The sequence below is a fragment of the Rhodoblastus acidophilus genome (genome assembly GCF_025961575.1).
Lineage (GTDB): Bacteria > Pseudomonadota > Alphaproteobacteria > Rhizobiales > Beijerinckiaceae > Rhodoblastus > Rhodoblastus acidophilus_C.
This window is the reverse complement of the sequence record NZ_JAOQNX010000011.1, coordinates 56,806-143,349: the sequence shown is the minus strand read 5'-3', so window position 1 is coordinate 143,349 and position 86,544 is coordinate 56,806. Positions and strand designations below refer to the sequence as shown.

The 86,544-nt window shown below is 60.5% G+C and carries 86 protein-coding genes, 1 tRNA gene and 7 pseudogenes (1 of these 94 only partly in view); 50 read left to right on the top strand and 44 right to left on the bottom strand.

Features of this window, described 5'->3' with window-relative positions; translation table 11 throughout:
- Positions 1 to 600: 600 nt before the first annotated feature.
- On the top strand, positions 601 to 2,589 hold the full coding sequence (locus tag M2320_RS10205; RefSeq protein WP_264597174.1) for a M23 family metallopeptidase: 1,989 nt from the start codon (positions 601 to 603) through the stop codon (positions 2,587 to 2,589).
- Between the two features lies 1 nt (position 2,590).
- Here the strand turns inward: M2320_RS10205 and M2320_RS10200 are convergent, their stop codons facing one another.
- Entirely contained in the window at positions 2,591 to 3,349 is a 759-nt protein-coding gene (locus M2320_RS10200) for a class I SAM-dependent methyltransferase (RefSeq protein WP_184429797.1), read from the bottom strand.
- 122 nt (positions 3,350 to 3,471) lie between these two features.
- On the opposite strand from M2320_RS10200, the gene gloB reads away from it, so the two are divergent.
- Positions 3,472 to 4,242: a hydroxyacylglutathione hydrolase gene (gloB, locus tag M2320_RS10195; protein WP_264597173.1), complete on the top strand. Its 771-nt coding sequence runs from the start codon at positions 3,472 to 3,474 to the stop codon at positions 4,240 to 4,242.
- A gap of 290 nt (positions 4,243 to 4,532) precedes the next feature.
- Complete coding sequence (locus M2320_RS10190; protein WP_264597172.1) at positions 4,533 to 6,308, top strand: putative bifunctional diguanylate cyclase/phosphodiesterase; 1,776 nt, start codon at positions 4,533 to 4,535, stop codon at positions 6,306 to 6,308.
- 7 nt (positions 6,309 to 6,315) lie between these two features.
- Here M2320_RS10190 and phaR read toward each other — a convergent pair whose 3' ends face one another.
- Positions 6,316 to 6,933 carry a polyhydroxyalkanoate synthesis repressor PhaR gene (gene phaR, locus M2320_RS10185; RefSeq protein ID WP_264597171.1) on the bottom strand — a complete coding sequence of 206 codons (618 nt, stop codon included), beginning with the start codon at positions 6,931 to 6,933 and terminating at the stop codon, positions 6,316 to 6,318.
- A 307-nt stretch (positions 6,934 to 7,240) separates the two neighbouring features.
- On the opposite strand from phaR, the gene M2320_RS10180 reads away from it, so the two are divergent.
- The 3 genes from M2320_RS10180 (at position 7,241) to M2320_RS10170 (ending at position 10,385) form a co-directional block, all read left to right on the top strand.
- Positions 7,241 to 8,416, top strand: a complete 1,176-nt coding sequence (locus tag M2320_RS10180) for an acetyl-CoA C-acetyltransferase (RefSeq protein ID WP_184429740.1) — start codon at positions 7,241 to 7,243, stop codon at positions 8,414 to 8,416.
- Positions 8,417 to 8,489: 73 nt separating this feature from the next.
- Positions 8,490 to 9,215: an acetoacetyl-CoA reductase gene (phbB, locus tag M2320_RS10175; RefSeq protein WP_184429741.1), complete on the top strand. Its 726-nt coding sequence runs from the start codon at positions 8,490 to 8,492 to the stop codon at positions 9,213 to 9,215.
- A 156-nt stretch (positions 9,216 to 9,371) separates the two neighbouring features.
- Positions 9,372 to 10,385: a restriction endonuclease gene (locus M2320_RS10170; protein ID WP_264597170.1), complete on the top strand. Its 1,014-nt coding sequence runs from the start codon at positions 9,372 to 9,374 to the stop codon at positions 10,383 to 10,385.
- A gap of 56 nt (positions 10,386 to 10,441) precedes the next feature.
- Here the strand turns inward: M2320_RS10170 and rpmF are convergent, their stop codons facing one another.
- The 3 genes from rpmF to rsmI form a co-directional block, all read right to left on the bottom strand.
- Positions 10,442 to 10,630, bottom strand: coding sequence for a 50S ribosomal protein L32 (gene rpmF, locus M2320_RS10165; protein ID WP_184429743.1), 189 nt, complete (start codon positions 10,628 to 10,630; stop codon positions 10,442 to 10,444).
- Between the two features lie 149 nt (positions 10,631 to 10,779).
- Positions 10,780 to 11,151 (bottom strand): YraN family protein, encoded by a 372-nt coding sequence (locus M2320_RS10160; RefSeq protein ID WP_264597169.1) that lies wholly within the window; start codon positions 11,149 to 11,151, stop codon positions 10,780 to 10,782.
- Entirely contained in the window at positions 11,148 to 12,068 is a 921-nt protein-coding gene (rsmI, locus tag M2320_RS10155) for a 16S rRNA (cytidine(1402)-2'-O)-methyltransferase (RefSeq protein WP_184429745.1), read from the bottom strand. Before rsmI ends, M2320_RS10160 begins: the two co-directional genes overlap by 4 nt.
- A gap of 279 nt (positions 12,069 to 12,347) precedes the next feature.
- Between rsmI and M2320_RS10150 the strand changes: the two genes are divergently transcribed.
- Together M2320_RS10150 and gyrB are read left to right on the top strand one after the other, a co-directional pair.
- Positions 12,348 to 13,427, top strand: coding sequence for a penicillin-binding protein activator (locus tag M2320_RS10150; RefSeq protein WP_264597168.1), 1,080 nt, complete (start codon positions 12,348 to 12,350; stop codon positions 13,425 to 13,427).
- Positions 13,428 to 13,540: 113 nt separating this feature from the next.
- Positions 13,541 to 15,982, top strand: a complete 2,442-nt coding sequence (gene gyrB / locus M2320_RS10145; protein WP_264597167.1) for a DNA topoisomerase (ATP-hydrolyzing) subunit B — start codon at positions 13,541 to 13,543, stop codon at positions 15,980 to 15,982.
- A gap of 211 nt (positions 15,983 to 16,193) precedes the next feature.
- On the opposite strand, the gene rpsT is transcribed toward gyrB, so the two are convergent.
- From rpsT to ubiE, 7 genes are all read right to left on the bottom strand, one after another.
- Entirely contained in the window at positions 16,194 to 16,463 is a 270-nt protein-coding gene (rpsT, locus tag M2320_RS10140; RefSeq protein WP_184429747.1) for a 30S ribosomal protein S20, read from the bottom strand.
- 125 nt (positions 16,464 to 16,588) lie between these two features.
- On the bottom strand, positions 16,589 to 17,362 hold the full coding sequence (locus M2320_RS10135) for an enoyl-CoA hydratase (RefSeq protein ID WP_184429748.1): 774 nt from the start codon (positions 17,360 to 17,362) through the stop codon (positions 16,589 to 16,591).
- A 78-nt stretch (positions 17,363 to 17,440) separates the two neighbouring features.
- Complete coding sequence (gene cysK, locus M2320_RS10130; protein WP_264597166.1) at positions 17,441 to 18,400, bottom strand: cysteine synthase A; 960 nt, start codon at positions 18,398 to 18,400, stop codon at positions 17,441 to 17,443.
- A gap of 54 nt (positions 18,401 to 18,454) precedes the next feature.
- Positions 18,455 to 18,913 (bottom strand): dUTP diphosphatase, encoded by a 459-nt coding sequence (gene dut / locus M2320_RS10125; protein WP_264597165.1) that lies wholly within the window; start codon positions 18,911 to 18,913, stop codon positions 18,455 to 18,457.
- Positions 18,903 to 20,129 (bottom strand): bifunctional phosphopantothenoylcysteine decarboxylase/phosphopantothenate--cysteine ligase CoaBC, encoded by a 1,227-nt coding sequence (gene coaBC / locus M2320_RS10120; protein WP_264597164.1) that lies wholly within the window; start codon positions 20,127 to 20,129, stop codon positions 18,903 to 18,905. The genes dut and coaBC overlap by 11 nt, the downstream gene beginning before the upstream one ends.
- A gap of 10 nt (positions 20,130 to 20,139) precedes the next feature.
- Positions 20,140 to 21,699: a 2-polyprenylphenol 6-hydroxylase gene (gene ubiB, locus M2320_RS10115; RefSeq protein ID WP_264597163.1), complete on the bottom strand. Its 1,560-nt coding sequence runs from the start codon at positions 21,697 to 21,699 to the stop codon at positions 20,140 to 20,142.
- A 13-nt stretch (positions 21,700 to 21,712) separates the two neighbouring features.
- Positions 21,713 to 22,492: a bifunctional demethylmenaquinone methyltransferase/2-methoxy-6-polyprenyl-1,4-benzoquinol methylase UbiE gene (ubiE, locus tag M2320_RS10110; protein WP_264597162.1), complete on the bottom strand. Its 780-nt coding sequence runs from the start codon at positions 22,490 to 22,492 to the stop codon at positions 21,713 to 21,715.
- An 87-nt stretch (positions 22,493 to 22,579) separates the two neighbouring features.
- Here ubiE and mutM point away from each other — a divergent pair, with 87 nt between their 5' ends.
- Both mutM and M2320_RS10100 read left to right on the top strand, forming a co-directional pair.
- A complete protein-coding gene (mutM, locus tag M2320_RS10105) occupies positions 22,580 to 23,428 on the top strand; it encodes a bifunctional DNA-formamidopyrimidine glycosylase/DNA-(apurinic or apyrimidinic site) lyase (protein ID WP_264597161.1) in 849 nt (282 codons plus the stop codon).
- Between the two features lie 28 nt (positions 23,429 to 23,456).
- Positions 23,457 to 24,242, top strand: a complete 786-nt coding sequence (locus M2320_RS10100) for a M48 family metallopeptidase (RefSeq protein ID WP_264597160.1) — start codon at positions 23,457 to 23,459, stop codon at positions 24,240 to 24,242.
- On the opposite strand, the gene trmB is transcribed toward M2320_RS10100, so the two are convergent.
- From trmB to hslV, 14 genes are all read right to left on the bottom strand, one after another.
- Positions 24,229 to 24,921, bottom strand: coding sequence for a tRNA (guanine(46)-N(7))-methyltransferase TrmB (trmB, locus tag M2320_RS10095; protein ID WP_264597159.1), 693 nt, complete (start codon positions 24,919 to 24,921; stop codon positions 24,229 to 24,231). The two genes, M2320_RS10100 and trmB, sit on opposite strands and share 14 nt — an antisense overlap.
- A 14-nt stretch (positions 24,922 to 24,935) precedes the next feature.
- A complete protein-coding gene (gene metK / locus M2320_RS10090; protein ID WP_264597158.1) occupies positions 24,936 to 26,132 on the bottom strand; it encodes a methionine adenosyltransferase in 1,197 nt (398 codons plus the stop codon).
- A gap of 183 nt (positions 26,133 to 26,315) precedes the next feature.
- The gene (locus M2320_RS10085; protein WP_264597157.1) at positions 26,316 to 26,729 is read right to left on the bottom strand and encodes a helix-turn-helix domain-containing protein; all 414 of its coding nucleotides are present in this window, start codon (positions 26,727 to 26,729) and stop codon (positions 26,316 to 26,318) included.
- Positions 26,730 to 26,783: 54 nt separating this feature from the next.
- Entirely contained in the window at positions 26,784 to 28,352 is a 1,569-nt protein-coding gene (gene lnt / locus M2320_RS10080) for an apolipoprotein N-acyltransferase (RefSeq protein ID WP_264597156.1), read from the bottom strand.
- Positions 28,353 to 28,423: 71 nt separating this feature from the next.
- Positions 28,424 to 29,428 carry a hemolysin family protein gene (locus tag M2320_RS10075; RefSeq protein ID WP_264597155.1) on the bottom strand — a complete coding sequence of 335 codons (1,005 nt, stop codon included), beginning with the start codon at positions 29,426 to 29,428 and terminating at the stop codon, positions 28,424 to 28,426.
- A 2-nt stretch (positions 29,429 to 29,430) separates the two neighbouring features.
- Positions 29,431 to 29,919 carry an rRNA maturation RNase YbeY gene (ybeY, locus tag M2320_RS10070; RefSeq protein ID WP_264597154.1) on the bottom strand — a complete coding sequence of 163 codons (489 nt, stop codon included), beginning with the start codon at positions 29,917 to 29,919 and terminating at the stop codon, positions 29,431 to 29,433.
- Complete coding sequence (locus M2320_RS10065; protein WP_264597153.1) at positions 29,916 to 30,941, bottom strand: PhoH family protein; 1,026 nt, start codon at positions 30,939 to 30,941, stop codon at positions 29,916 to 29,918. Before M2320_RS10065 ends, ybeY begins: the two co-directional genes overlap by 4 nt.
- A 1-nt stretch (position 30,942) precedes the next feature.
- Positions 30,943 to 32,352 (bottom strand): tRNA (N6-isopentenyl adenosine(37)-C2)-methylthiotransferase MiaB, encoded by a 1,410-nt coding sequence (miaB, locus tag M2320_RS10060; protein ID WP_264597152.1) that lies wholly within the window; start codon positions 32,350 to 32,352, stop codon positions 30,943 to 30,945.
- Positions 32,353 to 32,455: 103 nt separating this feature from the next.
- Complete coding sequence (rimI, locus tag M2320_RS10055) at positions 32,456 to 32,941, bottom strand: ribosomal protein S18-alanine N-acetyltransferase (protein WP_264597151.1); 486 nt, start codon at positions 32,939 to 32,941, stop codon at positions 32,456 to 32,458.
- A complete protein-coding gene (gene tsaB, locus M2320_RS10050; protein WP_264597150.1) occupies positions 32,938 to 33,624 on the bottom strand; it encodes a tRNA (adenosine(37)-N6)-threonylcarbamoyltransferase complex dimerization subunit type 1 TsaB in 687 nt (228 codons plus the stop codon). Before tsaB ends, rimI begins: the two co-directional genes overlap by 4 nt.
- Positions 33,625 to 33,657: 33 nt before the next feature.
- On the bottom strand, positions 33,658 to 34,218 hold the full coding sequence (locus M2320_RS10045) for a NifU family protein (protein ID WP_264597149.1): 561 nt from the start codon (positions 34,216 to 34,218) through the stop codon (positions 33,658 to 33,660).
- A gap of 93 nt (positions 34,219 to 34,311) precedes the next feature.
- Positions 34,312 to 35,346: a tryptophan--tRNA ligase gene (trpS, locus tag M2320_RS10040; protein ID WP_264597148.1), complete on the bottom strand. Its 1,035-nt coding sequence runs from the start codon at positions 35,344 to 35,346 to the stop codon at positions 34,312 to 34,314.
- A gap of 95 nt (positions 35,347 to 35,441) precedes the next feature.
- Positions 35,442 to 36,743 (bottom strand): ATP-dependent protease ATPase subunit HslU, encoded by a 1,302-nt coding sequence (gene hslU, locus M2320_RS10035; RefSeq protein ID WP_264597147.1) that lies wholly within the window; start codon positions 36,741 to 36,743, stop codon positions 35,442 to 35,444.
- A 13-nt stretch (positions 36,744 to 36,756) separates the two neighbouring features.
- Positions 36,757 to 37,326: an ATP-dependent protease subunit HslV gene (hslV, locus tag M2320_RS10030; RefSeq protein WP_264597146.1), complete on the bottom strand. Its 570-nt coding sequence runs from the start codon at positions 37,324 to 37,326 to the stop codon at positions 36,757 to 36,759.
- A gap of 140 nt (positions 37,327 to 37,466) precedes the next feature.
- Here hslV and hisB point away from each other — a divergent pair, with 140 nt between their 5' ends.
- Genes hisB through M2320_RS09985 form a run of 9 tightly spaced genes read left to right on the top strand, consistent with a single transcriptional unit; the run spans position 37,467 to position 43,444 of the window.
- Positions 37,467 to 38,057 carry an imidazoleglycerol-phosphate dehydratase HisB gene (gene hisB, locus M2320_RS10025; RefSeq protein WP_264597145.1) on the top strand — a complete coding sequence of 197 codons (591 nt, stop codon included), beginning with the start codon at positions 37,467 to 37,469 and terminating at the stop codon, positions 38,055 to 38,057.
- Between the two features lie 15 nt (positions 38,058 to 38,072).
- The gene (locus M2320_RS10020; protein ID WP_184429770.1) at positions 38,073 to 38,513 is read left to right on the top strand and encodes a DUF2628 domain-containing protein; all 441 of its coding nucleotides are present in this window, start codon (positions 38,073 to 38,075) and stop codon (positions 38,511 to 38,513) included.
- Entirely contained in the window at positions 38,510 to 39,160 is a 651-nt protein-coding gene (hisH, locus tag M2320_RS10015) for an imidazole glycerol phosphate synthase subunit HisH (RefSeq protein ID WP_264597144.1), read from the top strand. Before M2320_RS10020 ends, hisH begins: the two co-directional genes overlap by 4 nt.
- The gene (gene hisA, locus M2320_RS10010) at positions 39,157 to 39,897 is read left to right on the top strand and encodes a 1-(5-phosphoribosyl)-5-[(5-phosphoribosylamino)methylideneamino]imidazole-4-carboxamide isomerase (RefSeq protein WP_184429772.1); all 741 of its coding nucleotides are present in this window, start codon (positions 39,157 to 39,159) and stop codon (positions 39,895 to 39,897) included. Before hisH ends, hisA begins: the two co-directional genes overlap by 4 nt.
- Positions 39,898 to 39,917: 20 nt before the next feature.
- Positions 39,918 to 40,700: an imidazole glycerol phosphate synthase subunit HisF gene (hisF, locus tag M2320_RS10005; protein ID WP_184429773.1), complete on the top strand. Its 783-nt coding sequence runs from the start codon at positions 39,918 to 39,920 to the stop codon at positions 40,698 to 40,700.
- Positions 40,697 to 41,026 carry a phosphoribosyl-ATP diphosphatase gene (locus tag M2320_RS10000; RefSeq protein WP_184429774.1) on the top strand — a complete coding sequence of 110 codons (330 nt, stop codon included), beginning with the start codon at positions 40,697 to 40,699 and terminating at the stop codon, positions 41,024 to 41,026. The genes hisF and M2320_RS10000 overlap by 4 nt, the downstream gene beginning before the upstream one ends.
- Before the next feature lie 16 nt (positions 41,027 to 41,042).
- Entirely contained in the window at positions 41,043 to 42,032 is a 990-nt protein-coding gene (gene coaA / locus M2320_RS09995) for a type I pantothenate kinase (RefSeq protein WP_264597143.1), read from the top strand.
- Positions 42,033 to 42,059: 27 nt separating this feature from the next.
- Positions 42,060 to 43,148, top strand: coding sequence for a heat-inducible transcriptional repressor HrcA (gene hrcA / locus M2320_RS09990; protein WP_264597142.1), 1,089 nt, complete (start codon positions 42,060 to 42,062; stop codon positions 43,146 to 43,148).
- A gap of 32 nt (positions 43,149 to 43,180) precedes the next feature.
- Positions 43,181 to 43,444, top strand: a complete 264-nt coding sequence (locus M2320_RS09985) for a SemiSWEET family sugar transporter (protein ID WP_264597141.1) — start codon at positions 43,181 to 43,183, stop codon at positions 43,442 to 43,444.
- Between the two features lie 10 nt (positions 43,445 to 43,454).
- On the opposite strand, the gene M2320_RS09980 is transcribed toward M2320_RS09985, so the two are convergent.
- Positions 43,455 to 44,012, bottom strand: coding sequence for a L,D-transpeptidase (locus M2320_RS09980; RefSeq protein ID WP_264597140.1), 558 nt, complete (start codon positions 44,010 to 44,012; stop codon positions 43,455 to 43,457).
- 51 nt (positions 44,013 to 44,063) lie between these two features.
- Here M2320_RS09980 and mepA point away from each other — a divergent pair, with 51 nt between their 5' ends.
- On the top strand, positions 44,064 to 45,056 hold the full coding sequence (gene mepA / locus M2320_RS09975; RefSeq protein WP_264597139.1) for a penicillin-insensitive murein endopeptidase: 993 nt from the start codon (positions 44,064 to 44,066) through the stop codon (positions 45,054 to 45,056).
- 44 nt (positions 45,057 to 45,100) lie between these two features.
- On the opposite strand, the gene acnA is transcribed toward mepA, so the two are convergent.
- On the bottom strand, positions 45,101 to 47,827 hold the full coding sequence (gene acnA, locus M2320_RS09970; protein ID WP_264597138.1) for an aconitate hydratase AcnA: 2,727 nt from the start codon (positions 47,825 to 47,827) through the stop codon (positions 45,101 to 45,103).
- Positions 47,828 to 47,966: 139 nt separating this feature from the next.
- On the opposite strand from acnA, the gene ccmA reads away from it, so the two are divergent.
- The 10 genes from ccmA to M2320_RS09920 all read left to right on the top strand — a co-directional run bounded on the left by ccmA (position 47,967) and on the right by M2320_RS09920 (position 54,180).
- Positions 47,967 to 48,620, top strand: coding sequence for a heme ABC exporter ATP-binding protein CcmA (gene ccmA / locus M2320_RS09965; RefSeq protein WP_264597137.1), 654 nt, complete (start codon positions 47,967 to 47,969; stop codon positions 48,618 to 48,620).
- The gene (ccmB, locus tag M2320_RS09960; protein WP_264597136.1) at positions 48,620 to 49,291 is read left to right on the top strand and encodes a heme exporter protein CcmB; all 672 of its coding nucleotides are present in this window, start codon (positions 48,620 to 48,622) and stop codon (positions 49,289 to 49,291) included. The genes ccmA and ccmB overlap by 1 nt, the downstream gene beginning before the upstream one ends.
- A 61-nt stretch (positions 49,292 to 49,352) precedes the next feature.
- Positions 49,353 to 50,096, top strand: a complete 744-nt coding sequence (locus tag M2320_RS09955) for a heme ABC transporter permease (RefSeq protein ID WP_264597135.1) — start codon at positions 49,353 to 49,355, stop codon at positions 50,094 to 50,096.
- On the top strand, positions 50,093 to 50,236 hold the full coding sequence (gene ccmD / locus M2320_RS09950) for a heme exporter protein CcmD (protein WP_264597134.1): 144 nt from the start codon (positions 50,093 to 50,095) through the stop codon (positions 50,234 to 50,236). The genes M2320_RS09955 and ccmD overlap by 4 nt, the downstream gene beginning before the upstream one ends.
- Positions 50,233 to 50,814 (top strand): DsbE family thiol:disulfide interchange protein, encoded by a 582-nt coding sequence (locus M2320_RS09945; protein ID WP_264597133.1) that lies wholly within the window; start codon positions 50,233 to 50,235, stop codon positions 50,812 to 50,814. Before ccmD ends, M2320_RS09945 begins: the two co-directional genes overlap by 4 nt.
- Before the next feature lie 2 nt (positions 50,815 to 50,816).
- Entirely contained in the window at positions 50,817 to 52,157 is a 1,341-nt protein-coding gene (gene aroA, locus M2320_RS09940) for a 3-phosphoshikimate 1-carboxyvinyltransferase (protein WP_264597132.1), read from the top strand.
- Positions 52,157 to 52,795, top strand: coding sequence for a (d)CMP kinase (gene cmk, locus M2320_RS09935; RefSeq protein WP_264597131.1), 639 nt, complete (start codon positions 52,157 to 52,159; stop codon positions 52,793 to 52,795). Before aroA ends, cmk begins: the two co-directional genes overlap by 1 nt.
- 2 nt (positions 52,796 to 52,797) lie before the next feature.
- Entirely contained in the window at positions 52,798 to 53,304 is a 507-nt protein-coding gene (locus M2320_RS09930; RefSeq protein WP_264597130.1) for an HPr kinase/phosphorylase, read from the top strand.
- Between the two features lie 151 nt (positions 53,305 to 53,455).
- Positions 53,456 to 53,857 (top strand): PTS sugar transporter subunit IIA, encoded by a 402-nt coding sequence (locus M2320_RS09925; RefSeq protein WP_184429788.1) that lies wholly within the window; start codon positions 53,456 to 53,458, stop codon positions 53,855 to 53,857.
- 5 nt (positions 53,858 to 53,862) lie between these two features.
- Positions 53,863 to 54,180: an HPr family phosphocarrier protein gene (locus tag M2320_RS09920; RefSeq protein WP_264597129.1), complete on the top strand. Its 318-nt coding sequence runs from the start codon at positions 53,863 to 53,865 to the stop codon at positions 54,178 to 54,180.
- Here the strand turns inward: M2320_RS09920 and pgi are convergent, their stop codons facing one another.
- Positions 54,181 to 55,824, bottom strand: coding sequence for a glucose-6-phosphate isomerase (gene pgi / locus M2320_RS09915; RefSeq protein ID WP_264597128.1), 1,644 nt, complete (start codon positions 55,822 to 55,824; stop codon positions 54,181 to 54,183).
- A 100-nt stretch (positions 55,825 to 55,924) separates the two neighbouring features.
- Between pgi and M2320_RS09910 the strand changes: the two genes are divergently transcribed.
- Positions 55,925 to 57,730 carry an ABC-F family ATP-binding cassette domain-containing protein gene (locus M2320_RS09910; RefSeq protein WP_264597127.1) on the top strand — a complete coding sequence of 602 codons (1,806 nt, stop codon included), beginning with the start codon at positions 55,925 to 55,927 and terminating at the stop codon, positions 57,728 to 57,730.
- 56 nt (positions 57,731 to 57,786) lie between these two features.
- Here the strand turns inward: M2320_RS09910 and M2320_RS09905 are convergent, their stop codons facing one another.
- Positions 57,787 to 58,986 (bottom strand): hypothetical protein, encoded by a 1,200-nt coding sequence (locus M2320_RS09905; RefSeq protein WP_264597126.1) that lies wholly within the window; start codon positions 58,984 to 58,986, stop codon positions 57,787 to 57,789.
- Between the two features lie 211 nt (positions 58,987 to 59,197).
- On the opposite strand from M2320_RS09905, the gene M2320_RS09900 reads away from it, so the two are divergent.
- The 5 genes and pseudogenes from M2320_RS09900 to rpoN all read left to right on the top strand — a co-directional run bounded on the left by M2320_RS09900 (position 59,198) and on the right by rpoN (position 63,675).
- Positions 59,198 to 59,812, top strand: a complete 615-nt coding sequence (locus M2320_RS09900; protein WP_264597125.1) for a ribonuclease D — start codon at positions 59,198 to 59,200, stop codon at positions 59,810 to 59,812.
- Between the two features lie 116 nt (positions 59,813 to 59,928).
- On the top strand, positions 59,929 to 60,615 hold the full coding sequence (gene lptC, locus M2320_RS09895; protein WP_264597124.1) for an LPS export ABC transporter periplasmic protein LptC: 687 nt from the start codon (positions 59,929 to 59,931) through the stop codon (positions 60,613 to 60,615).
- A 33-nt stretch (positions 60,616 to 60,648) separates the two neighbouring features.
- The gene (gene lptA, locus M2320_RS09890) at positions 60,649 to 61,209 is read left to right on the top strand and encodes a lipopolysaccharide transport periplasmic protein LptA (RefSeq protein WP_264597123.1); all 561 of its coding nucleotides are present in this window, start codon (positions 60,649 to 60,651) and stop codon (positions 61,207 to 61,209) included.
- Positions 61,210 to 61,228: 19 nt separating this feature from the next.
- Positions 61,229 to 61,936: pseudogene (gene lptB, locus M2320_RS09885) on the top strand (LPS export ABC transporter ATP-binding protein); the annotation flags it as partial.
- 164 nt (positions 61,937 to 62,100) lie between these two features.
- On the top strand, positions 62,101 to 63,675 hold the full coding sequence (rpoN, locus tag M2320_RS09880) for an RNA polymerase factor sigma-54 (protein WP_264597122.1): 1,575 nt from the start codon (positions 62,101 to 62,103) through the stop codon (positions 63,673 to 63,675).
- A gap of 18 nt (positions 63,676 to 63,693) precedes the next feature.
- On the opposite strand, the gene M2320_RS09875 is transcribed toward rpoN, so the two are convergent.
- From M2320_RS09875 to M2320_RS09855, 5 genes are all read right to left on the bottom strand, one after another.
- Positions 63,694 to 63,906, bottom strand: coding sequence for a DUF1192 domain-containing protein (locus M2320_RS09875; RefSeq protein WP_264597121.1), 213 nt, complete (start codon positions 63,904 to 63,906; stop codon positions 63,694 to 63,696).
- A gap of 94 nt (positions 63,907 to 64,000) precedes the next feature.
- Positions 64,001 to 65,023 (bottom strand): Holliday junction branch migration DNA helicase RuvB, encoded by a 1,023-nt coding sequence (gene ruvB, locus M2320_RS09870; protein WP_264597183.1) that lies wholly within the window; start codon positions 65,021 to 65,023, stop codon positions 64,001 to 64,003.
- 11 nt (positions 65,024 to 65,034) lie between these two features.
- Positions 65,035 to 65,649 (bottom strand): Holliday junction branch migration protein RuvA, encoded by a 615-nt coding sequence (gene ruvA, locus M2320_RS09865; RefSeq protein ID WP_264597120.1) that lies wholly within the window; start codon positions 65,647 to 65,649, stop codon positions 65,035 to 65,037.
- Positions 65,650 to 65,706: 57 nt separating this feature from the next.
- Positions 65,707 to 66,219 carry a crossover junction endodeoxyribonuclease RuvC gene (ruvC, locus tag M2320_RS09860; RefSeq protein ID WP_264597119.1) on the bottom strand — a complete coding sequence of 171 codons (513 nt, stop codon included), beginning with the start codon at positions 66,217 to 66,219 and terminating at the stop codon, positions 65,707 to 65,709.
- A 10-nt stretch (positions 66,220 to 66,229) separates the two neighbouring features.
- Positions 66,230 to 66,946 (bottom strand): DUF1013 domain-containing protein, encoded by a 717-nt coding sequence (locus tag M2320_RS09855; protein WP_184430675.1) that lies wholly within the window; start codon positions 66,944 to 66,946, stop codon positions 66,230 to 66,232.
- Between the two features lie 365 nt (positions 66,947 to 67,311).
- Between M2320_RS09855 and M2320_RS09850 the strand changes: the two genes are divergently transcribed.
- Together M2320_RS09850 and M2320_RS09845 are read left to right on the top strand one after the other, a co-directional pair.
- On the top strand, positions 67,312 to 68,010 hold the full coding sequence (locus M2320_RS09850) for a response regulator transcription factor (RefSeq protein WP_155445387.1): 699 nt from the start codon (positions 67,312 to 67,314) through the stop codon (positions 68,008 to 68,010).
- A 43-nt stretch (positions 68,011 to 68,053) separates the two neighbouring features.
- Entirely contained in the window at positions 68,054 to 69,847 is a 1,794-nt protein-coding gene (locus M2320_RS09845; RefSeq protein WP_264597118.1) for a sensor histidine kinase, read from the top strand.
- A gap of 81 nt (positions 69,848 to 69,928) precedes the next feature.
- Here the strand turns inward: M2320_RS09845 and M2320_RS09840 are convergent, their stop codons facing one another.
- The 4 genes and pseudogenes from M2320_RS09840 to M2320_RS09825 form a co-directional block, all read right to left on the bottom strand.
- A complete protein-coding gene (locus M2320_RS09840; protein WP_264597182.1) occupies positions 69,929 to 70,450 on the bottom strand; it encodes a DUF1465 family protein in 522 nt (173 codons plus the stop codon).
- Positions 70,451 to 70,873: 423 nt separating this feature from the next.
- Positions 70,874 to 71,341 (bottom strand): annotated as a pseudogene (locus M2320_RS09835) (IS30 family transposase); the annotation flags it as partial.
- 19 nt (positions 71,342 to 71,360) lie between these two features.
- Positions 71,361 to 71,938: pseudogene (locus M2320_RS09830) on the bottom strand (ATP-binding protein); the annotation flags it as partial.
- Positions 71,928 to 72,458 (bottom strand): annotated as a pseudogene (locus tag M2320_RS09825) (IS21 family transposase); the annotation flags it as partial. The pseudogenes M2320_RS09825 and M2320_RS09830, both read right to left, overlap by 11 nt.
- 2 nt (positions 72,459 to 72,460) lie before the next feature.
- Between M2320_RS09825 and M2320_RS23380 the strand changes: the two are divergent.
- A pseudogene (locus tag M2320_RS23380) lies at positions 72,461 to 73,248 on the top strand (IS5 family transposase).
- 123 nt (positions 73,249 to 73,371) lie between these two features.
- On the opposite strand, the gene M2320_RS09810 reads toward M2320_RS23380, so the two are convergent.
- A tRNA-Ala gene (locus tag M2320_RS09810) sits at positions 73,372 to 73,447 on the bottom strand.
- A 735-nt stretch (positions 73,448 to 74,182) separates the two neighbouring features.
- Between M2320_RS09810 and M2320_RS23375 the strand changes: the two are divergent.
- Positions 74,183 to 74,332: pseudogene (locus M2320_RS23375) on the top strand (IS256 family transposase); the annotation flags it as partial.
- Positions 74,333 to 74,391: 59 nt separating this feature from the next.
- Here the strand turns inward: M2320_RS23375 and tnpC are convergent.
- From tnpC to M2320_RS09790, 3 genes and pseudogenes are all read right to left on the bottom strand, one after another.
- Positions 74,392 to 75,426: pseudogene (tnpC, locus tag M2320_RS09800) on the bottom strand (IS66 family transposase); the annotation flags it as partial.
- A gap of 63 nt (positions 75,427 to 75,489) precedes the next feature.
- A complete protein-coding gene (tnpB, locus tag M2320_RS09795; protein ID WP_264597115.1) occupies positions 75,490 to 75,837 on the bottom strand; it encodes an IS66 family insertion sequence element accessory protein TnpB in 348 nt (115 codons plus the stop codon).
- Positions 75,834 to 76,154: a transposase gene (locus M2320_RS09790; protein WP_264597114.1), complete on the bottom strand. Its 321-nt coding sequence runs from the start codon at positions 76,152 to 76,154 to the stop codon at positions 75,834 to 75,836. Before M2320_RS09790 ends, tnpB begins: the two co-directional genes overlap by 4 nt.
- Positions 76,155 to 76,603: 449 nt before the next feature.
- Here M2320_RS09790 and rho point away from each other — a divergent pair, with 449 nt between their 5' ends.
- From rho to M2320_RS09745, 9 genes are all read left to right on the top strand, one after another.
- The gene (rho, locus tag M2320_RS09785; RefSeq protein WP_264597113.1) at positions 76,604 to 77,872 is read left to right on the top strand and encodes a transcription termination factor Rho; all 1,269 of its coding nucleotides are present in this window, start codon (positions 76,604 to 76,606) and stop codon (positions 77,870 to 77,872) included.
- A 38-nt stretch (positions 77,873 to 77,910) separates the two neighbouring features.
- Positions 77,911 to 79,266: a tRNA uridine-5-carboxymethylaminomethyl(34) synthesis GTPase MnmE gene (mnmE, locus tag M2320_RS09780; protein ID WP_319801426.1), complete on the top strand. Its 1,356-nt coding sequence runs from the start codon at positions 77,911 to 77,913 to the stop codon at positions 79,264 to 79,266.
- A 14-nt stretch (positions 79,267 to 79,280) separates the two neighbouring features.
- Entirely contained in the window at positions 79,281 to 81,149 is a 1,869-nt protein-coding gene (mnmG, locus tag M2320_RS09775) for a tRNA uridine-5-carboxymethylaminomethyl(34) synthesis enzyme MnmG (RefSeq protein ID WP_264597112.1), read from the top strand.
- Positions 81,149 to 81,775, top strand: a complete 627-nt coding sequence (gene rsmG, locus M2320_RS09770; RefSeq protein ID WP_264597111.1) for a 16S rRNA (guanine(527)-N(7))-methyltransferase RsmG — start codon at positions 81,149 to 81,151, stop codon at positions 81,773 to 81,775. Before mnmG ends, rsmG begins: the two co-directional genes overlap by 1 nt.
- Before the next feature lie 24 nt (positions 81,776 to 81,799).
- On the top strand, positions 81,800 to 82,615 hold the full coding sequence (locus tag M2320_RS09765; protein ID WP_264597110.1) for a ParA family protein: 816 nt from the start codon (positions 81,800 to 81,802) through the stop codon (positions 82,613 to 82,615).
- Between the two features lie 28 nt (positions 82,616 to 82,643).
- The gene (locus tag M2320_RS09760) at positions 82,644 to 83,504 is read left to right on the top strand and encodes a ParB/RepB/Spo0J family partition protein (RefSeq protein ID WP_264597109.1); all 861 of its coding nucleotides are present in this window, start codon (positions 82,644 to 82,646) and stop codon (positions 83,502 to 83,504) included.
- Between the two features lie 156 nt (positions 83,505 to 83,660).
- Positions 83,661 to 83,936, top strand: a complete 276-nt coding sequence (locus tag M2320_RS09755; protein ID WP_264597108.1) for an acyl carrier protein — start codon at positions 83,661 to 83,663, stop codon at positions 83,934 to 83,936.
- On the top strand, positions 83,933 to 85,144 hold the full coding sequence (locus M2320_RS09750) for a beta-ketoacyl-[acyl-carrier-protein] synthase family protein (RefSeq protein WP_264597107.1): 1,212 nt from the start codon (positions 83,933 to 83,935) through the stop codon (positions 85,142 to 85,144). The genes M2320_RS09755 and M2320_RS09750 overlap by 4 nt, the downstream gene beginning before the upstream one ends.
- Before the next feature lie 421 nt (positions 85,145 to 85,565).
- Positions 85,566 to 86,006 (top strand): MaoC family dehydratase, encoded by a 441-nt coding sequence (locus M2320_RS09745; RefSeq protein ID WP_264597178.1) that lies wholly within the window; start codon positions 85,566 to 85,568, stop codon positions 86,004 to 86,006.
- Here M2320_RS09745 and M2320_RS09740 read toward each other — a convergent pair.
- Entirely contained in the window at positions 85,899 to 86,435 is a 537-nt protein-coding gene (locus M2320_RS09740) for a hypothetical protein (RefSeq protein ID WP_264597184.1), read from the bottom strand. The genes M2320_RS09745 and M2320_RS09740 overlap by 108 nt on opposite strands.
- A 106-nt stretch (positions 86,436 to 86,541) precedes the next feature.
- Here M2320_RS09740 and M2320_RS09735 point away from each other — a divergent pair, with 106 nt between their 5' ends.
- Positions 86,542 to 86,544, top strand: the start of a protein-coding gene (locus M2320_RS09735; protein WP_264597106.1) for a TetR/AcrR family transcriptional regulator. 636 nt of this gene lie beyond the right edge of the window; 3 of the gene's 639 nt are visible here — the first part of the coding sequence; its start codon is at positions 86,542 to 86,544; its stop codon lies off the right edge, out of view.

Genomic DNA, 86,544 nt, shown 5'->3' with positions numbered 1-86,544 from the left:
ACACTCGAGCTTCACAGCTCAAAAGTATCGCGATGAACTTAAGATACGTGATCGTCGGTTTGTTCCTCATGAAAGACCTTCAAGTTTCCTCGAAGGTCAACGCAAGGACTTCCGCCGTCCACGTTTCTCTTTCTTCCGATGCGATTGTCAAACAGCGGGGCCGAAGAATTTAAGCCTCACACCCTAAGGTGTCAACCCGATCCTTCAGCGACGCGTCATCCCCGGCGACCTAGCCGGCCAAACCCACGAAGGTTTAGAGAAGACGCGTCAGCGTCCGCCGCCAGTGACCGGCAGCGACGCCGTCGATGGGTGGCTTATAGGACCTCCCCGACCGAACCGTCAAGCCGCCAATGACAAAAAAATGAAAAAAGTTTGATCCTTATGAAATTTCAACGGGATACGGGATGCGGACGGCTCCCGGGAAGGCCCGTCGCATTTGAGCCATGTTTTGCCGATGTATATGGCCGCGCCTTTGTTTGGGGGCAGGAGACAGAGCTGAGTTTTGACGTTATCTCTGTCAGTCAAGGTCCCTCTGAGGCCGAATCTTTGGCGCCATCGGTCGAGTTCATGGCATTCCGCTCAGCATCTTCTACCCGGAGCATGAGATTCTCCGCCGCGACCGGCGCTGAGCCGCCGCTCGACGTGCGCGGCGAGCGACGCGGAGAGTCGGCGCGGCGCGTGTCGCTGCGATGGCTCGCCGGCTCGGGGCTCACCGGACTGATCGGAGCAGGTCTGCTTGGCGGCGCCATTTATGCCGCCTTCGATCGCGAGGCGAACTTCGCCGAAGCGCCGACGCGCGCCTTGTTGAACAGGAGGGACCAGGGCGAGAGCGAGAAGGTGAACCCGGCGAAAGGCGACCGGCTGATCAAATCGGTTGATATCGTCGCCGCGAAACAGACCTACAAAACGCCGACTGCGATCAAGGTCGGTGACCACGAGGTCATCAAGACCAGGACGTTTACGCGCGTGTCGACGACGCTCACCATGTCCGATACGGGACTGAGCGCTGACGTTCCGGAATTCAATCCGCTGAAACTGCTTTCTGATTCCAGCAACCCGGCGCCCGAGGCGCCTGAAGCCGCGCCTGCGCCCGACATCGCCGAAGTCAGTTTTACCGTGGCGGACCTGTCAGCAAGCCAGTTCGCCGCGCCCAATGGCGGCTTGTCCCTCGACGAGGTGCGCGCGCAGGTCGACGAAACGCTCAAGCATGCGCAGTCAAACGGCGCGAAGGCCTCGCCGACGCTTCCCCCTCAATTGCTTCTGATGCGCACCAGCCGCGCGTCCTTCGACGCCAATGGCCCCGGTCTGGCCTATGCGACGCCCGGCAACATCAATGTCAGCTCGCCCTTCTCATCCATTGAAGTGCGGATGGTTCCAGAAAACGTCACCCTGGCGCCGCGCACGACGAACCCCATCGGCGACGCGGATGCGGCGCGCAACGCCAAGGACAAGCTGGCCGTCATCCGCCGGGGCGAAGGGCTCGAGGAGGTCTTGACCGCCGCCGGCGTGCCGAAACCCACCATTGCCGCGGTAAAAGACGCATTCAGTTCGCGCCGCGCCAGCGAAGCCATTTCCGAGGGACGCCGGGTCAAATTGTCCTTCGCGGAAACGGAGGCGGCCGCCACGCTCCAGTTGGCGCGCCTCACCGTCTACGATGAGGACAAGATCAAGGCGTCCGTCGCACTGGCGGACAGCGGTCGATATCTCCTGCTCGAAAACGCGCCGACCGCTGACGCAGGCGCCAAGGCGCGCAAGTCGCAGCAGAGCGACGATGACGACGACGACGATTCGGGCGGCATGCGACTCTACAACTCGCTCTATGAGACTGCGCTCAAGCAGGACATTCCGCGCCCGATCATCGACCAGATGGTCCGCACGTTCAGCAATGACGTCGATTTCCAGCGACCGGTCGCCGGCGGCGATTCCATCGACGCCTTTTTCGACAATGGCGAGGATGGCGATCACGCCGAGCTGCTCTATGCGTCGATCACGGCCCGCGGAGAGACCTACAAATATTACCGGTTTCAGTCGCCGGACGACCAGGGCGTCGACTATTTCGACCCCACCGGCAAATCGACCCGAAAATTCCTGGTGCGAAAGCCGATCGCCTCTGGAGAGCTGCGCTCCGGTTTCGGCATGCGCTTTCATCCCATCCTGCATTACTCCCGCCCGCATAACGGCGTGGATTGGGCGGCGCCGATCGGCACGCCGATCTTCGCGGCCGGCAATGGAACGATCATCAAGGCGGGCTGGGATTCGGGTTACGGGCGTCGCGTCGAGATCGAGCACAACAACGGCTATGTGACCACCTACAACCACATGTCAGCATTTGCGCGCGGCCTGCGTGAGGGGGCCCACGTCAAGCAGGGCCAGATCGTCGGCTATCTCGGCGCTTCGGGACTCGCGACAGGCCCTCACCTCCATTACGAGGTGATCGTGAACGGCCATTTCGTCGATCCGCTCCGCGTCCGCCTGGCGAAAACACGCCAGTTCGAGGGCAAGCCGCTCGTGGATTTCAAGAAGGAGCGCGACCGGATCGACGGCTTGATGGCCAAGGCGCCGAACAGCTCCCAGGTCGCGGGCAAATAGGTCAACGCAGGTCCCGACCGGACCCGAGTGGACGCGGCGCCAGCGCGGGCGTGAGGGCCGGCGCCAGTTCCGGCAAGCTTCGCCGCACGCGCCGCGCGCCGACGAGCCGGTACAGTTGCTTAGTCGCTTCCACCAGAATCACGCCGGCGCCCGGCAGCGACAATTTCGCCGACACGCCTTCGATGGCCGGGGCGAGCCGCAGCACCACGGCCCGATCCAAGGGCGGCGTGTACAGCGCCTCGCTCCAATAGATCGGCGAAAACAGCGATTCCCGCAGCAGATCCAGCAACTGGCCACGCGAAAACGGCCGGCCATGGCCAAACGGCGTCGAATCGAGGCGGGCCCAGAGCCCCGAGCGATTCGGCGCGACGACCATCAATCGTCCACCGGGCGTCAAAACGCGCCAAATTTCCTCGAGCAGTTCGCGCGGATGTTCGGCGGTCTCAAGGGCGTGAGTCAGCAGAACCCTGTCAATGCACGAATCGGGAAGCGGCAGCATGGTGTCGTCGATCAGCGCCGAGGCCGAGGCCCCCTCGGACGGCCAGTTCACCACCCCCTGTTCGGCGGGCATCATCGCGAGCAAGCGAAGCGGCTGGCCGCGAAACCGATCCAGATAGGGCGTCGCATAGCCCATGCCCAGCACGGACAGACCGGCGAGATTGTCCCAACGACGCGCAAGATGCGCGCAAACCAGATTGTGGGCGGTTTTCCCCAGGGAAGACGCGTAGAAACTGCGGAGATCGGTGACATCGAGCGCCATGGGACAGGATCGCCACAAAAAACGCAGGCGCGCAAGTCCTTCCGGACCCCATGCGAAATCCCGCATGTGCATTTCCCCGCAGCCCCGGTAATCTCGCGCATCCCTCGGTTCGGAGCGCGCGCATGGCCCTGCAGTTTCAGCTTTTTCAATGTTTGAGCGACAATTTCGGGCTGCTGGCGCATGATCCCGAGACAGGCGCGACGGTCGCCTTCGACGCCCCCGAGGCGGACCGGATCGGCGCGGCGCTCGACGCCGCGGGCTGGCGGCTGACCGACATTTGGATCACCCATCACCACCACGACCACATCGGCGGCGTGGCGGCCCTGAAAGCGCGCTTTCCCGACGCGCGCGTGGTTGGCACCCGCAAGGACGCGCATCGACTGCCTCCACTCGATCTCGCCGTCATCGACGGCGATCAGATCGCCATCGGGCGCAGTTCCGCGCGTGTCCTCGAAACCCCCGGGCACACGCTGGGCCATGTCTGCTATCACCTTCCGGCCGAGGCCGTGGTCGTCACCGGCGACACGCTGTTTTCACTCGGCTGCGGCAGGGTGATGGAAGGCGACATGCCGATGATGCGCGCCAGCGTGATGCGGCTGGCCGCGCTTCCGCCGGAGACCAAGGTCTATTGCGGCCATGAATATACTGTGGCCAACGGGCGTTTCGCTCTCACGGTCGATCCGACCAACAGCGCGCTGCGGGAGCGCATGGTCGAGGCGGAGCGCTTGCGGGCGCAGGGCGCCTTCACACTGCCGACGACGATCGGGCGGGAACGCGCGACCAACCCGTTCTTGCGGGCGGACGATGTGGCTGTGCGCCGAACTCTGGGCATGGACCGAGCCGATGCGGACGCGGTGTTCGCAGAATTGAGAGAACGAAAGAATCGGGCCTGAGCGTCGCCCGGCGCTCCAGGCTTAACAGCGCTCCGGGCTTTGCAGCGCTTCTATACGCGCTTTTAACCGGAAGGGCGTCAAACCTGGAGCCCAACCCGAGTCTCGGAACCACGCCCGTGCAGCTTCGCTATTTGGCCTCTCGCGCGCCCCAGACGCCTCACGCGCCCAGTTCGCCTGACGCGTCCAAGTCGCCTGACCCGCCAAAGACGACCACGACCGAAGACGACGGGCCAATCGCTCGGGAGGAGGTCGGCCCAGGCGTAGAGCGGCGTCTGGCGCCCGAAAGCGCCTTGCCCAGCCAACCGCCGCTTGCGCCGCCGCCCCGTCCCATCCTCCCGCTGGCGCCGCCGCTGCGCGAAGCGTCCAGGACCGGCGACAGCGCGCCGTTTTCGACCCTGACTGAGGCGCCGGATCCCCGCCGCATTCTCGATTCGCTTGGCGAAGTGGTCTACGACTGGGACCTACGCAGCGACCAGATCAACTGGGGCCCCAATGTCGCGGCAGTGCTCGGCGTCGCCAATCTCGCATCCATCTCAACCGGCCGCGCCTTCGCCGAGCGCCTGTCTCACGAAAGCGAAAGCTCGCGCTACGAAGCCATTGCGCGCTCCTCGGGAACAGATTGCGGAAAGGGCGTGCCGTTCCAGATCTGCTACGGCCTGGTTCCGCATGAAACGCGCGCGGCGACCATCTGGATCGAAGACACGGGACGCTGGTTCGCCGGCTCCGACGGTCGGCCGGCGCGCGCGCATGGCTTGGTGCGCATTATCACGGAACGCTACAAGCAGGAGCGCCAACTGGCGTTCACATCCCGCTTCGATACGCTCACCGGCGTGCTCAACCGCGCCAGCCTGCTTGAACAAGCCCCGCTATTTTTCGCGCAGGCGGCCAAAAAGAAGCAGAGCTTCGCCGCGCTGCTGGCGGCGATCGACAATGTTTTTGTGCTCAACCGCTCCTATGGTTACGATATCGCCGACCAGGTGATCGCGGGGATCGCGCAGCGCCTGCGGATCAATTGCCGCGAACGCGATATTGTCGCACGCTATGCCGGCAACAAATTCGCCTTGTTGCTGGAAAATTGCGACGCTGAGGAATTGACCGCCGCCGCCGAGCGGCTCATCGACATGATCGGCGACCAGCCCTTTGAAACCGCGGCAGGTCCCGTGGCGGCGAAGCTGCGCGTGGGCGCGGTCGTGGCGCCCCGCAATGGGCGCGCCGCGCATTTGCTTTTCCAGAACGCCGAGGAGGCCCTCGACCTCGCGCGACAGCCGGGTGGAGCGCGGCTCGTCATCTACGAGCCGTCCCTGATGCGAGAAGATTCACGCGCAAAGGCGTTGAAGGTCTCGGACGAAATCGTTTCGGCCTTGAACGACGGGCGGATCGTGCTGGCCTTGCAACCCCTGATCGACACGCGCACGGGCGCGCCGGCGCTCTATGAGGCGCTGATGCGCTTGCGCCAGAAGGATGGCGCGCTGGTGTCGCCGTCATCGATCCTGCCGACCGCCGAGAAATCCGAGCTGATCCAGAGGGTCGATCATCGAATCCTCGAACTCGCCCTGAAGAGGCTGGCCGAGGATCGCACTCTGCATCTGTCCGTGAACATGTCCGGCCGCACCGTGAGAGACGCCGGCTTCATCGCTCATTTGCGCGCCAGCCTGGGCGCCTTCCCCGAGCTCGCCAAACGCCTGATGGTCGAATTCACCGAAACCTGCGCGATCGAAGACATCGACGCGACCGTGCGCGCCGTCGACGAAATCAAGACATTTGGCGCGCGGGTGGCCATGGACGATTTCGGCGCCGGTCACACCTCGTTCAAAAATCTGCGCCGCTTCAATTTCGATTTGGTCAAGATCGACGGCGCCTTCGTGCAGAACCTGTCGCGCTCCGCCGACGACCGCTTCTTCGTGAAAACTCTGGTCGAGCTCGCGCGCCATGTCGGCCTGCCCGTGGTGGCCGAATGGGTCGAAGACGCCGAAACCGCGAGAATCCTGACCGACTGGGGCGTGGACTATCTGCAAGGCGATTTCTTCGCCGCCGCCGCCGTTCCCGAGGCGGCGGCGCAAGTCTGAGCTGGGCTTATCCGTCTTTCCGGGTCAGGCTGTCGATCCGCTTCTTCATGTCGGCGAGCTGCGCGCGCATCTCGCTCAGCTCGTCAACCGCGCCGGCCTTGGTCTGATCTGTCACCGCCCCGGTTGCGGCTCCGGTCGCGCCAAAAGGCGAGAACATCTGCAGCGCCTCGCGGAACATCACCATGTTCTTGCGCGCCTGCTCCTCCATGGACTGGAACATCTGCCGGGTCGGCGTCGCCAGGGGATTGGCGAGCGGATTGGCGGTGAAGGCGGCATCGAACTGATCGCGGAATTTCTGGCTGTCGGAGGCCAGCCGCTCGATGGAAAATTCGAGATAGCTCGGCACGAGCATCTGCATCGAATCCCCGTAATAACGGATCAACTGGCGCAGAAAGCGGATCGGCAGCAGGTTCTGGCCGGTCTTGCCTTCCTGCTCGAAAATGATCTGCGCGAGCACCGAGCGGGTAATGTCTTCGCCGCTCTTGGCGTCATAAACGACGAAGTCCTCGCCGGCCTTCACCATTTCCGCGAGGTCGTCCAAAGTCACGTAAGCGCTGGCGCCGGTGTTGTAGAGGCGGCGATTTGCGTATTTCTTGATCGTGACAGGCTGCTTTTCGTTGGTCATTTCCCGGTCCTGCTCGGCCGACGGCCGGATGCTCACTGCGTTGGCGCAAGAAAAACCCCGTTCAGGGAAATTGGCAAGCCGAGTTCTCGGGAATCGCTAACGTCATTTCCTTAATACGCTCCACCCTCCGTGTCGGCGACCCGCCAAGCTTGCACGTTCGCGTGAACGCGCGCCCTACAACCAAAAGACCATAGGTCAAACCGCCATCCGCCTTGACCATGCGGTGGGCGAAATGATCAAACTAGCCGCAAGTCGCCGATGTATGTCGCGTCCAAAAGGGCCACGGCGACCTTCCGGAGGAATCTGCATGTCGACTGATGTCGTGATCGTTTCTGCCGCCCGCACTGCGGTCGGCTCCTTCAGCGGAGCTTTCGCCAATGTGCCGGCCCACCATCTGGGCGCCGCCGCCATCAAGGGCGCTCTCGAACGCGCCAAGGTCGAGGCCGCCGATGTCGACGAGGTCATTCTCGGTCAGATTCTCGCCACCGGCGAGGGGCAGAACCCCGCGCGCCAGGCCGCCCGCAAGGCCGGCATTCCCGATGAGAAGACCGCGTTCGGCATCAACCAGCTGTGCGGCTCCGGCCTGCGCACCGTCGCGCTCGGCTTGCAGCAGATCGCCAATGGCGACGCCAACATCGTCGTCGCCGGCGGCATGGAGAGCATGTCCCAGTCGCAGCACGCCGCCTATCTGCGCTCCGGCGTGAAGATGGGTGAACTGAAGCTGCAGGACCTCATGTTGCGCGACGGCCTGACCGACGCTTTCCATGGCTACCACATGGGCACAACGGCGGAAAACATCGCCACCAAATTCCAGATCACGCGCGAGGAGCAGGACCAGTTCGCGACGGCGTCGCAGAACAAGGCCGAAGCCGCGAAGAAATCCGGTCGGTTCAAGGACGAGATCCTTCCCTACACGATCTCGACCAAGAAAGGCGACATCATCGTCGACACCGACGAGTTCATCCGCGACGGCGTCACCTATGACGCGCTGGCCAAGCTGCGCCCGGCCTTCAGCAAGGACGGCACGGTGACCGCCGGCAACGCCTCGGGCATCAACGACGGCGCCGCCGCCATCGTCCTGATGACCGCTGCGGAAGCGGCCAAGCGCGGCCTGACGCCCATCGCCCGCATCGCCTCCTGGGCGACCGCCGGCGTCGATCCCGCCATCATGGGCACTGGCCCGATTCCCGCCTCGCGCAAGGCGCTCGCCAAGGCCGGCTGGAACATCCAGGATCTCGATCTGATCGAAGCCAACGAGGCCTTCGCCGCTCAGGCGATCTCGGTCAACCGGGAGCTTGGCTGGGACACGTCCAAGGTGAACGTCAACGGCGGCGCCATCGCCATCGGTCATCCCATCGGCGCCTCGGGCGGCCGCATCCTCGTCACCCTGCTGCATGAGATGCTCAAGCGCGATGCGAAAAAAGGTCTCGCCACCCTGTGCATCGGCGGCGGCATGGGCATCGCCCTGACCGTGGAGCGCTAAGCTCGATTGATTTCAACGCGCCGGGGCCTGCGCGCCGGCGCGTCATTTTTTCATGAAAAAAGGGGAGGAATGAATGTCTCGAGTCGCAATCGTCACCGGCGGCACGCGCGGAATCGGCGCCGCCATTTCCAAGGCGCTGAAGGCGGCCGGCTACAAGGTCGCGGCGTCCTACGCCGGCAATGACGAAGCCGCCGAAAAGTTCAAGGCGGAAACGGGCATCGCCGTTTACAAATGGGACGTGTCCGATTTCGACGCCTGCGCCGCCGGCGTCGCCAAGGTCGAAGCCGACCTCGGCCCGGTGGACATTCTGGTGAACAACGCCGGCATCACCAAGGACGGCATGTTCCACAAGATGACCAAGGAACAGTGGTACGGCGTCATCAACACCAACCTGAACTCGCTGTTCAACATGAGCCGCCCGGTCTGGGAAGGTATGCGCGCGCGCAAATTCGGCCGCATCGTCTGCATTTCCTCGGTCAACGGCCAGAAGGGTCAGATGGGCCAGGTGAACTATTCGGCCGCCAAGGCCGGCGACATCGGGTTCGTCAAGGCGCTGGCCCAGGAAGGCGCCCGCGCCGGCATCACCGTGAACGCGGTCTGCCCCGGCTATATCGGCACCGAAATGGTCCGCGCCATCGACCCGGCTGTCCTGGAAAAGGCGATTCTCCCGCACATTCCGGTCGGCCGTCTCGGCGAGCCCGAGGAAATCGCTCGCGCGGTGGTGTTCCTGGTCGCCGATGACGCCGGCTTCATCACCGGCTCGACGCTCTCCGCGAATGGCGGTCAGTACATGGTGTGATCGAAAGCGCCGGTCCCAGGCGAAAAGCGCGGGACCGGCGACTTGCCCTTGCATTCAAGCGCAATGGCGCCATGATCGTCCTAGCGTGAGCTTCGGTTTGGAAGCGCTCGAGCCGCGGACTGGATCACCCGGGCCGCGCATTTTCATGGACGGATCATGAGTTACCGGGTCTGGGCCATTCGCGCCGGGGGCGAGAGCGAAGCTGACCCGCTCTTCATTGAAAACGGTCTGCTGGCGGTCAGCTTTCTCAGCGTCAACCGCGACGTCAGCGCCCTCCCCGCGCAACGCGCCGCCTTCAAGGCCGCCTTCGCCGAGGATTGCGGGCAAAAGGCGAGCGCGATCCCGATCCAGGCGGGACAATTGTTCCGGTTCGTCCACGAGATGAAGATCGGCGACCGCGTCGTCTACCCACGAAAAATCGACCGCACCTTGTTGTGGGGCGAAATCTCCACGCCCTATCTCTATGACCGCTCCACCAATCCGGATTTCCCACACCGCCGCGGGGTCCGCTGGCTGAAATCGCTGGCGCGGGACGAGTTTTCCCAAGGCGCGCTCTACGAACTGGGCGCCACGCTGACGATTTTCGAAATCCGCAATTTCATCTCAGAGTTCGTGCGCCGTTTCGAGCCGCCGGCCGGCGCCGGCGAGAGCGCCAGCGCGCTGGTCGAGGACGATACCCAAGCGGTGGTGGCGCGCGACATCGTCGAGACCACCCGAGATTTCATCTCAAAAAAACTCAAGACCGAGTTGAAGGGCGCGTCGATCGAGCCTTTTGTCGCCGACCTGTTCCGCGCCATGGGTTATAACGCCCACGCCACCCGCGCCTCGCACGATGACGGCGTCGATGTCATCGCCCACCGCGACGAGCTGGGCATTGAGCCGCCGATTCTGAAGATCCAGGTCAAGGCGCATGGCGGCAATATCGGGGCGGATCTGGTCAAGTCGTTCTATGCGATGATCCACGAGCGCGACGTCGGCATCTACATCACGACCGGCGGCTACACGGCGTCCGCGCGCGAGTTCGCCCGCGCCAAGGCCAATCTGAAGCTGATCGACGGCGCGGAATTCGTCGGCCTCGTCGAAAAATACTACGACGGCCTCGACGCCAGATTCCGCAAGCTGATCCCGCTGAAACGGCTGCTCGTGCCAGACTTCGAACAGGTCGAGTAGCGGCCAAGAAAAAGGCCGGGAAAACCCGGCCTCGATCTGGACTCTCTGACGAGAGATCAGTCTTCCTTAGACTTGATCGTCAGGACCTGGCGGCCGTTATACATGCCGGTCTTGAGATCGACGTGGTGCGGGCGGCGCAGTTCGCCGGAATCCTTGTCCTCGACATAGGTCGGGGCGGCCAGCGCGTCGGCCGAGCGACGGAAGCCGCGCTTCATCGGCGAGGTTTTTCTTTTCGGAACAGCCATTTCAATCTCCGTGCCCGCTCGCGCGAGTCTTTACAAGGCGCGCAATCCCGAGGGCGCGCGGAAATTCAAGAGCGCGTTCCATACAGAGAAACTTGTGAAAAGGCTAGAGCGCCCGACAAAAAAACGCGGAGCCGTCCCAACAGGCCAAATCAGCGAAACATGTCGAGCGTGAAGGCGTCGACCACATGCAACGGCGCGCGGCCGGGCGCGACAAAAACCGCGTCGCCGCGAAAGGTGAAGCCGGCGGCCCAGGGGTTGCGCGCCAGCCAGAAGCGCGCCGCACGCGAAATGCGGGCGATTTTTGCGGCCCCGATCGCCTCCTGCGCATCTTCGAGCCGAGGCCGCGCCTTGACCTCGACGAAGGCGATGACGTCGCCGCGCCGGGCGACAATGTCGATTTCCCCGCCGGGCGCGGTGAAATTGCGCGCGACAACCTGAAAGAATTTCGCCCGGAGCCAGAGGGACGCTAGCGTCTCGGCCCGGAGGCCGAACGCGCGCGCCCGCTGCCGGTCGCGGCTCATTCCCGCTTGTCTTCGCTGGAGAGCTCCAGGGCGCGCGCGTAAATCGTCCGGCGGGGCTGGCCGGTCTCGGCGGCGACAATGCTGGCGGCGTCCTTGAGCGAGAATTTTTGCAGGGCGGCGCGGATGCGGTCATCCAGCGCCGGTCCCGCCAAAGCGGGGGCCTCCTCGCCGGGCGGCGCCACCAGCAGCACGATTTCCCCTTTCGGCGGCCCGTCCCGCTCATAATCCGCCGCGAGTTGATCGAGCGCGCCGCGCCGCACGGATTCGAAATGTTTGGTCAGCTCGCGGGCGACGGCCGCGTCCCGCGCGCCCAGCACGGCGGCGAGATCGGCGAGGGTTTCGGCCAGCCGGCGCGGCGACTCGAAGAACACCAGCGTTCCCGGAATGGAAGCAAGCTCCGCGATCCGCGTCCGCCGGGCCCCGCTCTTGGCGGGCAGAAACCCTTCGAAGAAGAAGCGGTCGGTCGGCAGGCCCGCGACGACCAAGGCGGCGAGCACGGCCGAGGGGCCCGGCGCGGAGGTCACGGGCAGGCCAACCGCCAAGGCCTCAGTAACCAGCTTGAAGCCGGGATCGGAGACCAGCGGCGTGCCCGCATCGGAGATCAAGGCCAGACTTTCGCCTTTTTGCAGCCGCGCCAGCAGAATGGGCCGCATGACCGCCGCATTGTGCTCGTGATAGGCGACCAGCGGCGTGGCGATTCCATAATGGGCCAGCAGGTTGCGGCTGACGCGCGTGTCCTCGGCGACCACAGCGTCGGCGGCCGCGAGCGTCGCCAGCGCGCGCAAGGTGATGTCGCGCAGATTGCCGATGGGCGTGGCGACGACGTGCAAGCCGGGCGCGATCTTCTCGACCTCGGCGCGCAACCCGAACGCGACGAAGGAGGAGATGGGTTGCGGATGCGACGGGTCCTGCGCCATTGCGCCGCCTTTCGATAGGAAAACGCGCGGCAATCCAGGCGTGGCCACGGCGATTCGCCGCTTTCGGTTGCCAGACTGCGCGCCTATGCCGTATGACTGAGCTTCAGGATCTGTCAAGCGCGTCAGCCGACCCCCGGCGCAACGCGGAGAAATCGATTGCGGCTTTCCACGGACTTCTTGCTTCGCCTTGTCGGCTGCTGCGCGCTCGCGGCCCTTTCCGGTTGCTTGAATCCGGGATTTGGGCCGTCGACCCGGGCCGAGGAGCCGCTGAACGCGCCCGTGACCCCCGTACAATCCTCAGCTCTTCCTGGGACCGCGAACGGGGTTATCGGCTCCGGGCCCGTCAAGGTCGGCCTGATCCTGCCGCTGACCCAAGGCGCGGGACAAAGCGCGGTCGGCGTGTCCATGCGCAACGCCGCCGAACTCGCGCTCTCGGAGGCGGGCGCCACCGACATCACCGTTCTGGTCAAGGACGATCGCTCGACGCCCGATGGCGCCCGGGAAGCCACCCAGGCGGCGATCAACGACGGCGCCGAACTGATCCTGGGTCCGCTGTTCGCCGCCGATGTGCGCGCCGCCGCCGATGTGGCGCGCGGCGCCGGCAAGCCAGTCATCGCCTTTTCCACCGACATGTCCGTAACCTCGCGGAACGTCTATCTTCTGTCGTTCCTGGTCGAAGGCTACGTGGACCGGATCGTCGATTTCGCCGCCAGCCGCGGAAAGAAATCCATCGCCGTGATGGCGCCGGAAAACGACTATGCCAATGTCGCCCTTGGCGCCCTGCAGACCTCCGCCGCACGACGCGACATGCGCGTGGCGGCGATCGAGCGCTACAGGCCCGGCGGAGCGGCTGCGGCCGCCAGCAAGATCGCGGCGCTCGGCGACCAGATCGACACGCTGTTCATTCCGGAACAAGCGCCGGCCATGCCGGAAGTCGCCCGCGCGCTGACCGCCAATGGGATCGACTCCAAGAAAGTGCAAATCCTCGGCACCGGCCTGTGGAACGATTCCCGCGTGCTGAGCCTGCCCGCGCTGCAGGGCGCCTGGTTCGCCTCGCCGGAGAATGCGGGCTTCAACGCATTCTCCCAGCGCTATCGCGCCAAATTCGGCTCCGAGCCCACGCGCGTCGCAACTTTGGCCTACGATTCCGTGTCGCTCGCCGCGGCCTTGGCGCGCACCCAGGGCGCCCGCCGGTTCAGCGAAGAGGTTCTGGCGGCGCCCACCGGATTCAACGGCGCCGATGGCGTGTTCCGCTTCAGGCCGGACGGCGGCAATGAGCGCGGTTTGTCGGTGCTTCAGGTCAACAACGGCTCCACGATTGTCGTCAGCCCGGCGCCGCGTAGCCTGTCGGGCGCCTGACCGGGGATAAGCGATGGAACCCCGGCGCTCCATCGTCCTTTCGCCTGATTTTTCGTTATGATGCCGGCTCCGAATCAAGGCGTCGAAACGCCCGTTTTCCTAAGGACTCCCAAGTGACCGACGAGACCGCAGCCCTCTCCAATGCTGAATATGGCGCGGATTCGATCAAGGTTTTACGCGGCCTCGACGCCGTGCGGAAACGCCCGGGCATGTATATCGGCGACACCGACGATGGCTCCGGCCTCCACCACATGGTCTACGAAGTCGTCGACAACGCCATCGACGAAGCCCTGGCCGGCCACGCCACCCTCGTCACCGTGACGCTAAATGCCGACGGCTCCTGCACCGTCACCGACAACGGGCGCGGCATTCCCACCGGCATGCACAGCGAGGAAGGGGTTTCGGCCGCCGAGGTCATCATGACCCAGCTCCACGCCGGCGGAAAATTCGACCAGAACAGCTATAAAGTGTCCGGCGGCTTGCACGGCGTCGGCGTGTCGGTCGTCAACGCTTTGTCCTCCAGCCTGAGCCTGCGCATCTGGCGCGACGGTCTGGAACACGAAATCGATTTCTCCCACGGCGACGCGGTCGCGCCGCTCAAGGTGGTGGGCGAGGCCCCGATCGAGGACGGCAAGGCCAAGCGCGGCACATCCGTGACCTTCCTGCCCTCCCCCGAAACCTTTTCGAGCACGGAATTCGACTACGCCACCATCGAACATCGGCTGCGCGAACTGGCTTTTCTGAACTCCGGCGTGCGCATTGTGCTCACCGACGCCCGGCACGCCGAGACGAAAACCGAGACCCTTCATTACGAAGGCGGCCTCGAAGCCTTCGTGCGCTATCTTGATCGCACCAAGTCGCCGCTCATCGCCAAGCCTGTCCAGATGCGCGGCGAACGCGACGGCATCACGGTGGAAGCCGCGCTGTGGTGGAATGATTCCTACCACGAGAATGTCCTGGTCTTCACCAACAACATCCCCCAGCGCGACGGCGGCACCCATCTCGCCGGCTTCCGCGCCGCCCTGACCCGGCAGGTCACGGGCTATGCGGAAAGCTCGGGCCTGACCAAGAAGGAGAAGGTCGACCTCACCGGCGAGGATTGCCGCGAGGGCTTGACCTGTGTCGTCTCGGTCAAGGTGCCCGATCCCAAATTTTCCTCGCAGACCAAGGACAAGTTGGTGTCGTCGGAGGTCCGGCCGGCCGTCGAAAACATCATCAACGAATTCCTGGGCCAATGGCTTGAAGAGAGCCCCGCCGAGGCCAAGAACGTCGTCGGCAAGGTGGTCGAGGCCGCTTCCGCGCGCGAAGCGGCGCGCAAGGCCCGCGAACTCACGCGGCGCAAGGGCGCGCTGGACGTCGCCAATCTCCCGGGAAAACTGGCGGATTGCCAGGAGCGCGACCCCGCCAAGGCCGAACTGTTCATCGTCGAGGGCGATTCGGCGGGCGGCTCCGCCAAACAGGGCCGCGCCCGCGAATATCAAGCGGTCCTGCCGCTGCGCGGCAAGATTTTGAACGTGGAGCGCGCGCGCTTCGACAAAATGCTGTCGAGCGAACAGATCGGCACGCTGATCACCGCGCTCGGCGCCGGCATCGGCCACGACGAATTCAACATCGACAAGCTGCGCTATCACAAGATCATCGTCATGACCGACGCGGACGTGGACGGCTCCCACATCCGCACCTTGCTGCTCACCTTCTTCTACAGGCAGATGCGGCCGCTGATCGAAAACGGGTTCCTCTATATCGCCCAACCCCCGCTGTTCAAGGTCAAGCGCGGCTCGTCCGAACAATATCTCAAGGACGAAAAGGCCATGGACGATTATCTGATCGCCAATGGCGTCGACGGATCGGTGTTGCGGCTCGCCTCGGGCGAGGAGCGCGCCGGCGCCGACCTGCGCTCTCTGGTCGAAGAAGCGCGCTTCATCCGCCAGGTGCTCGCCCAGTTGCACAGCCGTTATGATCGGGGCGCGGTCGAGCAGGCGGCGATTTCAGGCGCGCTCAAGCCTTTGAACGCCCTGTCCGATGAAGAAGCCGCCGCGAAGGCGCAGGAGATCGCCGCCCGTCTGGATGCGCTCGCCGACGAGGTCGAGCGCGGCTGGACCGGCCGCGTCGAGAACGGCGGCTTCGTGCTGTCGCGCGAATTGCGCGGCGTGAAGCAGGTTTTCATTCTCGACGCCGGGCTGCTGGCGTCGGCGGAGGCGCGCCGCCTCGACGAGCGCGCCGCGAGCCTGCGCCAGAGTTTTTCCTCGCCGGCGGTCTTGTTGCGGCGCGGCGACGAAACGCCGATCAGCGGCCCCATGGCGCTGCTCAACGCCGTCCTCGCCTTCGGCGGCAAGGGCGTGACGCAGCAGCGCTACAAAGGTCTGGGCGAGATGAATCCGGAACAGCTCTGGGAAACCACGCTGGACCGAGAGGCGCGCTCGCTGCTGCAGGTGAAGGTCAAGGAAGGCGACGAAGCCGAAGACCTGTTCGTCAAGCTGATGGGCGATGTGGTCGAGCCGCGGCGCGAATTCATTCAGGACAATGCGCTGAACGTCGCCAATCTCGACGTTTGAGACAAGGCATTCATCGCTGGAGGCGCGTTCGTCGCCTTGCCGCCGCCCCTGAGGGGCGGGCTCCTGGAGCCGGTCGTCTGGATCGCCGACGGTTTCGATCGTGGTTCGCATTTGAACGCGTTTTCCGCGCCGCGGAATTCGCCGGAAACACCAGGCGCAAAAAAAGCCCCGCACGCGACGCGTGCGGGGCTTCTCATTACGAAGCCGAATTTCAGGCGGTCGCCAAAGCCTTGACGCGGGCGCTGAGGCGCGAAACCTTGCGAGACGCGGTGTTCTTGTGAACGATGCCCTTCTGGGCCGCGCGCATCAGGATCGGCTCGGCGACGGCGAGAGCGGTCTTGGCGGCGCCCTGATCGCCAGTGGCGATGGCTTCCTCGACCTTGCGCAGGAAAGTGCGCATCTTGCTGCGACGCTGGCGATTCACCGCCGTGCGGCGATCGATCTGACGAACGGCCTTTTTAGCCGATTTGGTATTGGCCATTGTGTTCCCCGGACAAATGCATGCCCAATCCAAGGGCCGCGCATAAAACCATGACGGCGCCGATTGCCGGCGCCGAGAGTGGACGCTTATAGGCAGGAAACCCCGCTGTCGTCAACGCATGAATCTCAGCGATTGGCGAAACGCGCCTGACGCTTTTCGATAAAGGCGGACATGCCCTCCTTCTGATCGTCGGTCGCAAAGGCCGCGTGGAAATTGCGGCGCTCGAATTTCACGCCCTCGGTCAAGGTCGTTTCATAGGCGGAATTGATGCAGTCCTTGATCTGCATGGCGATCGGCAGCGACATGGAGGTAATGAGCCGCGCGGTGTGCAGCGCCTCCTCCAGCAGGCGATCGGACGGGACGATCCTCGAGACCAGGCCGCACCGTTCAGCTTCCTGCGCGTCCATCATGCGACCGGTGAGACACAATTCCATCGCCTTGGCCTTGCCGACGAAGCGGGCGAGGCGCTGCGTCCCGCCCGCGCCGGGCAGAATGCCCAGCTTGATCTCCGGCTGGCCGAACTTGGCGTTTTCCGCCGCAAGGATGAAATCGCACATCATTGCGAGTTCGCAGCCGCCGCCGAGCGCGAAACCGGCGACCGCGGCGATCGCCGGTTTGCGGAAATGCGAAAGCCGCTCCCAGGTGCGGATGGCGTCGCCAAGATAGGCGTCCATATAGGTGAGGTGATGCAGTTCCTTGATGTCCGCGCCAGCAGCAAACACTTTTTCGGAGCCGGTCAGCACCAGGGCGCCGATCTGAGGATCGTCGGAGAAGGTCTCCAAGGCCACGTTCAGCTCGTGAATCAAGGCCGTGTTGAGCGCGTTCAGCGCTTTCGGGCGATTGAGTCGGATCAGACCGACGGCGTCGTGGACTTCAACGATGATGTTTTCGAAATGCATGAATCGCCCTCCAGGCTTCTTACGGAAAACGCTAAAGAAGCCAGGAGGGATTGCAACACCCGTGCCGCCGAAAGCGCGTCAAAGCCCATCGAAAAGGGCCGTCGACAGATAGCGCTCGGCGAAAGACGGAATGATGATCACGATGTTCTTGCCTTCGGAACTCGGGCGCGCGCCGACCTGCAAGGCGGCGGCTACCGCCGCGCCGGATGAAATGCCGACGGGAACGCCCTCGACGCGCGCGACAAGCCGCGCCACCTCCATGGCGGCGGCGCTGTCGATGGTCACGACCTCGTCGATCACGCCCCGGTCGAGAACAGGCGGAACGAAACCCGCGCCAATTCCCTGAATCTTGTGCGGCCCCGGCTGTCCGCCCGACAGCACCGGCGATTCCACGGGCTCGACGGCGATCATCTTCAGGCCGGGCTTGCGCGCCTTCAAAACTTCGCCGACGCCGGTGATGGTGCCGCCGGTGCCCACGCCGGAAATGACGATATCGACGCCGCCTTGCGTGTCGTTCCAGATTTCCTCGGCGGTCGTGCGGCGATGGATTTCGGGATTGGCCGGATTTTCGAATTGCGCGGGCGTGATGGCGCCGGGCGTGGAGGCCACAAGCTCCGCCGCCTTGGCGATCGCGCCCTTCATGCCCTGCGCGGCCGGGGTGAGTACGAGTTCCGCGCCCAGCAACGACAGCATTTTTCGACGCTCGATCGACATGGATTCCGGCATCACCAATTGCAGCTTGTAGCCGCGCGCCGCCGCGACAAAGGCCAGGGCGATCCCTGTATTGCCCGAGGTCGGCTCGATCAGAACCGTCTTGCCGGGCGCGATCTTGCCCTGGGCTTCCAGCGCATCGATCATCGCCGCGCCGATGCGGTCCTTCACCGAAGCCAGCGGGTTGAAAAATTCAAGCTTGGCCAGCAGCTTCGCCTTGACGCCGCGCTCGGCCGCAATGCGGTCGAATCGCACCAGCGGCGTATCGCCGATGGTCTGCGTAATGGACTCGTAGATCTTTCCCCGACCCGGCGTCTTGTCCGACATGGCGCTTCCCCTCTGATGTTGGCAGCCTAGCAAAGCTGACCGGCGTTGTCGTTGTTAACTCTGGGTTCGAACGCCCGTCGACCCGAACCCGCCCGCGTCGCGCGCCGTCGAAGACAAGCGCTCCACCTCGATCAGCCGCGCCTGGGGCGCGGGCGCGACCACCATCTGCGCGATGCGATCGCCGCGCCGGATTTCGAACGGCGCATCGCCATGATTGATCAGGATGATTCCGACCTCGCCGCGGTAATCGCTGTCGATGGTTCCCGGCGCGTTGAGCACCGTCACGCCATGCTTGAGCGCCAGCCCCGAGCGCGGCCGCGTCTGCGCCTCGTAGCCCGGTTCGATCTCGATGGCCAAACCGGTGGGGATCAGCGCGCGACCGCCCGGCGGCAAGGTCGTCGGCGCATCGGCGGGCACGGCGGCGAGCAGATCAAATCCCGCGGCGCCGGCGCTTTGGTAGGACGGCAAAGGCAAATCCGCGCCATGCGCCAAGCGCTTGATCTTAAGCTCCAAGACGCCCCTCCTTGGCCGCAAGCATTTTTGAGAAATGGCCAATCAAGCGGCGGGCGACTTCGCCTTTCGCCAGTCTCGGCCAAGCCTGCTCGCCGTCCGAGGCGACGAGCACGACGGCGTTCTCCGCTCCGCCCATGACATCGGTCCCCTCCCCGACATCATTGGCGACGATCAGATCGCAGCCCTTTTTCGCCAATTTGGCCTTGGCATGTGGGATCACGTTCTCGGTTTCCGCGGCAAAGCCGATCACCAAAGGCGGACGATTCGTCGCCCGACGTGCGATGCGCGCCAGAATATCGGGATTCTCGACCATCTTGAGCACCGGCGGACCATCGGCGGTCTTCTTCATCTTCTGCGAAGCGTCGCATTCGCTGCGCCAATCCGCGACGGCGGCGGCGGCGATGAAAATGTCGCAGGGAAGCGCGGAGTCGACGGCCTCGTCCATCTGGCGAGCCGTCTCCACCGAAACCAACCGCACCCCCGCCGGCGGCGGCAGGTTGACGGGTCCCGACACCAGCACCACCTCCGCGCCCGCATCGCGCGCGGCCTCGGCCAGCGCATAGCCCTGCTTGCCGGAGGATCGGTTGGCGATATAGCGCACCGGATCAATCGGCTCGTGAGTTGGACCAGCCGAGATCACAACTTTCCGGCCAGCCAGGGTTTGGGCGGGGCCGGCGAGCCGCGCGCGCAGCGCAGCAAAAATCTCCTCGGGCTCGGCCATGCGCCCTGGCCCGGTTTCGCCGCAGGCCATGGGCCCCTCATTCGGACCGACAAAGGCCATGCCGTAGCGCTGCAACACCTCAACGTTCCGGCGCGTCGCGGGATGGGTCCACATCCGCCAGTTCATGGTCGGCGCGGCGAGCGCGGCCTTGTCGGAGGCCAGCAGCAGCGTCGAGGCGAGATCATTGGCGAGCCCGTTGGCCGCCTTGGCGAGCAGATCGGCGGTCGCGGGCGCAATGACAATCGCATCTGCCTGACGGCTGAGCTCGATATGGCCCATTTCCGTCTCGTCGGTGAGCGAAAACAGGTCCTCATAAACCTTGTTGCCGCTGAGGCTGGCGAGCGACAGGGGCGTCACGAACTGCGCCCCCGCCTTGGTCAGGACGACGCGCACCTCCATGCCCGCGCCGCGCAGCAACCGAATGAGCTCGAGGCTCTTGTAGGCGGCGATCCCACCACCGACGATCAGCAGGATGGACGGGGCTTTCGCGGTCATGGCCAAAACCTCAACGCCAGAAGTGGACGGCGACCACGACCAGCAGGAGCGCAAAACCGTAGCGCCAAAACCGGTTTCGCGACGCATTGGCCCGCGCGAGCGCCTCCACGGTGGACGGCGCCAGCGTCAAGCCTTTGGTCGTCCATGTCTCCAGCTGTTCCGAAATACGGGCGCCGCGCGAAAGGATCGCCGGCGCCTGCGCGGCGAGATGCGCCACCGCCGCAAGCCCCTGCCCCGCATCGGCGATCTTGCCGAGCGGGCCCAGATTTTCCTCGATCCAGGCGCGCACCACCGGCTCCGCCGTGGACCACATGTTCAGCTTCGGATCGAACGACCGCCCAACGCCCTCGACCACGACCATGGTCTTTTGCAACATCACCAGTTCGGGGCGGGTCTGCATGTCGAACAGCGCGGTGATCTCGAACAGCAGCGACAACAGCTTCGCCATCGAAATGTCTTCGGCCGTGCGCGAATGGATCGGCTCGCCCACGGCGCGGATCGCCTGAGCGAAATCGGCGACGGGATGGAACGGCGGCACATAGCCGGCCTCGAAATGCACTTCCGCGACCCGCCAGTAATTTCGGGTGATGAATCCATAAAGAATTTCAGCGAGGAAGCGCCGCTCCTTCATGCCCAGCCGGCCCATGATGCCGAAATCCACGGCGGCCAGCCGGCCCTCCCTGGTCAGGAACAGATTGCCCTGATGCATGTCGGCGTGAAAGAACCCGTCACGCACCGCATGGCGCAGAAAAGACTGGATGATCGTCCGCCCGAGGTTCGGCAGATCGACGCCCGAGCGTCGCAGCGCCTCGACATCCCAGAGCGGCGTGCCGTCGATCCACTCCAGCGTGAGCACTTCTCGGGCGCAAAGGTCCCAATCGACCTTCGGCACGAGGAAATCGTCGTCGCCATGGGTGTTGTCGGCATATTCCGAGGCGGCGGCGGCCTCCAGCCGGAAATCCATCTCCATCTTCATCGAGCGCGCCAGCGTCTCGACGACTTCCACGGGTTTCAGCCTTCGCGCCTCCGCCGAAAATTTTTGCGCGAGGCGCGCGGCGAAGAACATGTCGGCGAGGTCGCGGCGGAAGCGGCTCTCGATGCGCGGCCTCAGCACCTTGACGGCGACCCAGCGCTCCTTTCCGTCGGCGACGATCTTGGCGCGATGCACCTGGGCGACGGAGGCGGCGGCCACGGGTTCGCTGAACTCGGCGAAGATTTGGTCGAGCGGCTTGGCGAAGGCGCGCTCGATGACCTCGACGGCGACCTCGCGCGGAAAAGGCGCCATGCGGTCCTGCAAGGCCTCGAGTTCGCGCGCCACCGCGACGCCGACCACGTCGGGCCGCGTCGCCAAGGTCTGGCCGAGCTTGACGTAAGACGGTCCAAGCCGCGCGATCGCGGGCGCGAGTCTTTGCAAGCCGCCGCCCTTGCGGGCGATCAGGCCGGCCAAAAACAGCGGAGCCCGCATTTCGAGAGGCAGGCCGGACGTATCGACGCCGGAAAAGACGCCTTCGCGCGCGAGGATGTAGCCGGCGCGCGCGAGCCTGACCACGTGGCCGATCGAGGTAATCACGTAAGTTCCGACCTCAGAGCTTCCAACCGGAATGGATTGCGACGACGCCGTTGGTCAAGCGCGTGAAGGACACGCGCTGGAACCCGGCCTTTTCGATCATCGCGGCGAAATCCTCGGCGGCCGGGAACTGGCGGATCGATTCCACGAGATAGCGGTAAGGCTCGCCGTCGCCGGTCACCAGCCGCCCAATGGCGGGAATGACCGAGAAGGAATAGGATTCATAAATCTTGGCGAGAACCGGGGTCTCGACCTGCGAGAACTCCAGGCACATGAATTTGCCGCCGCGCTTGAGCACGCGATAGGCTTCGGCCAGCGCCCGATCAATGCGCGGCACGTTGCGGATGCCGAAGGCGATCGTGTAGGCGTCGAACTCATTGTCCTCGAAAGGCAGCGATTCCGCATTGGCTTCGACGAAGTCCAAACGGTCAGCAAGGCCCTTCTGCTGCGCGCGCTCCCGACCGACCGCCAGCATGTCGCCATTGATGTCGAGCACGGTGACTTTCGTCCTGGGACCGCCGGCCTGGACGACGCGGAAGGCGATGTCGCCCGTACCGCCGGCGACGTCGAGATGGTTGAACGGCGCGGTTTTTGACGGATGCACGCGCGAGACGAACACGTCCTTCCAGATACGGTGGAGCCCGCCCGACATCAGGTCGTTCATGATGTCGTAACGCTGGGCCACCTTGTGGAAGACGTCGTCCACCATCCCTTGCTTTTCGTCCAGAGGAACCTCGGAAAAGCCGAAATGGGTGTGTTGGTGTGTCTCGCTGCTGGACGATTTGACGTCGATCATGGGAACCTCTTCTGCGCGCCGGACCATAGCGCGCCCTTTGCTGACTGGCTATTTATTCTGTTTGTCTCGTAAACTGAAGGGAAAGAGATGCCTGAACTGCCGGAGGTTGAAACAGTGCGCCAGGGGCTGGCGCCGTTTCTGGTGGGTTCGCGCATTCTGCAGGTCGACTTGCGCCGCAAGGATTTGCGGTTTCCCTTTCCCGAGAATTTTTCGACGCGCCTGGAGGGGCGACGCATTGTCGCGCTCAACCGCCGCGCCAAATATCTGCTGGCCCATCTCGACGACGAACAGGTCCTTGTCGCCCATCTCGGCATGAGCGGCTCGTTTCGGCTTGAGGCGGGGACGGTGGGGACGTTCAAATTCCCGCGCAGCAAGAACCCCGCGCATGACCACGTCGCCTTCTCGCTCGAGACCGGGGTCATGATCTACAATGATCCCCGTCGCTTCGGGTTCATGACCTTGGCTCAGAGCAGCGAACTTGCCGACCATCCCTATTTCGTCGGCCTTGGCGTCGAACCGCTCTCCAACGATTTCAGCGGCGAATCCCTGAACCAGCTCTTCGCCGGAAAATCGGCCCCACTGAAATCGGCCTTGCTCGACCAACGCAACATCGCGGGCCTTGGGAATATTTACGTCTGCGAAGCCTTGCACCGTGCCAAACTCTCGCCGATGCGGCCTGCGGGAAGCCTGACGGAAAAGGCGAGCGACACCCTCGCGCGCGCGGTGCGGCAGGTGTTGCAAGAGGCGATCGAGGCGGGCGGCTCGTCCTTGCGCGATCACCGGCAAGCCGATGGGTCGCTGGGCTATTTTCAACACAATTTTCGAGTCTATGATCGCGAAGGTCAGGCTTGTGTGAGTCGCGCCTGCCAAGGGACGATCACCCGGCGCACGCAAAACGGGCGATCGACATTCTATTGTCCAAACTGCCAAAGCTGACGCTATCCGGACTTGAAATTCGTCGCCCATGCTGAACCTCAAATTCGGGCTCCGCGCCAGACCCGCCGACGAGGTGGTCGTCGCTCATGAGGGGCGAAGTTTTCGGGTCGAAATCAAGCGTCTGGCGTCGGCCCGTCGCTTCACCTTGCGCGTGCGCGCCGCGACACAGGATGTGGTCCTGACGATTCCAGCGCGCTCAAACCAGCGGGACGCCGAGGGTTTTGCGCATCGCCACGCGGAATGGATCGCACATCGCATGGCGCGGCTCCCGGAGCGCCAGTTGTTTGCGCCCGGGGCGGAAGTCCCGTTCCGAGGCGCGCCGCATGCGCTGGTTCATTCCGTCCAGGCGCGCCCTGGCGCAAGCAAGGCCGGCCCCGTCTGGATCGACGACTTGCAAAAGCCAGCGGCGATTTGCGTCAGCGGCGATCCCGCGCATTTCGAACGGCGCATTACCGATTTCTTCCGACGCGAAGCGCGCCGCGATATCGAAGAGGCCGCGCGCCGCCATGCCGCGAAGGTGGGACGCGCGCCGATTTCAATCACCCTGAAGGACACGACGAGTCGCTGGGGCTCCTGTTCAGCAAGGGGCGCGCTGAATTTTTCCTGGCGCCTCATCCTGGCGCCCCCCTTTGTGCTCGACTATCTGGTCGCGCACGAAATGGCGCATCTGCGCCATCACAACCATTCGGACGATTTTTGGGACCTGACTAAGAGCCTGTGCCCCGCGACGGCCAAGGCGGAGGCGTGGCTCAAGCTTTATGGCGCACAATTGCATCGCTACGGCCGAAAAGGCCGAAGCGTCAGCGCCGAATGAAAGTCAGGTAAACCGGCGTGCGGCCTTCCCGCAGCGCCTTGGCTTCGTAGCGCGTGCCCGGCCAGTCGGCGTAAGGCGCGAGCCATTCGGCCTCGCTCGTGGCCGGCCAGATGAAATCCGGCGAACGCAACACGCGCGCGAGCGTCCAGCCGACGTAATCATCGATATCCGAGGCGAAACGCAATTCGGCGCCAGAGCGCATCACGCGCGCGAGCCGGGCCAGCATGCGATCGGAAACGAAACGCCGCTCCTTGTGCCGCCGTTTCGGCCAGGGATCGGGATAGAGGATGCAGACGCCGGACAGGCAGGCCTCTGGCAACGCGTCGATCAAGTCTCCGGCGTCGCCGGGGTGAACGCGAATGTTGCGCAAGTCCTGCGCGTCAATCTGCGCCATCAGCTTGGCCACGCCGTTCACGAACGGCTCGCAACCGAAATACCCGCGGTTCGGATGGGATGAAGCGTCGGCGGCGAGATGTTCGCCGCCGCCGAAGCCCACCTCGAGCCGGAGATCGTCGGGCCGGCTGGCGAAAAGCGCGGCCGGCTCGGAGAGCGGCGCCGAAAGATCGACCTGAACTTTCGGCAGCAAGGTTTCCATCAAGCCCGCTTGATGGGCGCGCAAGGTCTTGCCCTTGCGGCGCCCAAAAAACGCGGACTCGCGGCGTGCGAACGTATCGCTCACGCTGTGCTCTGGGTTCAGGCGAAATGCGCCTTGAGCTTGTCGACGAGGTCGGTCTTTTCCCAGGCGAAACCGCCGTCGGCGTCGGGCTGGCGGCCAAAATGGCCGTAAGCCGCGGTGCGCGCATAGATTGGCTTGTTCAGCTGGAGATGCTCGCGAATGCCGCGCGGCGACAGGCGAACGATCTTGAACAGCACCTCTTCGAGCTTGGCTTCGTCGACCTTGGCGGTGCCATGGGCGTCGACATAGATCGACAGCGGTTCCGCGACGCCAATCGCATAGGCGAGCTGAATGGTCACGCGATCGGCGAGGCCGGCCGCGACGACATTTTTCGCCAGATAGCGGGCGGCATAGGCGGCGGAGCGGTCGACCTTGGTCGGGTCCTTGCCCGAGAAGGCGCCGCCGCCGTGCGGCGCAGCGCCGCCGTAAGTGTCGACGATGATCTTGCGGCCAGTGAGGCCGGTGTCGCCGTCGGGACCGCCAATGACGAACTTGCCGGTCGGGTTGACGTGCCAAACGGTGGCGTCGGTGACCCAGCCCTTGGGCAGCACGGACAGGATATAGGGTTCGACGATCCGGCGCACATCCTCGGAGGTCAGGCTCTCATCGACATGCTGGGTCGACAGCACGATCTGCGTGACGCCGACGGGCTTGCCGGCGACATATTTCACCGTCACCTGGCTTTTGGCGTCCGGGCCGAGCTTGGCGGCTTCGCCGTCCTTGGACTTGCGCGCCTTGGCGAGAACTTCAAGGATTTTATGCGAATAATGCAGCGGCGCCGGCATCAGCGACTCGGTCTCGTTGGTCGCATAACCGAACATGATGCCCTGGTCGCCAGCGCCTTCGTCCTTGTTGCCGGCGGCGTCGACGCCCTGGGCGATATCGGCCGACTGAGCGTGCAGGAGGATTTCCACCTGGGCATTCTTCCAATGGAAGCCGGCCTGCTCGTAGCCAATGTCCTTGATGGCCTCGCGGGCGACGGTCTCGATCTGGGCGTGGGTCAACTGCGGACCGCGAACCTCACCGGCGATGACGACGCGATTGGTCGTGACAAGGGTCTCGGCGGCCACGCGAATCTGGTACGGATCGATGCCAGCCTTGGCGCCTTCCCTATAGAACAAGTCAACTACTTCGTCAGAAATACGATCCGCGACCTTGTCAGGATGCCCTTCAGAAACGGATTCACTGGTGAACAGATAATCGCTGCGCGCCACAACTCATCTCCATCATACGCAAGACCAGTCTTGAGCTGGTTGCCGGAATGCTCGTCGCTCTCGTCGGGTCAACCCGCAAGCGCCGGGACGAAGCCAGAAACCCACTGTCGTTATAGGGGATGCGTTCGTTTCGTCAAGCCTTTGCCACGCTTTCGTTCGATAAAACGAACAGGCGGGCGGCGATCAGGCGTTATCGCCCTCGGCGAGCGCCACGATGAGATCGACGATGCGCTTACGAACCTTTGGATCGGTGATGCGCGCGAAAGCGCGGTTGAGACTGAGGCCCTCGGCCGTCATCACGAAATCGCTGGCGTATCCTTCCTCGGGAGCGCTCTCGGCGAAACCGCCATTGACCGCGGCGCCTTCCGCAACAGGAGCGCCCTTGAAGAAATAGGCGAGCGGTATGTTCAAGGTTTCAGAGATTTGCTGTAGCCGGCTTGCGCTGATCCGATTGGTGCCCTTTTCGTATTTTTGCACCTGCTGAAAGGTCAGGCCCAGGGCTTCGCCCAGCCTTTCCTGGCTCATGCCGATCATCATCCGCCGCATGCGCACGCGCGCCCCAACGTGACGATCGATTGGATTAGGGACTTTGGTCACGGCGTTTTTCCGTCCTAGCGTTTGGCCCTATTTGCGACAATAGTTTACCTAAAGTCAAATGTTCCTTGGACGAATTAAGGCGACGAGCAGAACAATCAGCCATGCAACAGCGGGCGCAAGTCGCCAATGTTGCGAGTAATAGGTCTCCGGAAGCGCTTTGGGCAAGCTTCCGTCCAGTATGGCTTCAATTCCCAGCGAAGTGGAGTTCAGGATTCGTCCGAATGGATCAATAATCGCGGAGACCCCCGTATTTGCGGATCGGACCATGGGCAATCCCTGTTCGACCGCACGCAGGCGCGCCTGCGACAAATGCTGATAGGGTCCGGTCGTGACGCCGAACCAGCCGTCATTTGTGACGTTTAGCATAAGACCGGGCCGCGCGCTGGCTTCCGACAGGTGTTTGGCGACTTCTTCTGGAAATATTGCTTCATAGCAAATCAATGGGAAAACCGGAGGCAATCCGGGGGCGACAAGAAGACGCGCATATTCGCCCGCATCGAACGCGCCCGGGCTCCAGACGAACTGGGTCAAGCCCACGCGGGCCAGCAGGTCGGCAAAGGGCATATATTCGCCGAAGGGCGTCAAATGCATCTTGTCGAAATATTCCTTGATCTCGCCGCGCTGAATGACAGCCAGCGAATTGAAATATTTCGTATGGCTTCCCTCGACTTGCGCCCGTGCGGCGCCGGTGAACAGCACGGCGTTCTGCATGCGGGACCCGATCACAGAAAGGGAAACGGGGTCGCGGGACAGAATGAAGGGGAAGACGGACTCCGACCAAACGACATGCGTAACGTCCGACACCCCCGTCGTCTGCGGAGAGGTGGCGCGGTCCGACAGTCTCAGATAGCGATCCAACAGTTCGGACCTGCGATCGGCGCGAAATTCGTCATTCGCGACATTCGCCTGAACAATCCGCAGCTTGACGCCCTTCACGAATTCGGTCTTGTCCTGCAGCCTCACAACGCCATAGAGCGCCAGGATCACGAATCCGAGCAGGAAAAGACCGAGCGCGCGCCAACTGGACCTGCCCTTGCCTAGCAAGGCCGGCGAGGCAAAAAGCAGGACGGACAAGACTGTCAGTCCGTAAAGCCCTAGGACAGACGCGGCTTGCGCGAACACCAGGTTCCCGCCCAGCGCCATGCCAAAATCATTCCAGGGGAACCCCGTCAGGACATGGCCACGCAGCCATTCGGCGGCCGACAATCCCGCCGCGAGGGCGAAGATGCGGGCCGCGCCCGGCGACCACATGAGTCGCGCCAGCGCGAACCCCAAACTGGTGAAGATCGCCAGCCCCGCAGGCAGACCCAGCACGCCCAGCGGCAGAGCCCAGGCGAAACGCTCCGCCTCCGTCAGGAAAGCGACGCCAAGCCACCAGAGGCCTGCGACAAAATAGCCGAAGCCAAGCCACCAGCCGGCGCCGGCGGCGCGGCGAACGCCCGCCCAACGCGTCTCGCCGGCTGAGCCGTCGATCAGCCAGACGGCGACCGTCATGGGAACAAAAAAGGCCGGAAAGAAGGAAAACGGCGCCAGCGCCAGCACGCCGATGGCGCCGCTGAAAAAAGCGATCAAACGGCGCGTCCAGCCTTCGGCCAGAATCACCTTGTGCGAAAGAAAAAGCATTGCGCGCCTGGACGTCGAGGGACCGAATCACTTGCGACTTTACAGAAGGGTTGGCGCCGCGCCAAAGCGCGTCACGCCTCTCCGTCGCTCTTCTGGCTCCGCGCGGCCTCGCGCGCGACGGCGCGGATTTTGAGCTTTTTCAGGCGGCGAGGATCGGCGTCGAGGACGTCGAATTCGAACGCCTTGTCTGGACTGACCACGACCTCGCCGCGAATGGGAACCCGTCCCGCGAAAGCCGTCGCCAATCCGCCGATCGTATCGACCTCTTCCTGTTCGCCGAATTTGGTCAGGTCGAGCCCTGTGATTTCCGTAGCGTCTTCGAGCCCCACGCGCGCATCCGCGATATAGACGCCCGACGCCACCGCCTCGATCTTCGGATTTTCGTCGAGGTCGTGTTCATCCTCGATGTCGCCGACGATCATCTCGACGATATCTTCGATGGACACCAGACCGTCCGTGCCGCCGTACTCGTCGATGACCAAAGCCATATGCGTCCGTGTCGCCTGCATCTTGACCAGCAGGTCGAGCGCCGGCATCGAAGGCGGCGCGTAAAGAACGGGACGCAAGATTCCCGCGGTCTCGAGCCGCACGGAAAGATCGACGCGCACAAATTGCGGCCCCGGAAGCGGATCGTCGCCTTGCGGCTGTCCGCGCGCCAAGATCGATTTCTCGGCGGATGAGGCGACAAAATCGACGAAGTCGCGGATATGTACCATGCCGCGGGGATCGTCGAGCGTCTCACCGTGAACCGGCAGACGCGAATGTCCGGCGGTGCGAAAGCTGGCCAGAACGTCGGCCAATTGCGATTCAATGGAGATCGCAACAATATCCGCACGCGGCACCATGACGTCGCTGACTTTAAGGTCGTGCAGCGCCAGGACGTTCTTCAGCATCTCCCGTTCGTAAGGCGTGAAGTCCTCGGCGACGGCGTCATCCTCAAGCGCATCCTCAATGTCGTCGCGGATGGACGCCCCCGACAGGCCAAACAAGGCGCGCAGGCGTTCAACGATCGATCCGCGGCTCGAACTTCGTTCGGCGACATTGGAGTCTTCGCTGTCGCGTTCCGGGGCGCCCATGGCTAATGACCTTCAGGGAGTTGGTTTTCTCGATAGGGATCGGCGATCCCCATCCGCCGAAGCACGCGGGCCTCGCTGGCCTCCATGTCTTCAGCCTCGTCATCGGTTTCGTGATCGTAGCCGAGAAGATGGAGAAAGCCGTGAACAACCATATGACAAAAATGATGCGGCAAGGACTTGCCCTGTTCTTCGGCCTCGCGCGCCACGGTTTCATAGGCGATGGCGATGTCGCCAAGCACATGCGCCGTCTCGATGGGCTCAGGTCCAGGAAAGGACAGGACGTTCGTCGGTTTGTCCATGCCTCGGAACTGCGCGTTGAGCACGCGGATGCGCGCATCGTCACAGAGCAGCAAACTGACCTCAGCGCCATTGCGCACCTCATCGCCCGTTTCGGCGAGCGCCTCGGTCAGGCACTTTTCGATGAGCGCATGCAGATCGGCGAGGGCGCCCCAACTCTCGCACGCGACGCTGGTCTCGATGGAAAGCGTCATGACGACAAGTCCCTGGCGCCGCGCTCCGACTTCGGCTTTCGCTCCGACGATTCATAGGCTGCGACGATGCGTCGCACCAAATCGTGACGGACGACGTCCGCCTCCGTGAACGTCACGTGTCCGACGCCTTCCAGGCCCGACAGCAGCGCGATGGCCTCGCTCAATCCAGACCTTTGCCCAGTCGGCAGATCGGTCTGGCTGGGATCGCCCGTGACGATCATGCGCGACCCCTCGCCCAGCCGGGTCAGGAACATCTTCATCTGCATGGTCGTCGCATTTTGCGCCTCGTCGAGCAGGATGCAGGCGTTGGACAAGGTGCGGCCACGCATGAAAGCCAAGGGCGCAACCTCGATCATGCCCGTCTGCATGCCACGCTCGACCATCCGGGCGTCCATGAAGTCCTGCAAGGCGTCATAGATCGGACGCAGGTAGGGATCGACCTTTTCGCGCATGTCCCCGGGAAGAAAGCCGAGCCTTTCGCCCGCCTCGACGGCGGGACGCGACAGAATCAGGCGCTCGACGGCGCCCTGCTCCAGCAGCGAAACGGCATGACCGACCGCGAGCCAGGTCTTGCCCGTGCCGGCGGGGCCGGCGGCGAACACCAGTTCGCGCCGTTTCAGCTCGCGAATATAAAAATCCTGCGAACTCGTGCGCGCGCGCACGCCCTTCTTCCGTGTCGCGACCTGCTCGAAATTGGAGCGCGAGGCCGGTGTTTCGCCGGGAAAGAGACTGCCTTGCATGGCGCATTCTTCAATCGCGCCGTCGACATCGCCAAGAGTCGCCGGCTGCCCGGCCCGAGCGCGCTCGAAAAGAATTTGCAGGACGCGACGCGCATGCCCGACCGCTTCGGGCGGCCCCTTCATGACGACGTGATTGCCGTTGGCGTTCAGGGAAACGTTCAACCTCCGCTCGATCCGCGCCAGATTTTGATCGTAATGGCCGAAAACCATCGAAGCCGTGCGGTTGTCGTCCAGCGAAACAGTCTGTTCGGCATCGGCGTTTCGGTCGGTGGAGCCCGCCATGTCAGGCCGCCCCTTCCGATCCAGGATCAACAAGGCGCCCGAACAGCGAGTTGGAGCCGCAGCGGACGATTTCGACCGGAACTTGCCGCCCGATCAATTCCACGCGTCCGTCGACCTGGACCGGCTGCAAATAAGGCGACTTGCCCGCCACCTGCCCCTCGTGCCGCCCTGGCTTCTCGAACAGCACCGGCGTGATCTGGCCGACGAGACTGGCGTTGAACTGCTGACGCTGGCGTTCGACCAGCTCCTGCAAGCGGTACAGGCGTTCGGTCTTGATCGCTTCGTCAATCTGGTCGGGGAGTTCGGCGCCCGGCGTGCCCGGCCGTGGCGAATATTTGAACGAAAAACTAGAAGCAAAGCGCACTTCCGAGATCAGATCGAGCGTCGCCTGAAAATCGGCGTCGGTTTCGCCGGGAAAGCCGACGATGAAGTCGGACGACAAAGCCAGGTCCGGGCGGGCGCGCCTGATTTTCTCGATGAGCCGGACATAGTCCTGGGCGCTGTGGCGTCGATTCATAGCTTGAAGGATCGCGTCCGAACCCGACTGAACCGGAAGATGCAGAAACGGCATCAGCGCGGGGAGGTCCGCGAAAGCCTCGATCAGGTCATCGGTCATGTCATTGGGATGACTGGTGGTGAAGCGCAGGCGCAAAATGCCTTCAACTTGCGCCAGACGCCTCAGCAGCCGCGCCAGCGACCAGATCGCGCCATCCTCGCCCATTCCATGATAGGCGTCGACATTCTGGCCGAGCAAGGTGATCTCACGAACGCCCGCGCGCGCCAAAACTTCGGCTTCAGCGACGATTTTCGCGGCCGGACGCGAAATCTCAGCGCCGCGCGTGTAAGGCACGACACAGAAGGTGCAGAACTTGTCGCAGCCTTCCTGTACGGTCAGGAAGGCCGAGACGCCGCGCTCCCTGATTTTCTCGTCGCTCGGCGCCGTCAGGTGGTCGAACTTGTCCTCTACGGGAAATTCCGTGTCGACGACGGGCTGAGAAACACTTTCGCGCACCAGATCCGGCAGGCGATGATAGTTTTGGGGGCCGACGACCAGATCGACCGCGCGCTGCTTGCGCAGGATCTCCGATCCCTCGGCCTGCGCCACGCAACCGGCCACTGCGATGCGCGTCGACTGCCCCCGGGCTTGGCGCTCTTCCTTGAGCTGACGCAGCTTGCCCAGCTCCGAAAACACCTTTTCCGCGGCCTTTTCACGGATATGGCACGTGTTCAGGACGATCAGGTCCGCCTGTTCGATCTGCGCCGTCTCCTCATAGCCTTCCGGTGCGAGAACATCCGCCATGCGCGTTGCATCGTAGACGTTCATCTGGCAGCCGAAGGATTTGATGAACAGTTTTTTGGGTTCGCTCGCCTCGCGGGCGGCGAATTCGGCGCGATCTGATGCAGGTTTCAAAATTTCTGGGTGTCCTCGGCAGGGAGACGTGGCGTTTATATAGCGGATTTCGTCCCAGCCGATAAGAAGCGCAACACAAATTGTTGAGCCGCGCCCGCGCGGCTCAAGCCAGATTTCTCCGCATCACCAGGGCGTCGGCCCGGTCGCCGTCCGCTCTGGCATAGTAAGCCTTGCGCCGACCGACCTCCAGGAAGCCGTTGCGGCGATAAAGAGCCAGCGCGGCCTGGTTTTGCGCATCGACTTCGAGGAAGACAACCTGAACGCGCCGCGCCGCCAAGCGCGACAAATGGTCCTGAAGCAAACGCTGCGCGCAGCCGAACATGCGGATCGCCGGCGCAACGACAATCGTCAATACCTCGGCCTCATCCACGGCGATGCGAGACATCAGATAGCCGGCAAGGCCCGATTTCGTGTCCACGCCAACGCTCAGGCACGCCGAGTCCGCCAAAAGGGCCTCAAACTCGCTGGCGCTCCACGAATGCGCAAAGCCGGTCGCATGCAGGCTGGCGCAATCGACGGCGTCGCCGACCTTCAAGACCCGGGGAAGAGCAAAGTCGGGTTTTCGACGCAGGAGTTCTGGAATTTTCATGAGACTGCGCGCGGAAGGGCCGCCCTTCCGGAAAGAGTGACGTCAGGCGCTTTGAGATAAAGCGGGCGCGCCGGCGCGGTCTCGGGATCGGCCGCAGCCCCCAATTTCGCCACAGCCGCAATGTCGGGCCACGCTTCGCAATGGTCGACCAAAATCTCCTGGCCCAGCGCCCTCGCGGTCTCCCGCAGGCCTTCTGCGCCGCTTCCGGTGGCGATGACTTGGCCTGTGGCCAGCAAGCGGCACGCATCCGAGAGCGAGATAAGCCGGGGCGAGGTCAAGACCCGGCCGTTGGAATTATAGGCCGACAGAAAGACATTTCCGTGCGAGGCGTCGATGGCGGCCACAACGATGAGTTCATCTGCCGAAAACAGCAGTGGCGTCGCCAGGGCCGCAAGCGTCGAGACGCCAACCGCCTTGATACCGCACGCGAGGGCGATCCCACGCGCCGCGGCGACGCCGATCCTTATTCCCGTGAACGAGCCCGGACCGACGGTCACAGCGACGCGGTCGAGTGAAGCGAAGCCGCCGCCAAGGCGCTGGACCCGCTCCATCATCGGCATGAGCGCCTCGGCGTGGCCCTTCTGCATGGGCAAGGTCTCGCGAACCACCACCTGTTGCGCGTCGCCGTCGTAAATACAGACGGAAACCGCCGGGAGCGATGTGTCGATCGCGAGGACGCGCATGGAGGGCCGACCGAACCTGAGAATGAATGAAGGTCAGGCTTCCTCGACGGATTTGACCTGCGGCAGGAAGTGACACAGCAGATTCTGAATCCCGCGCTTGAGCGTCGCCGTTGAGGACGGACACCCGGAGCACGCGCCTTTCATCTGCAGATAGACCACGCCGTCCTTGAAGGCGCGGAACACGATGTCGCCGCCATCGCCCGCGACGGCGGGACGCACGCGCTCGTCGAGAAGCTGTTTGATGGCCTCGACCGTTTCCGCATCCTCGGGAGCGAATTGCTCGGCAGGAGCCGGACCGGAAGCGCCCGCTTCGGCGACCAGAACAGGCCGACCGGACAAAAAATGCTCCATAATGGCGCCGAGGATCGCCGGCTTCAGATTTTGCCAGTCGCCGTCGCCCTTGGTGACCGAAATGAAATCCGACCCCAGAAACACGCCGCTGACGCCGTCAATAGAAAAGATCGCCTGGGCGAGCGGCGACACGCTGGCCTCATCGGGTGAGCGCAAGTCCCAAACGCCTTCCCGCGACACGGAAGCGCCCGGGAGAAATTTCAGCGTCGCAGGATTGGGCGTGGTTTCCGTCTGAATGAACATAGCGTGCCTCCGAATTCACCCGGTTCAAGGCCGGAGATGGATGATGCTAAGATAAGGACTATGCCCGACAAGGGAAGCGCTTTTGGAAAAAGCTCAACGCAGCAGGCCGACGATGTCCTTCACCTGATTCATGATTGGTTGCGCGATCGCCCGCGCGCGGACGGCGCCGTCGCGCAGAACCTGGTCGATATAGCCAGGATCTTTCTCGAGCCGGCGCATCTCCGCGCCAATCGAACCAAGTTTCTCAATGGCGAGTTCGGCCAGCGCCGGCTTGAACGACGAGAACTGCGCCCCGCCAAAGTCCTGCAGCACCTTTTCCGCGGGAACGTCAGCCAGGGCCGCGAAAATTCCGATCAAATTCTCCGCCTCTGGCCGCCCTTTCAAACCCTCGAGTTCGGTCGGCAACGGTTCGGCATCGGTCTTGGCCTTGCGAATCTTCTGGTTGATCGCGTCGGCGTCGTCGGAAAGGTTTATGCGCGAGAATTCGGACGCGTCGGATTTCGACATTTTCTTCGAGCCGTCGCGCAGGCTCATGACGCGGGCGGCGGGCCCCTGAATCAGCGGCAAGGGCAGCGGGAAGAAGGCGTCGCCGTGGCCTTGAGCCGCGATCGAGGCGGCGTAATCATTGTTGAATTTCTGGGCGATGTCGCGCGCGAGCTCGATGTGCTGCTTCTGGTCCTCGCCGACCGGCACATGCGTTGCGCGGTAAAGCAGGATATCGGCGGCCATCAGGGTCGGATAGGCGAACAGGCCAATCGAGACGTTTTCGCGATCCTTGCCGGCCTTTTCCTTGAATTGCGTCATGCGGTTCAACCAGCCCATGCGGGCGACGCAGTTGAACACCCAGGCAAGCTCCGAGTGCTCGGCGACCTGGCTCTGATTAAAAATGACGTTTTTGGCGGGATCGACGCCCGACGCGATATAGGCGGCGGCGATCCGGCGAATGGCGTCGCGCAGCTCGTCCGGCGCCTGCGGCATGGTGATCGCGTGGAGGTCGACCACACAGAACAGGCATTCGTGCGTGTTCTGCAAGGCTACGAACTTGACGATGGCGCCGAGATAATTGCCGAGATGCAGATTGCCGGTTGGCTGGATTCCGGAGAAGACGCGTTCGGGAAAGTTCGTCATTTGGGACCGCACGGATCGAAAGATGCGGTCTTATGGCGTTCGGCGGCCCCGCTGGCAAGAGGCCCGTCGGATCGGCCGCCCATCAGATCCGGCCACTAAAGAATGAAGCGGCTCAGATCGACGTTGGCGGCGAGGTCGCCGACGCGCGCCTCCACATAGGGGCCGTCGACGACGACCGTCTGGCCGGAATTGTCGCTTGCGGAGAAACTCACATCGTCGAGCACGCGCTCCAAAACCGTCTGCAACCGGCGGGCGCCGATGTTCTCGACGCTGGAGTTCACCTGAACCGCGATGCGCGCCAAGGCGTCGATGGCGTCATCGGTGAACTGAAGGTCCACCCCCTCTGTCGCCATCAGGGCCCGATATTGCTTGACAAGGCTCGCTTCGGGTTGGGTCAGGATTCGTTTGAAATCCTCTTCGTCCAGGGACGACAGTTCAACGCGAATCGGCAACCGGCCCTGCAGTTCCGGCAGCAGGTCTGAGGGCTTGGCGACATGGAAGGCGCCCGAGGCGATGAACAGGATATGGTCGGTCTTGACCGCGCCGTGCTTGGTCGCGACGGTCGTGCCCTCGATCAGCGGCAGCAGATCACGCTGGACGCCCTCGCGCGAGACATCGGCCCCGCGGCCGTCCCGGGCGCAAATCTTGTCGATTTCATCGAGAAAGACGATGCCGCTGTTTTCGACCTCGCGCAGCGCGTGTCGCACGATCTGCTCCTGATCGAGCAATTTTTCGGCCTCCTCCGCCTGCAACGGCGCATAGGCCTCCTTGACCTTCATCCGCTGCCGCTTGGGTTGAGCGGCCCGGCCGAAAATGTCGCCGAGCGAGATGGCGCCGACGGAGGCGCCCGGCATGTTTGGTAGGTCGAACATTGGCAGCGCGGGATTGGACGCCGCTGTCAACTCGATCTCGATCTCCTTGTCCTCCATCTCGCCGGCACGCAATTTTTTCCGAAACGCATCCTTGGTCGCCGAACTCGCGTTCGGACCGACCAGCGCGCTGACAATGCGATCTTCCGCCGCCAGTTGCGCACGTGCGGCCACTTCGCGGCGCTTGCCTTCCTTCACCAGCGCAATGCCGATCTCGACGAGATCGCGCACGATCTGCTCAACATCGCGCCCCACATAGCCCACCTCGGTGAATTTCGTCGCCTCGACTTTTAAAAACGGCGCATTGGCCAGTCGCGCCAGCCGGCGGGCGATCTCGGTCTTGCCGCATCCGGTCGGCCCGATCATCAAAATGTTCTTCGGCAGCACTTCATCGCGCATCATGCCTTCGAGCTTGAGGCGCCGCCAGCGGTTGCGCAGCGCGATGGCGACCGCGCGCTTGGCGTCCTTCTGCCCGATGATGAAACGGTCGAGTTCCGAAACGATCTCGCGAGGAGAGAAATCGGTCATGGTTCTATCCTGCTCAGAGCGAATCGAGGCTTTCGACGACGATATTGGTGTTGGTATAGACGCAAATGTCCGCCGCGATCTGCAGAGACCGGCGCGCGATGGTTTCCGCGTCCAGATCGGTTTCGATCAGTGCGCGGCCGGCGGCCAGCGCGTAATTTCCGCCGGAGCCGATCCCCATCACCGACCCTTGCGCCTGGGGCTCGGGCTCGAGGACATCACCAGCCCCGGTGAGAACCAGGGCGCTGGTCTTGTCGGCCACCAGCATCATCGCCTCCAGGCGACGCAGATAGCGATCGGTGCGCCAATCCTTCGCCAGTTCGACACAGGCGCGCAGCAGCTGGCCGGGATATTGCTCCAGCTTGGCCTCGAGCCGCTCGCACAGCGTGAACGCGTCCGCCGTGGCGCCGGCGAAGCCGATGATGACCTGCCCCTTTCCGAGGCGCCGAACTTTTCGGGCGTTGCCCTTGATGATGGTCTGGCCAAGACTCACCTGCCCGTCGCCGGCGATGACCGTCTTCCCATTCTTGCGCACCAGAACAATGGTGGTCGCGTGCATCGTGGAAGATTTTGAATCGTCGGCCATAGGCTCTCCGTCGCAACGCTGAAGCGGCTGCAAACCGCATCTATTGCGACCATGCGAGGCTTGCAAGGCCTGACCAAGTCGCAGTGGCGCCCGCGCTGTCCATTTGCTAAAGGAGACGTTGCTCCGCCCGGGAAGGAACAATGACGCGACAAGCTGAAATCACGCGCAAAACCAAGGAAACCGAGATTTCGGTCAAGATTCGCGTGGACGGCGCCGGCGTGAGCAGGATCTCGACCGGCATCGGTTTCTTCGACCATATGCTCGATCAACTCGCCCGTCATTCGCTGATGGACCTCGAAATCACGGCGAAGGGCGACCTCCACATCGACCAGCACCACACCGTCGAGGATGTGGGCATCACCCTTGGTCAGGCGTTTCGACAGGCGTTGGGCGAGCTTCGCGGCATCGTCCGCTACGCCGACGCCATGATCCCCATGGATGAAACGCTGACGCGGGTTGCCGTCGACGTGTCCGGACGCCCTTTTCTCGTGTTCAAGACCGCGTTCAGCAACGCCAAGATCGGCGAATTCGACACGGAACTGGTGCGGGAGTTCTTTCAAGCCTTTGCGCAAAACGCCGGGCTCACCCTGCATATCGAGACGCTTTATGGCGTGAACAACCACCACATCGCCGAAAGCTGTTTCAAGGGCGTCGCAAGAACAATCGGCCGCGCCGTCGCCATTGACGAACGGCAGGCAGATCGTATTCCTTCGACGAAGGGAGCGCTCTGAGCGAGCGAAGCGCCATTGTTTCTCTACTCGGTTTATCAGCCTGCGGGGACGCTTGACGCCGCCGAACGCGCGGTTTTCGTCCGCCAGGGCTTTGATCGCCTGGCCTTCTTGTTGACTCCGGTCTGGGCGCTCAGACATCGGCTCTGGCGCATGCTTGGGCTTTGGGCGCTCTGGACCGTGATCGTCGGCGTTCTGGCCTCGACCCTGCGTCTTGACGCCGCCGTCGCGGCGCTTGTCTATTCTTTGGGCGCATTGGCCTTCGGCTACGAAGCCGATCGCGCCCGCGAGGATGCTTTGTCCCGCCGGGGCATGCTGCTCCAAGGCTTGAGCCTCGGAGAAACATCGCGGGACGCCGAACGCATATATTTTGATCGGATCAACGCCAAGATGACGCAAGACGCGCCCATGTTCACCGCCACGCCGAACCCCTCTTTCAGCCAGGAGCCGCGCTCGTGAGCGTCGCCATCATCGATTATGGCTCCGGCAACCTGCATTCGGCCCTGAAGGCTTTTGAGAGAGCCGCCCGGGAAGGCGAATCGGGAGAGACGATCAGCATCGTCAGCGACCCAGAGGCCGTCCGAACCGCGAATCGCATCGTTCTGCCCGGCGTCGGCGCTTTCGCGGATTGCCGGCGCGGATTGCTCGCGATCGACGGCATGCTCGAAGCCCTGACCGAATGCGTGCAGAAACGGGGGACCCCGTTTCTCGGCATTTGCGTAGGCATGCAATTGCTGGCGGATCGGGGTCTCGAACACGGCGTCACGCCCGGGCTGGGCTGGATCGGCGGCGAGGTCGCTCCCATCCAACCCAAAGACCCCTCGCTGAAAATCCCGCACATGGGCTGGAACAGCTTGAGCGCTAACGTTCAGCATCCGATCCTTGCGGATATCCCGACCGGCGAGTCCGGCTTGCACGCCTATTTCGTCCACTCCTATTATCTGCGCGCCGCCAATCCAGCGCATGTGCTGGCGACCACCGACTATGGCGAACCTCTGACCGCCATCGTCGGCCGGGACAATGTTGTCGGCGTGCAATTCCATCCCGAAAAAAGCCAGATCATGGGTCTGCGGCTGATTTCCAACTTTTTGAGGTGGCGCCCGTGATTCTGTTTCCGGCGATTGATTTGAAGGGCGGGCAATGCGTGCGCCTGATCCATGGCGACATGGCGCAGGCCACGGTTTTCAACGACGACCCCGCCGCGCAAGCCGAAAATTTCGAGAACCAGGGATTTGAATATCTCCATGTCGTCGATCTCGACGGCGCCTTCGCCGGCAAGCCGATGAACGCCAACGCCGTGGATGCGATCCTCGGCCGCCTCAAGAAAATGCCAGTGCAGCTCGGCGGCGGCATTCGCGACATGCGCACCGTCGACGGCTGGCTCAAGAAGGGGGTTGATCGCGTCATCATCGGCACCGCCGCCGTCCGCGACCCCGCTTTTGTGCGCGAGGCTTCGCGTCTGCATCCCGGGAAGATCGCCGTCGGCGTCGACGCCCGCGACGGTCTGGTCGCCGTGGACGGTTGGGCGAAATCATCGGAACTCACCGCCGTCGAACTGGGCAAGAGATTCGAGGATGCCGGCGTCGCCGCGATCATCTACACGGACATCTCGCGTGACGGCGCGATGAAGGGCTTGAATATCGAGGCGACCCTGGCCTTGGCAGATGCCCTCGTGATCCCAGTGATCGCCTCGGGTGGCCTGGCGTCGATCGCCGACATCGAGCGGCTGCTGCAGCCCGATTGCGCAAAACTCGCTGGCGCCATCACCGGCCGCGCGCTCTACGATGGCCGCCTCGACCCCCAGCAGGCGCTCGCCCTGATCAAATCCCGCAAAGCCGCCTAGCGCGAACGGAGTCCCAAATCTTGCTTAAAGCTCGCGTGATCCCCTGCCTCGACGTCAAGGACGGCCGTGTGGTCAAGGGCGTGAATTTCGTCGATCTGCGCGACGCCGGCGACCCCGTCGAATGCGCCATCGCCTATGACGCCGCCGGCGCCGACGAGCTTTGCTTCCTCGACATCACCGCGAGCCACGAGGAGCGCGGGGTTCTTTTTGACGTGGTCAGGCGCACGGCCGAGGCATGCTTCATGCCTTTGACCGTCGGTGGCGGCGTTCGCACCATCGACGACATCCGCAATCTGCTGCTGGCGGGCGCCGACAAGGCCTCGATCATGACGGCCGCCGTGCACAACCGCGACTTCGTCCGCCAAGGCGCGGAAAAATTCGGCAGCCAGTGCATTGTCGTCGCCATCGACGCCAAACAGGTCGGACCCAAACGCTGGGAAATTTTCACCCATGGCGGCCGCAAGCCGACGGGCATTGACGCGGTGGCCTATGCGCAGGAGGTCGCGTCGCTCGGCGCCGGTGAAATCCTGTTGACCTCCATGGATCGAGATGGAGCCAAATCGGGATTCGATCTCGAACTGACCCGCACGATCGCCGACGCGGTTTCCATTCCGGTGATCGCCTCCGGCGGCGTGGGCACTCTGGAGCATCTGGTCGACGGGATTCGCGAGGGTCACGCCAGCGCGGTCCTTGCCGCCTCCATTTTTCACTTCGGCGAATTCACCATAGGCGAGGCCAAGAGTTATATGGCGAAAGCCGGCTTGCCCATGCGCCTCGACCCTCAAACCTCAAGCGTTCAATGACCGAACCTTTCACGCTCGACACTTTGGCCGCGCTGATCGCCAGCCGAGCCCAGGCCTCCGCCGACAAGTCCTACACCAAGTCGTTGCTCGAATCCGGCGTCTCCCGGATCGCCAAAAAATTCGGCGAAGAGGCGGTTGAGGCGGTGATCGCGGCGGTCGAACGCGACAAGGCGGGCCTCAAGATGGAAGCCGCCGACGTGCTGTATCATCTATTGGTCTTGCTTCAAGACGGCGGCGTTCCGTTGCAGGATGTGATCGCCGAACTCGCCCGGCGCACGCACCAGTCGGGACATCAGGAAAAGGCCTCCCGCGCCAGCCAGGGGTGAAAGTCGGAGACGGAGAATGGCCTTGGTCGAGTTGGTCCGCGACATCGGAAATGAAGCGCTGGATCAGCCGCGCCAAAACCTTTCGCCCTATCGCCGGTTTACCCGCGACGAGTGGGCCGGATTGCGCGCCGACACCCCGATGACGTTGACGATTGACGACCTTCACCGGTTGCAGTCCATCAACGATCCGATTTCAATGGACGAGGTCGCCGCGATTTACCTGCCTCTGTCGCGCTTGCTGGCCCTCTACGTCGCGGCAACTCAGGGGCTTTTCAAGGCGACGCAACGTTTCCTGGGCGCTGACGGCAAGGTTCCCTACATTATCGGTGTGGCCGGTTCCGTCGCCGTGGGAAAATCGACCACCGCGCGCGTTTTGCAGGCGCTTTTGTCGCGCTGGCCCAACACCCCCAAGGTCGACTTGATCACGACCGATGGGTTTCTGCTGCCGAATGCCCAGCTCAAGCGCCAACGCCTGATGGATCGAAAGGGTTTTCCGGAGAGCTATGACAGCGCCCGTCTCCTTCGCTTCCTTTCGGCGGTCAAGGCCGGAGAACGGCGAGTCGAAGCCCCCGTTTACTCTCATCTGACTTATGACATCGTTCCTGACGAGGTGATTACGGTCGACCGCCCGGATATCTTGATCGTTGAGGGCGTCAACGTCCTCCTGCCGAGTCGTCCGCCTCGGGATGGCAAGGAAACGCCTTTCATTTCGGACTTCTTCGATTTCTCTGTCTACCTGCACTCCGACGAGGCGCTGCTGGAGAAATGGTACATCGCCCGTTTCATGCGGCTGCGTTCGACCATGTTTCGCGACCCCAAATCCTATTTCAAAAGATATTCCGACATCAGCGATCAGGAAGCCGAGAAGATCGCGCGAGACATCTGGACGCGGATAAACTTGCGCAACCTGCATGAAAACATCTTGCCAACGCGTGCGAGAGCAAGTCTCATTCTGACCAAGGGGCCAAGCCATCGCATCGAAGAGGTCGCACTCCGGAAGCTTTGAAACTCAGGCCTGTACGAGTCACGCTTGATGTCGGCGAATTCAGATTTTCCCTTGTCGAGCGCAGGCGCCTTGTCGCGACTGAATGAGCGGTCGCGCGAGATTTTTCGCAACATTGTCGAAATTTATCTGGCTAACGGCGACCCCGTCGGCTCGCGGCAACTGTCGCGCATTTTGCCGATGCCGCTCTCGGCGGCGTCCATCCGAAATGTCATGCAAGACCTCGAGAGTCTTGGACTGATTTTTTCGCCGCACACCAGCGCTGGCCGTCTCCCGACCGAACTTGGCCTGAGATTTTTCGTCGATTCGCTCCTGCAAATCGGCGACCTGACAGACGTCGACCGCCGCCAGATCGAAGCGCAAATTCATGCGGCCTCGCGGGCGAGGAGCATAGACGAGGCCTTGGCCGAGGCTGGGAGTCTCCTGTCCGGCCTTTCGCGCGGCGCCGCCGTGGTTCTCACGAGCAAAGAGAACAATAGGCTGAAACAAATCGACTTTGTGCGACTGGAGCCCGAAAAGGCGTTGGCGATTCTGGTTTCAGAGGACGGGTCCGTCGAAAACCGCATCCTTCCCGTTCCTGCAGACCTCCCGCAATCGGCGCTCGTCGAAGCCGGCAATTACCTGAATGCGCGCGTAAAAGGCCGCACCCTGGCGCAGGTGCGCGGAGAGATCGAGTCCTCGCGCGCCGCCGCCCAGTCTGAACTCGACGCGCTCACGGCGAAGCTGGTTTCCCTGGGGCTGGCCATCTGGGCGGGTCCCGAGGGCGCCGCGCAAAACCTCATTGTCCGCGGCCAGGCAAATCTCCTGGAAGATGTCAGCGCCATGGCCGACATCGAGCGAATCAAATTGCTCTTCGACGACCTCGAAACAAAGAGCGACGTGATCGACTTGCTGGCGCGCGCCGAGGACGGCGACGGCGTTCGAATTTTCATCGGTTCGGAAAACAAATTGTTCTCCCTGTCCGGATCATCGATGATCGCCGCGCCTTTTCACGATTCGCAACGGCGGATCGTTGGCGTGCTCGGCGTAATTGGGCCGACGCGCCTCAACTATGCGCGCGTTGTCCCGATGGTCGACTATACCGCGCGTGTGCTCGCGCGCCTGTTCGGCGGACCCTGAGACCTGCAGGGTGAGGATCAGCGATGAATCTCATGACGGAAATCGTCGGCTTCAGCGCCGGCACCCTGACAACCCTGTGCTGGACTCCGCAAGCTGTAAAAATCTTGCGGAGTCGTGACGCCAAATCGATATCGCTTGTGACGCAGATCGCATTCGTGGTCGGCTGCAGCTTGTGGCTGGTCTACGGGATCCTCCTGCAGTCCATATCCATCATCGTGTTCAACGTGATCACGATTCTACTCAATCTTCTGATTATCGGACTGAAGCTGCGTTACGATCCCCCGTCGGTTCCCTAAACCCCTTTCGTCACTCGCGAATCACGCTGCCAAAAATGCTCTGCACTCTCTGCGTCGGCGCCGGCGCGTAGCCAAGGGCCCGGTGGTAAGAGCGGTGTGCGACGTGGACATGCTTTCTGTGGTGCGCATGCGCATAATGGCGGACGGGCGCATTGCCATAGATATTGATCACGGCGCCTTCCTGCCGCACCAACGAAAACAGCGTCGCCGCATTGGCCGGCGAGATGCGGATGCATCCGTGAGAAGCAGGCCGGCCCAGCGCGCCAACGGCATAAGTTCCGTGGATGGCGTAGCCACCGTTGAAGAAAATGGAATGAGGCATCGGCGAATTGTGATACTTCTTCGAGCGATGCATCGTCTGAAGGCTCGTGGGATGATAGGTGCCTCGAGGAGTGACATAACCAGCGCGCGCCGAAGAAATCGGCCAGGAATAGGATGCTCCGCTGCCGGAGTTCACAACCATGCGCTGGGAAGACAAGTCGACGGAAATTTGGACTTTGGCTTGCGCCGCCATTGGCGCAAGGACCAGCGCTGCAATGAGCGCAAAAAAACGAATGAAAATACGCATGAACGCCCCCACGGACCCAGGCCTTAGCCTTTGTTTCCATAGGATTGCAGCATGAGCTTCGCGGGTAAAGGTCAAACTGGCGTAAAGGTTGACGGAAATTATTCAAACGCTCGGTCGCTGTGCTGGCGTGACACACTCTTTCTAGGTCTCGGCTTCACATTGCTATGCTCAACCCAAGTGTTCGGCCAGACCATCGGCTCGGTGGACCCCAAGCCCTTGCCGCCCCTCGCAAACCCGAATGATCCGAGTACGCCGGCGAAGGAACTGTTCGGACGCGCAACCGAGCCCGCCGATCTTTCGGCGCGAGCGATCGGCTTTTACTCTCGAGGCTGCCTCGCCGGCGCCAAGGCTTTGCCCGTGAACGGCGAAACCTGGCAGGTCATGCGCATCTCGCGCAATCGCATGTGGGGCCATCCCAATCTTGTGCGTTTCCTTGAAAATCTCTCGGCGAGAGCACCCACGGAAGCGGGCTGGCCTGGCATTCTCGTCGGCGACATGTCGCAACCGCGCGGCGGCCCGATGATCACCGGTCACGCCTCGCACCAGATCGGTCTGGACGCCGACATCTGGTTGACTCCGATGCCGGATCGCCAGCTCACCCGGCGAGAACGCGAGGAAATGTCGGCGACCAACATGGTCCGCTCCGACGGTCTCGACGTCGACCGCTCCGTTTGGACGCCAGGGCAGCTCGCGATCATCCGCGCGGCGGCGCTCGATCCCGTCGTGGAACGCATTTTCGTCAACGCTGCGATCAAAAAAGCGCTTTGCCGCGACGCCACCGGCAACCGATCATGGTTGAACAAGGTGCGCCCGTACTACGGGCACAATTACCACTTCCATGTTCGTATCGCATGTCCTGACGGCAGCGAGGTCTGCAAGGAGCAGGATCCTGTCCCGCCGGGCGATGGCTGCGACGAATCGCTCGCTTTTTGGTTCAAGCCCTCAATTCTTCATCCGCAACCAAATCCCAACGCCAAGCCAAGACCGGCGATGACCATGTCGGCCTTGCCGCCAGAATGCCGGAAGGTGTTGATCGCCGACTGAGGCTTGCAGGCTTCGGGTGTGCTGTGATCCGGAGCTTCGCGAAATCAGCCGACAGCAAGCTGGCGCAGCACATAATGGAGAATGCCGCCGTTCCTGTAATACTCGAGTTCGTCCAGGGTCAAAATTCTGTTGTTCAACTTGACCGTTTTCACCGCGCCATCGGCATAGGTGATTTCGGCCTCCAGCTTCTGCCGAGGTTTCAGGTCGCTTAGGCCCCTAATGCAGACGATTTCATCTCCCTTCAGGCCAAGCGATTTCCAGGTGACGCCGTCCTCGAACGTCAGAGGCAGCACGCCCATCCCCACCAGGTTCGAACGGTGGATACGTTCAAAACTTTCGGCGATCACCGCGCGAACGCCGAGCAGATTCGTCCCCTTAGCGGCCCAGTCGCGCGACGACCCATTGCCATATTCGACGCCGGCGAACACGACCAGCGGCGTCTTTGACTTGGCGTATTTCATGGCGGCGTCATAGATCGGCATCACTTCGCCGCCGGGGAAGTATTTTGTGTTCCCCCCTTCCGGGACTGAACCGTTCTCATCGGCAAGCATGAAGTTCTTGATTCGGATGTTGGCGAACGTGCCGCGCATCATCACTTCATGATTGCCCCGACGTGTTCCATATTGATTGAAATCCTCCGGCTTGACCTTGTGAGCCTGAAGATATTTGCCGGCGGGCGAAGCCGCCTTGATCGACCCGGCCGGAGAAATGTGATCGGTGGTGATCTTGTCGCCGAACAGCGCAAGAATCCGCGCGCCCTCGATGTCGATCACGGGCGTGGGTTGCGCCGTGATGCCTCTGAAGTAGGGAGGATTTTGCACGTAGGTGGACTTGTTGTCCCAAGCATAGGTCTGGCTGTGGGGTGTCTTGACCCTGCGCCAGTTGACGTCGCCCTTGAACACGTCGGCGTATTTCGCCTTGAACAGTGACTTGCTGACGTTCTTGCGGACGAAATACTGGATTTCTTTCGAAGTCGGCCAGATATCACGCAGAAAGACAGGCTCACCTTTTTTCGTATGTCCGATCGGCTCCTTCGTCAGATCCTTCTGTACGGAACCGGCGAGCGCGTAAGCGACGACCAACGGCGGCGAAGCGAGATAGTTTGCCTGGACGTCGGGCGATACGCGGCCTTCAAAATTGCGGTTGCCGGAAAGCACCGCCGCCGCAACAACGCCATTGGCGTTGATGGATTTGGAAATCTCTTCCGGCAACGGACCGGAATTTCCGATGCAGGTCGTACAACCAAAGCCCACGAGGTTGAAGCCAAGCTTATCGAGCGCGTCTTGCAGTCCCGCCTTGGCGAGATAATCGCGGACCACCTGAGACCCTGGCGCAAGCGAAGTCTTAACCCAAGGCTTGACCTTCAAGCCTGCGGCGACGGCATTGCGCGCCAGCAGGCCTGCCCCGATCATCACGCTCGGGTTGGACGTATTCGTGCAAGACGTGATTGCGGCGATCACCACATCGCCATGGCCGATGTCGAACGTTGCGCCCTCAACACTGTAACGCTCTGAAATGGAGCCGATTTTCTTATATTCCGTCTCCATGGCGGCCGAAAAACCAGACGCGACCGCTTCCAGCGCGATGCGCCCTTCCGGCCGCTTGGGCCCGGCAAGCGAGGGCTTCACGGACCCGAGATCCAGCTCCAGCGTGTCGGTGAACACCGGGTCCACGGCGGCGCGCGTCCGGAACAGTCCCTGGGCGCGCGCATATTTCTCGACAAGCTGCACGCGCGCCGGTTTTCGGCCGGTCTTTTCCAGATAGTCGATGGTCTCGGAATCCACGGGGAAGAAACCGCAGGTGGCGCCGTATTCCGGGCTCATATTCGCGATGGTGGCGCGGTCCGCCAGCGACAGATTGTCGAGACCAGCTCCGAAAAACTCAACAAATTTGCCGACAACCCCTTTGTTGCGCAGCATCTGTGTGACCGTCAGCACGAGGTCGGTCGCGGTGACGCCCTCTTTCAACTTGCCGGTCAGTCTGAAGCCGATCACTTCGGGCAAGAGCATGGATTGCGGTTGACCAAGCATAGCGGCTTCCGCCTCGATACCGCCCACGCCCCAGCCGAGCACCGAGAGCCCATTGACCATGGTGGTGTGAGAATCCGTACCAACGACCGTATCGGGATAAGCGACCTCGACAGTGATGGCCTTGCCGCGGGCTGGCTGAAACCGCTCCTTTCGCGTCCAGACGGTCTGGGCGAGATATTCAATGTTCACCTGATGACAAATGCCGGTTCCCGGAGGTACGACCGAGAAATTGGAGAACGCGCCCTGTCCCCATTTCAAAAAGGTGTAGCGCTCGCCATTGCGCGCATATTCAAGCTCGACATTCTGCTTGAGCGCGCTCTTGGAGCCGAAACGGTCGACGATGACGGAATGGTCGATCACGAGATCGACGGGAACGAGCGGATTGATTTTTTCGGGATCGCCGCCGAGCGATTTGAGGCCATCGCGCATTGCGGCGAGATCGACCACCGCGGGAACGCCCGTGAAATCCTGCATCAAAACGCGCGCAGGCCGGAACGCGATTTCCTTCTCGACTGCGCCCTTGTTGTTCAGCCAGTCCGCCACGCCAAGAATGTCATCCCTCGTCACGGAGCGCCCATCCTCGTGCCGCAGCAGATTTTCGAGCAGCACCTTCATGGAATAGGGCAGTCTAGAAATGCCACTAAGCCCGTTTTTCTCCGCCGCCTTCAGAGAATAATAATGATAGGCTTTCGCGCCGACCTTGAGCGTCCTGAGGCATTTGAAACTGTCGATAGAGGCCATCGCTGCGGGTCCCGATAAAGAGGGATTGAAGCGTGAAGATTTATAGATAATTCCGCTTGAGCACGCTACACAAACCCAAATCGTGGCATTTCGGTTCAAAGCCGCTGGCGGCGCGTGCGAGACAGAGGAATTCACCGGAGTGAATCAGGCCTTTACATTGACCTCCCTGCTCGCGCGCGGCCTATGCGTCGATCGCGGCGGGCGCACCATCGTCAAGAACATCAATTTCGACCTCCGGGCAGGCGAAGCCCTCGTTGCGCTCGGTCGGAATGGCGCAGGCAAGTCGACGCTCTTGCGTGCGATAGCAGGCTTTCTGCCGCTCAGCGGCGGTCAGTTGACCCACACGGGCGGCGAGGTGGAAATTTCATTGCCCGAACTTTGCCACTACGTCGGGCACGCGGACGGTCTGAAATCGGCGCTTACGGCGGCCGAAAATCTGGCGTTTTGGGCGCACATGCTTACTCGATCGAACGACGCGTCTTCGCCAGAATTGGCTCTTCAGCGCGTTGGGCTCAAACGCCTCGCGGAGTTCCCGGTCGCTTACCTCTCCGCGGGACAGAAGCGGCGCGTCGCCTTGGCGCGGCTTTTTATGGCGCCCCGCCCTCTTTGGATTTTGGATGAACCAGCCACCGCGCTCGACGTCGCCTCGCAGCAAGTCCTTGCACAGGCTTTCGCGGAACACCGGGCTGCGGGAGGCATGATCATCGCCGCGACACACGCCCCGCTCGGTCTCATCGACGCCACCACGCTCGATCTGGGCTCCACGCCGTCCAACCTGGGAGGAAACGCCTGATGCGCTCGCCTCTCTCGGCCTTGTTCTGGCGCGAATTGCGGATCGCCCGCTCAGTTGGCGGCGGTGGCGCGATGAGCCTCGTGTTTTTCCTGATCCTCGTCAGCCTCACCCCCTTCGCCATTGGTCCCGACCTCAACCTTCTGTCGAGGATCGGTCCCGCGATTCTGTGGATCGCCGCCCTGCTTGCAACCTTGCTTGGACTGGATCGCTTGTTTCAGGTCGATGCCGACGACGGGTCGCTGGACCTGCTGCTGACCGCCTCCACGCCGCTGGAACTCATTGTTGTTGTCAAATGCGTCGCCCATTGGATTGCAACAGCGCTGCCGCTGGTCATCGCGTCACCTCTGCTGGGCTTGACGCTCGCCATGGAGCCAACGTCGCTCGCGGGGATCAGCCTGTCACTGCTCGCGGGAACTCCGGCCTTGACCATGCTCGGCGCCATCGGCGCGGCGCTCACCGCCGGTCTACGGCGCGGCGGCTTGCTGATGGCGGTCTTGATCCTACCCCTCACCACGCCCGTTTTGATTTTCGGCGTCTCCAGCGCCGCCGCCGCGACCGGCGGGACGGTGCCGTTTCACATCCCCATGCTGATCCTGAGCGGGCTATCCCTGGCCTCGCTGGCGGGCGCGCCTTTCGCCGCCGCCGCGGCGCTGCGCGCCCGTGACGCCTGAACGGAGATTGCTTTTATCGGCGCTCAAGCCTAATCAATCGCGTCATCCCCATGGGTCTGCGATGCTTAAATACGCCAATCCGACGAACTTCCTCGCACTTGCCGGGCGGCTCATCCCCTGGCTGGCCGCGGCGACCGCGCTGCTGCTGACCGCCGGGCTCTGCCTCACCTTCTTTGTCGCGCCCGACGACTACCAGCAGGGATCGTCGGTCAAGATCATGTACCTTCACGTTCCCTCGGCCTGGCTGAGCATGATGTGCTACGTCATCATGACCTCGGCCGCGCTCGGAACGATCGTCTGGCGCCATCCCCTTGCGGATGCTGCGCAAAAAGCTGCGGCCCCACTTGGCGCCGTCTTCACCCTGTTGTGCCTGGTCACGGGCTCCCTGTGGGGCAAGCCGATGTGGGGAACCTGGTGGGTCTGGGATGCGCGCCTGACCTCGGTGCTGGTGCTGTTCCTGATCTATCTCGGCCTGATCGGTCTCTGGCAGACCATTGAGGAGCCCGCGCAAGCGGCGCGAGCTGCAGCCATTCTCACCCTGGTCGGCGTCGTGAACATTCCGATCATCAAATTCTCTGTCGATTGGTGGAACACGCTCCATCAGCCGGCGTCCGTCTTCAAGCTTGGCGGTCCTGCGATCTCCGGCTCCATGCTCTGGCCATTGCTGATCATGGCGGTCGCCTTCACCTTGTTGTTCCTGACCTTGCATCTGATGGCCGTTCGGAACGAGATTCTGCGCCGCAGGCTTCGTCGACTGAGCATCGACGCGGCCCATGCCGAGGAAAAATCGGAGGCGACGGCGTGAAGGACTATTCCGGCTTCATCTTCGCGGCCTATGCTTTCGCGGCCGTCTCGATCAGTGCGATGGTCGCCAAGATCACGCTTGATTACAGGGACTTGAAACGCAAACTCGCCCGCTTCGGCGATCGCGAGAGCCAGTCATGACGGAGCAACCCGCCAAGAGAAGCTTGCTTTCGGCTCTTCCCCTGATTGGCTTCGCCGTGCTCGCAGGGCTGTTTCTCTACATGTTCGTCGCGCGCCAGGGTCGGGATCCCTCTGTTCTGCCCTCGCCGCTGATCGGACGGCCTGCTCCCACATTCGCCCTGGAAGCGTTGCCGGGCAGCGGAAAACCCGGACTTTCCGACGCTGATCTTCGCCAAGGGCACACGACCATCGTCAATCTATTCGCCTCGTGGTGCGGCCCTTGCCGCGTCGAGCATCCAAGTTTGCGTGCGCTCGCTGAAAACCCGCTGCTGAAAAACAATGGCGTTCAACTGGTTGGCGTCGCCTACAAGGACGAACCCGCCAACGCCCTCAAATTTCTCGCCAGCGAAGGCGATCCCTACGCTGCGATCGGCATGGACCTGAAGGGCCGAGCCGCGATCGACTGGGGTCTGACGGGCGTGCCGGAGACTTTTGTCGTCCGCGGCGACGGCACGATCGCGTACAAATATACCGGTCCGATCACTGAACAAGCGCTGCGCGAAAAAGTGCTGCCTGAAATCGAAAAGACGCTTCACTGACCATGTCACATGCGATCACGCCAAAGCCATTGACCGCAAAGGCCTGCGGACCCTTGAGAGGACGCGTCCGGCCGCCTGGTGACAAGAGCATTTCGCACCGGGCGTTCCTCCTCGGACTGTTGTCCGCCGGGGAAACCCAAGTCTCCGGTCTGCTCGAAGGCGAGGACGTCTTGAACACAGGTCGGGCCTGCGCCCAACTCGGCGCCAAGGTGGAGCGCGTCGGCGAAGGACGATGGACGATTCGCGGCGTCGGCCTCGGCGCGCTGCTCGAACCAAAGGGAACACTCGATTTCGGCAATGCCGGCACGGGCTCCCGCCTGATGATGGGCGTCGTCGGCGGTCACGGGATTACGGCCCGGTTCGACGGCGACGCCTCTTTGCGCAAGCGGCCGATGCGCCGGATTCTTGATCCCCTCGTCCTTATGGGCGCGGAAGTCCTGGAACAGGTTGAAGGCGGCAGGTGTCCGATCTTGCTAAAGGGAACGCCCGATCCGGCGCCGATTGAATATCGCACCCCCGTGGCTTCGGCGCAGATCAAGTCAGCCGTCCTGCTGGCCGGGTTGAATGCGCGAGGACGAACGACTGTCATCGAAGCCGAAGCCAGCCGCGATCACACCGAAAAAATGCTCGCCTATTTCGGCGCTGCGGTCACTTCCGAGCCGTTCGGCGATCACGGCCGCAAGATCACGCTCGAAGGCCGCCCGGAACTGTCGCCCAAGCCGATCGCGGTGCCGGTCGATCCGTCTTCCGCCGCATTTCTGATCGCCGCGGCCCTGCTCGTTCAGGGATCAGATGTGGTGGTCGAAGGCGTCATGATGAACCCGTTGCGCATAGGCTTCATCACAACGCTGCTCGAGATGGGCGCGAACATCGAGATTCTCGACACGCGCGAGGAAGGCGGCGAGCAAGTCGCCGACCTGCGAGTCCGTTACAGCAATTTGAAAGGTGTCGAGGTTCCCGCCGACCGGGCGCCCGCCATGATTGACGAATACATCATTTTGGCGGTGGTCGCGGCTTTCGCGACCGGCACGACGCGGATGAACGGCTTGCAGGAGCTTCGCGTCAAGGAATCTGATCGCCTGGCCGCCACAGCCGCCGGTTTGCTCGCCAACGGCGTCAAGGCGACTGTTGACGGCGACGATTTGATCGTTGAAGGCGATGTCGGCGACTGTCCGGGCGGCGGTCTGGTCGAAACCCATCTCGATCATCGGCTCGCGATGAGCTTTCTCGTCATGGGCCTGGCCTCGCAAAAGCCTGTGACCGTCGACGACGAGACCATGATCGCCACCTCTTTTCCCACATTCAAGCCGCTCATGGCGCAACTCGGCGCGGATTTCTCCTGATGATCATCGCGCTCGACGGACCCGCCGCATCCGGCAAGGGAACTCTCGCCCGCCGCCTCGCCGCACATTTTGGATTACCGCATCTCGACACGGGACTGCTGTATCGCGCCACCGCGCGAACCTTGATGGACGACGACGCGAGACTGGACGACATCGTCAAGGCGGTGAGCGCCGCGCGGGGCTTGGCGTTGATCGACTTCGATGAAGATCGTTTGCGCGGTCGCGAAATGGGCGAGGCGGCTTCGGTGGTAGCCGCCATTCCGGAGGTTCGCGCGGCCCTGGTTGACATGCAGCGCGCATTTGCGCGTCGCCCCCAGGGGGCCGTCTTGGATGGGCGTGACATCGGCACGGTGATCGCGCCGGACGCGACAGTCAAGATCTTCGTGACCGCCAGCGCTGAGGCGCGGGCTCAGCGGCGCGCCCTTGAGTTACGGGGACGCGGAGAAGCGGTCGACTACTACGCCATTCTGGACGACATCAAGAAACGAGACGCGCGCGATCGCGAACGCAGCGACGCCCCCCTCAAGCCGGCCCTTGACGCTAAGATCCTGGATACCACCGACATGAATGTCGAGGCGGCCTTGGCGGCGGCTTTGGCCATAGTCGAAGCCGCATTGCAAGGCGACGCGACGAAATAGCTGTGACCGAGGCCAAAACAGAGCAGGGCGTGAACGAACCTGGCGAGAAGCCGACTTACATTCACGCCAGCGCCGTCGCGCTGGGCGAATCCGGCGTGCTCATCCGAGGCGATTCCGGGACCGGCAAGTCCAGTCTGGCGCTCGCGTTGGTTGATGCTTGGACCATCCACGGCGGGTTCGCCAGGTTGCTCAGCGATGACCGCGTGGCGTTCGCCATTTTCCATGACAGAGCTGTGCTCAGCGCTCATCCCCGGACTGCGGGACTGGTTGAGTGGCGCGGGCTGGGATTGCTGTCGCAACCCTATGAATTCAAGGCGGTCCTCAGGCTGATCATTGATCTCGAAGATCGTTTGGCTGGCAGCGGCGGACGGCGTTTGCCGGAGCAAAGCGAGCTATGCTGTGATTTCAACGCATTGAAAAGCCTACCGCGTTTGCGGTTGTGCGCTCGCGAGACCTCGCGGTCTGCGGCGGCGATCATGGCATTTTTGCACAGTCTTTCGACAAAATGACGGCCGGCGCTCATTTTGCTTGCCAAGTCGTTGGCAAGCACCAAAATGGCCATCCTAAATTTCGGCGGTTTTCAGATCGCTGTCGGCGGAAATGCATTCTGGCGCCCGGCGCCACTTTTCTGGCTAGACGGGAACAGGACGGTTGGCATCAATGATCGGCATGGTGCTGGTGACGCATGGCCATCTGGCGACCGAGTTTCAAGCGGCGTTGGAACATGTTTGCGGTCCACAGTCGCAATTGGCGGTGATTACCATTGGTCCGGAAGACGACATGGAAACCCGTCGGCGCGATATTATCGAGGCCGTCAAGACGGTTGAGACCGGCGCTGGCGTCGTGATCCTGACGGACATGTTCGGCGGCACGCCCTCGAATCTCGCGATATCAGTGATGAACGGCGCCAAAGTCGAGGTGGTCGCGGGCGTAAATTTGCCCATGCTGATCAAGCTCGCTTCCGTGCGCTGCGAGGCGACTCTCGATCAGGCGGTGACCCAAGCCGCGGAGGCGGGACGCAAGTACATCTATATCGCCAGCAAAATATTGTGTGGGAAGTGAGCCAGTTGAGCGAGCCGGAGTCCAACCAAGGCGTGTCTCAGTCGTCGGCCGGAGCCGTCACCCGAGAACTGGAAATTATCAATCGCAAGGGTCTTCATGCCCGCGCGACCGCGAAATTCGTGCACTGCGTTGAACAGTTCGATGCGGAAGTGACGGTTTCTCGCGGCGGCGAGACCGTAGGCGGTCAGTCAATCATGGGAATACTGACCCTGGGCGCGGGTATCGGTTCGTCCATCGTAGTGTCAGCGACCGGACCGCAAGCGGGACAAGCGGTCGAAGCGCTCGCAGCCCTGGTCGCCAACAAGTTCGGCGAAGACGAATAGTCAGCTGGTGAGCGTCCTCCGCGCAGCGATCAGACCCGCGGTCGATCGATCGAGACCGACGAGATCGCCATTGGTATCCGCGACCAGCGGCGCCAAACGGTTGCAAAGCTCTTTGCCCAATTCAACCCCCCATTGATCAAAGGGGTTGATATTCCAAATCACTGACTGAACAAAAACCTTGTGTTCGTAAAGCGCGACCAAGCGTCCCAGCGTCCTGGGCGTCAGCTTGCGATAGAGGAGCGTCGACGAGGGGCGGTCGCCAGCAAACACCTTGTGTGGCGCGAGCGCGCCCACCTCGGTCTCGGACAAGCCCTGCGCCCGTAGAATCTCCTGAACCTCATGCAAAGAGCGCCCGCGCATCAGCGCCTCGCTTTGTGCGATGCAATTGGCGAACAGCAGCACGTGATGCTCGGGGTCCGCCTCGTTCGCCTCGGCCGCGACGATGAAGTCGACCGGCGTCGTCTCCGTTCCCTGATGCAGAAGCTGAAAGAAAGCGTGCTGGCCGTTGGTGCCAGGTTCGCCAAAAATGATTGGACCCGTCGCCTGAGTCACGGGATCGCCGCTCAGTTGTACCCCCTTGCCATTCGACTCCATGTCGAGTTGCTGCAGATAGGCGGGGAATCGGGCGAGCCGCTGATCATAGGGAATGACGGCTTGCGCGGGAAAGCCCCAGACGTTTCGATGCCAGACGCCGATCAGCCCCATCAGTACAGGGATATTCTCCGCGAGCGGCGCCGTCCGGAAATGTTCGTCGACGTCGAAGCCGCCGCGCAAGAAATCCTCGAAATGGGCGGGTCCGATGAGGATCGCGAGGCTGAGGCCGATCGCAGACCACATGGAATAGCGCCCGCCAACCCAGTCCCAGAATCCAAACACACGATCCGGCAAAATTCCGAATGCGGCGACCTTGTCGAGCCGCGTCGAAACCGCCGCGAAATGGTTCGCCACGGCGGCCTCGCCCAAGGCCGCGACCAGCCAGTGACGCGCGCTCTGGGCGTTCTTGAGCGTCTCCTGGGTGGTGAAGGTCTTTGAGGAGACGACGAAGAGTGTGCGGCAGGGATCGAGCTGTTTCAGCGTATCGCCGATGTCAGAGCCATCAACGTTGGAGACAAAATGCGCATTCAGACCCGGCGCGGCATAGGGCGAGAGGGCGCGCGCCGCCATCGCCGGCCCGAGGTCGGAGCCGCCAATGCCGATGTTGACGACGTCCGTGAATTTTTCGCCGGTTGCGCCGACAAAGCGCTCAGAGCGTATTGCGTCGGCAAAGGCCAGAAATTTGGCGCGCTCCGCCAGCACATCCGGCATGACATTTTTGCCGTCGACCAGGATCGCCTGACCGGAAAAGTTGCGCAGCGCCACGTGAAGCGCGGCGCGCTTTTCGGTGATATTGACCTTTTCCCCGCCGAATAGGGCGTCGCGGCGCTTCTCAAGCTGACAGATGCGCGCGAGGTCAAAGAGATGATGGAGTGTCGCTTTCGTCAGACGGTTTTTTGAATAATCATAGAGGAGGTCGTCTAGACCTGCCGAGAAATCCTGAAATCGCCGGGGGTCCTCGGCGAACAAATCAATGGTGCGCTTTTTGGCGACCTCGACGCGGTGCGCTTCGAGAACAGCGAGAGCGGCGGCGGCTTGCGGGCGATTCATTTCAGCCTCTGAATTGGCGTTCGACGAGAAAGCTTACCCGTCTCAGCCCAAAAACAATAGGGTGGCTTGCCAGTGACGCGCTTTTCCTTAACTAGAGACCATGGCTCCTCCTCTCCTAACATTACAAGACGTCGCTCTTACGCTTGGCGGCAAGCCCCTGATCGACGCCGCCGACCTCTCGGTCGAGCGCGGTGACCGCATTTGTCTGGTCGGGCGAAACGGTTCGGGCAAATCGACGCTCTTGAAAATCGCTGCGGGCGAAATCGAGCCTGATCGAGGGACGCGTTTCCTCCAGCCGGATGCTTCGGTGCGCTACCTGCCTCAGGAACCGAATCTGTCGGGATTCCCCGACGTGTATTCCTTTGTCGCCGCCGGGCTGGGTCCGAGCGACGCTGATTATCGCGCCCACTACCTGTTGGATGCGCTGGGTTTGACGGGAACTGAAAACCCAGGGACGCTCTCCGGCGGCGAAGCGCGGCGGGCGGCGCTGGCGCGCGCCCTGGCCCCCGAACCGGACATTCTGCTGCTGGACGAACCGACCAACCACCTGGATCTTCCGGCGATCGAATGGCTGGAGAGCGAACTCGGGCAGTTGCGTTCCGCATTGGTCCTGATCAGCCACGATCGGCGCTTTCTACAAAACCTTTCACGAAAAACTGTCTGGCTCGACCGTGGCGCGACGCGGCGGCTCGAGCGCGGCTTCGCAGAATTCGAGGCATGGCGAGACTCCTTGCTCGAACAGGAAGAGCGCGATGCGCAAAAGCTCGACCGCAAGATTGTCGCTGAAGAGCATTGGGTTCGTTACGGCGTCACCGCTCGTCGCAAGCGCAATGTGAGAAGAATGGCCGAATTGGGAGCGCTACGCGAGGCGAGGCAGAGCGCCAAACGCGCGATCGGCGACGTCAAGATTTCGGTCGCTGAGGGCCTGGTGTCCGGAAAGCTGGTGGTCGAGGCGGAGAAAATAGGCAAGGCGTTCGACGCTCGACCCATCGTCAAGAATCTGTCGTTAAGAATTTTACGGGGAGACCGCCTTGCGCTGGTCGGCCCCAACGGGGCAGGCAAGACCACGCTGATCAACATGCTCACCGGCGTCGAGCCTCCGGATTCGGGCTCCGTTCGACTCGGCTCCAATTTGCAGATGGCGAGCCTCGACCAGCGCCGCGCGGCGCTCGATCCCGACGCCACGTTAGCGGACACGCTCACGGGCGGCGGCTCCGATTGGGTGGAGATCAATGGCGAGCGGAAACATGTCATCGGCTACATGAAAGATTTCTTGTTCCCGCCCGAACAGGCGCGCACGCCGACCAAGAACCTTTCTGGCGGCGAACGCGCTCGGCTGCTTCTGGCGCGCGCGCTTGCGCAACCCTCGAATTTCCTTGTCCTGGACGAGCCGACCAACGACCTCGACTTGGAGACGCTTGATCTTCTTCAGGAAACACTCAGCGATTATCCCGGCACGCTTCTCTTGGTGAGCCACGATCGCGACTTTCTCGATCGCATCGCCGGGACCGTCCTCGCCAGCGAGGGCGACGGCCTGTGGATCGAATATGCGGGCGGCTATTCTGACATGTTGCGCCAACGCGGCGCTTCGGCAGCGGAGCCGCGAACACCACCAGCGTCGGCCAAAAAGGCGCAAAAGATCGAGCAACCGCGGAACACCGCGAGCAAGCGTCGTTTATCCTTCAGCGAAAAACATGCGTTGGAGACGCTTCCCGCGCACATGGAGCAGCTGCGCGCAAAACTGGCGAAGCTGCACGAAATTCTTGACGACCACGGGCTTTACGCACGTGATCCCAAGCGATTCGCCGAAGCGACGGCGCTCCTCGCCAAAGTTGAGTCGGAACTCGTGGCTTCAGAAGATCGATGGCTCGAACTGGAAATATTGCGTGAAACCTTAGAGCCATAATTTCAACGCGCCGGGCCCGGTTCTCAAGCCCGCATATTCCAGGACCGCCGCGACGCTCAAGACGCAGATTGGCTTGGAGCGGTTGGCCGCTCCGTCTGGAAATCTCCCCGTGTTGCGAGAACAAGCGCAACGAGTCCCAGGGCGAGCGCTGTTATCCACCAAAGCTGCAGTGTCGCTCCACCCAGAAAGCCCAGGGTCGCCACGAAGGTCAAGGCGCCTATCCAATAAGGCGCTGTGTTCGCGGTCTGAACAGCCGCGAGCCTGTAGGCCAGGAATAACAAAGCCGCGCTGGACAGAGCGCCGAGAACGCCTAGGTCGGTCCAAATCTCGAAAAGCAAGCTCTTCGGCGTCTCCGCTCCAAGGTATCCATGAACATAACCGGAGGCCACATAGTTGAATCCGTGACCCGTCAGCAACCGGACACCATCGGTAAAGATGATGCCGTTCCAGACCTTCAGCCACGAAAACCCGTTGAAGGCTCCGACCAGCGGAGCAATCAGCAAGGGAGCTAACGGCGCTAAAATGAATGCGGCCGCGCCGACACGACCGATCCAAAGACTTGTTTTCAAAGTGTCCCGGCGCGATAGCAGAAACGCCAACGCCGCCGCGGCCGTAGCGACCAGCGCGCTGGTCGAGTGAACGGAAAGCGAGGCGATGACCGCGATGATGGCCAAGCTTGCCGCCAGTTTGATGCGACCGCGCAGGAAGGCCGCCATTACGGCCGGCCACAAGAGCAGCAGCACGAAAGTCATGGCATCCAGCAACGTCCGCATCGTCGCCGGATCAAGCATTTTCGTTGACAGACTTGCACTCAGGACGCTCGCGCCAACGGATGCGACGGCGACGCCGATCGGTAGCACATAGAGATTCGCCGCGCGGCTTCGCGCGGGAAGCACGTGAGCAACGGGGAGGACGCACAAGAATGTTGAAACGATCTTCAACAGGCGTGGCGTCGCCTCACCGGGAAATGGCGTCCATAGCAGCGACGTTGACGCCCAAACCGTGAGGAACATGCATACGATGCCCACCGGCGAGATCAGAAACGCGAATGCCGCCTTCATCCGCATGCGCTCCGCCAGCAATGGGCCCGCAGCCAGCACGAGTGCGAGCGCGACTGAACTCAACACGAAAATAGCGCGCTGAGAAACGAGGAGCACAACAGGAGTTATGATAAAAGCCAGGATCAGGCTGAGCCGCACCAGGAGGTGAGCGACATTCGCCGAAGTTTGATCAGTATTAATTGCAAGCTTGGCCACGAGGTCATCACGGGACGGAAGGATCCTGTCGCTACATTAGACAAATGGACCGCCCGCCGCTGTGGCCATTGGGAGACAGTCGGGGAAAAAGGCGCTGCATGACCAGGGAGCGCGCAGAAACAGCGCCTTCGCCGCAACAAAACGGAACGACGCTGGCGCTTGCCGTCGTTGGGCTAGGGTGCTACGCCAGCGACGCTGTTCAGGATCACACATGACCATCCGCTTGCATAAGGGCGATTTGCCGGCGACTTTTTCGTCCGGCTCGTCGATCGCCATTGATACCGAAACACTCGGGCTCAATCTTCATCGTGATCGCCTCTGTCTAGTGCAGATCTCAACTGGAGATGGCGCTGCAGACCTGGTGCAAATTCAACAAGGACAGAAGCAGGCGCCAAATCTGGTCAAAATTCTCACTGACCCTGCAGTAACAAAGATATTTCACTTCGCACGGTTCGACCTCGCGAAACTGCAAGAGGCCTTTGGCGTGCGGGTTGCGAACGTCTATTGCACGAAAATTGCGTCAAAACTCATACGAACCTATACGGATCGTCATGGCCTCAAAGATCTCGTGCGTGAATTGTTAGGCGTCGATATATCCAAGCAACAACAATCATCGGATTGGGGCGCAAGCGATTTGAGCGAGGCGCAATTGGCCTATGCGGCTTCGGACGTTTTGCATTTGCACGCGTTGCGCAGCAGGCTCGACCTTATGCTGGCGCGCGAAAATCGCTTGGACCTTGCACGTGAATGTTTCGCTTTTCTGCCGGCTCGCGCCGAACTCGATCTGATGGGCTGGCCTGATATGGATATTTTTGCCCACAGCTGAGATCACGCGGCGTCATCGCCATAATTCAGCCAAGGTCAACCGCCCAGGCTTCAGGACGTGTGGCGCGCTCGGCAGGGCTCAGCCATAAATCGTTTCGCATTCTTGAAGGCCGATCTATGCAAAGCGAGCAGTCGGAGCAATTCGGTGATGGACTGCCGCGGGCGCCCGCGAGACGGCAGCACGCGTTTGAGTCCGCCGCGCGCCACTCCAGGCGTGTGAAGCTCATCCGCCGAGCCATCGTCAGCTCCGCTGTGTTGCTGGCTGGACTCCTGTTTCTGTTTTCTTATTTGCGACCGGCGGAGATACCCGGCGCACATCTTCAACTCGATCGTCTTGGCATTTCCAACGATAAGATCACCATGGAGAATCCCAAGATGACTGGGGTCAGGCGAGATGGTCGCCCTTTCGAGGTCACAGCGCGTTCTGGGGTGCAAAACCCCCGCGATCCCAGCCGAATGGAGCTTAACGAACTCGACGCAAAGATGCGATTGTCTGAAGAAGGCGACACCAGAATCGTCGGCGATCGCGGCTCCTATGATTCCAACGCCCAGACTTTATTGCTTTCCGGTCATGTCCGAATTACAAGCGGCGCCTACAAACTCACCATGAATCAGGCCTTGATGAATTTCAAGACCAATGCAATGAACTCAACTGAACCCGTGCTTTTGACTTTCAATGATGGTTGGATCAGCGCCAATTCACTGACAATGAGCGATAACGGGATACAACTTTCTTTCGTCGGTAATGTCCAATCAACGTTCCGACAAGTCGACTCGGATAGCGATCCCGCACGCCAACCTTAAGGGGACTCGTCCTTGAACTGTTCACGAAAACCCTTGAAGGCCGCCATTGCGTATCTCGTTTTGACGACCTCGGCCTTTGCTCAAGCCCCGCAAGGCGCTTCGTTGCTGCCCGGGTCGAACAGCAAAGAGCCGATCAACATTGCGGCCGACAAGTTGGACTACTTCGACAAAGAACAAAAGGCGGTGTATTCAGGAAACGTGGTCGTGGTTCAAGGAGAGACGCGCATGAATGCGTCGGTTCTTACGATCATGTTTGATCGAAAGGCCGATGGCGGAAAAAAAACCGGACAGAATTCCGCCAATTCCCAATTGAAATGGATGAAAGGTGCCGGTCCGATCACAATTGTAAATAAAGATCAAATCGGGGTCGGAGATTCTCTTGAATACGACAAGGTGAAGAACAAATTTTCCCTCGTCGGAAACGTTACCTTGTCGCAAGGAGAAAATGTGACAAAGGGTGATGAACTCGTCTATGATTTACAGACTGGCCAGGCCGTCGTTTCCTCGCGCGGACGTGTGAAAAGCCGAATTGTGCCGGGCGACAAGCCGGGGCAACCAGGTGCTGCGCCCCAAAAGCCGACCGCCGGCCAGTGAGACCGACGCCATGCTGAACGTTCATCATTTGGGGAAGGCTTACAAGTCTCGCCGCGTTGTGGAAGACGTCAGCCTCAACGTGCGACGCGGGGAGGCTGTGGGCCTGCTCGGTCCCAACGGAGCGGGCAAGACGACCGTCTTTTACATGATCACTGGCTTGGTGAAGCCGGATAAGGGCATGATCGAGCTTGACGGGCACGATGTTACGGGACTGCCCATGTACAGGCGAGCCCGGCTCGGCATCGGCTATCTGCCTCAGGAAGCCTCGATCTTCCGCGGCTTGACTGTTGAAGAGAATATCCGCGCTGTGCTTGAAATTGCGGAATCCGATCGCGAGAAGCGCGCGCAACAGTTGGAAGCCTTACTCGAAGAGTTTGACATCAAACGCCTCCGCAAGTCGCCGTCGATCGCATTGTCGGGCGGCGAGCGACGACGCTGCGAGATCGCGCGCGCATTGGCGAGCAATCCTTCGTTCATGCTTCTTGACGAACCCTTTGCGGGCATTGATCCGATAGCGGTCGGCGACATTCAGGACTTGGTCCACCACCTGAAGGGACGCGGCATTGGCGTTCTGATCACGGATCATAACGTTCGTGAAACCCTGGGTTTGATCGATCGCGCCTATATCATTCATTCCGGGCACGTGTTGACCGAAGGCGGACCCGACGAGATCGTGGCCAATCCGGACGTGCGTCGGCATTATCTTGGTGAAGGATTCCGCATGTGATTGGCTTCGATTCGTAGGCCAAACCACTAAGATTTTATTGAATCCTGCGGTAGTTAACGCTGTTGTGCAACTCGGCCTTCGCGGCAATTTTTTTCTTGGCTGAACCCGTCAAAAGGGTGTACGCAAGAAACGGGCCGTTTTATCGATCGGGTTCGTGAGTCTCAATGGCTTTATCCGCCAAAATGCTGCTCCGGCAGGGCCAATCGCTGGTGATGACGCCGCAGCTGCTGCAGGCGATCAAACTCCTTCAATATTCGAGCGTCGAACTGGCCGCCTTTGTCGAGGAAGAGCTCGAGCGTAATCCGCTACTTGAGCGCGTCGAAGACGCGCGGGACCAGCCAACCACGGGCATAGACGCCTTAGCGGAATCCCAGGAGAGAGAGGCGCAGTCGGACTTTCTGTCCGGCGAACCGCAAGAGGCCGATTGGAGCAGCGATCAGTTGCCGGTCTCTGGCCAAGCCTTGGCGGATAGCCTCGGAACAGATGTTGAAAATGCATTCGACGCAGACCGTGAATTATCCCCCGCTGCGGACCAGGCAAGGCTTGAATCGCTGGGCATATCGGAAACGGCCTGGTCCGGAACGACGGGAGGCGGAGAGGGTTCAGGGGAGAGCGGGAATTTAGAAGCGTACATTGCGGAAGAGACGACGCTGGCGACTCATCTCGCTCGACAACTTGCGATCGCGACGGCTGACCCTGTGCAACGCATGATTGGCATGGCGATCATCGATGCTCTAGATGAAGCAGGCTACCTTCGCGAAAGAGTGGAGGACATCGCCGATCGCCTCGGCGCTGCGAGCGAAACAGTGGAGAACGCCCTCTCGCTCGTACAAAGTTTTGAGCCCACGGGCATTGCCGCGCGCGATCTCGCGGAATGTTTGGCCCTGCAACTTCGTGAGCTCGACCGATTCGACCCCGCCATGCAAGCGATGATCGCAAATCTTCATCTAGTGGCGAAGCGCGATTTGGTGGCTCTGAAAAAAACTTGCGGCGTGGACGATGAGGACGTCATCGACATGCTGGCGGAAATCAGACGACTCGATCCTAAGCCGGGTCGGGCCTTCGGATCGACGGCTTCGGCGCTCGTGATACCCGACGTCATCGTCAAGGCTGCCCGAGACGGCTCCTGGATCATAGAATTAAACTCTGAAGCCCTGCCGCGCGTGTTGGTCAACCAAACTTATGCGGCGCGCGTGTCGCGTTCAAGCAATGGTGAAGACGACAAGAATTTCATTTCACAATGCTTGCAGACAGCAAACTGGCTCACGAAAAGCCTCGAACAACGCGCGCGCACGATTCTAAAGGTCGCGGCCGAAATCGTACGTCGTCAGGACGCCTTTCTCTCTCAGGGAGTAGAATATCTGCGTCCTCTCAATCTCAAGAACATCGCGGACGCCGTCAGCTTGCACGAGTCGACCGTTTCCCGAGTCACCTCCAACAAATACATGAGCACGCCGAGGGGAATGTTTGAGCTCAAATATTTCTTCACCGCTTCAATTTCGGCCCATGGCGGGGGCGACGCTTATTCCGCGGAAGCCGTTCGCTTTAAAATAAAACAGATGATTGATGCTGAAGCGCCTAGCGCCGTGCTGTCCGACGACGCGATTGTGGAGAAATTGCGCGAGCACAACATTGACATCGCGCGCCGCACAGTCGCCAAATATCGAGAAAGCTTGAAAATTCCTTCGTCAGTCGAGCGGAGACGTGAAAAGCAAGGGCAAGGCGCTCGCTGCAACTGACGTCGAGCCTTATTCATTTCAAGTCGAGCCCTTTTTGAAGAAGGCAGCGGCGACATCAAGTGATGCCTTTTTCCGATGTATCTCGGCATCAATCCGTTCAATTTCGGCTCGTAAAAAGGCGACCCGGCGTGCAAGCTCTTCGAGCGAGAAGGCATCGAGGGGCTCGCCAATGGCGTGTTGAACGCTGACTGAATTCCTCGCAGCGAAGAAATCATCTTCATCTCTCGCCATCCAGAACCTCCCGACAAGTGAGCGCGCGTAATCGCCAACACCTTGCAAGCTTCTTTTTGAACATGGGCGCGCCCACCGTCCATACGAAGCAGCGCTAAATTCCTGAATCCGGGAAAAGACCGGCTTCAGACGATTGCTGCGAGGGAACGGCAAGGCCGAGATGCTTGAATGCCTGAGGCGTGAGCACACGACCTCGCGGTGTCCGGTTCAGAAATCCCTGTTGCAGCAGGTAAGGCTCAATAATGTCTTCGATCGCGTCCCGCGGTTCCGAAAGAGCTGCTGCGATTGTTTCAATGCCCACGGGACCGCCACCAAAATTCACAGCAACCATGTCGAGGTATCGACGGTCCATCTGATCCAGACCCATTGAGTCGACATCTAAGAGTTTCAAGGCCCTGTCAGCGACTTCGCGGGTCACCTCGAGGTCGCCATCTACCAGGGCGAAATCGCGCACCCTGCGCAGCAGCCTTCCGGCGATGCGCGGTGTCCCGCGGGAACGGCGAGCGATCTCATTGGCGCCATCAGAACTCATCGGGCAATTCATCACCCGGGCTCCGCGCGCCACAATGCTCTGCAATTCCTCAACGGTGTAGAAATTCATACGCACGGGTATGCCGAATCGATCCCGCAACGGAGTCGTCAGCAAGCCGGCGCGCGTTGTGGCGCCGACCAGCGTGAACCGCGCCAAATCAATCTTCACCGATCGCGCTGCCGGACCCTCGCCAATGATTAGGTCGAGCTGAAAATCCTCCATCGCGGGATAAAGAATTTCCTCAACGGAAGGATTGAGGCGGTGAATTTCGTCAATAAACAAAACATCGCGCTCTTCGAGATTGGTCAGCTGCGCGGCCAAGTCCCCCGCCTTGGCGATGACCGGACCAGATGTCGATCGGAAGTTCACGCCGAGCTCGCGGGCCACAATCTGCGCCAAAGTTGTCTTGCCAAGCCCTGGAGGGCCAACGAACAAGACGTGATCCAGAGCGTCGTTGCGGGCCTTGGCGGCCTCAATGAAAACCTTGAGATTTTTCCGCGCCGCTTCCTGACCCGTAAAATCGGCAAGGTTCAGCGGTCGGATCGACGCCTCGAGGTCGTCCTGGCGCTTGTCGGGCGACACCATCCGCGGCGGGGTCACTGCGCCAGCTCCCTAAGCCCGCGCCGAATCAGGGCGCTCGTCTCGGCGTCTTCACCGAGCGCCCGAAGGCTTGCGGCGATCGCGGCGGCGGCCTGCGGGCGCGCGTAACCCAGATTGATCAGCGCCGATGTTGCTTCCGCCGCGGCGCTGTTCTCTCCTGGCAGCGAGTCGCCGGCAAGCGCCGCGGCTTGCGGAGAAACCGCACCAAAATCACCAGCCTTGTCCTTCAACTCCGCAACGATGCGCGCAGCAAGCTTTGGGCCGACACCCGGCGCGCGAGAAATCGCCGCCTTATCTTGCAAGGAGATGGCCGACGTGAGCTCAGAGGGGGGCAGAATGGAGAGAATCGCCAGTGCGACCTTGGAGCCGACGCCCTGAACGTTCTGAAGCAACCTGAACCAGTCTCGCTCTCCATCCGAAAGGAAGCCGAACAGCCTTATGGAATCCTCACGGACCTGAGTTTCGATCGCGAGGACCGCAGCCTCGCCCGGACCCGGCAATTTCTGCAATGTCCGACTGGAGCAGGCGATAACATAGCCCACACCGTGCACGTCGAGGATCAAGTGATCCTCGTACAATGAGTCCACCACGCCCTTCAGTTTTCCAATCATCCTCGCCGCCCGATTCGGCCGCAGTTTACCTTATTTGCGTGCACGCGGCGCTTCCGTTCATTTGCTCAAAAGCATTGCCTCGCGTTTTCGGGCGCCGCGATGCTGAGCGTGGCATATCGCCACCGCGAGCGCATCCGCAGCGTCGTTGGTCCGCGCGTCGCTACGCGGTAGCAGCACTTTGACCATCATGGCGATTTGCGCTTTTGCGGCGTGACCCGCCCCAACCACGGTCTTTTTGACGAGATTAGCGGAATATTCAGAGACCTCGACTCCGGCGAGCGCCGGCACAACCAGAGCCACTCCGCGCGCGTGGCCGAGTTTCAAGGCTGATTGCGGATCACGATTGACAAAGGTCTCCTCAACGGCCGCCTCGTCCGGCTCATGAGCGGCCACGACGGCTGCAAGCGCTTCGTGCAACGCCCTCAATCGCAGCGCCAGATCTCCGTCGGCGGGCGGGTGGATCGCTCCTGAGGCGACGTAAGCGAGCCGCGCGCCTTCTGCCTCGATCACGCCCCAACCTGTGTGACGCAGTCCCGGGTCGATGCCAAGGATGCGGACGGCGCCCAGCATTTCGAATGCCTTATTCCCGAGTTTTCAGATCCTTGAGCTTGCCGAACACCGATTCGACGTCGAATTCATCTTCTTGCTCGACCGGCTTCTTTGCTGTGGAGCCGAAAACCTCCTCCTGGGAGACAGGCTCATAGTAATAGGGCTGGGTGGTTTCTTCCGCCGGAGCCAAGGTTGGGCCTTGATCCTGAACCAAACCCGGACGCTCCTTGGCGGCGCGCTGTACCTCGAAGTCCAGGTCGATCTGTGAGCACAACCCCAGGGTCACAGGATCCATCGGCGTCAACGAAGCAGAATTCCAATGTGTCCGATCACGAATAGCGGCGATCGTGTTCTTGGTCGTCCCAGCCAGCCGCATGATCTGCGCGTCCCTAAGTTCCGGATGATTGCGGACCAGCCAGAGAATTGCATTCGGGCGATCCTGCCGACGAGACAAAGGTGTGTAACGCGGACCGCGATGCCGCTTGGGTTCCGGGAGACGAACCTTGGACACGGCGAGCCTGAGCGGATGAGATGCGTTCTTTTCAGCCTTCTCGATTTCCTCACGTGTCAATTGACCGGAAGTGATTGGGTCAAGGCCTCGAATCCCGGCGCCCACCTCACCATCGGCGATGCCCTTGACCTCAAGAGGATGCAACTTGCAAAACTCCGCAATCTGATCAAACGTCAGAGAGGTATTCTCAACAAGCCATATGGCGGTGGCCTTTGGCATGAGCGGGGCATTGCTCATCGTCGTCTCCTAGAATCTCTTCGTCTCGCCGCCCGCGCGCCATCGCGCCCGGACCAGCCCGGCTGAGGCGGAGCCTCAAATTTCCATACATGACGGGAATTTGTTTTATATACGCCGGCTGGCGTTGAAAGGCAACGTGGAAGCCATGCGAAGCTCAGGAAGAGCGCACAATGACGGCCTTTACAGGCTGCGCCGGAATTCGATAACAGCCACTGAGCAGTTCGACGCGTTCTTTCCGCTTCGACGAGACCTGAACCGTTCATGCCGCGTTCACTCAATTCAGCGTGAATTCCGGGCCAACGCTATTATATTGTCTGCTCGGAGCTAAAATTCCGGTGTCGGAGTATGATGAAAAGAGGGCTATCATGCCAACCATCGCGCTTGTCGACGACGATCGAAACATCCTCGCTTCGGTTTCGATAGCTCTCGAGGGAGAGGGCTATCGCGTCCAAACCTACAATGACGGAATGGCGGCGCTCGAAGGATTGAAAAACAATCCTCCAGATATGGCGATCTTCGACATCAAGATGCCGCGCATGGATGGAATGGAGCTGCTACGGCGCCTGCGCCAGAAATCCGACCTTCCGGTGATTTTCCTCACCTCGAAAGACGAGGAAATCGACGAATTGTTCGGCCTGAAAATGGGGGCCGACGACTTCATTCGGAAGCCGTTTTCCCAGCGATTGCTGGTGGAACGAGTCAAGGCCATATTGAGACGAGCAAGTCCGAAGGAAGCGGCCGCACAAAAGGAAACCGAGGCGAAGATCCTTGAGCGCGGTCATCTCAGAATGGACCCTGAGCGACACGCTTGCACCTGGAAAGGTGAACAAGTCACGTTGACCGTGACCGAATTCCTCATTCTTCAAGCGCTCGCGACGCGTCCGGGCGTCGTAAAGAGCCGCAACGCGCTGATGGATGCGGCGTACGACGATCAGGTTTATGTCGACGACCGCACAATTGACAGCCACATCAAGCGGTTGCGAAAAAAATTTAAGCAAGCTGACGACGACTTCGAAATGATCGAAACCCTTTACGGAGTGGGATACCGGTTCAAGGAAGGCTGAGCTCAGAGTGATTTTGGACGACGGATGCGGCGCCGGTTGAAGCATGAAGAAGTTTGCGGCCGCAATATCCAGTAAACCCAGATCAAAGCGACGCGCGGCCGCGTTTCGTTCGCTATGGCGGGGCTTGCTATCTCGTATTTCCTCGCCTCTCACTCGCAGAATTATCCTGCTCAACCTTGGCGGCTTGGTCGCGCTTCTGGTCGGATTTCTTTACCTCAATCAATTTCGAGAAGGACTCATCGACGCGCGTGTGCAGAGCCTGCAGACCCAGAGCGAGATCATCGCGGCGGCGATCGCCGCGTCGGCGACCGTCGATGCGGATGCCATAACGATTGATCCGGAAAAACTTCTGAAGCTCGCGCCTGGGCAAAGCTACGGGGTCAACGACGAAACCTCACCGGCCCTGGAATTTTCCATCAACCCGGACCGCGTGGGCCCTTTATTGCGACGCCTTGTTTCACCCACGCGAACCCGCGCCCGGATCTATGACCGGGATGGATATATGTTGATGGATTCGCATTCGCTCGCCGCGCGTTCGAACATCCTACGCTTTGATTTACCGCCCCAAGGTCAAACGGATAAGCCGCAATGGCTTCGCGATCTCCAGGATTTCCTGCAAGGCGGATTCAACTTCGCTCGTTTGCCGCTCTATCGGGACATTGGCGCCGCCAATGGCAAGGGTTACCCTGAAATCGCGAACGCTCTTAAGGGGAAATCTCAAACTGCGGTTAGACGCAACACCCAGGGCGAAACCGTCATTTCAGTGGCCACGCCAATACAACGATTCCGCACCATTCGCGGCGCTCTCCTGTTGTCGACGCAAGGCGGCGACATAGATGGAATCATAGCATCTGAGCGCCGAGCCATATTTAGCATATTTCTGGTGTCGGCGACGGTGATGGTCTTGCTATCTGCGGCTCTCGCCGGCGCGATCGCGGAACCCATCCGCCGACTGGTAACCGCCGCGGAAGGCGTGAGGCGGGGCGTGACGTCACGAGCCCAGATTCCAGACTTCACCACGCGCGATGATGAGATCGGCTTACTATCAGGCGCCCTGCGCGATATGACAACTGCGCTTTTGAACCGCATGGAGGCAATCGAACGTTTCGCAGCGGACGTCGCGCACGAACTGAAAAACCCCCTTACTTCCCTTCGTAGCGCCGTCGAAACTCTACCAATTGCAAAGACGCAAGCGTCGCGTGATCGCTTGCTGGAAGTCATACAGCATGACGTGAGGCGACTAGATCGTCTGATATCAGATATTTCCGATGCGTCGCGCCTAGATGCGGAGTTGGCGCGTGACGACCTTGAACGCATCGATATCTCCGAATTGCTTCAGGCAATCGTCGAAATATCGAACCAAGTTGATCGGGGAGACGATGTACGAGTTGTACTTGCTATAGCGCAGAACTGCAAAGATATGTTTATTGACGGACACAAGTCGCGCTTAGCTCAGGTTTTCAATAACCTCATCGATAATGCACGAAGCTTTTCGCCCGCTGGTGAAGAAGTTCGAGTCTCGATAGCTCGTGCAGAAAGACTTCTCGATATCCAACGTCGTGCACCCGGGTACAACATCAACGTGGAAGATAACGGCCCAGGGATCCCGGCACACGCTTTTGAGCGAATTTTTGAACGATTTTATACTGACAGACCAAATCAGAGTTTCGGGAACAATTCGGGGTTAGGACTATCCATATCGCGGCAAATCGTCGAAGCTCACGGTGGTTCTATTCAAGCAAGCAATCGGATCGATAGTTTCGGCAATGTTGTTGGCGCACGTTTCGTCGTGTTCCTGCCGGCTGAAATGACCCGCGTTTTCGGGACAAGTGAATAGGTTGCACACCAAGCTTATCCCATTGCACAGAGAAGGCTATGGTTCGATCATCGGCGGTTGCTGTTAGCGTTCGTCGTAGTTTCAACCGAAAACGGCGCGAAGACGTGCCAACTGCTCGTTGACCGGGCTCTCCTGGGAGCTTGATACAGAGTTCTGCGGGTTGAGGTACAGGAGTTGATCAAGGTGAATCACGCGCGCTTGCAACCGTAGCGACTCCCCAACGAGGGCCTGCAAGTCGTGAGGAAGCCTTTCAAAAACCTCCGAAGAGGTAGCCAAATCCTGTTGAGACAGCTTGACCTTGCGCTTCTCTGATAACGCTTGCTCGAATGTCAACTCGCCTTCGTTCACCGCACGCTGCAACAATAGCCATGACGCTAGCTGCATCAAGCGCGTGGTAAGTCTCATACTTTCTGCCGCATAGGCCAGAGATTCATTTCGTCCAAGTTCGCGCGCCTGTTCACGTCCCGGCCCATCGAGATAGGCCGCAGCGTCTTCGACTAAGGTCATGCCTTCGCGGAACATGGCCTTGAATGCCTCCGATGAGGCAAGACGGGCCACAAAAGAAACGGGTTCGCCGTTGTCATGTTGCATAAACTGAGACATGCGCCACCTTGGAACGCGCGCGAAACAAAAATCGCTAGCGACGATCATTCGTCCGCCAGTGAACTTAAGACAAGATAGCTTCATTTAGGGCGTTGCGCTTGTTTAATCTTATTTAACGTTAACTCGGATGGCAGGGGAACTATCGCCTGCAATGCCCCCCTTGTGGAAGGAGCCCAATACGACTTTTTCTTGGAAACCACTGGTTCGACATTTTGTTCATGCGTTCATGCTCATCCAGCCAACCAGCGGTTTCACCACAGTCTTCGAGATGGAGGCCGCAAAGTCTCACAGCATTGCGGTGTAAGCGTACACCGGACACCATTCTGGCGGCCCGAGGCGCTCGTTTGGTAATGATTGGACATGGATAGCAACATCTATGTCTACGCCTATGCGCAGCCTGGATTCCAGCGCGAAGCGCAACGGTTAAGCGAAACGAATTTGGACGTCCTTCCCGAGTTCGGCAAGGATGGCTTGGAATGGGGTTTTGTAGGCCAGGCATTTTCTCGGCGTGAGATTGGCGGTGAGGACGATTTCCTGGATTTCGTCATCGGTCAGGCGATCAAGATTGATGTCGCGAGGCAGCCATCGGCGTAATCGGCCATTGGCGTTTTCTATCCCGCCCTTCTGCCATGAGGCGTATGCATCGCAGAACCAGGTTGTCATGCCGCGCATGTCGCGCAACAATGTGTGTCTGGCGAACGCAGTGTCGTTGTCGAAGGTGATCGACTTTCGCAAGGATGGGTCGATGCGGCCGAACACGGCGAGCATGGCGGAGATCGTCTCCGCCGCGCTTTTTCCGGCGAGCCTTGCCGCGAGCGTCAGGCGCGACTTGCGCTCATGCAGGACGAGGACGGGCCTGGCGTGCTTGCAGATGATGAGATCGCCCTCCCAATGTCCGGCCTCCGCGCTAAAGCCGGCTCAGGAGATGGAACAGCAGCGCGCCGCCGGAGGCGCTGAACGGCAGATAGCCGAGTTCATCCAGGATGATCAGGTCGCAGCGCGCCAGCCGCTCGGCGATCTGCCCTGATTTCCCTGCGCCTTCTCCTGCTCCAGGGCGTTGACGAGGTCGACCGTCGAGAAGAAGCGGACCTTCTTGCGGTCACTTTCGATGGCCTGGACGCCAAGCGCGGTCGCGATATGCGTCTTTCCGGCGCCGGGTCCGCCGATCAGGACGACGTTGTCGGCGTTGTCGATGAACGTGCAGCGGTGGAGCTGACGCACCAGGGCTTCGTTGGCCTCGCTGGAGGCGAAGTCGAACCCGGCCAGATCCTTGTAGGCTGGAAAGCGCGCCGCCTTGATCCTGTTGGCGACGGAGCGCACGTCGCGCTCGGCGGTTTCTGCCTTGAGCAGCTGAGAGAGAATGGGCATGGCTGCTTCAAACGCCGGCGAACCCAGCTCCATGAGATCGGCGAGGGCCTGCGCCATGCCGGACATTTTCAGACTGCGCAGCGTGATGACGATGGCGGCGCTGGCCAGATCATGACGCATGGCGCGCCTCCTGCTCGGCTTTGCGCAGCGTGTCATAGCGCTCGACGTCGGCGCGGGGCTCCTTGGTCAGCGTCAGGGCCGGCGGGGCCTCGACCTTGGCGACCTCTGGTGCCTTGCCGTCGACCAACCGGTGAAGCAGGTTGAGGACATGCGTCTTGGTGGGCGCGTCGTCGTTGACGGCCATCTCGACGGCGCACAGCACCGCCTGCTCGTCGTGCTGGAGAACCAGGGCGAGTATCTCCGCCATCTCGCGGTCGCCGCCGGGCCGTTTGAGCAGATGCTGTTGCAGCCGTTTGAAGGCGTCCGGCATCTCAAGAAAGGGCGCGCCGTTGCCCAGGGCGCCGGGCTTGCGCTGGATCACCGCCAGATAATGGCGCCAGTCGTAGATCGTCCGACCGCGGACGTGATGGGAGCGCTCGATGACGCGCGGGTGCTCGCAAATCACTTTGCCTTCGGCGACAACGACGAGACGGTCGGCGTAAACGCGCAGGCTGACGCGCTGATTGGCCTGAGCAGCGGGTTATGATTCAGGGCTTCCGAAAGGAAGCGCGGATGAATCGAGATCAGTTCTGGGTCACGGACGAGCAGTTTTCCAAGATCCAACCTCATCTTCCGACCGACACGCGCGGCAAGGAGCGGGTTGACGATCTCCGCGTGATCAGCGGTATCGTGCATGTGCTGAAAAGTGGCGGGCGCTGGGTGGACGCGCCGCCGGATTATGGTCCTCGGAAGACGCTCTACAACCGGTTCGTCCGGTGGGCGGCGAAGGGCGTCTGGACGACGCTTTTCGAAGAGTTGGCGCGGGCCGGCGGACCAACCGCGGAAGTCCTGATCGACAGTTCCGCCGTGAAAGCTCACCGCTGCGCGGCGGGCGGAAAAGGGGGGAGAAAAGTCAGGCCATCGGCCGCTCGCGCGGTGGGCGCACGACGAAAATCCACGCCCTGACCGATGCGCAATGCCGGCCTTTGGCCTTCATGCTCACGGGCGGGAATATCGCGGATTGCACCGCTGGCGCGACATTGCTGGAGAGGCTGCCTGACTGCGACATCCTGCATGCAGACAAGGGTTACGACGCCAACCAGCTCCGCCGACAGGTCGAGGACAAAGGCGTCATGCCGAACATTCCACCCAAGGCCAACCGCAAATGGAAGAACTGCTTCTCGCCGTTCCTCTATCGCAACCGCAACGCCATCGAACGCATGTTCTGCCGCCTGAAAGACTTCCGGCGCGTGGCCACGCGATACGACCGAAACGCCGTCAATTACCTCGCAACCGTCTGCCTCGCCGCGACCGTCAGCTACTGGTTATGAGTCTGGAACCTAATGCGTTTGGTATCTGAATTTCGTGTTCTAAAAAGTTCGGGCAAAGTGTTGGAGGAGAGACTAGCGTGAATTAAATTAAATCTATACGAAAAATCAATGACGACTGAACGTTGGTGGAGCCAGACGGAATCGAACCGACGACCTCTTCAATGCCATTGAAGCGCTCTCCCAACTGAGCTATGGCCCCATGCATCGGCTTTGGGAAGGCCTCTAAAAGAGCCGCCGACGGCTTTTCTATATCGACACTCATGCTTGAGTACAAGCCCTTTGTGGTCCTTTGGCGTGGCTAACTGAAGCGAATTGCTCACAATGAGATGGACCGACGAATTTAGCTCGCTTCTACGAGGGATAAGGGCACTCTGATCCACACCAATCATGATCTGGCTCGACTTTCGCTAACTCAAAGAAATGAGTTATTAAATTTGATTTTTTTATTAGCGTACGTATTACACTTAATTCAACTTGTTCACAGAAAATCCCAGGCTGCGCTCCGCGTTTGGCGCTTTTTAAACGCACGGTCGCTCCAGAAAATCACTAGTTATTTCAAAAGGTTGTAAATACCCTACCTCGGACTTACACGGGGGGGGGTAGAGATTCACACCGCTTCGTGATTTTCTGTCAACAGTGGACCGATTGTGAATAACCGAGACTAGCTCTACAACCCATCGTATCATTGAAGGCATTAAAGAGCGGTTAATCACACCTCCGACGAAGGCACTGTGCAAAAGATGATCTATCGGAAGAGGACACGAGATATCAGCGAGTTGCCCCAGGTAGCGTCCACGGATGTGGTGGAGATTTTCTGAGAGCCGGCGGGCGGAGCTCCGCTTAGCGGAGCCCGCCGGCGGGCCGGGGCGGTCACCGCGCCCTCTTCGGTTATGGTCGAGTTGCTGAAGCTTGACCCCACCGACCCGAGGACATGATGACCGACGACACAATGGCATTTCTTCATCAACTGCGCGAGCGCGGCGGGGAGGACCTTCTGAAGGACCTCGCCGAAGCGGTATTGCGGAAACTGATGGATTTCGACGTCGACAACTTGATCGGCGCCGGACGTTACGAGCGTTCGGATGAAGGCGGCGATCGCCCAAGTGTTCAAGGCGAGTTGGCAAAGATGCCGCGTGCATTTCACTTGCGGCGCACATGCGCCATGCAAGCCGCTTCCAGGATGGGCGGCGCCTCGCCAAGTTTTTGCGGTTCATAGAGATGACGAAAGCCCGCATAGCCATCGGCATGGAGCACGCCGCGGAAGTTTTCGAGATGCTTTTGCGGATGTTCGCCCTTGCGGTCGGGGCTGTAAAAATAGGCGACCGCCGGCGGCGCCTGATCCCGCCAGAGACGGCCGTCGCGCACATAAACCCACAGTCGGCCTTCCTTGGTCCGTCCGCGTCCGGGGTCCAGCACGGGAACGGGCGTGTCATCGCCATGGAGCCGATCGCCAGCGAACACATGCGCGCGAAGCGCGTCGACCAGCGGCGCCAGCAGCGCGCTGACCTGGCCGACCCAATCCGCCATGGTGGAGCGGGACAGATCGACGTTCTCGCGGGCGTAGATGTCGGACTGGCGGTAAAGCGGCAGGTGGTCGCAATATTTGCTGACGAGCACATGGGCGAGCAGGCCGGCGCCCGGCTTGCCGCGCTCGATCGGCGGCGACGGCGTGGCCGCCTTGATCTCGGTGTCGCAGCCCTTGCAAACGATCTTGCGGCGGACGTGGCTCACGACGCGGAACGAGGCCGGAATGTAATCCAGCACTTCGCTGACAATCGAGCCGGCCTTCAAAAAATCGCGGCCGCCGCAGGTCGGACAGGCGCAGTCCTCGACTTCATGGATTTCCTCAAAACGAGGCAGATGATCGGGCAAGGGCTGGCGCGCCGGCTTGCTTTTCTCGGTTTCCGCCTTGGCGACGGCCGGCGGCGCGGTTTCGCCCGCAGCGGCCTCAATGTCCTCAAGCGCCAGTTCAAGCTGCTCGATCTGCCGCTCGACCTTTTCGGAGGAGGCGCCGAAACGGGCGCGGCGTAGCAACGCCAATTGCGCTTTCAGCTTTTCGATCAGCGTGTCGCGCGTGTGCAGGCGACGGTCCGCTTCAGCCAGTTGCGCCGCCTGCGCGGCGACGATCGCGCGCAGAGATTCGACATCTTCCGGCAGATCGGCGACGGCCTGGCTCATGGCCAAAACATAGCTGATTTGCCGTTGGCGGAACAGGCTCGTCTGGCCTGAAACGCTTGAGTTTCAGGCCGTTCGAGACGGCGGCGCCGACCAGGACGGACGCCGCCAATCGATGCCCTCCCACAGCATCGCCAGTTGCGCCGCAGTCAGGCGCGCGGTTCCATCAGCCGCCGAGGGCCAGGGAAAGCGTCCGCGCTCCAAAACCTTGTAGAACAGGCAAAAACCTTGCCCGTCCCAATACAACAGCTTGATCCTGTCGCCGCGCCGGCCGCGAAAGGCGAACACCGCGCCAGAAGCCGGATCCCGCCGCAGGCTCGCCTGAGCCAGCGCCGCCAATCCGTCGATGCCCTTGCGCATGTCGACCACGCCGCAGGCGAGATAAACGCGAACGCTGGAGCCGGGGCCGATCATGCGTCTTCCACCGATCGGATCAACGTCTTCAGAACCTCCGCGTCGAGGCTGGAGGCGACTTTCAGGACCCGGCCATTGGCGCAGTGGATTTCGATCTGCGCTGCTCGATGGCCTCGCTCCTTCCGTCTCTCGGCCTTCTTGCGCTGAGGCGCCTCAGAGGCTTCTGGCGCAATAAGCGCGACGGGCGCGAAGGCCAGCGGAGCAGCCGCCCGCAATTCACGCCGCCAAGTGTAGATCTGCTGGGGAACAATGTCATGGCGACGCGCGACCACCGCCAAAGGCAGCCCGCTTGTCGCGGCTTCCTCCACGATCGCCATTGGTCCAGTTGCGCCGCCGCTCGCGGCAACTCAATATCTCGACCCGGCCCATCCGCACTTCGCTACGTCGCTAAATCCGAAATTAGCGACGTAACTTCAGGCCGGCGCCAGAAAACCGGAAGCCCGCGTCACCGGACGCTTACACACTAAGTCCCTGAATGCCTGACTCGTCGGGTGATTTCCGAATCGGCGTTGGTCTGATTCAACAGGCGAACCTGGAGGTTCGCCATGCCGATTGCCCTTCGAGCAGATTTCGATGCGCGCTCCATGCAGCTTCGCGTCGGCTTCCTGAGTTGCTACCCGCCTAATATTCTGGTAAACGGTAACTCCCGCCTAAGAGTCGTCGCCCCTTCAAAACCATTCGTGTGTGTTCGGTTGCGGAGTCACCGGACCTTTAGCGAAGGCATTGCGACGACGAGTTATCAGATCAAAATAGAGATTACGAGCGCATGCGCGAGATCAAACTTCAAACGCTCAAGGCGAAGTCGCCTACCGAGTTGCTGGCCTTTGCCGAAGAACACGAGGTCGAGAATGCCTCGATCATGCGCAAGCAAGAGTTGATGTTCGCCATTTTAAAACAATTGGCGTCCCGCGACATCGAAATCGTCGGTCAGGGCGTTGTCGAGGTTTTGTCCGACGGGTTTGGGTTCTTGCGCTCGTCAGACGCGAATTATTTGGCTGGGCCCGACGATATTTACATTTCACCATCTCAAATTCGCAGATTCGGGCTTAGAACCGGCGACACCGTCGAGGGACTAATCCGCAGCCCGAAAGAGGGTGAACGGTATTTTGCTCTGCTAAAGGTAAATTCGATCAATTTCGAGGACCCAGAGAAGGTCAGACACAAGGTTCATTTCGACAACCTTACGCCGCTTTACCCAAACCAACGCTTGCGTTTAGAGATCGATGACCCGACCAAGAAGGACTTGTCGGCGAGAGTGATCGACATTGTTTCGCCAATCGGCAAGGGCCAAAGAGCGTTGATTGTGGCTCCCCCGAGAACGGGTAAGACGGTTATCCTTCAAAACATTGCGCAGTCGATAACGACCAACCATCCAGAATGCTATTTGATTGTGTTGCTGATTGATGAGCGTCCAGAAGAAGTGACGGATATGCAGCGATCCGTGAAAGGAGAGGTAATTTCATCTACTTTCGACGAGCCGGCGGTACGGCATGTCCAGGTGGCTGAAATGGTGATTGAGAAGGCCAAGCGACTGGTTGAGCACGGGCGCGATGTGGTTATTCTTTTGGATTCCATCACACGCTTGGGCCGCGCGTATAACACCGTCGTGCCGTCGTCAGGCAAGGTGCTGACCGGTGGTGTTGATGCGAATGCCCTTCAGAGGCCCAAGCGGTTCTTCGGTGCCGCTCGAAACATCGAGGAGGGCGGCTCGCTCACGATCATAGCGACGGCGTTGATTGAAACGGGTTCCCGTATGGATGAAGTGATCTTCGAGGAGTTCAAGGGCACGGGTAATTCCGAAATCATATTGGATCGCAAGGTTGCCGATAAGAGGGTTTTCCCCGCTATCGACATCACGCGCTCGGGTACCCGGAAGGAGGAGTTGCTGGTGTCAACAGACCTCCTCAAAAAGACGTATGTGTTGCGGAGAATCCTGAATCCGATGGGCACGGTCGATGCTGCGGAATTTTTGCTTGGAAAACTTCGCGAGACCCCGAAGGGCAACGGCTCGTTCTTCGATTCGATGAACACTTGAGAATGAAATCGGATCGAGAGAGATGTTTCACGTGAAACATCTCTCTCTGTGGAGTACCAAAGATTCATAGTTCCGACACGATTTTTGCCCTCGCGACTGCGCCAGGGCGAGCCGCTTTAGCTGTTGTGCGCCTGTCCGGACCGCGGGCCTCTGAGATACTGGCAGCGATGGCTGGGAAAATTCCAGAAGCTCGTCGTGCGACCTTGACGAAGATTTGTGATCCTTGGTCGGGCCAAATAATCGATTACGCGCTGATCTATTGGTTTCCAGGTCCGGCAAGCTTTACGGGTGAAGATTGTGTTGAGTTCTCGATTCATGGATCCAGAGCAATCCTCGCAAAACTATATGAGGTTTTAGGGCAGTTTCCCGCGACGAGAATGGCAACGCCAGGTGAATTTAGTCGCAGGGCTCTGATGAATGGTAAGATGAGCCTGATAGAGGTCGAATCTCTTGCTGATCTAATCTCTGCAGAGACAGAGCAACAGCGGTTGCTCGGGATTGATGGTCTCTCCGGAAGATTCCGATCCGCAGTCGACGGATGGCGGCAGAGCCTGTTGGATGCTCTTGTGCATGTCGAATGCGCATTGGATTTTTCGGACGAAGTAGACGTGCGTGCGTTTGATAGCGACCACATAGTTCAAATTTGTCGTTCAGTCTGCGAGTCGCTTACTGAATGGTTGGGTAACCGCGAACGTGCATCGCTTCTAAGAAATGGGTTTACAGTCTTAATCTCTGGGCCCCCGAACGTTGGCAAGTCGACGCTTCTCAATGAATTGGCGCAGCGCGATGTGGCCATCATTTCAGATGTTCCCGGCACCACGCGCGACCTAATCGAAGTCCGTCTTGACCTTGACGGGCATCTTATTAATTTGGTGGATAGCGCCGGTGTCCGCGAGACTTCTGATCGGATTGAATCCATCGGTATTGCTAAGGCGCTCACATGCGGCGTAGAGGCTGATCTGATCCTATGGTTGTCTGATAAAGCGGAGCGGCTCGAGCCACCGAAGGAATTTGAAGGGCGATCAATTTGGCTTATTTTTACAAAATGTGATGGTCCAGATTTGGATGGAAGTAGCTTGAAAGACGCTGAGGGTATCCTTCACATTTCGGCGCGAACTGGCTTCAATATCGCGGAATTGTTGAAGAGATTAGCGTCGTTTGTGGCATCATCCGTAAGTGTCCAGGGTGATGTGGTAGCTGTAAATGAGCGGCAGAGCGTTGCGTTGGAGAATGCCAGAGAGGTCCTCCAGACGGTGGTCCATGGGATTGAATATCCCGAAGTCGTCGCAGCGAAGCTTCAAGAAGCGGTGTTTGAGATGCAAGTCGTCGTTGGGCAGGTCGCTGCAGAGGAAGTTCTCGACGAAGTCTTTTCGCGGTTCTGCATCGGCAAATAGGGTCACATGTCCAGATGAAGCGCACATTCGATGTTATTGTGATTGGTGGTGGTCACGCCGGTTGTGAGGCTGCCGCAGCCGCAGCTCGAATCGGCGCTGTCACGCTGTTGCTGACCCAAAAAATCTCGACCATCGGAGAGCTTTCCTGTAATCCTGCAATTGGCGGGTTAGGAAAGGGGCAGCTTGTAAGAGAAATTGATGCTCTAGATGGTTTGATGCCGCGTGCGGCTGATGCAAGCGGTATTCAATTTCGCCTTCTCAATCGGTCCAAAGGACCCGCAGTGCGAGGTCCGCGAGCGCAAGTGGATCGCAAGCTCTATCGACGAGCGATGATAGAGCTGCTGCAAGGCATGCCAAATCTCCGTATCCTCGAGGGTACTGCAGCCAACTTAGTTGAATCCCGCAACGCCCATGAGGTCCAGTTGCTCGATGGATCCACCTTCGCCGCTGCAGCAGTAGTGATCACCGCGGGGACATTTCTCAATGGTAAGATCTTTATCGGAGATGAGGTTTCAGCGGCAGGCCGCATGGGAGATGGAGCCTCAACTCATCTTGCGTATACGCTAGCAAGAGCTGGCTTCAAGATTGACCGCCTGAAAACGGGAACACCAGCGCGGTTGTCGGGGAAATCTATCGACTGGGCCGCTTTGGACCTCCAATATGGCGATGATGAACCGGAGCTTTTTTCGGCATATTCGAAGCAAGTCGTGAACAGGCAGGTTCCCTGCGCAATCACCGCGACGAATCCCACGACGCATCGCGTCATCTTGGAAAATATCGATCGAACTCCAATCCGTTCCGGCCTTATCTCGGGACGTGGCCCCAGATATTGTCCTTCGATCGAGGATAAAGTAATTCGGTTTGCTGACCGCGATAAGCATCAGCTGTTTCTCGAGCCAGAAGGCTTAGACGACGATACGATTTATCCTAATGGAATTTCGACGTCGTTGCCGCGAGATGTGCAGGATCAGTTTATTAGAACGATAGCCGGCCTTGAACGCGTGGAGATATTGAGACCGGGCTATGCAGTGGAGTACGATTTTGTTGATCCAAGGGAGCTCAAACCCACCCTTGAAACAAAAAAAATCGCAGGCCTCTATTTTGCCGGGCAGATCAATGGGACGACTGGTTACGAGGAGGCTGCGGCTCAGGGCCTTGTGGCAGGAGTGAATGCGGCGCTCCGCGCGGCTGGTTCAAAGGAACTGATTCTTAGGCGGTCCGACAGCTATATTGGAGTCTTGATCGACGATTTGACGACTCGCGGCGTAACCGAGCCTTATCGGATGTTTACCTCGCGCGCGGAATTTCGGCTGTCGCTGAGATGTGATAATGCAGACGAACGATTAACGGAGCTCGGCATCAATGCAGGTTGTGTGTCTCCGGAACGGAAGCAGATTTTTCGTCAGCGGCAGGATGCGAGTTCTCGTCTCACAAATGTGCTCCGCCAGAGGACGCTCACGCCGACGGACGCACGTAGGCTAGGTTTACCCGTGAATTTGGATGGCATAACGCGTTCGGCCTTTGCGATCTTGTCCTATCCACAGATAGGCTTTGGTGATCTGGCGACCATCTGGCCGGAACTGAAATCCTTCGATCGAGACATTGCTGCTAAGGTCGAGGTGGACGCAAAATACTCAGTATACCTTGGCAAGCAAGAAGCTATAGTGGCGAGCTTGCGGCGTGACGAAGATGTTCATCTGTGCGTTGACACAGATTATGATTCCGTACCCGGGCTTTCAAACGAGGTCAGAACAAGATTAAAGGCCACCCGCCCCGTAAGCCTCGGCCAAGCGAGTCGGATTGAAGGCATTACGCCTGCCGCGCTAACTGTCTTACTGGCGCTAAGCAGAAAGCGATCGGTCGACACAGAGGCCGCATCATAATGTCTGTTGAGCGTCACCAGGTGGGCCTTGCTCTCGAATTATCGGAAGAGCAGCGCGCCCGACTGAAGATTTACGAGGCGCTTCTTGTCAAATGGCAAAAAGGACTGAACTTGGTGAGTCGGTCAACGATGTCACAAATCTGGCGTCGGCACTTTGAAGATTCTCTTCAATTGCTGCCCTTGGCGGACCCTTGGCGTCGATGGGTTGATATTGGTAGCGGAGCTGGCTTCCCAGGAATGGTCGTTGCCATCATGTCCCCAAACCGCGAAGTCCATTTGGTTGAATCCGACAAGCGGAAGGCGTCATTTCTCGCAGAGGTTTCACGTGAAACAGGTATCCGAACCCATATCCACGTCGAACGGATTGAGCGCGTTCTTCCAAACTTGGTGCAATCCTTAGTCTTCGACGTCATTTCCGCCAGAGCCTTGGCCCCGATGAGAGATTTGCTGAGTTATGCGGAGCCAGTTCTTCGACAGGGCGCGCGCGGGCTATTTTTGAAGGGGAAAGAGCTCTCGGCAGAATTGACCGACTCATATGTTCGAGATACCTTCTCTTGCGAACTGGTGAATAGTGCGACCGAGTGCGGTGCCAAGATCGTTGTTGTTCGCTGTCTTACAAATTCATAGACGCATCGCTTGGAGCGGCAGCAAATGGAAAATCTGGGCCGTATGCGAATTCTCGTTCTCGCTAATCAAAAAGGCGGCGTGGGAAAAACGACGACCGCGATCAATCTCGGGACGGCCCTCGCGGCGATCGGCGAAACAGTATTGATCGTTGATCTGGATCCACAGGGGAATGCGTCGACCGGGTTGGGAATAGATCCTTCGAGGCGCAAGCTTTCGACCTACGATGTCTTGACTGGAGGAGCGACTCTCGCTGCTGTTGCTCAATCCACGGTGGTGCCGCGTTTGTATATGGCTCCTTCGACAATGGATCTCCTGGGGTTAGAACTGGCGATAGCTGATCAAAAAGATCGCTCGTTCAGGCTCCGGAACGCTCTAACGCGGTTCTCGGCGGACAATCTTTCGTCACCCGATAAGGTCACTTATGTCCTTATCGATTGTCCGCCGTCGTTAAACCTTTTGACGATCAATGGTCTCGCAGCAAGCGACAGTGTGTTGGTTCCGCTGCAGTGTGAATTCTTCGCTCTCGAGGGTCTTTCCCAGCTGCTTTCAACCGTGGAGCACGTAAAACGCAGTCTAAACCCGGGACTAACGATTCACGGTGTTGTCTTGACTATGTTCGATGGTCGCAACAATCTTGCCAGCCAAGTTGTCGCAGATGTGCGATCGTTTCTTGGCGACAAGGTGTATGAAACAGTTATTCCGCGAAATGTGCGGGTCTCGGAAGCGCCATCTTATGGGAAGCCGGTCCTTCTGTACGATCTGAAGTGCAATGGTTCGCAGGCGTACTTGAAGCTTGCATCCGAAGTTATCCAACGGGAACGCGACTTGCGCGCGGCGTAATGGCACGCTTGCTCAATAGGGTGTTTAGATGATCGAAGATGCACGTCCACGGCTTGGGCGAGGCCTTGCTGCGCTTATCGGGGAAAATTTATCGGCGGATTCGGCGGCGGTATCCTCTGCCCGGAGAACTGCGCCCATTGAGTTCTTGCGTCCCAATCCGCGGAATCCCCGTCAACATTTCTCTGACGAGAGTTTGCACGAACTTGCGGAGTCAATTAGAGAGAGGGGAATAATTCAACCGATCGTCGTTCGTGAACTCGCTGGCGTAAATAATGTTTACGAAATCATCGCGGGTGAGCGGCGTTGGCGCGCCGCTCAACGCGCCGGTTTGCACGAGGTTCCGATTGTCCTCATTGAAGCCGATGATCGTTTATCGTTGGAACTTGCTATTATTGAGAACGTGCAGCGATCTGATCTGAATGCGATCGAAGAGGCTCGAGGGTACAACCGGCTTATTGAAGAATTTTCCTACAGCCAAGGGGATCTTGCAAAAATACTTGGCAAGAGCCGAAGTCATGTCACTAACACCTTGCGATTATTGAAGCTGCCAGAGTCAACACAGGCCTTTGTCGTTGATGGTCGAATATCAGCGGGGCATGCGCGCGCATTGCTCTCGCTTGATGACCCCGCTTCGGTGGCGAAGCAGATCGTCGAAGATGGCCTGAGCGTCCGTGAGGTTGAGCGTCTGGTTGCGTCCAAAGATGCGCCACAATCGGCGCCAGCGAAGCCAGTCGATAAGGACGCCAATATCAAAAAGATTGAATCCGAAGTTGGTGATGTTCTTGGACTTCCAGTCCGCGTCAACGCGCGTGGAGAGGCCGGCGTCATTAACATCAAGTTCGCGACAACCGACCAGTTCGATCTCGTCATCAGAAAATTGTTGAATTAGCCCTGCCGGTGACGGCGACCTTGGTCAAAATTTGCTTGGTATGAACTCTGGGCGTTGCTACAGATGAGTGCCAATTTCTAAAGGCCATGCCGCCTTCCTAGGGGTGTCTGACCGCCTGATCAGAACAAGATCAATGCTGCAATCAGAGGTGAGCTTGTGACTTCCGAACAGAATGACCAGCAAACAATGGTCAATGATATTCTCGACGTGATCGCGACCGAGGGTATGATTTCTCGAGAAAAGCTTCAGGATGATGCAACAATTGAGAGCCTTGGACTTAAGTCAATTGATATCGTTATGATTCTTACGGCGATCGAGGAAAAGTTCGACGTCTACATTCCAATGGATGGCTCTTTCCAGGAAGCAAAGGATCTTAAGGGACTCGTCGAAGCGATCAGCGCCCACATTCTGAAGGAAAAGACCGACAAATGACCGGTCGTCGCGTCGTCATTTCGGGTATGGGTTCGGTAACAGCCGCCGGCATTGGCGTGGACGCCCTGTGGACTGCGGCCCGAAGCGGGCGGTCTTGCGTGGGACCTCTTGATGTCCGTCAGCCTTACGGTGGTCGCATCAAGATATCTGCACAAGTTCGCGACTTCGATATCGAAGAACGGCTCGGAGAGATTGCGCCATTCGCTGATGCTTTCGCAGCTTACGCAATCGTCGCCGCAGACGAAGCAATGCTTCAGGCAGGATTGGCCAAATCGGAGCTTCAAGGGTCTCGATGTGCAGTGCTACTGGGTACCGGCATTGGAGGTATGCGGACGATCGACGACGGCATTTTCTCGGTGTATTTCGCAAACAAACGTCCGGAAGCTCTGACCGTGCCAAAGCTCATTCCGAGCGCGGGACCAGCTTTGCTGTCGATGCGATACGGAGCGACAGGCCCATGCTTCGCCCTCGCGAGTGCTTGTTCGTCAGGAGCGCAGGCGATCGGTTTGGGTATGCAGATGATCCGGTCGGGGATAATAGACCGTGCAATCGTGGGCGGCTCCGAAGCGTGCGCGACGAATGGAACAATGCGAGCTTGGGAAAGCTTGCGTGTCCTTACTCCTGATTTCTGTCGACCATTTGCCAAGAATCGCAACGGCATGGTCTTGGGCGAAGGGGCCGCAATCTTTGTCCTCGAAGCCGAGGAAATCGCTTTGGCGAGGGGCGGGAAACCCCTCTGTTATGTTGCCGGTTATGGGACAAACAGTGATGCGCTTGATCCGGTGCGTCCAGACCCGGCAAGCGCCTCCGCGTGCATAAACATGGCGCTGGAGGACGCGGGGCTGGCCGCGGAAGACATAGGCTATGTGAACGCTCACGGCACTGCCACCGTCGCCAATGATGTGAGCGAGGCCGAGGCGCTGAATCGTAGCTTTGGAGCGTGCTGTGAACAATTGCTGGTGTCGTCGACCAAACCTATCCATGGTCATGCGCTCGGCGCTGGTGGCGCGATCGAACTTGTGATTTCTGCAATGGCGCTGCGCGATAAAATTGCCCCGCCAAATTTAAACGTCGAGGTTCAGGATCCACAATGCGCCATCAGATTGGTGGGGCCGACCGCTGTTGAATGCGCAATGGACGCGGTGCTTTCAAATTCTTTCGCGTTTGGGGGCATCAACGCGTCACTGGTCCTCACTGCCGCGGTGTAGTATGGACATAGCGCCTCGCATTTTGCGTTCTGGTCCTGTGCGCGTTACGACTGCGAGAGATGCTGTCCGCGAATTTAGGCGCGAGACCGGGTGGCGTCATGACGACGGCGACGTTCCATTGAGCTTCCCTGTGGTCTGGATGAAGAGTCCCGAAATTCGGGAACCCATCTTGCTCGCCGCGCAAGAGGTCGGCCTTCCCGTCCACGAATCTCAGGAATTCCACTACGCAGAGCCCCTACTAGTTGACGCTGCTTACGATTTAATGTTGGAATTGAAGTGCGAAACGGATCCCGCACGCATAGTTGCGACAGCTCAGATATTTACTCCCGAGGGAAAGAGCATCGGAAGGATTGTGACTATACTTCGGTTGATTGTGATGCGGCCGGAACTCGCTTCTTGAGGAGCTCCTTTGAAGTCCGTGATGCTACTTCGTGGCGATAAATTACCAACCCTGGAGGTTGGGCCGTTCACACATGCGGAGCTGGCGAGCTATGCTGCAGCCTCGGGGGATTCTAATCCTCTTCATCTCGATGCGACGGTCGCTCGTCAATATGGGTTTTCTGCATGCCCTGTTCACGGCATGCGTCTTCTCGCGGTCTTTGAGCAGATGTTGCGCGATTGGCGTGAGGGCCTGATTATACTGAGCTTGAAGGGACAATTCCTTACACCTGTCCTGGAGGGGGAACGCGCGACCCTATCAGGTCGCGTCGCCAAGGTGGAAAAATCCAGCGCCGGCATTGTCGGCGTCGTCAGATTAATGGCCTATACCCACCAGGGAGCTCCCGCGCTTGTCGGGGAAACGCGCGTGCAACAGTTGGCTCCGTGCGCGGGGAAAGAAAATTCGCCTTGGAGCTGGCTCTGACACAAGCTTGGGATGGATAGATGCGTTTTGACCGACGCCCAAGGCGTGAAAATTGAGCCTCTGTGTCTTGGCAAACCAATCGATCCGGGGCGCACAGCCGCAAGAACAAATGCCTTTCTGTTGAAGCGGTTCTCTGGATTGTGCGTCGGGTGAGACATTCTCCCGCGGATCGGAAGACGCCGGCGTCGCGACGGCGGCGAGGTCGAAATCGATCGCGGTGCCGCGTTCGCCTGAGTAGATGTCTCCGGGGACGTCGGACGGGCAGCGCGTCGTCGTCACCAGCATTTCGACCCGATGCTCCCGCGCAATTTGGACCGCTGGAGCTGAACCTTGCGGCGCATTTGCGCAGCCTTCGGTCAGCAGCGCCAGCACGGCGGGGTCCGAGCTACTAAGAACGGAAGATCGGTCATTCGCATTGGAAATGCTCATCTGGTCTCCCTTTCTACGACGTCGCGCGATCTCGGGCTTGCCAACCTGATCGTGGCACCCTATTCCATTGACTGACTCGTTAGTCAATAGGAAAACGGGGAAGGGCATG

Coding starts and splice junctions, on each gene's coding strand:
- M2320_RS10205 (WP_264597174.1), top strand. CDS start 601: ATGAGATTCTCCGCCGCGACCGGCGCTGAGCCGCCGCTCGACGTGCGC.
- M2320_RS10200 (WP_184429797.1), bottom strand. CDS start 3,349: ATGGCGCTCGATGTCACCGATCTCCGCAGTTTCTACGCGTCTTCCCTG.
- gloB (WP_264597173.1), top strand. CDS start 3,472: ATGGCCCTGCAGTTTCAGCTTTTTCAATGTTTGAGCGACAATTTCGGG.
- phaR (WP_264597171.1), bottom strand. CDS start 6,933: ATGACCAACGAAAAGCAGCCTGTCACGATCAAGAAATACGCAAATCGC.
- M2320_RS10180 (WP_184429740.1), top strand. CDS start 7,241: ATGTCGACTGATGTCGTGATCGTTTCTGCCGCCCGCACTGCGGTCGGC.
- phbB (WP_184429741.1), top strand. CDS start 8,490: ATGTCTCGAGTCGCAATCGTCACCGGCGGCACGCGCGGAATCGGCGCC.
- M2320_RS10170 (WP_264597170.1), top strand. CDS start 9,372: ATGAGTTACCGGGTCTGGGCCATTCGCGCCGGGGGCGAGAGCGAAGCT.
- rpmF (WP_184429743.1), bottom strand. CDS start 10,630: ATGGCTGTTCCGAAAAGAAAAACCTCGCCGATGAAGCGCGGCTTCCGT.
- M2320_RS10160 (WP_264597169.1), bottom strand. CDS start 11,151: ATGAGCCGCGACCGGCAGCGGGCGCGCGCGTTCGGCCTCCGGGCCGAG.
- rsmI (WP_184429745.1), bottom strand. CDS start 12,068: ATGGCGCAGGACCCGTCGCATCCGCAACCCATCTCCTCCTTCGTCGCG.
- rpsT (WP_184429747.1), bottom strand. CDS start 16,463: ATGGCCAATACCAAATCGGCTAAAAAGGCCGTTCGTCAGATCGATCGC.
- M2320_RS10135 (WP_184429748.1), bottom strand. CDS start 17,362: ATGCATTTCGAAAACATCATCGTTGAAGTCCACGACGCCGTCGGTCTG.
- cysK (WP_264597166.1), bottom strand. CDS start 18,400: ATGTCGGACAAGACGCCGGGTCGGGGAAAGATCTACGAGTCCATTACG.
- coaBC (WP_264597164.1), bottom strand. CDS start 20,129: ATGACCGCGAAAGCCCCGTCCATCCTGCTGATCGTCGGTGGTGGGATC.
- ubiE (WP_264597162.1), bottom strand. CDS start 22,492: ATGATCGACGTCAAATCGTCCAGCAGCGAGACACACCAACACACCCAT.
- mutM (WP_264597161.1), top strand. CDS start 22,580: ATGCCTGAACTGCCGGAGGTTGAAACAGTGCGCCAGGGGCTGGCGCCG.
- M2320_RS10100 (WP_264597160.1), top strand. CDS start 23,457: ATGCTGAACCTCAAATTCGGGCTCCGCGCCAGACCCGCCGACGAGGTG.
- lnt (WP_264597156.1), bottom strand. CDS start 28,352: ATGCTTTTTCTTTCGCACAAGGTGATTCTGGCCGAAGGCTGGACGCGC.
- M2320_RS10075 (WP_264597155.1), bottom strand. CDS start 29,428: ATGGGCGCCCCGGAACGCGACAGCGAAGACTCCAATGTCGCCGAACGA.
- ybeY (WP_264597154.1), bottom strand. CDS start 29,919: ATGACGCTTTCCATCGAGACCAGCGTCGCGTGCGAGAGTTGGGGCGCC.
- M2320_RS10065 (WP_264597153.1), bottom strand. CDS start 30,941: ATGGCGGGCTCCACCGACCGAAACGCCGATGCCGAACAGACTGTTTCG.
- rimI (WP_264597151.1), bottom strand. CDS start 32,941: ATGAAAATTCCAGAACTCCTGCGTCGAAAACCCGACTTTGCTCTTCCC.
- tsaB (WP_264597150.1), bottom strand. CDS start 33,624: ATGCGCGTCCTCGCGATCGACACATCGCTCCCGGCGGTTTCCGTCTGT.
- M2320_RS10045 (WP_264597149.1), bottom strand. CDS start 34,218: ATGTTCATTCAGACGGAAACCACGCCCAATCCTGCGACGCTGAAATTT.
- trpS (WP_264597148.1), bottom strand. CDS start 35,346: ATGACGAACTTTCCCGAACGCGTCTTCTCCGGAATCCAGCCAACCGGC.
- hslU (WP_264597147.1), bottom strand. CDS start 36,743: ATGACCGATTTCTCTCCTCGCGAGATCGTTTCGGAACTCGACCGTTTC.
- hslV (WP_264597146.1), bottom strand. CDS start 37,326: ATGGCCGACGATTCAAAATCTTCCACGATGCACGCGACCACCATTGTT.
- hisB (WP_264597145.1), top strand. CDS start 37,467: ATGACGCGACAAGCTGAAATCACGCGCAAAACCAAGGAAACCGAGATT.
- M2320_RS10000 (WP_184429774.1), top strand. CDS start 40,697: ATGACCGAACCTTTCACGCTCGACACTTTGGCCGCGCTGATCGCCAGC.
- coaA (WP_264597143.1), top strand. CDS start 41,043: ATGGCCTTGGTCGAGTTGGTCCGCGACATCGGAAATGAAGCGCTGGAT.
- hrcA (WP_264597142.1), top strand. CDS start 42,060: ATGTCGGCGAATTCAGATTTTCCCTTGTCGAGCGCAGGCGCCTTGTCG.
- M2320_RS09985 (WP_264597141.1), top strand. CDS start 43,181: ATGACGGAAATCGTCGGCTTCAGCGCCGGCACCCTGACAACCCTGTGC.
- M2320_RS09980 (WP_264597140.1), bottom strand. CDS start 44,012: ATGCGTATTTTCATTCGTTTTTTTGCGCTCATTGCAGCGCTGGTCCTT.
- mepA (WP_264597139.1), top strand. CDS start 44,064: ATGAGCTTCGCGGGTAAAGGTCAAACTGGCGTAAAGGTTGACGGAAAT.
- acnA (WP_264597138.1), bottom strand. CDS start 47,827: ATGGCCTCTATCGACAGTTTCAAATGCCTCAGGACGCTCAAGGTCGGC.
- ccmB (WP_264597136.1), top strand. CDS start 48,620: ATGCGCTCGCCTCTCTCGGCCTTGTTCTGGCGCGAATTGCGGATCGCC.
- M2320_RS09955 (WP_264597135.1), top strand. CDS start 49,353: ATGCTTAAATACGCCAATCCGACGAACTTCCTCGCACTTGCCGGGCGG.
- M2320_RS09945 (WP_264597133.1), top strand. CDS start 50,233: ATGACGGAGCAACCCGCCAAGAGAAGCTTGCTTTCGGCTCTTCCCCTG.
- aroA (WP_264597132.1), top strand. CDS start 50,817: ATGTCACATGCGATCACGCCAAAGCCATTGACCGCAAAGGCCTGCGGA.
- cmk (WP_264597131.1), top strand. CDS start 52,157: ATGATCATCGCGCTCGACGGACCCGCCGCATCCGGCAAGGGAACTCTC.
- M2320_RS09925 (WP_184429788.1), top strand. CDS start 53,456: ATGATCGGCATGGTGCTGGTGACGCATGGCCATCTGGCGACCGAGTTT.
- pgi (WP_264597128.1), bottom strand. CDS start 55,824: ATGAATCGCCCGCAAGCCGCCGCCGCTCTCGCTGTTCTCGAAGCGCAC.
- M2320_RS09910 (WP_264597127.1), top strand. CDS start 55,925: ATGGCTCCTCCTCTCCTAACATTACAAGACGTCGCTCTTACGCTTGGC.
- M2320_RS09900 (WP_264597125.1), top strand. CDS start 59,198: ATGACCATCCGCTTGCATAAGGGCGATTTGCCGGCGACTTTTTCGTCC.
- lptC (WP_264597124.1), top strand. CDS start 59,929: ATGCAAAGCGAGCAGTCGGAGCAATTCGGTGATGGACTGCCGCGGGCG.
- rpoN (WP_264597122.1), top strand. CDS start 62,101: ATGGCTTTATCCGCCAAAATGCTGCTCCGGCAGGGCCAATCGCTGGTG.
- M2320_RS09875 (WP_264597121.1), bottom strand. CDS start 63,906: ATGGCGAGAGATGAAGATGATTTCTTCGCTGCGAGGAATTCAGTCAGC.
- ruvB (WP_264597183.1), bottom strand. CDS start 65,023: ATGGTGTCGCCCGACAAGCGCCAGGACGACCTCGAGGCGTCGATCCGA.
- ruvA (WP_264597120.1), bottom strand. CDS start 65,649: ATGATTGGAAAACTGAAGGGCGTGGTGGACTCATTGTACGAGGATCAC.
- ruvC (WP_264597119.1), bottom strand. CDS start 66,219: ATGCTGGGCGCCGTCCGCATCCTTGGCATCGACCCGGGACTGCGTCAC.
- M2320_RS09855 (WP_184430675.1), bottom strand. CDS start 66,946: ATGAGCAATGCCCCGCTCATGCCAAAGGCCACCGCCATATGGCTTGTT.
- M2320_RS09850 (WP_155445387.1), top strand. CDS start 67,312: ATGCCAACCATCGCGCTTGTCGACGACGATCGAAACATCCTCGCTTCG.
- M2320_RS09845 (WP_264597118.1), top strand. CDS start 68,054: ATGAAGAAGTTTGCGGCCGCAATATCCAGTAAACCCAGATCAAAGCGA.
- M2320_RS09840 (WP_264597182.1), bottom strand. CDS start 70,450: ATGTCTCAGTTTATGCAACATGACAACGGCGAACCCGTTTCTTTTGTG.
- tnpB (WP_264597115.1), bottom strand. CDS start 75,837: ATGATCGGCCCCGGCTCCAGCGTTCGCGTTTATCTCGCCTGCGGCGTG.
- M2320_RS09790 (WP_264597114.1), bottom strand. CDS start 76,154: ATGGCGATCGTGGAGGAAGCCGCGACAAGCGGGCTGCCTTTGGCGGTG.
- rho (WP_264597113.1), top strand. CDS start 76,604: ATGCGCGAGATCAAACTTCAAACGCTCAAGGCGAAGTCGCCTACCGAG.
- mnmG (WP_264597112.1), top strand. CDS start 79,281: ATGAAGCGCACATTCGATGTTATTGTGATTGGTGGTGGTCACGCCGGT.
- rsmG (WP_264597111.1), top strand. CDS start 81,149: ATGTCTGTTGAGCGTCACCAGGTGGGCCTTGCTCTCGAATTATCGGAA.
- M2320_RS09765 (WP_264597110.1), top strand. CDS start 81,800: ATGGAAAATCTGGGCCGTATGCGAATTCTCGTTCTCGCTAATCAAAAA.
- M2320_RS09760 (WP_264597109.1), top strand. CDS start 82,644: ATGATCGAAGATGCACGTCCACGGCTTGGGCGAGGCCTTGCTGCGCTT.
- M2320_RS09750 (WP_264597107.1), top strand. CDS start 83,933: ATGACCGGTCGTCGCGTCGTCATTTCGGGTATGGGTTCGGTAACAGCC.
- M2320_RS09745 (WP_264597178.1), top strand. CDS start 85,566: ATGCTACTTCGTGGCGATAAATTACCAACCCTGGAGGTTGGGCCGTTC.
- M2320_RS09740 (WP_264597184.1), bottom strand. CDS start 86,435: ATGAGCATTTCCAATGCGAATGACCGATCTTCCGTTCTTAGTAGCTCG.